The sequence below is a fragment of the Ectobacillus sp. OTK genome, from assembly GCF_059698935.1.
In genome coordinates this window covers 1,132,844-1,248,186 of sequence record NZ_AP048547.1, presented here as the reverse complement: position 1 = coordinate 1,248,186, position 115,343 = coordinate 1,132,844, and the positions used below count along the sequence as shown (strand labels likewise).

At 41.7% G+C, this 115,343-nt stretch carries 100 protein-coding genes, 4 pseudogenes and 1 other annotated feature (2 of these 105 running past the window's edge); of the genes and pseudogenes, 32 read left to right on the top strand and 72 right to left on the bottom strand.

Going from position 1 to position 115,343, the window contains the following annotated elements; translation table 11 throughout:
• From AC6HZ4_RS06140 to AC6HZ4_RS06130, 3 genes are all read right to left on the bottom strand, one after another.
• Positions 1 to 788 carry the 5' portion of a carbohydrate ABC transporter permease gene (locus tag AC6HZ4_RS06140; RefSeq protein ID WP_497494101.1) on the bottom strand. Its footprint begins 28 nt before the window's first position, so only the first 788 of its 816 coding nucleotides appear in the window; the start codon lies at positions 786 to 788; its stop codon lies beyond the left edge, outside the window.
• Positions 788 to 1,660 carry a carbohydrate ABC transporter permease gene (locus tag AC6HZ4_RS06135; RefSeq protein ID WP_497495614.1) on the bottom strand — a complete coding sequence of 291 codons (873 nt, stop codon included), beginning with the start codon at positions 1,658 to 1,660 and terminating at the stop codon, positions 788 to 790. Before AC6HZ4_RS06135 ends, AC6HZ4_RS06140 begins: the two co-directional genes overlap by 1 nt.
• Before the next feature lie 301 nt (positions 1,661 to 1,961).
• On the bottom strand, positions 1,962 to 3,236 hold the full coding sequence (locus tag AC6HZ4_RS06130) for an ABC transporter substrate-binding protein (RefSeq protein ID WP_497494100.1): 1,275 nt from the start codon (positions 3,234 to 3,236) through the stop codon (positions 1,962 to 1,964).
• Positions 3,237 to 3,825: 589 nt separating this feature from the next.
• Here AC6HZ4_RS06130 and AC6HZ4_RS06125 point away from each other — a divergent pair.
• The 3 genes from AC6HZ4_RS06125 (at position 3,826) to AC6HZ4_RS06115 (ending at position 7,507) form a co-directional block, all read left to right on the top strand.
• Positions 3,826 to 5,568 (top strand): cache domain-containing sensor histidine kinase, encoded by a 1,743-nt coding sequence (locus AC6HZ4_RS06125; protein WP_497494098.1) that lies wholly within the window; start codon positions 3,826 to 3,828, stop codon positions 5,566 to 5,568.
• Complete coding sequence (locus AC6HZ4_RS06120) at positions 5,565 to 7,055, top strand: response regulator transcription factor (protein WP_497494097.1); 1,491 nt, start codon at positions 5,565 to 5,567, stop codon at positions 7,053 to 7,055. Before AC6HZ4_RS06125 ends, AC6HZ4_RS06120 begins: the two co-directional genes overlap by 4 nt.
• A gap of 251 nt (positions 7,056 to 7,306) precedes the next feature.
• Positions 7,307 to 7,507 (top strand): hypothetical protein, encoded by a 201-nt coding sequence (locus tag AC6HZ4_RS06115; protein WP_497494096.1) that lies wholly within the window; start codon positions 7,307 to 7,309, stop codon positions 7,505 to 7,507.
• A gap of 83 nt (positions 7,508 to 7,590) precedes the next feature.
• Here the strand turns inward: AC6HZ4_RS06115 and spxA are convergent, their stop codons facing one another.
• Positions 7,591 to 7,986 carry a transcriptional regulator SpxA gene (gene spxA / locus AC6HZ4_RS06110; protein WP_129729102.1) on the bottom strand — a complete coding sequence of 132 codons (396 nt, stop codon included), beginning with the start codon at positions 7,984 to 7,986 and terminating at the stop codon, positions 7,591 to 7,593.
• A gap of 520 nt (positions 7,987 to 8,506) precedes the next feature.
• Between spxA and AC6HZ4_RS06105 the strand changes: the two genes are divergently transcribed.
• Positions 8,507 to 8,710, top strand: coding sequence for a hypothetical protein (locus tag AC6HZ4_RS06105; protein WP_497494095.1), 204 nt, complete (start codon positions 8,507 to 8,509; stop codon positions 8,708 to 8,710).
• A gap of 236 nt (positions 8,711 to 8,946) precedes the next feature.
• Here the strand turns inward: AC6HZ4_RS06105 and AC6HZ4_RS06100 are convergent, their stop codons facing one another.
• The 4 genes from AC6HZ4_RS06100 to opp3b all read right to left on the bottom strand — a co-directional run bounded on the left by AC6HZ4_RS06100 (position 8,947) and on the right by opp3b (position 13,070).
• Positions 8,947 to 9,882, bottom strand: coding sequence for an ABC transporter ATP-binding protein (locus tag AC6HZ4_RS06100; protein WP_497494094.1), 936 nt, complete (start codon positions 9,880 to 9,882; stop codon positions 8,947 to 8,949).
• Positions 9,875 to 10,918, bottom strand: coding sequence for an ABC transporter ATP-binding protein (locus AC6HZ4_RS06095; RefSeq protein WP_497494093.1), 1,044 nt, complete (start codon positions 10,916 to 10,918; stop codon positions 9,875 to 9,877). Before AC6HZ4_RS06095 ends, AC6HZ4_RS06100 begins: the two co-directional genes overlap by 8 nt.
• Positions 10,919 to 11,136: 218 nt before the next feature.
• Positions 11,137 to 12,141, bottom strand: a complete 1,005-nt coding sequence (gene opp3C / locus AC6HZ4_RS06090) for an oligopeptide ABC transporter permease (RefSeq protein ID WP_497494092.1) — start codon at positions 12,139 to 12,141, stop codon at positions 11,137 to 11,139.
• A complete protein-coding gene (gene opp3b, locus AC6HZ4_RS06085) occupies positions 12,141 to 13,070 on the bottom strand; it encodes an oligopeptide ABC transporter permease (protein WP_497494091.1) in 930 nt (309 codons plus the stop codon). Before opp3b ends, opp3C begins: the two co-directional genes overlap by 1 nt.
• 489 nt (positions 13,071 to 13,559) lie before the next feature.
• On the opposite strand from opp3b, the gene AC6HZ4_RS06080 reads away from it, so the two are divergent.
• Complete coding sequence (locus AC6HZ4_RS06080) at positions 13,560 to 13,934, top strand: DUF3899 domain-containing protein (RefSeq protein WP_497495613.1); 375 nt, start codon at positions 13,560 to 13,562, stop codon at positions 13,932 to 13,934.
• Between the two features lie 45 nt (positions 13,935 to 13,979).
• Positions 13,980 to 14,190 (top strand) — a binding site (T-box leader).
• Positions 14,191 to 14,326: 136 nt separating this feature from the next.
• Complete coding sequence (gene trpS, locus AC6HZ4_RS06075; RefSeq protein ID WP_497494090.1) at positions 14,327 to 15,316, top strand: tryptophan--tRNA ligase; 990 nt, start codon at positions 14,327 to 14,329, stop codon at positions 15,314 to 15,316.
• A gap of 178 nt (positions 15,317 to 15,494) precedes the next feature.
• Here the strand turns inward: trpS and AC6HZ4_RS06070 are convergent, their stop codons facing one another.
• The 3 genes from AC6HZ4_RS06070 to AC6HZ4_RS06060 form a co-directional block, all read right to left on the bottom strand.
• On the bottom strand, positions 15,495 to 15,665 hold the full coding sequence (locus AC6HZ4_RS06070; protein ID WP_497494089.1) for a hypothetical protein: 171 nt from the start codon (positions 15,663 to 15,665) through the stop codon (positions 15,495 to 15,497).
• Positions 15,666 to 15,786: 121 nt separating this feature from the next.
• On the bottom strand, positions 15,787 to 16,533 hold the full coding sequence (locus AC6HZ4_RS06065; RefSeq protein ID WP_497494088.1) for a YjbA family protein: 747 nt from the start codon (positions 16,531 to 16,533) through the stop codon (positions 15,787 to 15,789).
• Between the two features lie 258 nt (positions 16,534 to 16,791).
• Positions 16,792 to 17,580: a DUF2268 domain-containing putative Zn-dependent protease gene (locus AC6HZ4_RS06060; protein WP_497494086.1), complete on the bottom strand. Its 789-nt coding sequence runs from the start codon at positions 17,578 to 17,580 to the stop codon at positions 16,792 to 16,794.
• Positions 17,581 to 17,958: 378 nt separating this feature from the next.
• On the opposite strand from AC6HZ4_RS06060, the gene AC6HZ4_RS06055 reads away from it, so the two are divergent.
• Positions 17,959 to 18,189, top strand: a complete 231-nt coding sequence (locus tag AC6HZ4_RS06055) for a hypothetical protein (protein WP_497494085.1) — start codon at positions 17,959 to 17,961, stop codon at positions 18,187 to 18,189.
• Between the two features lie 70 nt (positions 18,190 to 18,259).
• On the opposite strand, the gene fabF is transcribed toward AC6HZ4_RS06055, so the two are convergent.
• From fabF to AC6HZ4_RS06030, 5 genes are all read right to left on the bottom strand, one after another.
• Positions 18,260 to 19,501, bottom strand: a complete 1,242-nt coding sequence (fabF, locus tag AC6HZ4_RS06050; RefSeq protein ID WP_497494084.1) for a beta-ketoacyl-ACP synthase II — start codon at positions 19,499 to 19,501, stop codon at positions 18,260 to 18,262.
• A gap of 24 nt (positions 19,502 to 19,525) precedes the next feature.
• Positions 19,526 to 20,458, bottom strand: a complete 933-nt coding sequence (locus tag AC6HZ4_RS06045) for a beta-ketoacyl-ACP synthase III (RefSeq protein WP_497494083.1) — start codon at positions 20,456 to 20,458, stop codon at positions 19,526 to 19,528.
• Positions 20,459 to 20,567: 109 nt separating this feature from the next.
• Complete coding sequence (locus tag AC6HZ4_RS06040) at positions 20,568 to 20,801, bottom strand: ComZ family protein (protein ID WP_497494082.1); 234 nt, start codon at positions 20,799 to 20,801, stop codon at positions 20,568 to 20,570.
• A 36-nt stretch (positions 20,802 to 20,837) separates the two neighbouring features.
• Positions 20,838 to 21,695: an NAD-dependent epimerase/dehydratase family protein gene (locus tag AC6HZ4_RS06035; RefSeq protein WP_497494081.1), complete on the bottom strand. Its 858-nt coding sequence runs from the start codon at positions 21,693 to 21,695 to the stop codon at positions 20,838 to 20,840.
• A 380-nt stretch (positions 21,696 to 22,075) separates the two neighbouring features.
• Positions 22,076 to 22,810 carry a lipase family protein gene (locus AC6HZ4_RS06030; RefSeq protein ID WP_497494080.1) on the bottom strand — a complete coding sequence of 245 codons (735 nt, stop codon included), beginning with the start codon at positions 22,808 to 22,810 and terminating at the stop codon, positions 22,076 to 22,078.
• A 165-nt stretch (positions 22,811 to 22,975) separates the two neighbouring features.
• Between AC6HZ4_RS06030 and AC6HZ4_RS06025 the strand changes: the two genes are divergently transcribed.
• A complete protein-coding gene (locus AC6HZ4_RS06025; RefSeq protein WP_497494079.1) occupies positions 22,976 to 23,161 on the top strand; it encodes a YjzD family protein in 186 nt (61 codons plus the stop codon).
• A gap of 173 nt (positions 23,162 to 23,334) precedes the next feature.
• Here the strand turns inward: AC6HZ4_RS06025 and clpB are convergent, their stop codons facing one another.
• Both clpB and AC6HZ4_RS06015 read right to left on the bottom strand, forming a co-directional pair.
• Positions 23,335 to 25,935, bottom strand: coding sequence for an ATP-dependent chaperone ClpB (gene clpB, locus AC6HZ4_RS06020; protein WP_497494078.1), 2,601 nt, complete (start codon positions 25,933 to 25,935; stop codon positions 23,335 to 23,337).
• 249 nt (positions 25,936 to 26,184) lie between these two features.
• Positions 26,185 to 26,367 carry a YjzC family protein gene (locus AC6HZ4_RS06015; protein ID WP_497494077.1) on the bottom strand — a complete coding sequence of 61 codons (183 nt, stop codon included), beginning with the start codon at positions 26,365 to 26,367 and terminating at the stop codon, positions 26,185 to 26,187.
• A gap of 433 nt (positions 26,368 to 26,800) precedes the next feature.
• Here AC6HZ4_RS06015 and AC6HZ4_RS06010 point away from each other — a divergent pair, with 433 nt between their 5' ends.
• The 3 genes from AC6HZ4_RS06010 to AC6HZ4_RS06000 all read left to right on the top strand — a co-directional run bounded on the left by AC6HZ4_RS06010 (position 26,801) and on the right by AC6HZ4_RS06000 (position 28,047).
• Entirely contained in the window at positions 26,801 to 27,610 is an 810-nt protein-coding gene (locus tag AC6HZ4_RS06010) for a Cof-type HAD-IIB family hydrolase (protein ID WP_497494076.1), read from the top strand.
• Between the two features lie 96 nt (positions 27,611 to 27,706).
• Positions 27,707 to 27,853 (top strand): competence protein, encoded by a 147-nt coding sequence (locus AC6HZ4_RS06005; protein WP_497494075.1) that lies wholly within the window; start codon positions 27,707 to 27,709, stop codon positions 27,851 to 27,853.
• Positions 27,854 to 27,855: 2 nt separating this feature from the next.
• Positions 27,856 to 28,047, top strand: coding sequence for a DUF3813 domain-containing protein (locus tag AC6HZ4_RS06000; RefSeq protein WP_497494073.1), 192 nt, complete (start codon positions 27,856 to 27,858; stop codon positions 28,045 to 28,047).
• An 82-nt stretch (positions 28,048 to 28,129) separates the two neighbouring features.
• Here the strand turns inward: AC6HZ4_RS06000 and AC6HZ4_RS05995 are convergent, their stop codons facing one another.
• Positions 28,130 to 28,975, bottom strand: coding sequence for a YitT family protein (locus AC6HZ4_RS05995; protein ID WP_497495612.1), 846 nt, complete (start codon positions 28,973 to 28,975; stop codon positions 28,130 to 28,132).
• Between the two features lie 100 nt (positions 28,976 to 29,075).
• Between AC6HZ4_RS05995 and AC6HZ4_RS05990 the strand changes: the two genes are divergently transcribed.
• On the top strand, positions 29,076 to 29,207 hold the full coding sequence (locus AC6HZ4_RS05990) for a DUF3941 domain-containing protein (RefSeq protein WP_497494072.1): 132 nt from the start codon (positions 29,076 to 29,078) through the stop codon (positions 29,205 to 29,207).
• Positions 29,208 to 29,293: 86 nt separating this feature from the next.
• Here the strand turns inward: AC6HZ4_RS05990 and AC6HZ4_RS05985 are convergent, their stop codons facing one another.
• Entirely contained in the window at positions 29,294 to 30,151 is an 858-nt protein-coding gene (locus tag AC6HZ4_RS05985) for a CvfB family protein (protein ID WP_497494070.1), read from the bottom strand.
• 146 nt (positions 30,152 to 30,297) lie between these two features.
• Here AC6HZ4_RS05985 and AC6HZ4_RS05980 point away from each other — a divergent pair, with 146 nt between their 5' ends.
• On the top strand, positions 30,298 to 30,789 hold the full coding sequence (locus tag AC6HZ4_RS05980; RefSeq protein ID WP_497494069.1) for a YajQ family cyclic di-GMP-binding protein: 492 nt from the start codon (positions 30,298 to 30,300) through the stop codon (positions 30,787 to 30,789).
• Between the two features lie 163 nt (positions 30,790 to 30,952).
• Here the strand turns inward: AC6HZ4_RS05980 and AC6HZ4_RS05975 are convergent, their stop codons facing one another.
• The gene (locus AC6HZ4_RS05975) at positions 30,953 to 33,091 is read right to left on the bottom strand and encodes a S8 family serine peptidase (protein WP_497494068.1); all 2,139 of its coding nucleotides are present in this window, start codon (positions 33,089 to 33,091) and stop codon (positions 30,953 to 30,955) included.
• A 444-nt stretch (positions 33,092 to 33,535) separates the two neighbouring features.
• Here AC6HZ4_RS05975 and AC6HZ4_RS05970 point away from each other — a divergent pair, with 444 nt between their 5' ends.
• Positions 33,536 to 33,892 carry a hypothetical protein gene (locus AC6HZ4_RS05970; protein ID WP_497494067.1) on the top strand — a complete coding sequence of 119 codons (357 nt, stop codon included), beginning with the start codon at positions 33,536 to 33,538 and terminating at the stop codon, positions 33,890 to 33,892.
• Positions 33,893 to 33,942: 50 nt separating this feature from the next.
• Here the strand turns inward: AC6HZ4_RS05970 and AC6HZ4_RS05965 are convergent.
• The 14 genes and pseudogenes from AC6HZ4_RS05965 to AC6HZ4_RS05900 all read right to left on the bottom strand — a co-directional run.
• A pseudogene (locus AC6HZ4_RS05965) lies at positions 33,943 to 34,101 on the bottom strand (5-deoxy-glucuronate isomerase); the annotation flags it as partial.
• Between the two features lie 79 nt (positions 34,102 to 34,180).
• Entirely contained in the window at positions 34,181 to 35,074 is an 894-nt protein-coding gene (iolE, locus tag AC6HZ4_RS05960) for a myo-inosose-2 dehydratase (protein WP_497494066.1), read from the bottom strand.
• 21 nt (positions 35,075 to 35,095) lie between these two features.
• A complete protein-coding gene (gene iolD, locus AC6HZ4_RS05955) occupies positions 35,096 to 37,030 on the bottom strand; it encodes a 3D-(3,5/4)-trihydroxycyclohexane-1,2-dione acylhydrolase (decyclizing) (RefSeq protein WP_497494065.1) in 1,935 nt (644 codons plus the stop codon).
• 259 nt (positions 37,031 to 37,289) lie between these two features.
• Positions 37,290 to 38,747, bottom strand: coding sequence for a CoA-acylating methylmalonate-semialdehyde dehydrogenase (locus tag AC6HZ4_RS05950; protein ID WP_497494064.1), 1,458 nt, complete (start codon positions 38,745 to 38,747; stop codon positions 37,290 to 37,292).
• A gap of 45 nt (positions 38,748 to 38,792) precedes the next feature.
• Positions 38,793 to 39,803 carry a 5-dehydro-2-deoxygluconokinase gene (gene iolC, locus AC6HZ4_RS05945; protein WP_497494063.1) on the bottom strand — a complete coding sequence of 337 codons (1,011 nt, stop codon included), beginning with the start codon at positions 39,801 to 39,803 and terminating at the stop codon, positions 38,793 to 38,795.
• A 56-nt stretch (positions 39,804 to 39,859) separates the two neighbouring features.
• Complete coding sequence (gene iolG, locus AC6HZ4_RS05940) at positions 39,860 to 40,882, bottom strand: inositol 2-dehydrogenase (protein WP_497494062.1); 1,023 nt, start codon at positions 40,880 to 40,882, stop codon at positions 39,860 to 39,862.
• A gap of 547 nt (positions 40,883 to 41,429) precedes the next feature.
• Positions 41,430 to 42,428 carry an ABC transporter permease gene (locus AC6HZ4_RS05935; protein WP_497494061.1) on the bottom strand — a complete coding sequence of 333 codons (999 nt, stop codon included), beginning with the start codon at positions 42,426 to 42,428 and terminating at the stop codon, positions 41,430 to 41,432.
• A gap of 152 nt (positions 42,429 to 42,580) precedes the next feature.
• Positions 42,581 to 44,071: a sugar ABC transporter ATP-binding protein gene (locus AC6HZ4_RS05930; RefSeq protein WP_497494060.1), complete on the bottom strand. Its 1,491-nt coding sequence runs from the start codon at positions 44,069 to 44,071 to the stop codon at positions 42,581 to 42,583.
• 78 nt (positions 44,072 to 44,149) lie between these two features.
• Positions 44,150 to 45,133 carry a sugar ABC transporter substrate-binding protein gene (locus AC6HZ4_RS05925; RefSeq protein WP_497494059.1) on the bottom strand — a complete coding sequence of 328 codons (984 nt, stop codon included), beginning with the start codon at positions 45,131 to 45,133 and terminating at the stop codon, positions 44,150 to 44,152.
• Positions 45,134 to 45,543: 410 nt separating this feature from the next.
• On the bottom strand, positions 45,544 to 46,542 hold the full coding sequence (locus AC6HZ4_RS05920) for a LacI family DNA-binding transcriptional regulator (RefSeq protein ID WP_497494058.1): 999 nt from the start codon (positions 46,540 to 46,542) through the stop codon (positions 45,544 to 45,546).
• Between the two features lie 691 nt (positions 46,543 to 47,233).
• On the bottom strand, positions 47,234 to 47,947 hold the full coding sequence (locus AC6HZ4_RS05915; RefSeq protein ID WP_497494057.1) for a GntR family transcriptional regulator: 714 nt from the start codon (positions 47,945 to 47,947) through the stop codon (positions 47,234 to 47,236).
• Between the two features lie 368 nt (positions 47,948 to 48,315).
• Complete coding sequence (locus AC6HZ4_RS05910; protein WP_497494056.1) at positions 48,316 to 49,368, bottom strand: LacI family DNA-binding transcriptional regulator; 1,053 nt, start codon at positions 49,366 to 49,368, stop codon at positions 48,316 to 48,318.
• Positions 49,369 to 49,607: 239 nt separating this feature from the next.
• On the bottom strand, positions 49,608 to 51,152 hold the full coding sequence (locus AC6HZ4_RS05905) for an alpha-amylase family glycosyl hydrolase (protein ID WP_497494055.1): 1,545 nt from the start codon (positions 51,150 to 51,152) through the stop codon (positions 49,608 to 49,610).
• A 153-nt stretch (positions 51,153 to 51,305) separates the two neighbouring features.
• Positions 51,306 to 52,166 (bottom strand): helix-turn-helix transcriptional regulator, encoded by an 861-nt coding sequence (locus AC6HZ4_RS05900; protein ID WP_497494054.1) that lies wholly within the window; start codon positions 52,164 to 52,166, stop codon positions 51,306 to 51,308.
• 384 nt (positions 52,167 to 52,550) lie between these two features.
• Between AC6HZ4_RS05900 and AC6HZ4_RS05895 the strand changes: the two genes are divergently transcribed.
• Together AC6HZ4_RS05895 and AC6HZ4_RS05890 are read left to right on the top strand one after the other, a co-directional pair.
• Positions 52,551 to 53,774 (top strand): ammonium transporter, encoded by a 1,224-nt coding sequence (locus tag AC6HZ4_RS05895; RefSeq protein WP_497495611.1) that lies wholly within the window; start codon positions 52,551 to 52,553, stop codon positions 53,772 to 53,774.
• 15 nt (positions 53,775 to 53,789) lie between these two features.
• Positions 53,790 to 54,152 (top strand): P-II family nitrogen regulator, encoded by a 363-nt coding sequence (locus AC6HZ4_RS05890; RefSeq protein WP_497494053.1) that lies wholly within the window; start codon positions 53,790 to 53,792, stop codon positions 54,150 to 54,152.
• 88 nt (positions 54,153 to 54,240) lie between these two features.
• Here the strand turns inward: AC6HZ4_RS05890 and AC6HZ4_RS05885 are convergent, their stop codons facing one another.
• The 4 genes from AC6HZ4_RS05885 to asnB all read right to left on the bottom strand — a co-directional run bounded on the left by AC6HZ4_RS05885 (position 54,241) and on the right by asnB (position 60,388).
• Complete coding sequence (locus AC6HZ4_RS05885) at positions 54,241 to 55,344, bottom strand: GerAB/ArcD/ProY family transporter (protein WP_497494052.1); 1,104 nt, start codon at positions 55,342 to 55,344, stop codon at positions 54,241 to 54,243.
• 72 nt (positions 55,345 to 55,416) lie between these two features.
• Positions 55,417 to 56,628 carry a Ger(x)C family spore germination protein gene (locus AC6HZ4_RS05880; protein WP_497494051.1) on the bottom strand — a complete coding sequence of 404 codons (1,212 nt, stop codon included), beginning with the start codon at positions 56,626 to 56,628 and terminating at the stop codon, positions 55,417 to 55,419.
• A gap of 18 nt (positions 56,629 to 56,646) precedes the next feature.
• Positions 56,647 to 58,221: a spore germination protein gene (locus AC6HZ4_RS05875; protein WP_497494050.1), complete on the bottom strand. Its 1,575-nt coding sequence runs from the start codon at positions 58,219 to 58,221 to the stop codon at positions 56,647 to 56,649.
• A gap of 319 nt (positions 58,222 to 58,540) precedes the next feature.
• Positions 58,541 to 60,388, bottom strand: a complete 1,848-nt coding sequence (asnB, locus tag AC6HZ4_RS05870) for an asparagine synthase (glutamine-hydrolyzing) (RefSeq protein WP_497494049.1) — start codon at positions 60,386 to 60,388, stop codon at positions 58,541 to 58,543.
• Between the two features lie 141 nt (positions 60,389 to 60,529).
• Between asnB and AC6HZ4_RS05865 the strand changes: the two genes are divergently transcribed.
• Positions 60,530 to 61,081 carry a DUF2777 family protein gene (locus tag AC6HZ4_RS05865; RefSeq protein ID WP_497494048.1) on the top strand — a complete coding sequence of 184 codons (552 nt, stop codon included), beginning with the start codon at positions 60,530 to 60,532 and terminating at the stop codon, positions 61,079 to 61,081.
• Between the two features lie 42 nt (positions 61,082 to 61,123).
• Here the strand turns inward: AC6HZ4_RS05865 and AC6HZ4_RS05860 are convergent, their stop codons facing one another.
• Positions 61,124 to 61,495 (bottom strand): YisL family protein, encoded by a 372-nt coding sequence (locus AC6HZ4_RS05860; protein ID WP_497494047.1) that lies wholly within the window; start codon positions 61,493 to 61,495, stop codon positions 61,124 to 61,126.
• Between the two features lie 151 nt (positions 61,496 to 61,646).
• Between AC6HZ4_RS05860 and AC6HZ4_RS05855 the strand changes: the two genes are divergently transcribed.
• Positions 61,647 to 62,837, top strand: coding sequence for an ornithine--oxo-acid transaminase (locus AC6HZ4_RS05855; RefSeq protein WP_497494046.1), 1,191 nt, complete (start codon positions 61,647 to 61,649; stop codon positions 62,835 to 62,837).
• Positions 62,838 to 63,091: 254 nt separating this feature from the next.
• On the opposite strand, the pseudogene pgoN reads toward AC6HZ4_RS05855, so the two are convergent.
• The 6 genes and pseudogenes from pgoN to xylA (AC6HZ4_RS05825) all read right to left on the bottom strand — a co-directional run.
• Positions 63,092 to 63,296, bottom strand: a pseudogene (gene pgoN, locus AC6HZ4_RS05850) (glyoxal/methylglyoxal reductase); the annotation flags it as partial.
• Positions 63,297 to 63,373: 77 nt separating this feature from the next.
• Complete coding sequence (tkt, locus tag AC6HZ4_RS05845; protein ID WP_497494045.1) at positions 63,374 to 65,389, bottom strand: transketolase; 2,016 nt, start codon at positions 65,387 to 65,389, stop codon at positions 63,374 to 63,376.
• Positions 65,390 to 65,525: 136 nt separating this feature from the next.
• A complete protein-coding gene (locus tag AC6HZ4_RS05840; RefSeq protein ID WP_497494044.1) occupies positions 65,526 to 66,572 on the bottom strand; it encodes an aldose epimerase family protein in 1,047 nt (348 codons plus the stop codon).
• Between the two features lie 17 nt (positions 66,573 to 66,589).
• Positions 66,590 to 67,573 (bottom strand): aldo/keto reductase, encoded by a 984-nt coding sequence (locus AC6HZ4_RS05835; RefSeq protein WP_497494043.1) that lies wholly within the window; start codon positions 67,571 to 67,573, stop codon positions 66,590 to 66,592.
• A 35-nt stretch (positions 67,574 to 67,608) separates the two neighbouring features.
• Entirely contained in the window at positions 67,609 to 69,108 is a 1,500-nt protein-coding gene (gene xylB, locus AC6HZ4_RS05830) for a xylulokinase (RefSeq protein ID WP_497494041.1), read from the bottom strand.
• 230 nt (positions 69,109 to 69,338) lie between these two features.
• The gene (xylA, locus tag AC6HZ4_RS05825) at positions 69,339 to 70,670 is read right to left on the bottom strand and encodes a xylose isomerase (RefSeq protein WP_497494040.1); all 1,332 of its coding nucleotides are present in this window, start codon (positions 70,668 to 70,670) and stop codon (positions 69,339 to 69,341) included.
• A gap of 263 nt (positions 70,671 to 70,933) precedes the next feature.
• Between xylA (AC6HZ4_RS05825) and AC6HZ4_RS05820 the strand changes: the two genes are divergently transcribed.
• Positions 70,934 to 72,106 carry an ROK family protein gene (locus AC6HZ4_RS05820; protein WP_497494038.1) on the top strand — a complete coding sequence of 391 codons (1,173 nt, stop codon included), beginning with the start codon at positions 70,934 to 70,936 and terminating at the stop codon, positions 72,104 to 72,106.
• A 98-nt stretch (positions 72,107 to 72,204) separates the two neighbouring features.
• On the opposite strand, the pseudogene AC6HZ4_RS05815 reads toward AC6HZ4_RS05820, so the two are convergent.
• The 6 genes and pseudogenes from AC6HZ4_RS05815 to xylA (AC6HZ4_RS05790) all read right to left on the bottom strand — a co-directional run.
• Positions 72,205 to 72,306, bottom strand: a pseudogene (locus AC6HZ4_RS05815) (MFS transporter); the annotation flags it as partial.
• A pseudogene (locus AC6HZ4_RS05810) lies at positions 72,306 to 72,668 on the bottom strand (HPr(Ser) kinase/phosphatase); the annotation flags it as partial. The pseudogenes AC6HZ4_RS05815 and AC6HZ4_RS05810, both read right to left, overlap by 1 nt.
• Positions 72,669 to 73,622 (bottom strand): sugar ABC transporter substrate-binding protein, encoded by a 954-nt coding sequence (locus AC6HZ4_RS05805; RefSeq protein WP_497494037.1) that lies wholly within the window; start codon positions 73,620 to 73,622, stop codon positions 72,669 to 72,671.
• Positions 73,623 to 73,810: 188 nt separating this feature from the next.
• Positions 73,811 to 74,257, bottom strand: coding sequence for a ribose 5-phosphate isomerase B (gene rpiB, locus AC6HZ4_RS05800; RefSeq protein ID WP_497494036.1), 447 nt, complete (start codon positions 74,255 to 74,257; stop codon positions 73,811 to 73,813).
• Positions 74,258 to 74,418: 161 nt separating this feature from the next.
• Positions 74,419 to 75,816, bottom strand: coding sequence for a D-xylose transporter XylE (gene xylE / locus AC6HZ4_RS05795; protein ID WP_497494035.1), 1,398 nt, complete (start codon positions 75,814 to 75,816; stop codon positions 74,419 to 74,421).
• Positions 75,817 to 76,667: 851 nt separating this feature from the next.
• Positions 76,668 to 77,999, bottom strand: coding sequence for a xylose isomerase (gene xylA, locus AC6HZ4_RS05790; protein WP_497494034.1), 1,332 nt, complete (start codon positions 77,997 to 77,999; stop codon positions 76,668 to 76,670).
• Positions 78,000 to 78,263: 264 nt separating this feature from the next.
• Between xylA (AC6HZ4_RS05790) and AC6HZ4_RS05785 the strand changes: the two genes are divergently transcribed.
• The 6 genes from AC6HZ4_RS05785 (at position 78,264) to AC6HZ4_RS05760 (ending at position 85,995) form a co-directional block, all read left to right on the top strand.
• Positions 78,264 to 79,439 carry an ROK family transcriptional regulator gene (locus AC6HZ4_RS05785; protein WP_497494033.1) on the top strand — a complete coding sequence of 392 codons (1,176 nt, stop codon included), beginning with the start codon at positions 78,264 to 78,266 and terminating at the stop codon, positions 79,437 to 79,439.
• 559 nt (positions 79,440 to 79,998) lie between these two features.
• The gene (locus AC6HZ4_RS05780; RefSeq protein WP_497494032.1) at positions 79,999 to 81,141 is read left to right on the top strand and encodes an endo-1,4-beta-xylanase; all 1,143 of its coding nucleotides are present in this window, start codon (positions 79,999 to 80,001) and stop codon (positions 81,139 to 81,141) included.
• 325 nt (positions 81,142 to 81,466) lie between these two features.
• Positions 81,467 to 82,627, top strand: a complete 1,161-nt coding sequence (locus AC6HZ4_RS05775; protein ID WP_497494031.1) for a Gfo/Idh/MocA family protein — start codon at positions 81,467 to 81,469, stop codon at positions 82,625 to 82,627.
• Positions 82,628 to 82,647: 20 nt separating this feature from the next.
• Positions 82,648 to 83,385 (top strand): ThuA domain-containing protein, encoded by a 738-nt coding sequence (locus AC6HZ4_RS05770; protein WP_497494030.1) that lies wholly within the window; start codon positions 82,648 to 82,650, stop codon positions 83,383 to 83,385.
• 22 nt (positions 83,386 to 83,407) lie between these two features.
• Positions 83,408 to 84,505: a Gfo/Idh/MocA family protein gene (locus tag AC6HZ4_RS05765; protein ID WP_497494029.1), complete on the top strand. Its 1,098-nt coding sequence runs from the start codon at positions 83,408 to 83,410 to the stop codon at positions 84,503 to 84,505.
• A gap of 503 nt (positions 84,506 to 85,008) precedes the next feature.
• The gene (locus AC6HZ4_RS05760; protein WP_497494028.1) at positions 85,009 to 85,995 is read left to right on the top strand and encodes a glycoside hydrolase family 43 protein; all 987 of its coding nucleotides are present in this window, start codon (positions 85,009 to 85,011) and stop codon (positions 85,993 to 85,995) included.
• Positions 85,996 to 86,294: 299 nt separating this feature from the next.
• On the opposite strand, the gene AC6HZ4_RS05755 is transcribed toward AC6HZ4_RS05760, so the two are convergent.
• The 8 genes from AC6HZ4_RS05755 to AC6HZ4_RS05720 all read right to left on the bottom strand — a co-directional run bounded on the left by AC6HZ4_RS05755 (position 86,295) and on the right by AC6HZ4_RS05720 (position 96,930).
• Positions 86,295 to 86,948: a YesL family protein gene (locus AC6HZ4_RS05755; protein WP_497494027.1), complete on the bottom strand. Its 654-nt coding sequence runs from the start codon at positions 86,946 to 86,948 to the stop codon at positions 86,295 to 86,297.
• A 36-nt stretch (positions 86,949 to 86,984) separates the two neighbouring features.
• Complete coding sequence (locus tag AC6HZ4_RS05750) at positions 86,985 to 89,120, bottom strand: glycoside hydrolase family 52 protein (protein ID WP_497494026.1); 2,136 nt, start codon at positions 89,118 to 89,120, stop codon at positions 86,985 to 86,987.
• Between the two features lie 40 nt (positions 89,121 to 89,160).
• Complete coding sequence (locus tag AC6HZ4_RS05745; protein WP_497494024.1) at positions 89,161 to 90,063, bottom strand: carbohydrate ABC transporter permease; 903 nt, start codon at positions 90,061 to 90,063, stop codon at positions 89,161 to 89,163.
• Between the two features lie 18 nt (positions 90,064 to 90,081).
• On the bottom strand, positions 90,082 to 90,957 hold the full coding sequence (locus tag AC6HZ4_RS05740) for a carbohydrate ABC transporter permease (protein ID WP_497494023.1): 876 nt from the start codon (positions 90,955 to 90,957) through the stop codon (positions 90,082 to 90,084).
• Between the two features lie 86 nt (positions 90,958 to 91,043).
• Complete coding sequence (locus tag AC6HZ4_RS05735; protein ID WP_497494022.1) at positions 91,044 to 92,357, bottom strand: extracellular solute-binding protein; 1,314 nt, start codon at positions 92,355 to 92,357, stop codon at positions 91,044 to 91,046.
• Positions 92,358 to 92,706: 349 nt separating this feature from the next.
• Positions 92,707 to 93,495: a response regulator transcription factor gene (locus AC6HZ4_RS05730; RefSeq protein WP_497494021.1), complete on the bottom strand. Its 789-nt coding sequence runs from the start codon at positions 93,493 to 93,495 to the stop codon at positions 92,707 to 92,709.
• Positions 93,496 to 93,500: 5 nt separating this feature from the next.
• The gene (locus tag AC6HZ4_RS05725) at positions 93,501 to 95,240 is read right to left on the bottom strand and encodes a sensor histidine kinase (RefSeq protein ID WP_497494020.1); all 1,740 of its coding nucleotides are present in this window, start codon (positions 95,238 to 95,240) and stop codon (positions 93,501 to 93,503) included.
• A 787-nt stretch (positions 95,241 to 96,027) separates the two neighbouring features.
• The gene (locus tag AC6HZ4_RS05720) at positions 96,028 to 96,930 is read right to left on the bottom strand and encodes a fumarylacetoacetate hydrolase family protein (protein ID WP_497494019.1); all 903 of its coding nucleotides are present in this window, start codon (positions 96,928 to 96,930) and stop codon (positions 96,028 to 96,030) included.
• A gap of 253 nt (positions 96,931 to 97,183) precedes the next feature.
• Between AC6HZ4_RS05720 and AC6HZ4_RS05715 the strand changes: the two genes are divergently transcribed.
• From AC6HZ4_RS05715 to AC6HZ4_RS05685, 7 genes are all read left to right on the top strand, one after another.
• Complete coding sequence (locus AC6HZ4_RS05715) at positions 97,184 to 97,342, top strand: aspartyl-phosphate phosphatase Spo0E family protein (protein ID WP_497494018.1); 159 nt, start codon at positions 97,184 to 97,186, stop codon at positions 97,340 to 97,342.
• A 120-nt stretch (positions 97,343 to 97,462) separates the two neighbouring features.
• Positions 97,463 to 97,684 (top strand): spore germination protein, encoded by a 222-nt coding sequence (locus AC6HZ4_RS05710; protein ID WP_497494017.1) that lies wholly within the window; start codon positions 97,463 to 97,465, stop codon positions 97,682 to 97,684.
• Between the two features lie 198 nt (positions 97,685 to 97,882).
• Entirely contained in the window at positions 97,883 to 98,083 is a 201-nt protein-coding gene (locus AC6HZ4_RS05705) for a spore germination protein GerPB (RefSeq protein ID WP_497494016.1), read from the top strand.
• A gap of 45 nt (positions 98,084 to 98,128) precedes the next feature.
• The gene (gene gerPC / locus AC6HZ4_RS05700; protein ID WP_497494015.1) at positions 98,129 to 98,743 is read left to right on the top strand and encodes a spore germination protein GerPC; all 615 of its coding nucleotides are present in this window, start codon (positions 98,129 to 98,131) and stop codon (positions 98,741 to 98,743) included.
• 6 nt (positions 98,744 to 98,749) lie between these two features.
• On the top strand, positions 98,750 to 98,944 hold the full coding sequence (locus AC6HZ4_RS05695; RefSeq protein ID WP_497494014.1) for a spore germination protein GerPD: 195 nt from the start codon (positions 98,750 to 98,752) through the stop codon (positions 98,942 to 98,944).
• Positions 98,945 to 98,959: 15 nt separating this feature from the next.
• The gene (locus AC6HZ4_RS05690) at positions 98,960 to 99,373 is read left to right on the top strand and encodes a spore germination protein GerPE (protein ID WP_497494012.1); all 414 of its coding nucleotides are present in this window, start codon (positions 98,960 to 98,962) and stop codon (positions 99,371 to 99,373) included.
• A 49-nt stretch (positions 99,374 to 99,422) separates the two neighbouring features.
• Positions 99,423 to 99,638 carry a spore germination protein gene (locus tag AC6HZ4_RS05685; RefSeq protein ID WP_497494011.1) on the top strand — a complete coding sequence of 72 codons (216 nt, stop codon included), beginning with the start codon at positions 99,423 to 99,425 and terminating at the stop codon, positions 99,636 to 99,638.
• A 71-nt stretch (positions 99,639 to 99,709) separates the two neighbouring features.
• Here AC6HZ4_RS05685 and hlpB read toward each other — a convergent pair whose 3' ends face one another.
• From hlpB to AC6HZ4_RS05625, 12 genes are all read right to left on the bottom strand, one after another.
• Positions 99,710 to 100,015: an HNH nuclease-like protein HlpB gene (gene hlpB, locus AC6HZ4_RS05680; RefSeq protein WP_497494010.1), complete on the bottom strand. Its 306-nt coding sequence runs from the start codon at positions 100,013 to 100,015 to the stop codon at positions 99,710 to 99,712.
• Between the two features lie 20 nt (positions 100,016 to 100,035).
• Complete coding sequence (gene addA / locus AC6HZ4_RS05675) at positions 100,036 to 103,770, bottom strand: helicase-exonuclease AddAB subunit AddA (RefSeq protein WP_497494009.1); 3,735 nt, start codon at positions 103,768 to 103,770, stop codon at positions 100,036 to 100,038.
• Positions 103,767 to 107,276: a helicase-exonuclease AddAB subunit AddB gene (addB, locus tag AC6HZ4_RS05670; RefSeq protein WP_497494008.1), complete on the bottom strand. Its 3,510-nt coding sequence runs from the start codon at positions 107,274 to 107,276 to the stop codon at positions 103,767 to 103,769. Before addB ends, addA begins: the two co-directional genes overlap by 4 nt.
• Positions 107,277 to 107,329: 53 nt before the next feature.
• Positions 107,330 to 107,884 carry a signal peptidase I gene (gene lepB / locus AC6HZ4_RS05665; RefSeq protein WP_497494007.1) on the bottom strand — a complete coding sequence of 185 codons (555 nt, stop codon included), beginning with the start codon at positions 107,882 to 107,884 and terminating at the stop codon, positions 107,330 to 107,332.
• Between the two features lie 51 nt (positions 107,885 to 107,935).
• On the bottom strand, positions 107,936 to 108,535 hold the full coding sequence (locus tag AC6HZ4_RS05660; protein ID WP_497494006.1) for a TVP38/TMEM64 family protein: 600 nt from the start codon (positions 108,533 to 108,535) through the stop codon (positions 107,936 to 107,938).
• Between the two features lie 398 nt (positions 108,536 to 108,933).
• On the bottom strand, positions 108,934 to 109,080 hold the full coding sequence (locus tag AC6HZ4_RS05655) for a hypothetical protein (protein ID WP_497494005.1): 147 nt from the start codon (positions 109,078 to 109,080) through the stop codon (positions 108,934 to 108,936).
• A 585-nt stretch (positions 109,081 to 109,665) separates the two neighbouring features.
• Entirely contained in the window at positions 109,666 to 110,841 is a 1,176-nt protein-coding gene (locus AC6HZ4_RS05650; protein ID WP_497494004.1) for an acetyl-CoA C-acetyltransferase, read from the bottom strand.
• 74 nt (positions 110,842 to 110,915) lie between these two features.
• Complete coding sequence (locus tag AC6HZ4_RS05645; RefSeq protein ID WP_497495610.1) at positions 110,916 to 111,341, bottom strand: acyl-CoA thioesterase; 426 nt, start codon at positions 111,339 to 111,341, stop codon at positions 110,916 to 110,918.
• 225 nt (positions 111,342 to 111,566) lie between these two features.
• Entirely contained in the window at positions 111,567 to 113,132 is a 1,566-nt protein-coding gene (locus AC6HZ4_RS05640) for a class I adenylate-forming enzyme family protein (protein ID WP_497494003.1), read from the bottom strand.
• A gap of 102 nt (positions 113,133 to 113,234) precedes the next feature.
• Entirely contained in the window at positions 113,235 to 114,014 is a 780-nt protein-coding gene (locus tag AC6HZ4_RS05635) for an enoyl-CoA hydratase/isomerase family protein (RefSeq protein WP_497494002.1), read from the bottom strand.
• Positions 114,015 to 114,031: 17 nt separating this feature from the next.
• The gene (locus AC6HZ4_RS05630; RefSeq protein ID WP_497494001.1) at positions 114,032 to 114,886 is read right to left on the bottom strand and encodes a 3-hydroxyacyl-CoA dehydrogenase family protein; all 855 of its coding nucleotides are present in this window, start codon (positions 114,884 to 114,886) and stop codon (positions 114,032 to 114,034) included.
• Between the two features lie 125 nt (positions 114,887 to 115,011).
• Positions 115,012 to 115,343: the 3' end of a helix-turn-helix domain-containing protein gene (locus tag AC6HZ4_RS05625; RefSeq protein ID WP_497494000.1), read on the bottom strand. 1,867 nt of this gene lie beyond the right edge of the window; 332 of the gene's 2,199 nt are visible here — the last part of the coding sequence; the start codon falls outside the window, past its right edge; the stop codon is at positions 115,012 to 115,014.

Below are 115,343 nucleotides of genomic sequence, written 5' to 3'. Positions count from 1 at the left end.
CCGCTAATGAAATACTTTTGCAGGAACAAGTATAAAACGATAATTGGCAGTGCTGCCAGAAGTGAACCTGCAGCCACCCAGCCAACATTGTTCGTATATTGAGAGAAGAACGCTGCTAAGGAAACTGTAACCGTCTTCGCTTCTGTGCTTTGCAGGAAAAAGACGGAGAATTGATAGTCATTCCAAACATTGACTCCTGTTAAAATCGTCACTGTTGCTGTAACGGGCTTTAAAAGCGGCATGATAATTCGGAAGAATAGCCCGAATCGGCTCATCCCATCCATCATCGCTGCTTCATCCAGCTCCTGTGGGATCGTGCTAATAAATCCAGTGAATAAGAAGATTGTCATTGGTAAATTGAAAGTTACATGGAGAAGAATAATCGACCAGTACGAGTTCATTCCCCCAATGTCAACGATAAACTTGTAAAGCGGTACTAATATAGTAAGAGGCGGTACAATAAGCGCTGAGATAAAGATTACATACATGGTTTTATTCAAACGGGTTTTGTATCTTGCTAATGGATAAGCCGCGAATGAACCTAGAATAATTACAAGGACTACAGAAACCACTGTAATAATTACATTATTGAAAAAAGCTGATTGCAGATTCGCTTGTTCCCAAACTTCTTTAAAATTGTCTAGATATAAGGAAGAAGGCAGAAGCCATTTTGAGCTTGTATCCCCCATTCCCTTAAGTGAAGTTGTAAGCAATAGATAAAAAGGAATGATATGAGCAATGCTGATCACAACCATGAGGGGCAGCATCCATCTTTTATTTTTCTTCATCACGCAATCTCCTTTTTTCTCAAATAGATTAACGCTGACATGCTAATGATGGAAATGAGTACAAACATGAGGTTTCCTAATGATGCAGCATAACCGGCATCCTGACTGGCAAAATAGATTTTATACATCATTGTCGATAATGATTGTGATGCATATCCAGGGCCTCCATTTGTTAACGCAACAATCACATCAAATAGCTTCAAACCGCCAATTAAGTTCAAAACTACGTTAATCGTAATAGAAGGCATTAATAACGGAAGTGTAACATTCCAGAACTGCCCAAACTTAGAAGCGCCATCTAATTCAGCTGCTTCATAATAATCGCTTGGAATCGATTGTAAACCAGCTAGATAAATAACCATCGCAATACCCATGTACTGGAATGTGTTTACAAATGTTAAAATCCAAACATTCAGCTTAGGATCTGCTAGTAAATTGAGAGGTTCGTCTTGGAACAATAGAACAATATCATTCAATGCTCCGCCTTTGAATTGGAAGAAAAAGTACCAAATGAATCCCATAATAAGAGGGCTGATAATAACCGGTAAATACACAATCGTCCGCACAAGTCCTCTGACTTTAATGCTTTGGTTTAATAAAAGCGCATACAATAAACCGAACACATTTTGGAACAATGTACTTCCGACTCCATAAATGAGTGTATTCTTAATAACTGTTAAAATATTAGGATCAGAAAACATTCTTTGATAGTTCTCCCATCCTACCCAACTGAAAGTTTGCGAATAACCGTCCCAGTTTGTAAAGGAAATTTTAAGTCCATTTATGAAAGGATAAAAGATGAAGACACAAAACAATAGCAAAGCTGGCAAATACATCAAATTTAACCAAAAAGGGGAGTTTCCCTTAAACATTTTGGAAAGCGAGCTTTTCCTCTTTGCCTTTGGCTGTATATAACGTTCTCTAACAGCAATTTTCTCCTCCACTTCTCTCACACTCCTATTTTTGATATGAGGGTTACCCCTCTAAGGCAACCCTCACAATTTTTTGCACTTTAAGAAAGTATAAATTTCCAGCTAGAAGCGGACTCGACGTAGTAGGAAATTTTAGGAACAAAGTGTAAGTGCAACTACGCCTCTGTCTTCGCCTAACGGCTCGCCAATCGGCGAGTTTTCTTTATATTGTACATCCCATCAGCAGAATGAAAACTTTCCTTTATTTTTGCTGCTGGCTGCGTAAACGCTCCACTTCTTTTTCCATTTTTTCAGAGAATTGCTTAGGAGTAATCGATCCTGCAAGCAGTTCTTGTCCTTGTGTGCAAAGAACATCCCACATGCCGTTTGGCAGATATACACGGTCAAAGTAAGGGAATACACGTGCGGAAGCGTACTCTTGATAATATTTCGTCAAGTCGCCTAAATCCTCATTAACACCCTTGATGCCCGCAGGTAAGCCTGTAGTTTCTGCCATTGTCTTTAAGTTTTCAGTCTTAGCAAAGTATGCTAATAGCTTTTTAGCTTCTTGGGCATGCTTGGAATCCTTCCATACAGCCATCGTATATCTTTCTCCGCCTGAGAACGCTGGTTCATCGCCTGCAACCATTGCTGGTACCGGCATATATCCAACTTTCACATTCGGATTCATTTCCTTAGCTTGTGCAACAGATTGAGGTCCATCAAATAGAAAAGCGACTTCTCCGTTAGCAAACATTTGAGGTATATCGCTTCGTTTTGCTGTAAGGACATCTTTGTTAATTAAACCTTTTTCATTCATTTCTTTAAGCTTCTCAGGAAGAACTGTCCACCCAGACCAATCAAACTTGCCATTTAATAGAGCATCCGCATAGTTCTTTTCCGGACTGATCAATAAAGGTGTCGCAAAGTAATCAAAGAATTGTCCAATTGTTGATGAATCGATTCCGGAGAAGAAAAACGGCGTAACTTTTCCGTTGCTTTCTTTTTTAATTTTCTCACCGGCCGTAATGAGTTCATCAAGCGTTTTAGGTACTGCTATTCCGTATTTCTCTAATACTTCTGCGTTATAAGTAATACCATCTTTCGCTTCATTTAACGGCAAGGCATAGACTTTTCCCTGCTCGTCAGTCAGAACCGGTTTCATCGAATCCGTTAATTGAGATGCCCATTCCTGATCCTTTAGATCAGCTAAATATTTACCATAACGAATTTGAGACCAGCCATGCGTGTCGAACACATCCGGTAAATCATTTGCTGCCATTTTAACCTTCATCATATTTTCATAATCCTGCCCTGGAAATTGAATCTCTACATCAATGCTTGGGTTTTCCTTTTCAAAGCTCTCTGTTATTTTTGTCATCGCATTTTTTGTTTCCTGCTCACTTGCTGAACTGAAAACTGTCAGCTTCACCTGATCGCCTTTCGCGTCGGTGGATGATTTTTCTCCACTTGAACAGCCAAAGAGTGTAACTGCAGATAACATTGTTACGAGAGTTGTAGCAACCTTCTTCTTCATATGAATCCCCCTTAATATGTTTAAGCTATAACGTCTGATTAGGAACGTTACACTGACTGTAACTTCTTTTTCCTTACATCCCCCTATGCTACCGTAAATGCTGCGTTCATTTCATCCGTTATCTCTTGCTTATCTGTATTCTATCACCTTTGAACACGTTTTCATGTGACATAAAACTACAATGAAAGCGCTCTTTTCTCCACTCCGCTTTTTCCTGCCTTTCTTCCGCTGCTCTTGCTATTCTTCCCAATATATGTTTATATGATGGAGAAATTGGATTTCATCTCAATAAAGAAAACTCGCTGATTGGCGAGCCGTTAGGCAAAGACAGAAGCGTAGTTGCACGTATACTTTATTCCTAAAATTTCTCACTACGTCGAATGATCTCCTAGCTAGAAATTTCTTTCTTAAGGTATAAAACTTTTACAAAGAATTGTTTGAACTAATGTTATTCTGCTAAACTTATAAAATAAATGAGTTTAATATGCTTTTTGCTCCCCCTGCAAAACACAATCTCGCTTAATGAAAACGTTTTGACAGTCTCACGCATTTAGATAACAACTGATACTAGGAAGGTGCAGCAACAACTATGAAACTCGCTTACTCGTTACGATTTAAGTTATCTACACTCTACTTAATCATTATTGTAATTCCTGTTCTTATCATTTCCATCATTATGCCTTATTACTACCAATATTTGATTTCAAAGGAAACACAACAGCTGACTGAAAGCACTTTGGCATCTTTAAGCAATAATATTAATACTTACCTGGATGACCTATCACGTATTACGATTATTCCTTACCTGAACGAAGATATTATGTTTGCATTGCGGCAGGTAGCCTCTAATCAGTATGAAACAGCGGAACCCTATACACAGCTCATGGTAAACCGTGCTCTCTATGAATATCTACCGAAATATTTTCAATTCACAAGAGAAGACATCCTTTCTATGATCATCACAACACGGGACGGTTCTTCCTTTGTCCATTCGCGAAATAGCGGAACTGAGGTTGCTGACTATCCCTTTACAGAGCAAGAGTGGTATAACCGAGCAAAAGCCAACAACGGCAAGGTGACATTCATTCCAACGCATGTCCAGGATTACATCACAAGCCCCTCGCAGCAGGCTCAGGTGTTTTCTGTAGCGCGGCTTATTAAGGATCCGGAAACACAGCGACCTTTAGCTGTAATGATGGCTGATGCTGATATGAGGGCCTTTGAAAAAATAATTAAAGGAATAGATTTAAACAATAAAAAATCGATTATAACGATTATGGATGACCGCGGGGATTTATTTTTTTCTAGTAAAAATCTATCAGAATCATTGCGCGAGCAAGTTCAAAACGAGCCAGAGGTTGTGAAAGATGGCCGTGACTCCTATGTTGTCGTTTCTAAGGTCATACAGCCTTCCCAATGGAAATTGGTTGTTTTGCTATCAAAGTCAGAAATTGCGGCTAAAGTTCATTGGATGTTCACCATCGGCATTTTATTTGCCGTAAGCGGAGTTTTCATTACGTTCCTTCTTTTCTTTGTGCTGTCGCGTTGGATTCTCCGTCCTTTTCAAGAAATGGTTCGAGTCATGAAACAAGTAGAACGCGGTCATTTTGATGTACGCCTGCAAACCCACGGACAAGATGAAATTGCCCTGCTTGGGAATGCATTCAATGCAATGATTTCAAAGGTGAACAACTTGATTGACAGAGAATATCGCGCAGTTCTCAATCAGCGAAATGCTGAATATCGTGCCTTGCAATCACAGGTTCAACCCCACTTTCTCTATAACACTTTAAATGGATTTATTGGGTTGAACCGGCTGGGAGATCGTAAAACATTAGAAAAAGCAATTTTATCATTAAGCTCCATGCTGCGATATACTTTAGACCAAGCTGATTGGTCAACTATCGCTGAAGAGTTCCAATTTCTAGAGAAGTATTGTCACCTTCAAGGAATGCGCTTCCAAGAGCGGATGGAAACTCATATCCATTTGGATAACACCGTTTCTAACTATAAAATACCGAAATTGCTTCTGCAGCCTCTTGTGGAGAATGCTATTATACATGGCTTGGAAGCATCAGAACACCCATGCTCCATCCATATCTCGGCTCGTCAGGAAGAACGAGAGGGTCAAACATTTTTATTCATTTCTATTGAAGACGATGGAACTGGGTTTGATATGACAAGCAGGAAAGAAAAAAGAAGCGTAGGTCTTGCTAACGTTCAAGTACGATTAAAGATGGCCTATCCCGGCTCCACCTTTACAATCCAGAGCCAAGTTGGACAAGGAACATCTGTTGTGATTCAAATTCCAGAAAAGGAAGTGACCATATGAGAATTGTAATTGCGGATGATGAAAGTCTAGTAAGAGCCAGCCTTCGAAGTATGCTAGAAGAACTAGAACTTCCCATATCCATCGTCGGGGAAGCAGCTAATGGTGAAGAAACCCTTGCATTAGTAAAAGAGTATGAACCCGATCTCGTGTTTATTGATATTCGAATGCCAAAGCTAAATGGTCTAGGAGCGATTGAGAGCGGAAAGAAGCTCTCTCCCCAAACGAGTTGGATTATTCTAACCGGTTTTTCCGAATTCAACTATGCGCGTGAAGCCATTCGCCTTGGAGCTGACAACTATTTACTGAAGCCTGTAAGTCCGGAAGAATTGGAGGAAGCCTTGCATGGATGGCTGAAAAAAAATGAAAAACACAAATTATTTCGTAATTCACAGTTTGAGAATCAAATGATAGCTCTTGCCCACGGGCTAAGCTCCATTGAAGATGTAACTAATCAAGATATACTTATAGACACTGCTTTTCTTTGTTCTACTTTCTTTATAGACAGTCATCTAGAGGAAAAACAAAAAGCAGACATACTCTTACAATTCTCCCTAGCTCTAAGACAGTGTGCTTACCGATATATCGGGGGAGACGCAAAAATAGCGATTTATACAAGGCCTACCGGAGAGCTATTTACCGTTGGTTGTTGGAAATATGGGAAACAAACAGCGGGAAAAACAAAAATTCAAGAGTATTTTGATGAAATCAATGGAATGGTCCGCAATTTCTCTAATGAAAATGCGGCCATCACAGCAATCCAAAGCGCTGACTGCTCCTCATTTGAAGATTTGCAGCAGCAAATAAACAGGATACTGGATTTATCTGCGCTTCGGACTGTTGGAGGAATCCATAAAAAGTGGGGTATTGAGCAGTTATCCACTTATCAGACGGACTCACACATGACTGAGCTGAGCCGCATTTTCATTCAACTGTCTGACTACTATAAAGCTGAAATCTACCTGAACTATATGAAGACAGTGACTGATTTCGAAAAAGAACTCCTAAATGCAAATCTGAGCAAACAGAGCAAACAGCAAATTTGCCTTTTTCTTTATTATGCCCTTGGCTGCTCACTCCAAGCAGAGGAAGATGTGAATACTTGGATTCAAAAGCTCCAAAATCACGGCAGTCAACTGCTTGCCCAAAACCAAAAGAATGAAAACCGTCAAACAGACCTTGTAGATCAAGCTATTGCATTTATTGATCAAAATTATATGAACAATATTGGTGTTGGTCAGATTGCAGAACAGCTGAATGTAACACCTAATTATTTAAGTACTCTTTTCCATAAAAAAACAGGTATTACATTTACAAAATACATTACAAAAACACGTATTCTAAAAGCGAAGGAATTATTGTTAAACGATACTATGCAGGTTCAGCAAGTTGCACAAGCAGTTGGATACTATAGTACCCGCCACTTTACGAAACTCTTTACAGAATTAGTCGGCTGCTACCCTTCTGAGTTTCGCAATCAATGTGAATGACCCCTCCTTAGCCTTGGGCTTTTCTCTTCACAGGCTTGAAGAAATTCTTTCGGAAATCTGTTAAATAAGAGGCTGTTTCGGGTTAAGGACAGATCTTTTATCCTACTGTACAGAAAAGAAGCTAATCTATATGGTTAGCTTCTTTTCACTTTGAAATGGACTTTTTCAGTGCCCTGCCATATAATAAGCCTTTTTTCGGGTAACCTAAAGCATGAATATAAAATGATGAGATGATGAGAGGAGCTATTCAATTGACAGATTTTACGACAAATGATTCAAGGGCAATAAAATCAAAGATACAATCTAAGGCGGCATGGAACGGAGAACATAGCACCGGAACGGGGCATATGCAGGAGAAACAGGATCACGATTTACATAAAGGTAATCCTGTTGTCGAAGCACAAAAGCAAATGTCTTCACAACAAACAGTAGGTCTTCCGCCACAAGAGTAAAGCTGCATACGCATGCTTTGTCAGTCTCTTTTTAATCAACATAAAAAGCCGCTTGCCAATCGACAAGCGGCTTTTTATGTTGATTAATTCACAAGCTTTTGAGCTTCACGCAATTGAAATGTTCTTACTGTACGAGGCAAGAAACGGCGAATTTCATCTTCGTTATAGCCGACCTGCAATCTCTTTTCATCAATAATAATCGGACGGCGCAAAATGCCTGGGTAATCACGAATAATTTTATATAAATCTTGAAGCGGTAATGATTCTACCTGAATGTTTAATTCCTGAAAAATCTTAGAGCGTGTAGAAATGATCTCATCTGTTCCACTCTCTGTCATACGAAGAATTTCTTTAATTTCTTCAATTGTAAGAGGCTCAGAAAAAATATTTCGCTCACGATACGGAATATGATTTTCCTCTAACCATAGCTTTGCCTTTCTGCAAGAAGTGCAGCTCGGCGAACTATACAATGTTACCATCATTTACTCACTCTCCCTAAAATGAGTACAGATTTTAAATATTTCACCTAAAATCAGTATACTGAACTGAGATTCGTTTTCAAATAACAATTACTTTAAATAAGTAATTCTAATACACATTATACAATATATATCCTTAGAAATATACATGAATTTCTCTAAAAAAACGAAAAAAAACTTATACAAAAACTATACAAATAAACAGAATTATAAGTTTTTTGTAATCAATTGTCACAATTAATCATGCAAGCTTTCTAGTCCATACTTCTGATGTGCTCTCCTTTTTTCTAAAGTGAAGACACAAACAAATAAAAAGAAAATCACAGCCATAACGGTCAAAATACATCCCTGTATTCCGTGAATGCCCCCTCCTTACCCTTGGGCTTCGCCCTTCACAGGATTGAAGAAGGGGAATTCTTTCAGAAATCTGTTAAAGTTCCCCTCAACACTTCTTTCCTTCTCTCCTCATTTCGACTACAATGAAAGAAAGGGATTACATTCAAGCAAAGGGGGAATGAGAATGATGGCATACTTCTTTGACTTAGCTATTGTAGCTGTCTTGATTATCGGCATTACAGCCACGATCGGTGTCATTGCAAACGGAATTGGCGAAAAGGTGTTCGGCGGCAAAAAACGCAGCGAGTTCGTCGACCAATCCGCAAAAACGCAGGCAGGCTGGAATGCTGTCGGCGGAAAAGGAATTTACCGAAAACGTACCTACTAAAATGTTGATAACCGCTGTAAAACCTTTCTGAATTATTGTAAAGCGGCTATGCGCTGTACAAAGCTTTCACACGATCTGCTGTTATCTCCCAAAAGGAAAAATTTAACTATTATTAAAATTCTATCCTTAACCAGCCAATACCTTTTTCTGTCTGTTTAAATCCCATGCAAAAGTACGGTAGTTTTTATTACATGGAAGGGAGACCTCCTTTTAGTATAGGTCCTCCCTTTTTTTCATCAGCTGCGTATCTCTTTATATTTCTTATACTCCTCTTCTGAGCAAAGCACCCAGTGGCCAGGGCGAACTTCTCTCATAATCGGCCGTTCATTTCCGTAATTATGCTGCGCAGGGTCATAGGTAACACGCTTACGATTGCGCTCATAGTCTGGGTCTGGAAGGGGAATAGCGGATAAAAGAGATTTTGTATAGGGGTGGATCGGACTTTCATACATCTCCTCACTCTCCGCAAGCTCTACAATTTTACCATGATACATGACCCCAATGCGATCGCTAATGTACTTCACCATAGACAAATCGTGAGCAATAAATAAATATGTTAACTCTTTTTCCTTTTGCAGCTTCTTCAATAGATTGACAACTTGAGCTTGAATGGAAACGTCAAGCGCTGAAATCGGTTCATCAGCAATAATAAATTCTGGTTCCACCGCCAAAGCACGCGCAATACCAATACGCTGTCTTTGTCCTCCTGAGAATTCGTGCGGATAGCGGTTTGCATGCTCACGGTTTAAGCCTACTGTTTCTAGAAGCTCATATACACGCTTTATGCGCTCTTCCTTCGATTTTGCAAGACCGTGAATATCAATACCCTCTGCGATAATATCGGCAACTGTCATACGCGGATTCAAGGATGCGTACGGATCTTGGAAAATCATCTGCATTTTGCGATTGAATTTCTTCAAATCTGCTCTTGATTTCTTGCCGTGCACATTCTCACCTTTAAATAAAACCTCACCTTCCGTTGCATCGTATAAACGGATGATTGTTCTTCCTGTAGTAGATTTACCAGAACCAGATTCTCCTACAAGACCAAATGTTTCGCCTTTATAAATATCAAACGTGACATCATCAATCGCTTTGATAACAGCGCCGCCCGTTTTAAAATATTGCTTCACGTTTTTTACTTCAATTAGCTTTTCACGCTTATCAGCCATTTCGTTCACCTGCTTTCATCTGGCGGATGCGGTTTTGCACAATCTCAGGAGCTTCTATTTTTGGAGCACTCGGATGCAGCAGCCATGTTGCTGCATAATGCGTATCGCTCACCTGAAACATCGGGGGCTCCATTTCGAAGTCAATTTTCAGTGCGTGCGGATTACGTGCCGCAAATGCATCGCCCTTTGGCGGCTTAATTAAGTCCGGGGGCGTTCCTGGAATGGCGTACAGCTCCTCATCAGTACCATCTAGACTTGGCATCGATGCAAGCAGCCCCCAAGTGTAAGGATGCTTTGGATTGTAGAAAATTTCATCAACTGTGCCAACCTCTACAATCTTTCCTGCGTACATAACAGCTACGCGATCTGCTACATTTGCTACAACACCAAGATCATGGGTAATAAAAATAATCCCGGCATCTGTTTTCTTTTGAATATCCTTCATGAGTTCTAAAATTTGAGCTTGAATCGTTACATCAAGCGCTGTGGTCGGTTCGTCCGCAATTAACAGCTTAGGATTGCACGCAAGCGCCATCGCAATAACAACACGCTGCCTCATCCCGCCAGAAAACTGATGCGGATACTGGTTCATACGTGCATCCGGATTTGGAATTCCTACAAGATCAAGCAGCTCCTTCGCCCTTGCACGAGCGCCCCGCTTGTTCATCTTTTGGTGCTTGATTAGGCCCTCCATAATTTGATTGCCAACTGTCATTGTCGGGTTTAAAGATGTCATCGGATCCTGGAAAATCATTGCAATCTCTTTTCCGCGAATTCCTTGCATTTCCTGCTCAGATAGCTTTGTTAGATCACGCCCTTCAAATAAAACCCCCCCTTTTTTAATGCGTCCCGGAGGATTCGGGATAAGGCCCATTAAAGCCTTGGAGGTAACAGATTTCCCGGAACCGGACTCTCCTACAATTGCTAAGGTTTCCCCCTTTCTCAATTCAAAATTAACTCCGCGAACCGCATGAACTTCACCTCCATGCGTATCAAAGGAGACATACAAATCTTTTACTTCAAGTAATTTTTGCATTATGTCTTCTCCTTTCTTTCCAGAAAAGCATGTATCAGTTTCGATTACATTTGACTCATGCAGCCTGCTCCCTTCCGTAAAATAACTCTCACCATAACAAAGAAAAAAACGCCTTTAGTGGTGAGGAACACACGGAAAGCTCCCTTCATTCGAACCGCGCGTTTTGTGCGCGGGTTGTTTGCCTGTCAGGGCAGAGCGGAGCACTTACGCTTTTCTTATTACTTACGCATTTTTGGATCTAGTGCTTCACGCAAGCCGTCTGCCAATAGGTTAAAGCTTAAGATGAGCAAGCTAATCACAGCTGCCGGAATAAACATCGTGTGTGGATATGTTTGGATTGACTTGTATCCATCACTTACAAGAGATCCCAAAGACGCAAGAGGCGGACGAATTCCAAGACCGATAAAGCTCAAAAATGCCTCTGTAAAGATTGCGCTCGGAATTGTAAACATAGCCATAACGATAATAGATCCCATTACATTGGGAATTAAGTGTCTAGCAATCAGCTTGCCGTTCGTTGCCCCTAATGTACGGGATGCAAGTACATATTCTTGATTCTTCAATTTGAGTACTTGTCCACGTACAATGCGAGACATGTTAATCCATCCCGTTACAACCATGGCAAGTGTCAGCGGAACAATCCCAGAGCCTAAAACAATCACGAACAAAATAACAATGATTAAATACGGAATCCCGTTTAATATTTCAACAAAGCGCTGCATGATATTATCAACTTTGCCGCCGTAGAAGCCGGAAATCCCGCCATATGTTACACCAATCACCATATCGATGACTGCTGCCAATAAACCAATGTAAATGGAAACACGCGTACCTTCCCATGTTCTCGTCCAAAGGTCGCGGCCAAGATCGTCTGTACCGAACCAGAAATCCTCTTTAATACCGCGCTTTTCATATTGATCTACACCATTAAAATCCTTACCGTCAAACCAAGGGATAAACTTTAATGCTTCGATTCTTGGAGGAAGCTTCGCGCGTCCTAAATCTTGATCCTTATAGGAATATTTGCTCATCGCAGGTCCGAATGCTGCAAAAAACACCACGATAGCAATCACCATCAATCCAAAAATGGCACCTCTATTTTTTACTAAGCGATGTCTCACATCCTGCCAAAACGTTAAGCTGGGACGGGCAATAATTTCATTATCGACCGCGCTTCTGTCCGCAGGCTGAAACAAATCTGGAGATAGGTTTTTTATATCCATCAGTTCTTCCCTCCCGCTAAACGGATACGCGGATCAATTATCCCATATAGTAGGTCCACGATAAAAATAACGAAAACAAACAATGCGCTATAGAAAATCGTTGTACCCATAATAACTGTATAATCATTTAACACAATCGAATTGACAAACTGCTCCCCTAGGCCGGGAACGGCAAAAATTTTCTCAATTACGAGCGTACCTGTCATTAAATTCACCGTCATTGGCCCTAAAATCGTAATAACCGGTATTAAGGCGTTACGAAGTGCATGCTTTACTACAATCGTAAATTGACTGACTCCCTTAGCCTTTGCGGTTAAAATATAATCTGAATTCATAACCTCCAGCAGCTCCGTGCGCGCAAAGCGAGCTATGTTCGCCGTTACAAACACGGAAAGGGCAATCGTCGGCAAAATTGTAAACTCAAAGCCCTTCCAAAACGCAACTGGAAGCCAGCCGAGTTTTACCCCAATATAATATTGCAGAAGTGCGGCGAATACGAACGAAGGAACAGAAATTCCCAATACTGAAATAACGGTTGCACTGTAATCCACCCACGTATTGCTGCGCAGCGCAGCCAAAATACCAAGCAGCAAACCCGCAAAAGTGCCAAGCACTAAAGCTTGCAAGCCTAGTTGTGCAGACGGAACAATGCGGGCACCGATTAAATCTGTTACCGGACGATTATCATATTTAAAAGATATCCCTAAATCACCTTGCACTAGGTTCGTCATGTAACGAATATATTGCACTGGCACAGGGTCATTCAGCCCATATTTTTCTAAGATAATTTCCTGCTGCTGCTTAGATAGCTTTTCCTGATTTTGAAGCGGAGAACCCGGCAGAAGCTTCATTAAGAAAAACGTAAATGTTGTAATTAAAAACAAAGTAATGAACATGTAAACGAAACGTTGAAACATATAACGTCCCATACTAGCACCTCCGTATCTTTGCAAAACCCTCTGCCATTTTGGCTTTGAAAATATAGAACCTTATTTCGTAGTAAAAGAAGAGTACGTGCCTCATCCTAGCAAAGCGGATACATTCCATTGTTGCCTTCGATTAGGAAGGAATATTAAAAAATGCTATTACTTTCCCTATAAGGCAGGAACAAATTCTGCCTCTTGCTATTCTCTAGTATTTCTATTTAAAAGAAAGAAATTGCGCTAAATACCTTTTATTTCAAAATAAAAGCGGAATCGCTTTGGCTTGCTAGCAAAGGGGGAGAGTACCTTGAACGCTGCAGCGCTTTTTGCCTTATTGGCTGGAGATCCTCCCCCTCAGCGAGCAGAACGTGTCCGCTAGAATACAGAAAAAATGGATAGAAATAGTCACCAACCCTTGTATATAAATTTCCATAATTTGTATAATATAATAGCATTAATATTTTTAAAACTCTCGGAGGGAACATTTTGAACCGAATGATAGCTTCCACAGGTATTATGATTGGGGCATCCATTGGTATTTCTGTTATAGCCGTCTTGCTTCAACATCCAGACTCCTTTCTATTGCCTTTTGTAAACACCCTGTTTTATATCGCGCTTCCCTGCACCGTCATCGGAGGATTTTTTTTCCTGCTTGAACGCGGCTTTTTTAATATTACAAGGTACGCGTTCCGCAAAATGTTTCGGATTACGAATGCAAAGCAAGTATCTCTTTTAGGGGAAGAACCGCCAATAGAGGATAGAGACCTTTTATACCGAACCTACTCGTTTCGTCTTACATATCCATTCCTTATTACAGGTGTGATTCTCGCGGTTTTATCTATAGGAATTAGCTTTGCTGTATTAGCATAGCTTGCATCGTATTGGAAATTTGCTATAATAGGTAGAGAATCTTATAGTCTTGCGATGAGAAAGAAGAGTACATATTGAGGTCATTTCAGAGAGCTTGTGGCTGGTGCGAGCAAGCAATGATACAGTATGGAATGGGCTTTTGAGCACCGAACCGAACTTAAAGTAGGCTTCGGCGTTTCGTCCGGCGTTACCGGATTTGAGTGGTTTTGCTTTTGCAAAATAATTAGGGTGGCACCACGGTCCATTCGTCCCTATGTTTGTTAGGGATGAATGGGCCTTTTTTGTTTCGTATTAAGAAACGCGGAATCGGCCAATGGAGCTAGACAGTGCTCTAAAAGTTATACTTTCTTATAGTTTAAACGAATTTAATTTACGTAGGGAGGAACTGCAAAATGTCAGTTATTTTTTCAGGTATTCAGCCAAGCGGCACGATTACAATCGGCAATTACTTAGGCGCTATGAAGCAATTTGTGGAGCTGCAAAACGAGCATGATTGTTATTTTTGTATTGTCAATCAACATGCGATTACAGTCCCGCAGGATCCGGTAGCACTGCGCAAAAATATTCGCAGCCTTGCCGCTTTATATTTAGCATGCGGAATCGATCCAGAGAAGTCCACATTATTTGTACAATCAGAAGTACCTGCTCACGGGCAGCTCGGATGGATTATGCAATGCATCGCTTACATTGGCGAATTAGAACGCATGACACAATTTAAGGATAAGTCCAAAGGCAAAGATGCGGTTGCGGCCGGCCTGCTTACCTATCCGCCATTAATGGCAGCTGATATTCTGTTATACAATACAGACATCGTACCTGTCGGCGATGATCAAAAGCAGCATATCGAGCTGACACGTGATTTAGCAGAGCGCTTTAACAACCGCTACCGTGAAGTATTTACCATCCCGGAAATTCGCATTCCAAAGGTCGGCGCACGGGTTATGTCTTTAACAGAACCAACAAAGAAAATGAGTAAATCTGATCCAAACCAAAAATCAATGGTAAGCCTTCTTGATGACCCAAAAGCTATCGAGAAAAAGATCAAAAGCGCTGTCACTGATTCTGATGGCATCGTGAAATACGATAAAGAACAAAAACCAGGCATCTCCAACCTGCTTACCATTTACTCCTCATTCTCTGGCAAAACAATTGAAGAGCTGGAAGCGCAATATGCAGGAAAAGGCTACGGCGATTTCAAAGGTGACTTAGCGCAGGTTGTTGTGGATGCACTTAAGCCAATTCAAGAGCGCTATAATGAGCTGATTAGTTCTCCTGAACTTGATGAGATTTTAGATAAAGGCGCTGAAAAGGCAAACAAGGTTGCAATGAAGCAGCTTCGAAAAGTGGAAAACGCGATGGGCTTAAGCCGTAAAAGACGATAATAGAAAAGGGTGTATCTATTAAAGAAAACTCGCCGACTGGCGAGCCGTTAGGCGAAAACAGAGGCCGTAACTGCACTTTATTCTTAATAATTTCCTACTACGTCGAATTCACTTCTAGCTGGAAATTTATATTTTCTTAAACGTAGAAGCAAAAATCCGCCGTGATGGCGGATTTTTCTTATTTTTTCTTCTTTTTCAGCTTTTGCATCGATTTAATCAAAGCATCGCGCTCACCTGCGTCGGATAGCTCCTCGGCAAATTCTTGGTCCTCACGCCGCTTTGCCGCAAACTTTATTTGGCCAGCGGACGCATTATTATTTGGCGCGGCTTGCTCATTCCAATCTCCCATGTTATCTCACCTCTTTCCCTTTTCTTAGTATGGGAAAGCAGAGTAAAACCATTCCTTTTCGAACATAAAAATCCCCCGAAACAAAGATGCTATGTTTCGGAGGATTTGTCGTTTCTGCTTTCTAATTGACTTTTGGTTCTTTTTCCATTTCCCATAACTTTTCGAAAAATGGTTGTCCTTTTACAAGGCGTTCGCAAAGCTGTTCATGCTTTTCATTCCAGCCATGCTGCGCTTCTTCAAACAGGCGCTCCCATACTTCTTCAAAGGACATATGTTGTACATCTTGATACGCTGTTGGCTCCCATTCTGTATACCAGTAACGAATTTCTGCTGGATTTCTCGTTGCATATAGCTGATCTAATGCCATAAATAACAATTGCTTTAATTGTCTCTCTTTTCGAGTCAGTCCGCTCATCATATAAGGCGATGGAGACAAAATATGGTGCTCCTTCTTTACAGCTGCTGGATTGAAGGAGTATGATTCCGTTTGTGCATTCCCAATCATGTCATATACCATTTGTTCTTGTCGAGGAATAAGCCTGCTTTTGCGGATTGGTATATTATAACCGATTGTATCTACCGCGAGAATGCAGTTGCCGTCAGAAACAACGAAACAATAGTCTAGCTGCGTGCGCTCGTGATTTTTTCGAATATAAGCTTTCTGATGTACGTCTTCTAACAGTTTGGACGGAAGCTCGAGCAGTTCATTTTCGATGTACTGATACAAGGCGGAATCTACCTTCAATAAAGGAACCTGATCCAACAATTCGATCGTGTCGTCTTTACGCCACTCATAGAAAGGACAAACGTTATAGCCGTTTTCTTCACCCTCAAACCAATTTACCCATACATCATGCAGATATAACATTTCTTACCCCTCACTTCACAACTGTTTGTAGCTACCATTATGGTCATGAGAACAAGAATTTATTCCAATTCAGGAAACATATTCAATACCTAATTTATAAATTCTGCATTTCTTTTCTGTTTCATTCTAAGCTTGCTTCTTTTCGTCACCTATCTTATGACAAAAAATTTCCAAATATTACAAAGAAGGCAAGCGCGGCCTGCTTTCCTCACGCAGTAAAACCCCTGCACATAAAACGCCTCTGTGCTCCAGAGACGTTTATGCCGAAAAAGAACGGGCTGCTTGCACAATTTCCTTCGCATCCATCGCCAGCAGCTGCTGTGTTGTTAATTTGGTATATGATATACAATCTTGTACAAGATGGAAGCCGACCGCATAGCCAAGCATATCTGGATATACCCATAACCCATTCAACAGTTCTTCATGCTCAGCAGTTCCTCTATAGACATCCATTCTGTCTTTTATATATTTATGCCAAAGCTGCACCGCTTCCCGCTTTGTATAATATTGTGTCCACGGCGCATGATAGTCTTTCGAATAGCGCTCCCCAACAGCAGCTTCTGCTAAGCCTTCTAGTATCATCGTATCTAAAAGCGTGTAATTCTCTTCTTTTTTTTGGACGGTATGCAATCGGCATATATGATGATACTCGTGTGTCAATACTGCCTTCAGTTCATTTATCGTATTGCGCGGTGACACAAATAGAAATAAACATTTCCGAAAAGCAAGACCGCTTTTGCCGTCGTACTCTCGCTGGATACGCCTGTTATACACATCAGATGGAAAAATAAAGATAGGAATATCTGGGCCGCCTAGCCAATGGCGCAGTTGCTGAAGCTCTTTATCGATCTCCCCCCACACATTGTGCTGCTGAAGTTTTTCAACATCCTCTTTACCGCCGCGTATAGGACGATACATCCCGCGAGAAACAAGATAGCGATACATATAGCGCGGCGGCAACGATATATACTCCTTTAGCTTTTTACAAATTTCTTCCGGATCGTCATAATGCGCAAGCAGCCACGTGTCTGTCGCAATAACTCCCATAACCACGCCTCCTTTTTCATCTATACTATGAAAAGGCATAAGAGGTGTTTCTTTATCCTTTAAGAGTTTATAAAATTCCAGCTAGAAGGCCCATTCGACGCAGCAGGAAGTTTTAGGAATAAAGTATAAATACAACTGCGCCTCTGTCTTCGCCTAACGGCGAGTTTTCTTTACACTTTAAGAAAGTATAAATTTCCAGCTAGAAGCGAATCCGACGTAGTAGGAAATTTTAGGAACAAAATGTAAGTGCAACTACGCCTCTGTCTTCGCCTAACGGCTCGCCAATCGGCGAGTTTTCTTTATAGAAACGTTGATTTTCGCCATATTCAATGCTACGGTTACATAGTGGATACATAGAAGGAGCAAGGGGTGATACAAATGGGAGCATGTAATCTCGATCATTCATTAGAGGATGTACGTAATAAGCTTGAAAGCCAACGAAGCTTTTTATCTGCATCTTTATTCGCGGATGTACAAAGCTTTTTACAAAATGAACAGCCGCAGGATGTGTTAAATGAGCTGTTCCATCTTTTGAAAAAGTACGACTTGGTGTCAAAGGAAGAACAAGAAAAGAGAAACAAAGAATTGCAGCATTTGATTAGGATATAAAAAACACGCAGAGGGCTGCCCTCTGCGTGTTTTTGTTAGCCTCATCAATCAAGTCGATTCTGCTTTTCTTTTATGCTTCGTATTTTTTGAAAACGAGTGCTGCGTTATGACCGCCAAAGCCTAAAGAATTGCTTAGCACCGTGCGTACTTCTTGCTTGCGTGCTGTATTTGGCACATAATCAAGGTCGCAATCTGGATCTGGCGTTTCGTAGTTAATAGTCGGCGGAATAATGCCGTCCGTAATCGTACGTACTGAGAAGATTGCTTCGACAGCTCCAGCTGCGCCAAGCAAGTGACCCGTCATCGACTTTGTAGAGCTGATTGCTACTTTGTATGCATGGTCACCGAATACTTCTTTAATTGCCATCGTTTCGTACTTTTCGTTCGCTTCTGTGCTCGTTCCGTGCGCATTGATGTAATCTACATCATCTGGCTGAATACCCGCATCTGATAACGCTTGGCGCATTGCTCGAACGCTGCCTTCCCCGCCAGGTGCTGGGAGCGTAATATGGAACGCATCGCCAGCTGCACCGTAGCCGACAATTTCTGCATAGATTCTCGCACCGCGCTGCAATGCGTGCTCTAAGCTTTCTAAAATTAGAATTCCAGCACCTTCGCCCATGACAAAACCGCTGCGGTTTTTATCAAACGGGCGGCAAGCTGTAGCCGGGTTCTCATCGAATGACAATGCTTTTGCCGAACTAAAGCCTGCAAATGAAATGCTTGTAAGAGGCGCTTCTGTTCCTCCTGTAATCATTGCATCTGCATCTCCACGCTGAATCACCTTAAATGCATCGCCAATCGAGTTTGCACCGGATGCACAAGCTGTTACGGAGCAGGAGTTAATTCCTTTTGCACCAGTTGCAATCGATACTTGCCCAGCTGCCATGTCTGGAATCATCATTGGAACAAAAAATGGACTTACGCGACGAGGTCCTTTTTCCAACAATGTTCTATACTGATCCTCGTATGTTTCCATTCCGCCAATACCTGACCCAACCCAGACACCGATGCGCGGCGCATTCTCGTCAGTGATTGTTAAGTTCGCATCCTCTACTGCCATTTTCGCGGCTGCCACTGCGTATTGTGTAAAACGATCCATTCTGCGCGCTTCTTTTTTATCAATGTATTTCTCTACTTCGAAATCCTTAAGCTCCGCTGCCACCTTTGCCGGAAACAAATCGGGGTCTAAGCGTGTAAGACGGCCGATTCCCGATACACCGTTTATCACGTTTGTCCATGCAGTTTCAACATCGTTTCCTACCGGCGTTACAGCTCCTAATCCTGTAATTACAACACGCTTTTTTTCCATTGCTATGACACTCCTTTTTCGTGATTATCTGCCCCAACGAAGCGCTACCGCACCCCATGTTAAACCGCCGCCAAATCCAACTAGCACAATCAGGTCACCGTCTTTAATACGCCCATTCGTACGCTCCTCTACAAGCGCAAGCGGAATAGACGACGATGATGTATTGCCGAATTTGCGAATCGTTGTGCTCATTTTCTCCTCTGGCAGATTCAAACGCTGACGAGCTGATTCCATAATGCGAATATTGGCCTGATGCGGAACAAGAAAATGAACATCTTCCTTTGTTAATCCCGCTTTTTCAAGTACGCGCATGCTTGAATCTCCCATTTGACGCACAGCAAATTTAAATACCTCTCTACCATTCATTATAATATGTTCATCCTGGTACAGGTGCATTCCGCCGCTTCCGTCTGCTCCTAATTCAAATGATAGAACGCCTCTTCCTTCCGAAACAGGACCCATAACTGCTGCGCCTGCTCCGTCTCCAAATAAAACAGCTGTATTCCGATCGTTCCAATCGACAATCTTAGAAAGCTTTTCACTTCCGATCACAAGTACATACTTATAAGCACCGCTTTGGATAAACTGCTGAGCTGTAATCATTCCGTACATAAAGCCTGCGCAAGCCGCACTTATATCCATTGCCGCTGCATGTTTTGCCCCGATTTGATCCTGTACCATGCAGGCCACAGAAGGAAATGCATAATCTGGAGTAACAGTCGCTACTAAAATCAAATCGATTTGCTCTGCAGCAATTCCCGCATCCTCTAATGCTTGCTTCGCTGCTTCCGCCGCCATATGTGATGTGTTTACATCATCAGAGGCAATACGCCGCTCCTCAATGCCGGTTCGTGTACGAATCCATTCATCGGACGTATCCATCATTTGCTCCAAATCATGATTTGTTACAATCCGCTCTGGAACATAGCTGCCGATTCCTAAAATTCCTGCGTTCATTTTAATCCCCCACTTTATATCAATTATTAAGACTTGGTACTAATTTTAATGTATGATGATTTGTTTGTCTACTATGAGAGGATAGAAAAAAGCCGGCATCTCACCGACTTCATTCTCCCTTTTCTGCTAGGGCATCCTGTCTGCCAAGCTCATAGGCATCATTCATGACCTTCATGAGCAGCTCCAGCACAGGCTGCGCCTTTGCCAAATCGAGTTCTACTCCATTCGACTCAAGCATGCCCTTAGCTTCCGGCAAATATTGCATCGCCATTTGCAAAAATTGCATATTACGTCCTGGATTCATTTTCCTTCTTCCTTTCAGCCGCAAGTTTACCTTTTTCATTATAGCGGTAAAAAGGAAAAAAACTCAATAGCTATGCTATTTCACATCCTCATACAACTGTTTATACTTGTTTATGTGCAAAATTTGCTGCTCCAATCCCTCCTGCAAAGAACAGCTCGGACGGTAAAGATAGCGTGTTCCTGTTTTCAGTTGCGGCTTACTTTCTGCTGTCTGTATATTCCCGTTGCCGCAGAGCAGCTCGATCCCCTTTTTCCACTGTCCAGCTTCTTCACTTTCGATGTAGTACGTTCCAAAAATACGTTCCTCTCCAAAACGATATAAGCACTCGGCTACATCCCCTACGTAAACAGCATCATCACTATTTTCTTGCGCCTCAATATTTGCTTCCTTCGATATAATCAATTGATGGTATGTCATAAAGGACGGCTGCCACGGACCATACACAGTCGGGACACGCAAAATAGCGACGGATGACGCAAGCTCCTCTAGCTTCTTTTCTAATGTATAAAACCATGCCCCGTTTGCTGTACTAGCCATCTTTTCCCTGTCTGATTGAGCGGCAGAAGCATCTAGGGATGATAGCATAACCAGCTTTTTCCCATATCGCCTGCAGAAGAAAATCGCTTCGTCCAATGCGCGCTGTACAAAAGCTTGCCCAGGAAGCTCTGTAATTTGATTTGGCTCACACAAGCAGAAGTACACAATATCCGGTGCCTGCTCACGCGCCTCCTTCCAAGCCTCTCCACTTTCAATAGAATGGTATGAAAAATTTGCATGTCTACCAATTAGCAGCAGCTTTTCTTCATTGAGCGGTGATAGCTCAAACAAGCTTTCAACGTCAAGAGCGATAACCTCCGCTCCCTCCACAAGCAGCTTTTGCACGAGATGATATCCGACAAATGACAGCGCCCCCACTACAACTGCTCTCTTCATCTTCTTCCCCTCCTTCTATATGTAAGCCTCATATGCACGAGGCTCCTTCAGACTTTTAGAAAATATAAATTTCCATCTGAGAAATCATTTGACGCAGCAAGAACCCTTTAGGAAACTAAGAAAATATTCCTTTTGGAACATTATCTAGATTCATCGGCCTGCTCCCGCATCCGGAATAACCCTCGGCATCAAAAACGAACAACGCCTTGTGTGTCGAAAGGCCTTCTTCTGCAGGAGCGAGGACAGGCTGCGGGAGCTTTCCTTATACTCTAGGAAAGTTTAAACTTCCATTCAAAAAGTTCAGGAAATTCCACATGAAAAGTATAAGTGCACCCAAGCCTCTTTTTTCACCAAAAAGCTCACCAATTGGCAAATGTTCTTTATAAATCCATTTCATACATATGAAATGCCTGGAGGATCGAACGAACGACTTTGTACTTAGCATCTTGCACATGAAACGAAAGCGAAACGGGGTATCCTGACTGGAGCTGAAGCTGCTCATATTCCCTCACAATCATCTTTCGCTCCTTCCGCTCATTTGTTGGAACAAACATTTTCACCGGTACATATGAGGAGAAGCTTCGAAACGTTTTAGCACGAATCATTTCCGGCAAATCCTCCTCACTTGCCTCATATGCTGTTTTCAGCTCGCGCAGCAATCGTTTATAAAAAAACTTATGCTCACGCTCTAGCTCCAAATGCCTCGGTAAGTCCAGACAAGGATGCAGCATTACAGTCGAACGGATATATTCCGGCATTGAAGCCATCATTTCAAGCGCAACAAGAGCGCCCATTCCCTCTGCTATAATATGAATTCTCTCATTCAAAATTTCCTTTTTCATTACAACATGATATAAGCGCTTTGCCAATCGAACCGCTTTGTCATTCCCCCAATGCCGGCCGTACAGGTTGGAAGTAAACACAGTATATCCCTCAGCGCGCAGTTCCTCTAACAGATGCGCCTTCCCGACGTGCTGCATCCATAAACTTGTACCACTCTCAACAAAATGATTATAATCCCCCAGTATAAGCACTCCAAATCCATTCGGCTTTTCCGGCAGATGAATGACACACGGCTCTTGTTCTAGAAAAAAGAAACGTTCCCTGATCTCCATTGTTTTCCCGCCTTAAAATGCCATTATAAATGTCTCTTTTTTATAATGTATGTACGGAGGGAGAATTTGCCTTGCAAAAGGTGAAAAAATATTTTCTATTTTCCATATCAATTTGTGTTAGAATAAGAAGTGATTGAATGAAGAGCGAATAGGGGTGTGAAAAGAATGCGTTTACTTTGGACGTTTATTTGGTCGTTCCTGCTTGTTCAAATGATGAGCTACGTAATCAGCTCTATGACAGGCGGTACATATGACTTCGGACAAGCATCCATCATGTCTGTTGTCGTGGCTGTTTTTATTTTTGCGATTTCTGCAGTCCTCCCAAACGAGCCTGCCGGACAGCATCATTAATGCAGATAAAGAGGACTCGGCCTGTCGAGTCACCTTTGCCTTTAGACAGCAAGAAAAGCCTGTTTAGATGTATATTCGATACATCTGGACAGGCTTTTTTAACAGGTAAAAAAGTATAACTTTTTACGGAGAACTGTCTCCTGCAGGAGCAAGGCGGATCGTGCCCGCTTTTCTTATATAGTCTTTAATACAAGCTCTCCCAAGTGTTCATCGACGATAACCTTACTATGATCGTGAATATGACCCGCAATGAGCTCTCTCGCTAGCTTTGTTTCAATTTGACGCTGCATATACCGCTTTAGCGGTCGCGCTCCATACAACGGATCAAAGCCTGCTGCTGCGATAAACTCTTTCGCACCTTCTGTTAGCTGCAGTTCAATATCACGATCCGAAAGTCTTCTTTGCAATTCCGCGCTCATTTTATCAACAATTTTTGTCATTTCCTTCGTAGTGAGCGGCTTAAATAAAATGACTTCATCAATGCGGTTGACAAACTCTGGCCGGAAGTGATTGCGAAGCTGACTGAGCACCCGCTCTCTCGTCCCCTCGCCAATTGTGCCCTCTTCTCTTACATCCTCAAGCAGGATATGTGAACCAATATTCGATGTCATAATGATAACCGTATTTTTAAAATCGACTGTTCGTCCTTGTGAATCCGTAATGCGGCCATCATCAAGTACCTGCAGCAGCACATTAAATACTTCAGGATGCGCCTTTTCAATTTCATCAAGTAAAATGACGGAATACGGCTTGCGACGCACCGCCTCCGTTAGTTGTCCGCCTTCCTCATAACCGACGTACCCAGGAGGCGCTCCGATTAAACGGGAAACAGCATGCTTTTCCATATACTCAGACATGTCGATGCGAATCATCTGCTCTTCGCTGTCAAATAAGGCTTGCGCAAGCGTCTTTGCAAGCTCTGTTTTTCCGACGCCCGTCGGTCCCAGAAACAAAAATGAACCGATTGGCCGATTTGGATCTTGAATGCCGGCGCGGGCACGCAGCACCGCATCAGAAACGAGCTGCACAGCCTCCTCCTGTCCAATAACACGCTCCGCCAAAATATTTGTAAGACGCAGCAGCTTTTCTCGTTCCCCTTCTACAAGCTTCGTAACCGGAATGCCTGTCCAGCGTGAGACAATAGCTGCGATTTCCTCTTCTGTCACTTCCTCGCGCAGCAAGCGGTTTTCCTGTTTGTTTTCCGTCTCCTCTGCTTCCTTTAAAGCGCGCTCTAGAGCTGGAATACGACCGTGCCGAAGCTCAGCAGCCTTATTTAAATCGTAGCTTCCTTCCGCCTCCTCAAGCTCGTGGCGCAGCCGTTCTAATTGTTCGCGCAGGCTGCGAACACGCTGAATTTCATCCTTTTCCTGCTGCCACTGCGCACGCATGACGGTTGCCCGTTCTTTTAAATCAGCCAGCTCTCTCCGTAATACCTCCAAACGCTCCTTGCTTCGTTCATCCGTTTCCTTTAACAGTGCCGCCTCTTCAATTTCAAGCTGCATCATCCGCCGCGTTACTTCATCTAGCTCAGTTGGAAGCGAATCGATTTCCGTTCGAATAGTCGCACACGCTTCGTCTACTAAATCAATTGCTTTATCCGGTAAAAAACGATCGGAAATATAGCGATCAGACAATACAGCGGCGGCAACAAGCGCACGGTCATGAATATTCACACCATGATGGATTTCAAACCTCTCCTTTAACCCGCGCAAAATCGAAATGGTATCCGTCACAGTCGGCTCTTCTACAAGCACCTGTTGAAAACGACGCTCTAGTGCTGGATCCTTCTCAATATATTTTCGATATTCATCAAGCGTTGTCGCACCGATGCAGTGCAGCTCGCCTCGAGCCAACATTGGCTTTAGCATATTGCCCGCATCCATTGCTCCATCCGCCTTGCCTGCCCCAACAATTGTATGCAGTTCATCAATAAATAACAAAATGCGTCCTTCGCTTTTCTTAACCTCATTTAGTACCGCCTGCAGACGTTCCTCGAATTCGCCGCGAAACTTTGCGCCTGCCACAAGAGCACTCATATCAAGTGCGAAAACAATTTTGTCCTTCAGTCCTTCCGGTACATCTTTACGCACAATACGCTGTGCCAACCCTTCCGCAATTGCCGTTTTTCCGACTCCCGGCTCTCCAATCAAGACAGGGTTATTTTTCGTTTTGCGTGATAAAATGCGAATCACGCGGCGAATTTCACTATCTCGTCCAATCACCGGGTCCATTTTACCAAGACGTGCCTCTGCCACGAGATCACGTCCATACTTTTCCAAAGCCTCATATGTCGCTTCCGGATTTTGGCTTGTCACGCGTTGATTCCCCCTTATATCCATAAGTGCGCGCAGCAATGTCTCGCGCTTCAATTGAAATCTTGCGAAAAGCTGTCCAATCGCAGTCGATGCCTTTTCATCGCTCATCACAAGCAAGGTATGCTCTACAGACATATAATCATCTCGCAGCCGCTTTACTTCCTCCTCCGCACGCACAAACAGCTGCTGAAGCCCTTGTGTAATATATACCTTTCCAGCTTCTGCCCCGCTTCCTGTCACGCGAGGCTTTCGTTCTAAGAGCTGCTGCACTTCTCCTCGGAATTGTTCTGCAGAAATACCCAACTTCTGCAGAACCCTTCCGGCTAACCCCTCCTCCTGCTCCAGCAGCGCTGCGAGCAGATGAACTACATCTATTTCCTGATGGGAACGTTCAACTGCAATGGATTGTGCCCGCATAACAGCTTCCTGCATTTTTTGCGTCATTTTATTCAAGTCCATTCCTATCCCCTCACTTCTTTGACTTATTTTGACCTTTGTTTTTATTATATGAAAAATCCTCGATTTTATCAAAAAATAGACGGCCCCCCTTCCTTCAACCAAAGGAAGTCCCTTTAAGGAAAAACGAAGCTGCGTGACGGGAGAGCTCAAAAAGCAAAAGCAAATGGCTTAAACAGAGATTTATAATGTTTTTATGTATATTTCAAAAAAACCATCTCCCGGATGGAAGATGGTTTTTTTTGTAAAGTGTTAGCGTGTTTTAGGCATATATGTCCATTGACGGCCATCATTGGTATTTTCCGGAAAACGATCCCCGGCTTTCAGCCTGATCTTCCTCGGATCCTGAACGCCGCTCCCTGTTTCCCCGACTTCAATGTATATTCCGTTATTTGGCGCTTTTTGCCCCGCGCGAAAACGGTGACTTTGACCCATGATGCATTGCTCCTTTCAAAAAAGAAGTCATTACACCACTATTGTACCCGAAGACAGGAGTTTCTCTCTGTTATGTTTAGGAAATGAACTGCTCGCTAACTCTCCTTTCCCGCAAGGTTCCGTAACGCACTTGAAATGGAGGTCTTCTGTTAAAAATGATAAAGGCCTTCATACAAAAATGATTTACTGCATACATATAAAAAAAAGAACTGACCTCATCAGGTCAGCGCACAAAGGAGAGTTAAACAACTTATACGAGAAGATTACACTATCATTATACAAGCTTTTCTCTCATATTGTAATCCCTTTCACAATCTATACACAATTTTTTTAAAATTTCTATATAATTCTTGACGTCTGGAAAACGGTGGACAGGAAAAGAAGAAAAGGATTAAGATGGAAGTACACAACTACTTAATAAAAAGGTGAACGTATGCGAAACCAACATTTAATTGCAATCGATTTAGACGGTACATTATTGACAGATGATAAAAAAATTTCCGGGCGCAATAAAGCCGCCCTCCAAAAAGCTCGGGAACAAGGCCACCTTGTCGTTATTTCCACAGGCCGACCATATCGAGCAAGTAACCTGTATTATCAGGAACTGAAGCTAGACACCCCAATCGTCAATTTTAACGGTGCCTACATCCATCATCCTCTAAATCCTTCATGGGGTACATACCATTCACCTCTTGAGCTTTCAACAGCTCGGGAAATTGTACAAGCATGTGCATCATTTGGCGTTAAAAACATGTATGCTGAGGTCATAGATGATGTATATACACACTATATCGATGAAGGCATGCAGCATATTTTCCAGTTTGGCTCCCCAAAGATATACACAGGAGATTTGCTTCATATTTTAGACGAGAGTCCAACATGCTTGCTGATCGATGCGAATGAACAAGAGGTGGAAAACATTCGAAAACATTTAACAGATGTTCACGCTGAGGTTATTGACCACCGCAGATGGGCAGCGCCTTGGCATATTATCGAAATCGTTCGAAGCGGACTGAATAAGGCGATTGGTTTAAAAAAGATAGCAGATTATTACAGCATCCGAGCAGAACATATTATCGCCTTTGGTGATGAAGACAATGACTTTGAAATGATTGAATTTGCCGGACATGGCGTTGCAATGGGCAATGCGATTCCACAGCTGAAGTCGCTGTCAAATCACGTGACGCTAACAAATGAAGAGGACGGTATTGCTGTCTTCTTGGAAGAATATTTGGGCTTGTAAGTCCTTTCCATTCATAGCCCTAAACGCAATGCACATACTATAAGGGACACAGCACGTGTCGCAGCTTTTCTGCTAATTCAAAAGGGGGAATAGACGATGGGTAAACGCAACAAGTCCAAACGTTTTATTCAGCAAGGTTCAGATACGGTTGCTAAACATGATGAACGATTCCCTTATCGGTCTACATTAGCCGAAGCAGAAGCTCAAAAAGAGCGGGCTAACTCAACTCTCGGAGGTGTGTAACAATGGGCAACCTATTGTTCCAGCAAGCGAGAGAAGCAGTATCCCTCGCCTTAAACACAACCGGCAGCGGACAGCATGAAATGGTGGAAAAAGCAAAAAATGCTTTAACCTCCGCTTACACGCACTCCTCCATTGCTGAAAAGGTACAGCTGCGCGAAATGCAGGAGCAGCTGCAAAGTATTTCCCAAACGTAACAAGAGGACCCGACTTTCGGGTCCTCTTTCCTTTTTGTCTTATTTCCTGCAGCAAGCAAAACAAGGCAAGGCCTCTTTTCTTTCAATCCTTCCGAAATAACCCTAGCACACTTTCCGTATGAACTACATTTGCAAACGCCTTTGGATCAACCTCATTAATAATACGCTCAATAGCATACAGCTCATAACGCGTAATAACGATCATCAGCATTTCCTTTTGTTCATTCGTAAATGCCCCTGTCGCCGGCAATGTTGTAATGCCTCGTACAAGACAGGACTGAATCGCCTTGCGCAAAGCATCACCGTTTTTCGTAACAATAAACACAGTCACCTTCACATGGCGCGTATGGATCATGTCAATCACGCGGGACGATGCATACAGCCCTACAAGGGTATACAGCGCCTTTTCCCATCCGTACACTGCGCCTGCCGTCACAATAATAAGCGAGTTCAGCGTGAAAAAGTATGTTCCAAGCGGCCGTTCCTTCACACGTGACAGAACCATTACAATAATATCCATCCCGCCGGTCGAAGCTCCCCATTTCAGCGTTAGTCCAGAGCCAATCGCAATAATGACACCGCCGAATACAGCATTTAACATAATATCATGGGAGAGCGTGAGAACGGGGACTATCTCTAAAAACAATGTCATAAAGGCAATACTAACAAAGCTAAATAGCGTAAACGATTTCCCAATTCTCCTCCAGCCTAATATTACAATTGGAATATTGAACACAATATACAGTATACCTGTCGAAAGGACAATAGGCGTGAATTTGCCTACTATACTCGCTAGAAGCTGCGCTAAGCCAACAAAGCCGCTCGCATATACATTCGCCGGAATTAAAAATAAATTCATCCCAATTGCATTTAACAGCGCACCAAATATAATTACAAATGTTTTCTTGCCGATCTCAATGGAACTCATCCTGAAATTCACATATATGCTCCTTCCTGCTTGCTCCTTGTACATAGTCTTGACGGAAACGGAGATGATAAACGTAGAAACAACTAAGGAGGGATGCAGGATGCCAAAAACAAGCGATAATGACAAAAAAGCGCGTGACAACAACGCAAAGAGTATGCAAAAAAATATGCAGGTACAGGAGAATTACCAAGCAGGGAAGCACGATTACTCAAAGAAAACCGACCATCGCTAAGGCCGCGGGAGCTAGACAATGCTCCAAAAGTTATATTTTCTTAATCTTAATAAAAAAACAGCGCCTCCGCCGGCGCTGTTTTTTCATTAATCTCTCTTAAAATACGTCCATCCTTCCTCCTGATAGACCTTGCCTTCCTTCATCAGTTTCCCGAGAGCTCGCTTAAACGCTCCCTTGCTCATCTGGAAGCGCTCCTTAATATCCTCTGGCGCACTTTGGTCGCTAAATGGCATCGCACCGCCGCGGCCTTCCATATATTCATACAAAGCCTGCGCGTCCTCATCCATTCCTTCCTGCTTGCGCGGCAGCAGGGATACATTAACAGTCCCATCTTCTTTCACTGCAATGATGCGGCCTGTCACGCGCTCGCCGATGCGGGGTTCTCGTTTGCGCTCTGATTCATGAATAAAGCCTAAGAAATGCTCGTCCGTTAGAATAAATGTACCCGTGCGAATGGCACGGTACACGCGGGCATTCACATTTTTATTAAACATTGACCGCGTAGCAGCGACCGCCAATTCCTTCATATCCTCATCCTGCGCAGGCAGAGCAATTAAACGGTCTCGTCCCGTTAATTTTAGACGACAATACAGTTCGTCTCCCTCCTGCGGCCAAACACCGAAAAAGCCAGGAAACTCATCACCTGGTATTAAAATATCCTTCGAGACGCCAATATCAACAAATACACCTAAGTCCCGGGATACCTTTACAACCTCTACCCAGCCAAAATCTTCGGTTGTAATGAGCGGTGTCTTCATTGTTGCCGTTAAACGTCCTTTATGATCATGATATAAAAACACATCAATCTCATCGCCCTCGGCAATCTCACCAGCAACTTCATTTCTATGCAGGAATACCTCCTCCTGCTCATTTCCTACCATATAGCCAATTTCCGTCTCGCGCAAAACCTCGACTTGTTCGATTGCTCCTGCTTGCAGCATCATACTTACAAATCCTTTCTATAATAAAAATATGCTATGTATTAGTTTGCCAAACAAAGCCTCATTATAACACGTTTTTCCTATCATTTGTCCAATTCGCCCATTTTCCTTATAATATAGGATATACATACAGTTTGGAGGGATCATCTATGTCAAAGGAAAGTTCTTTTGATATTGTCTCAAAGGTCGAATTACCAGAGGTTACAAATGCCATCAACCTCGCATTAAAGGAAATTCAAACACGCTATGACTTCAAAGGAAGCAAAAGTGACATTAAGCTCGAAAAAGAATCTCTCGTTCTTACATCCGACGATGAGTACAAGCTAAGTCAATTAACGGATGTTCTCTTAAGCAAGCTTGTAAAACGGGGTGTTCCTATTAAAAACCTGGACTACGGCAAAATTGAAAATGCATCCGGAGGCACAGTCCGTCAATACGTCAATCTCAAGCAAGGCATTGACAAAGACACAGCAAAGGTCATCAATACGATTATTAAAAACTTAAAGCTAAAGGTGAAAAGCCAAATCCAAGATGACCAGCTTCGCGTTACAGGCAAAAGCCGCGATGATTTACAGGCGGTTATCGCAGCTGTTCGTGAGGCGGATGTGCCGGTTGAATTGCAGTTTATTAATTATCGATAAGAATGGATTTTTTAGAAAGAATATCGCGCTCCGTTTCTGGAATGTGATATTCTTTTTTCGTTATCCAGGACATATACAAGACAAAAAAGAAGCCGGCTTTTCAGCCAGCTTCCCCTATTATGAACTCTTTACTGTCTATTCTTTACTACTCAAACCCATCAAATTATTTTACAATAATCGTATCAAGATTAATCGCATTTGCAGATCGTTTTGCACCTTTTGCAACCTTTCCTGTCCACTCAATTGTGACCACATGGCGGCCTGCCTTTAGACCTTTTTTCGTAAAGAACTGCTGCTTGTACAAAGTAGAAGCAGAATATAAGCTTACCTCCGAGCTAACGCCATCGACTGTCACCTTCGCAATTCCTTGCGCAGCATCTTTCAATCCAGTTAAAGTAACAGCTGTACCGTTGAAAACAAACTGCATTTTTGCGCCGTCCTGCTTAGCTAATGCATAGGATCCGCCAGAGGCATTTTTGTCAGCTACCGTTGTCCATGTGCCGGTATAGCCAAGCTCCTTTTGTGTATTTTCATACGTTCCAGCGCCCATGCCCGCATTCACTGTTAATGTATATTTACCGGATCCTTTATAAGCGGATGCAGCTAAATAATAGGTTCCATCCTCTGGAGCAACATAGGTTAAGGATTCTGTTGACGTATTTAATTTCTCAGAATATGCAACAATATTGCTCGAGTCTGTTACAGATTGGGCTTTACTATTATATAAGTAAAGGTCAAAGTCTGTTCCTGATTTCCCTGATAGCGATACTGTGAAGCTTTCACCCTTAAGCAAATTAACCGCATATACATCATCGACGTCATTTGCCGCATTCAATGTACCAGAAGCTGTTGTACCTGTAAGAGGCAATCCTGGGATATCACTATCAGGTTCATACGTAACAGCTTTTCCTGCATTTAGCAAGCCGCCGGATGCAACAAGTCCTTTTAGGGAGGAAAGAGGCTTTGCCGTCTTCGTAATAGCCGTTTTAATCGCGGTCGGAGATAGAGTTTTGTTTTTGCTCAAGAACAGTGCAGCTGTGCCTGAAACATGCGGAGCTGCCATAGAGGTTCCGCTATAATACGCATATGAATTGGTATCTGTAGGTGTTACTTGCGGAACGCTGCTCAGTATATCAACGCCAGGGGCCGCAATATCTACGCTTGTCTTGCCGAAATTCGACCACCATGCAAGATTTCCTGTGTGATCGATAGCTGCTACAGATAAAATGTTCGGCAAATCAAAGCTTGCCGGATAAGCCTTCCATTCATCAGTATCATTGTCCATTCCTTCATTTCCAGCTGCCGCAACAAAAAGGGAGTCGGAATCCTTGATCGCATCATACAATGCTTGGCTATACTCTCCATAGAGGCCCCATGAATTATTGGAAATTTTGACCCCTTTCTCCTTTGCATACGCAATCGCTTCAATGGCTCCCGCCAGGTCCCCGCCCCACGCTCCTATGAACTTTAGCGGCATAATCTTTACATTTGGCGCTACTCCGATAACACCTGCCTTATTTTCCGCGCCAGCGATTGTACCTGCAACATGCGTGCCATGATCATCCCCATCCGCTGCATCAAATACAGTATTGTCACCGTTAAAAAAGTCCCAGCCGTTTACATCATCGACATAACCGTTCTTATCGTTATCAATTTTATCATCAGGAATTTCACCAAGGTTTGTCCAGATCTGATTCTTTAAATCTGGATGTGTAATATCAATGCCGGTGTCGATGACGGCAACGACCACATCGGAGCTGCCCTTCGTTACAGACCAAGCTGCCTCTGCACCAATGTCAATTCCTGCTTTCCCCTTCACTCCTCTAAATACCTGTCCTGTATTTTTCAGACCCCATAGCTGCCCAAACATTGGTTCCTTGACAGCTGTTGGCTTTATAATATAGTTTGGCTCTGCATATTCGACCTGCGGTAAATCATTTAATGACTTCAGCACATCTTCCATAGAGGAACTAGAAGAGAATTTTAATAGCTTAATATTTTGCTTCCCAATATTCTTTTTTGTAGTGAGACCGAGCGTTTTCTGTATCTCTCCTAAGCTTTCTGTGCTGTAGCTGCTTTTGAACTTTACGATAACCTCTCCTGGTTTGTACTCCTTGCTCTTGCTGCTATTAAATGTGGCGAGTGCCTGCTTCGCCTTGGATATTGGCGCCGCCGCCTGTGTGATAGAATCGACCTTCTGTGTTCCCCGTTTAACATTTACAGGATCTGTTGATTGGGCAAATGCCGTGACACTAGAGCATAATAGCCCGGCACTAACAACACTAGCTACTAACTTTTTCATAGACTTTCTCCCTTAACAATAATATGTAATGAAAAAACTAACTCTATATGTATGTAGTTCTTGTAGTTTCTCTTCAAACTCAGCAGCATACGTTTGACCGGTACAAAATAGGCCTATTTCACGAAAAAGGGCGTACTCCCTTCCCTGATAGAACAATTCACCTTTGTACGAAACGTTCCTCTGAGCTTTCTGAAGCTGTACCTTATGTAAGAGATACATATTTTCATGGATAAATATGAAGCAAGCACTCACTCCTTCCCTACGTGTAATAAATTTCATGAAATTCATATAAATACCAACCCCAACAACATCAATATATCACGACCAATAGATTTTTTCTAGAACATTTTTGAAATTTTGTTTACGTTCACTTTCGCTGAGTTACAAACTCTCTTGGCAAAGCTTCCTTTAAGTTATCATCTTATAATACTGAGAAACATATAGTTGGAAATACAAGCAATTCGATTATCACCCTTTGTGATTACGGATGACTATACTTATTTACAGGTTGGGGTAATGAAGCGGCTGAAGGTTCCTTTGAAGGATATAAAAAGCATTCATTCCTATAACGGACCTGAGACGCTGTCTAGAGAAGAAGAAAAGGAAGTCTTTGATGCAGTGCTTGCTGATTTTGTGAAGGAGCCGCCGGTGCTTGAAATTGAATTCCACACATCGCAAACAGTTCAGCTGTTGTATGGATTTACAAAAACCGTAACAAAAGCGCATCTTCGGCCAGATGAACCGCAGCAATTTTATATGATTCTCACCGAAAAATTAAATGAGATTAAAAACCAGTATTAAAAAATCCCGATGAGCCTCCTTCCAAGCTCATCGGGATTTTTATTATACAACTATTCCTTCTCCGGCCAAATCTTCACATTCGGCTCTAATAGCCATTTATGCTCCTCTTCCATAATATGGTCAGTCCAAGGATTACCAGCAAGGTGACGAATCATCCAGCAAAAGTACATGACATAGCCAGGAGCCGTTGCCTGCGGATGATCGAGTTCGGCACCCCTTGAACAGATTTATTAACAGTGCCCACTATCACCTTCTTCACCGTTATCGATACAGCTGTTTCCAATCGGATTACAGACCTGCTTTTTCTTTAATGTAACGGCGAGCCTTCATCGCATATTCGAGAGGATTCGCTAACGCTGGGTCCTGCTCAGCCTCCACCACAAACCAGCCTGTATAATCAGAAGCTGCAAGCGTTGTAAATACTTCATCAAACTCAATGGATCCATCGCCTGGAACCGTGAAAGCTCCAGCCTTCACCGCCTCTAAAAAGCTTAAATCCTGTTCCTTCACACGAGCGACAACTTCCGCACGAATGTCTTTCAAATGAACGTGCTGAATGCGGGCTAAGTGCTTTTTCAACACATGAATCGGGTTTTCCCCTGAGAATACAAGATGCCCTGTATCAAACAGCAAGGAAACAAGATTTGGATCTGTTAGCTCCATGAGCTTATCGATTTCCTCTGTTGTTTGAATCCCTGTTCCCATATGATGATGAAATACAATTTTCATATCCTTCTCCGCAGCCAGCTCACCAAGACGATGCAAGCCGTCTACCAGGAGCTTCCACTCTTCTTCTGTAAATACAGGCTTTGCTTTGTATACAGGCACAGCTAAGCCTTGAACGCTTTTGCCCTGCTCTGATACAACGATAACCTTCGCGCCCATCGCATGTAAGAAATCGCGGTGCTCGATAAAAGCCTCCACTGTTTCCTCTAAAGGCTTTGTTGTTACAAACGCGCTAAACCAAGCGCTTGCAATTTCTAAACCTCGAAGTGATAACGCCTTTTTCAATACTTCTGTATCGCGCGGATATTTATTTCCTACCTCGCTGCCAGTAAATCCTGCTAATGCCATCTCACTTACGCACTGCTCGAATGTATTCTCGCCGCCGAGCTCTGGAAGATCATCATTTGTCCAAGCTATCGGGGCAATTCCAAGTTTGATTGTGTTTTCTTTAAACATATTGTTGTCTCTCCTATCTGCTTAATAGCGTCTCGCTTTTTGTTTATTGCTTTCTTTGTACTCATAAGCCGCTTGGATGCTCTCGCTCTTCGACACTTCCGCAATTCCTACATGCCACCATGCTCCGTAATTGTGAGTCATTGTTTTTGGCAATACCTTAATATCAATTAATGTAGAAACGGTTTGTGTTTTCGCATCTGCGATCGCTGCTTCTAATTCCTCAAGTGTTGTCACGCGGTATGTTTTCACACCATAGCCGGCTGCGCTCATTGCATAATCGATTTTCATAATGCCGCCGTTCAACAAACCTGTTTCGCTGTTGCGGTAGCGGAACTCAGTTCCAAAGCTGCCCGCTCCGTGCTCCATTTGCAGGTTATTAATACAGCCAAAACCAGAGTTGTCAAGCAACAGAACGTTGATTTTCTTTCCTTCCTGAAGGCTCGTCACAAGCTCTGTATGAAGCATGAGGTAACTGCCATCACCAACCATTGCATATACCTCTTTCTCCGGATCCGCCAATTTCGCTCCAAGCGCGCCCGCTACCTCGTAGCCCATGCAGGAATAGCCGTATTCCATATGGTATGTGTTTGGCCCCCGCGATACCCAGATTCTTTGCAAGTCGCCTGGAAGACTGCCGGCTGCTCCGACAATGATTGCATCCTCATCAATGTGCCTGTTAATTTGACCAATTACCGCTGTTTGCGTTAGCTTTGTGCCAAGCACTTCGCTGTATTCCGGAAGCTCCTCGTCAAGATCTCCCGCAATCTCTGGTACGAAACCTTGCTCTGTGTATTCAATGCTGTGCAAACGCTCCAACTCTGCTGTCCACTCATCCCGTGCGGCGGCGATTTCCGTCGTATACCCAGATTGATATCCAATTGCCTGCAGTTCGTTCGTAAGTGTAGTCAACGCTTCTTTTGCATCTGCTACAACTTTGACCGCATCTAGCTTGCTTGCATGGAACTCAGATGCGTTAATTGTTAAAAATTCCACATCTTCGTTTTGGAACAATTGCTTCGATGAAGTCGTAAAGTCTGTAAATCTTGTACCGATACCAATGACAAGATCCGCTTGCTTCGCAATCGTATTTGCTGCTAGGTTTCCTGTTACCCCAATACCGCCAAGGTTTAAGCGGTGATTGCTTTCAATCGCGCTTTTTCCTGCTTGCGTCTCGCCAAATGGAATATGGAACGCTTCTGCAAACTGCTGCATTGCTTCTGCCGCCTCAGAATACCGTACGCCTCCGCCGCAAATGATGATTGGCCTTTTCTTTCTTTGCACGAGCGCTACCGCATCCGCGATGCTCTCTTTTGTTGGCACACGGCGTTCAATACGATGGACGCGCTTTATAAAGAAGGATTCTGGGAAATCCCACGCTTCGCCTTGTACATCTTGCGGCAGTGCAATCGTTACCGCACCTGTATCCGCTGGGTTTGTTAACACGCGCATCGCATTAATCATCGCGCTCATTAATTGCTCCGGACGGCTTACGCGATCCCAATATTTGCTTACAGCGCGGAACGCATCATTTGTGGAAATGGACAGATCATGTGTATGCTCCATTTGCTGCAGAACCGGATCAGGCTGTCTTGTCGCAAATACATCTCCAGGAAGCAATAATAATGGAATTTGGTTCGCAGACGCAGTCGCCGCACTTGTCACCATATTCGCCGCGCCCGGACCTACGGAAGAGGTACACGCAATAATTTGCTTACGGTGCTTTTGCTTCGCAAACGCCATCGCCGCATTGGCCATCCCCTGCTCATTGCGTCCTTGGTATACTTCAAGCTCGCCTGCGTCTTCTTCCAACGCTTGACCAAGCCCTGTCACGTTGCCGTGTCCAAAAATGGTGAAAATCCCTTTAATAAAACGCTCTTGCTTACCGTCAAACTCTACATATTGTTGATTTAAAAACTTCACTAACGCTTGTGCAGTTGTCATTCTTAATGTTTTCATGAGACCTATCCACCTTTCTTCTAACTCACATGTTGTTGACACTCTGTGAATATATGCACGAACTAGTCCTATAAAGAAAACTTGGCTAGCGCCCAGCCTTGTAAAGGCTGGTAGTTGCCCAGTTGCACTTATACTTTATATGTAACACTTCCTGCTGCGCCGAATTGCTTTCTAGCTAGGAATATACCTTTTCTAAAGTACAATATAAGGATGCAGCAGAAGCATGAATCGCCCCGTTGCATCCTCTATTACCTATTTCTTACCAACGAGCAGTTACCATTTTCTTTCTTGTGTAGAACTCTACGCCGTCTGTGCCGTTCGCATGAAGATCGCCGTAGAAGGAATCCTTCCAGCCGGAGAATGGGAAGAACGCCATCGGTGCCGGTACACCTACGTTTACGCCTAACATACCCGCTTCGATTGTTTCACGGAACTGACGAACGCTTGCGCCAGAGTCTGTATAAATACAAGCTCCGTTTGCAAAGCGGGAGTTGTTTGCAATTTCAATTGCTTCCTCTAGTGATTTCACACGAATTACAGATAAAACTGGCGCAAAGATTTCATCCTGCCAAATTTTCATTTCTTGTGTAACTTCATCGAAAATCGTTGGTCCTACGAAGTAGCCGTTGCCTTGTGCCGCTTCATCGTTTCTTCCATCACGGATTAAGCGTGCACCTTCTTGAATGCCGGACTCGATATAGCCAAGTGTACGTTCTTTATGACCTTCACGGATCACCGGTCCTAGGAATACATTCTTATCCATACCGTTTCCGATTTGCATCTTGTTTGCTTCTTCGACTAAACGTGCGATTAACGCATCTGCAATTTCTTCCTGTACTGTTACAACAGCTGCCGCCATACAACGCTCACCCGCAGAACCAAATGCCGCGCCGATAATTTGAGTTGTTGCTACGTCAAGATCTGCATCGTTTAATACGATAGAGTGGTTTTTCGCGCCAGCCAATGCTTGTACGCGTTTGCCGTTTTCAGAGCCTTTTTTGTACACATATTCCGCAACCGGCTGGGAGCCTACGAAGGAAATCGCTTTGACAAGCTTGTGCTCTAACAAGCCGTTTACTACGTCATGCGCACCGTTTACGATGTTTAATACGCCTTTTGGAAGACCTGCTTGCTCAAACAATTCCGCAAGACGGGCTGCTAAAAGCGGTGTACGCTCAGATGGCTTTAATACAAATGTATTGCCGCATGCAATCGCAAGCGGGAACATCCAGCAAGGCACCATCATTGGAAAGTTAAACGGTGTAATCCCGCCGATTACGCCGATTGGGTAGCGGTACATACCAGACTCAATGCCTGTTGCGATGTCAGGAAGCTGACGGCCCATCATTAAGCTTGGTGCACCTGCCGCAAATTCTACACACTCAATCCCGCGTTGCACTTCCCCGTATGCTTCTTTATAGCTTTTTCCGTTTTCAATCGTTACAAGCTTCGCAAGCTCTTCCCAGTTTTCTACTAATAGCTGCTGATATTTAAATAGAATACGAGCGCGTCTTGGAACCGCTACTTTAGACCATGTTTTGAATGCTTCGTTCGCTGCTTGCACTGCTTTGTCTACATCTTCTTTTGTAGAAAGAGGAACTGTCGCAATTACTTCACCTGTTGCTGGGTTGTAAACCGGCTCTGTTGCGGATGTGGATGCATCTACCCATTCGCCGCCGATATAGTTTTTTACTGCCTGTACTGCTGTTTGTGTCATGTTCATTCTCTCCTTTTTCTATCATTACTTTTCAATTGATTATTATTATCGAACGCCTTCTAATACTTCCTCTGCCGCTGCCATGAAGCTTGTAATCTCTTCTATTGTCGGCATAGCATCCGAGCAGCTATGTTTCGAGATTACGATGGAAGCAGAAGCTCCTCCTAATCTCATTGCTTCGCGGATTTCCATGCCTTGCATCAGTCCGTAGATAAATGCAGAGGCATAAGAATCACCGGCACCAAATGTTTTCAATACCTTTGTTTTAAAAATGCCGCCGCGGTGGGGATTCCCATCTCTTGTATAGGCAATGGAACCGTCTCCGCCATGTTTAATGACTACGATTTTCGCATGGTGGGAGAACCAGCGCTCCGCTGTTACTTGGTCATTCGATTCCTTATAGTTTAATAGCTTTTCCATCATGTCAAACTCTTCACGCGTACCGATGATCACATCGGACTTCTCAGCTGCTAGATTGTAATACACAGCTGTTTCTGCTTCAGACTCCCATGTGTAAGGGCGATAATCGACGTCAAAGAATACGATAACATCATGTTTTCTTGCGTACTCCAGCGCCAGGAAAACAGCTTCTCTGGACGGGCTTTTCGCAAGGGCAGTTCCAGAGATTAAGAGAGCTTTTGATTGCTTAATATACTCTTCGGAAACCTCTGTTGGCTCCAGCTTTAAATCCGCTGCATTGTCACGGTACATAAGGATGCTGCAGTCCGTCGGGCTTTTAATTTCTGTAAACGCCAAGCCTGTGACAGCCCCTGTTTGATCAATGAAGACTTGATCTGTATTAATGTTGTTTTCTTGCAGGTACCTTGTAATAAAGCGGCCCATTTGGTCATTGGACACTTTACCGATAAAACCTGTTTTTAAGCCAAGACGGGACGTTCCGATTGCAATATTTGCAGGAGAGCCTCCGACATATTTGGTGAATGTTCTTGTTTCTTCCATGGGACGCTGTGTTTCGTTTGCATTCAAGTCGATGCATAAACGGCCGATTGCGACGAAATCCAATGAGCGTCCTTCTTTGAATACAAGTGGATTCATTTCATTATGCCTCCTAATATTAAGTTGTTTTCTCAAAAGCAAATCTACTACTGTATTTACTGAGCCGTTACTGTTTCATGTTCAATCTTGACAGGACGTCCTGTTAGGAAGGATTCCTTTGCAGCCTTGGCAATCCGCTCTGCCTGCAATCCGTCATTACCAGTGCAAAGCACCTTTTCACCTGCTAAGATAGTCTTTGCAAATTGTGTTACTTCCTCGATATAAGCTTGTGTATAGCGCTCAAGGAAGAAATATAACGGCTTATCCTTGGAAACTCCATTTACTGTCGATACTTCCACCGTTGTTGGACGGCAGTTATCAGCAGCAGCTGCTCCCTTTTCACCAAACACCTCTACACGCTGGTCATAGCCGTAAACAGCTTGGCGGCTATTATCAATCACACCTAGTGAACCGTTTGCAAATTTTAAGGAAACAATCGCTGTATCCACATCCCCGGCTTCCTTAATTGCAGGATCGATTAAGTTTGCTCCATAAGCAGATACCTCTACAACCTCGCTGTTCATTACATAACGTGCCATATCAAAGTCGTGAATCATCATGTCCATGAACAGTCCGCCTGAAGTAAGAATGTAATCAACACCTGGCGGCTGCGGGTCTCTAGAGGTAATTTTCAAAATATGCGGCTGTCCGATTTCCCCTTGCTGCACAAGGTCGCGTACCTTTTTAAAGTTCGGATCAAAGCGGCGATTAAAGCCAACCTGTAACTGCACACCCTCTTCTTCTACTACACGTAATGCTTCCATTGTTTGCTCTGCAGAGAAGCTAACCGGCTTTTCGCAGAAGATGTGCTTCTTCGCACGTGCTGCCTCTTGAATAATTTGTGCATGTGTACTTGTTGGAGAGCAAATAAATACTGCATCAATTTCAGGATCTGCTAATAAATCCTGATAATTTGTTGTGAGAACAGAAATGCCTTTGCTGGCAGCCCATTCCTGTAAATGATCTACTACTACATCTGATACCGCTTTAATTTTCACTTGCGGAACTGATAAAAGGTTATCTACATGTAATCTTCCAATACGTCCTGCACCAATAATTCCTAATGTAACTGTGTTCATACTCTTACCCCTTTTCATTTTTTGAATATCTTCTTAAATCTGCCATTCTACTACAGAAGTCCTTTAAGGTATTCGCTCTTCGTTCCTATGCATAAGTGTTAAATGGTTAGAACTATGTAGTGAAGAGTGCTACCTTACCCCTTTAAGACTGAAACGCTCTGAAGAGTTTCTCATCCCAGAAATAACAACATATGTAGAAAATAAACTTACATCGTTATCTTAAAGGTGTATCTGCTCCTTGTATTCTCTCCTTTTGAACAAACTCCGGTTAGCTCACCTCAAATCTCACATAGAAATTTGAGATAAACTGACGGTCGGATTTATGTAAATCATGAACGACATTAGCAAGCTGTGAATATTGCAACCAATAATCTTGAATGTATATCTAGCTTGATTCAATAGGGGAGAAGGCGTTCCAGGCGACCTTCTGCCATTTCCATCATTAATGCATCGTGTACAAGGTACTCTTAGGCAGTGAAGGCGTTGCAGGGATTTTTCTGCGTCTATGGCACGCGATATCCCTGCTGCCTATCCTATTCTCTTTCTTTTACGCTTTTTTGTTTTTACGGGAATCAAGGAGAACTGCTGCTACGATAATTGCTCCCTTTAAAATCTGCTGCCAGTAGGAGGATACGTTCATTAAGTCAAGTCCATTGTTTAGGACCCCGATAATCAAAGCACCAATCATTGTACCTGGAATTGTACCAATTCCGCCATTTAAGCTTGTTCCGCCGATAACCGCAGCAGCGATTGCATCTAATTCATACATTAATCCAAGGCTTGGCTGTCCTGCGGAAATACGTGCTGTTAACATCAAACCTGCAATACCTGATAAAAGGCCTGCGTATGTGAAAATCATAATTTTGTAGCGATCGACTGGAATTCCGCAAATACGTGCAGCTTGTTCATTTCCGCCGATGGCGTATGTGTACTTACCAAATCTCATTTGACTTAACATGATGTGCGAAATAATACCCATGACGATAAAAATAATGATTGGGAAAGGAATCCCAGCGATCGTGCCTTTTCCGATAAACATGAAGGACTCTGATAAGTTACCGATTGGTCTTCCATCTGAATAGAGAAGCGCCAAACCTCTCGCTGCTGTCATCATTCCTAATGTCGCGATGAATGGAGGAATTTTTCCTTTTGCAGAGATGGCACCGTTAATGAATCCAGCAGCTGCCCCAATGGCCATCCCGATTGCAAGCGGAACGAATAACGGATATTCACCCGGATGTGCATAGCTTGCAGCGACTACGGATACAAGGGCAATAACGGAACCGGGAGATAAGTCGATCCCTGTTGTAATGATGACCATTGTCATACCCATTGCAACAATACCGATAAAAGAAATTTGCCGCACTACGTTAATAATGTTATTCACATTGAGAAAAGCAGGCGATAGAATCGACATTAAAATACACATTGCGATAAAGATAAATACAATTCCGTACTTATTCAATATTGCTGAGATTTGCTTTTTTCTGTTGGCCGAATTTGCAAGAACCGTCGGGTTGCTTACAGCACTCTCTTGAGTTTTCATACCTAATCCTCCTTCAAGGGGTTTTATACTTTCAAGAATTTATACATTTCCAGCCGTGAAGCGATTCGACGCAGCAGGAATTTCAAGAACAAAGTATAAGTGCAACTACGTCTCTGCCTTCGCCTAACGGCTCACCCATCAACGAGTTTTCTTTATTGATATGCCACTTCTAGAATTCTTTCCTGGTTCGCTTCTTCTCTGCTTAGTTCACCCTTTTGAATCCCTTCGTGCATGACAATAACTCTGTCACTCATTCCTAACACCTCAGGCAATTCGGAGGAAATCATAATAATTGCTTTCCCCTCCTGCGCAAGCTTGGACATAACCTTATGGATCTCCGCCTTTGCACCAACATCTACACCGCGTGTTGGTTCATCTAAAATCAGTACATCAGGATCATTGAGCAGCCAGCGGGCAATCAGTACCTTTTGTTGGTTCCCTCCGCTCAGGTTCATAATGAGCTGGTTTAAATGAGGTGTTTTTACCTTTAATTTCTCTACCTGCTCGTTGCATACTTTTTTCACTAATCTGTTATTTAAATAGCCAAGTTTTGATAGATTGTCGATGTTGGACATAATCATGTTTTCCCGTATCGACAGCGGCAGGAATGCACCCGTTAACTTTCTATCTTCTGTTAATAATCCGATTTTATGACGAATCGCATCCTTCGGTGAATTGATTTTCACCTGCTTGCCATGCATATAAATTTCACCGGATGTCGGAGGGTCAATTCCGAAAATGCTCTCCATAATCTCTGTTCTTCCTGAACCCATCAGTCCCGCGACTCCAAGAATTTCCCCTTTGCGCACCTCAAAGTTGACGTTTTGGAATTTCCCTTCTCTGGACAGGTTCTTAACAGCTAACACAACCTCTTTAATTTCGGACGGCTCCTTATGGAACACCGCTTTAATTTCCCGGCCCACCATCATTTGAATCAATGTATCTTGATTCAATTCGCTTGCTGGCTTTGCTCCCACATACTGCCCGTCACGGAATACCGTAATATCGTCGCAAATCTTAAAGATCTCATCCATTTTGTGGGAAATGTAGATAATGGAAACACCTTTTTGTACTAAAGAATCAATAATGCTGAAAAGATGATCGACTTCTTTATCCGTAATCGCCGAGGTTGGCTCATCCATAATAATTAAATCGGCATTATAGGAAATCGCTGTTGCAATCTCTACCATCTGCATATTCGCAACGCTTAGCTCCCGCATTTTTGTTCGTGGATCCAGATCAATTTGCAAAGATTCAAACAGCTTTTCTGTATCGGCAATCATCTTTTTCTTATTCACCCAACCTGTTTTGCCGTACATTGGCTCGCGGCCGAGATAAATATTTTCCGCAATCGTCATGTCCGGAACAGGGCTTAGCTCCTGATGAATCATGGAAATCCCTTTGCTTAAGGCATCCTTAGGGCCATTAATTTGCACTTCCTGCCCTTTAAACTTAATCGTTCCCTTGTCTGGTGTATACACACCGAAAATAATTTTCATGAGCGTCGATTTCCCAGCACCATTTTCACCCATTAAAGCGTGAACCGTTCCTTTTCGTACCTTCAGCTGGATATTATCCAAAGCCTTTACACCTGGAAATTCTTTTGTGATGTTATTTAGCTCTAAAATGTACTCCGTACTCATTTCATGCTCACCCCCAATAGATTGGTGAGAAGGGGACCCTTTCGGACCAGACCCTCAGCGGTCCCCCCTCATGTTATATTAGTTGCTTCCTGCGTTTTTCCACTTCTCGATGAATGTGTCAACATTCTCTTGTGTGATTAATTCAAATGGTACCCATACATGCTTGTCTGCTAATTTTTCACCTTTTACAGCTTGAATAGCTGTTTCAACCGCTTTGCTGCCTTGGCCCATTGGATCTTGGAAAGCAGAAACTTTTAATTTACCAGATTTTACATACTCTAATGCATCTGGTGTACCGTCAATACCAGCTACGATTACATCATTTAATTTACCAGCAGCTTCTAATGCCATAATTGCTCCAATTGCCATTTCATCATTATTTGCTACAACTGCATTGATTTTATCGCCAGATTGAATCCAGTTTTCCATTAATTTCATACCTTCAGAACGCTGCCAGTTCCCTGTAGCTTCACGTACAACTTTCATTTCCGGGTTTTTCTTAACTACGTTTTTATTACCTTCTGTTCTCTTAATCTGTGCTTCTGCACCAAGCTCACCAGTCATGATTGCAACGTTTCCTTTACCGCCTAACATTTCAGCAACCTTTTCCATTTGCATTGTTCCACTTTGGATCGACTCAGAGCCTACAAACGCGTAAATCTTCTTCATATCCTTTTCGCTTGGCATACGGTTTACAACAACTACAGGGATGTTTGCATCCTTTGCTGCATCTAACATTGGACCTACTGCACTTGTGTCAACAGGGTTAATAATGATTGCATCTACGCCTTGTGTGATAAATGTTTCAACTTGGGAAAGCTGTTTACCAGAGTCATTTTTCGCATCAACCATCTTTAACTCAACATCGTTATCTTTAGCGGATGCCTTCATTGCATCATATAGGTAAGACAACCATTTATCATCAAATACTGGCATAGCTGCACCGATTACAAGTTTCCCTTTCTTCTCGCCGGAAGTAGATGAGGAAGAGCAAGCAGCCATAAATGAAGCTAGTATAACGATTAAAGATACAAGCAACATAAGTCTTTTACGAATTGCCATTAGAAATCCCCCTAATTATTTAGTTTCTAAAATAAAGCGCTTTCGTTTTCAAGTTTAATAAAACGTAATCTGTAAAAAAATGAAAAAAATGTAAGTTTAATAGCTAAACCTATCTGAAGTTTAAAATCTGTAAAGATATTTTTATATGTTTCTTAGACTCTTGTTTATTTGTGTATCATATTTTTGTAGAGGTTAAATACATATACGAACTGTAGGGAGGGCTTATCTGTTGTGTGTATGTTCTTAGGTGTAAAGGTTGTCCCTAAATGTGGTGCAATCTTAAATCACAGTAAAGTAAGCATTTCCTTGTAATCGATTGCATTTCATTGTAATCGATTACATTTTGTTGCAATCGATTGCATCTTATGAGTAAGGTAAATACTTCGAAATGAAAATACGGGATTTCTGTCTTAATCCGGACAGAAATCAGTCGATTTTCGGATAATCAGCTGCGGCAGTACAAGAATACGCTGTTTCGCCTTGCTTTTCCCTTCAATTTCCTCTATTAACAAATCCACAGCCTGAGAGCACATGTCTTCAAGACCTTGCTCAACTGTTGTTAGAGGAGGGTCACAGCTTTTAGATAATAATGTGTTATCAAAGCCGGTAATCGAAAGATCCTTTGGAAGGTCTAAGCCTTTTTCGCGCGCAGCGAGAATTGCACTAATTGCCAGCACATCATTGCAAGCAATAATAGCAGTAGGCCGGTTAGGACGATCCAATAATTCTTTTGTCAAGGATTGGCCATGCTCCACACTTGAATCACTGACCACAATCAGATCTTCATGCACTTCCAAGCCGTTCTCTTGAAAAGCCTGCTTATATCCATTAATACGCGCCTGACTGCTTGTAGCATCCTCGGCAAGCACTGCAACTCTTGTATGCCCCAAGGAAACTAGGTGAGAAGCTACTTGATATCCCCCGACGACATTATCAATATTAATGCTGTTTACCGCCAGTTGAGGATGCGATTCAGAAAGGAGCAGAACAGGGACATTATCGTTCACTAAATCCGCAATAACCCGCCTGTTATTAAAAGCACTAGCTAATATAAATCCATCAACGCTTTTCTGTCTTAATAATGACACGGAGCGTTCTTCCTTTTCTGGATTTAAATCCGTGCTGCAAATTACAAGGCTAAATCCAAATTCATGTGCTCGATCTTCCACTCTGCGCGCCATTTCTGCAACAAAAGGGTTTGCTAGGTCTGGTAATAACAATCCAATAGTAGAGGTTCGTTTTCCTGTTAAGGCTGAAGCAAGAACGCTCGGTCTATAATTAAGCTCCTGCATAACCTTTAAAACCTTTTGTTTTGATTTTTTCCCGACTTGCTGGTCATTCATGACCTTTGAAACAGTAGATATGGAGACACCTGCTTTTTCTGCCACATCATAGATAGTTGTTTTCATTTTATACACTTCTTTCTATCATGCAGTCTACCCGTTACATTACCTTACAAAAGCGCTTTCGTCAATTCAATTACTTTCCTAATTGTGCTTTCTCTTTCGAAAACGCTTTACTTCCCGCTATTAAAATGACTCTAGCTCTTATCATTAAATCGAGGAGATTGGTTACTCATCCTGTAAGATAAGATTTTGTTGCAGCAATGGTAAGGGGCTTAGAACTATCATTTGGAGTTCGCAGTTCTCGTGACATCCTCGCTTTTGGACGTTTGCCCCGCGCACCTGGCCGACTCCTTGAGATAGGATTTCAGCATGACAATAGCGAGCCTTTTAAAATGAAAAACCACAAATTGTGCTCCTTTGTATCCTAACTAAACACACCCTTTCCCTTCATAATTCAGACAATGTAAAACGCTTTATTTCTTACCATCAACATTCCTAAAGCGCTTTACATTTTTGATTATATATCATGTGTAAAACGCTTTCAATACCTTTATCGATAAATTTTAACAAAAAATATTCATTTTTTTGTCAATTATGCACAAATTTCAGCCAGATTTCTTTTTACAACTCTTCGTACATTATATAAACCGCTTTCTAAAACGATATAAAAAGGCATGGATTCACTCATGTGATATCCATGCCTTTTTATAAAAGCAAAAAACTATTCTCTTTGGTGCAATCCAGCTCCCGCGCGTTACCGTTTCACAGAGTAGGAGGTAAACTCAAACTTATCAAAACGGTGCCGGCTAAAGGAATACTCAAAGGCTGTTCCATTATGTAAGTAAGCAACCTGCTCAACCTCCAAGACAGGATCATTCCCCCGACATCGTAAATACTGCTGATCGAGTTCATTCGGCCGGTCAGCACGAATCACCTTTTGAGAACTAGCAATCTTCAGTCCGAGCTCCTTTTGAATATACTCATAAACAGACCCTTTCAATACATCTTCATTAATCCCTGTAATAATAAGAGCCGGCATGTACATTTTTTCAATTACATATGGTTCTCCATTAATCTTCCGAACGCGAATAATGTTGTATACAAGGTTGTTTGGGGCTAAATTCAAATGCTGCTGCACATCTTGGCCCGCAATTTCAATTGAAAATGAAACAATCTCACTTTCCACTTGATCATTCACAACACTAGCTGATAATCCTTCAAGACTCCTGCTATCCAAATTCAACCTTCCATTTCGCAGCACTGATTTCATAATGAAGGTGCCGTGCCCTCGCTTTCGATATACAAGACCATCTAGCACAAGCTGCTCCAAAGCCTTTTTCATCGTCATACGGCTGCAGCCGAATTCCTTGCATAATGTCATTTCCTCTGGAAGCGGCTCTTTATCACTATAGCCCCCGTTTTTAATTCGGCTTCGTATTTCATCCGCAATTGCTTGGTATTTCTTCAAAATACATTTCACCACGATTTCCTTTTGATCCTTCTTATTATATCACTTTTTCAATTGCGAATAACCCTCTGTCCCAGTACCTGTTAATGTTCCGATCCTGTCAGGCGATTGTCTCTTCAATTATATCAGCAGCCAGCACTATCTTCTCTTTCATAAAGCATTGGATAGCTAAAATTTAAATCCACCATAACAGAAAGCACGTTTGTTGCATTTATGAGATAAAAGGCGTTTTTTGTAAGTAAGAAAAAAACGGACACCAAGGTCCGCTTTTTCTTTCTTATTTACCTTTTTCGTGAGTACAAGCGATCGTATTTCTACATATCACGATCAAGATCCATCTCTTACCCGCCCAGAGAAGAGGAGATCTTTTATAATTTCGTTAAAGCACACATAGCATTTGTTGAATATTCCTTACAGGATTGCCGTTTGATAATTTTATACGGAACAATGATGCTCTTTGGCGACAGCTCCGGCGATTCAATCTTTTCCACTAAGCTTTTTGCAGCTTCATAGCCGAGCTGAAAGATACGCACATCCACAGATGTTAACGGCGGACAAGAAATTTCGGAAAAAATAACATTGTTAAAGCTTGCAACCGAGATATGGTCCGGAACATTATACCCTTTTTCTGCCAAGGAGCTTAAAACACCAAGCGCCATTAAATCGTCGGTAACAATAATTGCACTTGGAGGCCGCTCCAAGGAGAGAAGCTGCTCTACCGCCTGCTCTCCTCCTTCACGCAAAAACTCCATGTAGACGATATATTCATCCGACACAGGAAGATCAGCCAGTTTTAATGCTTCTTTAAAACCGGCAAGACGCTCCTTCGTGACCATTAAATCTGGACTTCCCCCAATAAACGCCAAGCGTTTATGACCGAGAGAAATCAAATACTCTGTAAGTTCACGTCCGGCCAAGTAGTTATCGTTATCTATATATGTTACTTCCTCAGTAGAATGATGCGGCTTACCAATTAGCACAAAAGGAAATTGCTGCTCAATTAAGTATTGAATAACAGGATCATCAATACGTGAATATAATAAAACAATGCCATCCACTCGTCTTCCCTGCACCATCTTTACAACACCTTCATAAATCTCCTGCTCTGTTTCTCCTGTTGACATATAAAGAGAGTAGCCCTTTATGTGGGAAAAAGAGCTGATTCCCCGTATAACCTCCGGAAAAAACGGATTTTGAAATGCTTTCCCAGCTGAACTCGGCATAACGAGACCAATTGCCTGCGTCGTTTGATTTGCAAGGCTGCGTGCATTCATATTCGGATGGTAGCCAAGCTCATCCATAATTTTACGAACACGTCTTTTCGTTTTTTCACTTATACGGGAACTGTCGGCAATGACGCGAGATACTGTAGATGGTGCGACATTAGCTTTTTTCGCCACATCCTTAATCGTAACAGCCATTCACACCATCCTTTCTTGTTTTTTGTTTCACACTTTAAAAAAGTATAAATTTCTAGCTAGAAGCTAATTCGACGTAGTAGGAAATTTTAGGAACAAAGTGTAAGTGCAACTACACCTCTGCCTTCGCCTAACGGCTCGTCAATCGGCGAGTTTTCTTTATTATATCATTAATACTGCAACTTCTTATCCCTTCCCATGAGAAAATCCGTATTTTTTAATGTTTTTATGCTATTTTCATGTTAGGAATGCTTCCGTCTTCTGCTTACAAGGATTAGAAAAATCGTAAACAATACATATACACCGGCCATCGTAGCGATAAATGAAATATTAAGCCCTGTTTTCTTCGCAAGCGCATACACATTTGTCGTTTCACGATCTAATACAAGGTAGTATCCATCCTTTGCAGGACGAACGATGTCCTCCTCCATTAATCCGCGCAGCTCCTTATTTACATCTAGCTGCTCTGGTGTAAGATGAACCTTTTGTGTCTTTGTCGTATTATTGATAGCAACGATGACCGTTTCTTCTTGATACTTCCGCTTGAATACGCTCATCCCATCCTTGTCATACAACATTTCAAATGTACCGCGGCGCAGCGATGGGAGCTGCTGACGCAATTCACCAAGCTTACTAATATATTTCAAAAAATTATCATCAGTTTTAAAATCCATTAAACGGCGATTATCAGGAGGGTCCCCGCCATCAAGCGCGATTTCTGTTCCATAGTACATGATAGGAATGCCTGGCGATGTGAACAGATAGGCTAACGCTAAACGCAGGCGCGCTGGCGGATATTGCTTTTCCTCCAAAGCCGCCCGCGTAAACCGTTTTGTATTTTGACTATCAAGAAAGTTGCCAAGCAGATATGGCTGCTGATACAACCTTTGATCATTCATCCAATTCTTGTATAATTCATTCGGAGATTGCCCCGGCTTGCTAAACACATTTGTCATTTCCGTGTAGGACGGAGTGTTTACAAAGCTGTCTATCCCCGCTTTCTGATATACCGCAATATCACTTACAGCCTCATCAGCCATATTACCAATAAAGAAAAAGTCCTTCTTTACTGCTTTTATCTCGCGGACGAAATCACTCCAAAAGTCCTTCGGTACATACTGCATCCCATCTAGGCGGAAACCGTCAATATCCGTTTGCTGAATCCACCATTTCGCATTATTGATGAGGAATTGCCGCACCTCTTCGTTTTCTAGATTTAAAGATGGCAGCCCATGCAGCGAGCCATCTTCTATTTGCATTTGGTCGTTCCGGTTAGAAATCTTCTGTTCTTGATGATACCACCCTTGCTTTGCTGCATCAAGAAGCCACGGATGCTTGTTTCCAATATGACTCACAACAAACTCAAGAATGACCTTCATATCGCGCTGATGCGCCTCTTTCACCAGTTCTTTCATATCCTCCATGGAACCAAAATGCTCTTCTACCTTGTAGAAGTCCTTAGTCCAATAACCATGATAACCGCCTTCCTCATTATCAACAACAGGGGTGAGCCAAATCGCAGTAAAGCCCATATCTTGAATATAATCAAGCCGCTTTGTAATTCCTTGCAAATCCCCGCCATTGTAAGCTTTTAAATTAGTTGTGTTTATATCCTTATCATTCTTGGCATCCCCATTGTTAAACCGGTCGACCATAATGAAATAGATCGATTCATCCTGCCAGCTTCTCTCTTCTTTTTCACCGGCTGCTTGTACACAAGAAGAAAACAGCCCATAAAAAAGAAGAAACGGGATTAGCACTAGTGTTGTAATCACCTGTTTGCACATCTCCGTTCCCCCTCTCGCTACTCTTATCCTTTTCCTTCTGCGGCTTATAAGACCGAAAATGAAATCTTTTACAATGATAAGAATAGTATAACAATTGCAGAAACAATCCGCACAAAATTCTCCGCGAATTTTGTCAATTTCTTATCTATGTCTCTATCTTACAATGTCCCTTTGCATCATTCTCCGATATTCCTGAGGGCTAATCCCTTCTTGTTTACGAAACAATCTCGAAAAGTACATCTCATCCTGAATGCCGACCTGTCGGGAAATTGTTTTTACCTTTTCTGTTGTCGCCGCCAGCAGCTGCTTTGCTTTTTGCAACCTTACTTCATTTAAATATTGGAGCGGACTTACCCCCATCGTTTTTTGCATACAACGCGTTAAATAATCTACATGATAATGAAGCTCGCGAGCGATGTCAGTCATCTTAAGCGGCTGATCATAATAACGCTGAATATACGCTACTGTTTGCTCGCATACCTTTTCAGCTGCGCTCGGAATTGCGAGCGCTTCCTTTTGAAGGAAAATAAGCACCTGATAAAAGTACAGCGGCTGCTTGAGCTTCTCCTCCATAGAAACAGCACCATCCATTTCGGCAAGTGCTTCTAACATACGCTCTGCTAATTCTCTATTTTGGACATGTCCATATTGCGGAATTTGCAGTAAAAAAGAAGCGGGCTCCGTGAAGGTTTCCTCCTTTTGCAGCACGTCTGTCCACTGCAGCTGCACCGCAGCACGAAAGGAAAATTCCGCCGCAAAATGAAACCAGTATACATCTGTATCCTCCCTGCACGGCTGATAACCGAAATGTTCACGATGCGGCGCAAGAATGAGATATTCCCCCTCGGATACCTCGTATTGCTGATCCTCCTCCTGGATATATAGCTTTCCCTTTCGTACGTACAAACAATCAATGACCGCAAATGTACGGCGAAAATGCTTTTTCCCTTTCCGAAACGTCCCCTTTCCCGCCTTAATGAAGATAGGAAATGGAGGAATTTGAAATGCTATCATATTCATCTCATCACCTGATAAACCCTTTTATCAATTTATATTTCTTTCTATTATAAGGCTCCGCCCTTGAACTTAGTATCATTTACACACCATTTTTATCACTAATGAACCAACGAGAAAATCCCTATCTCTATAAATATCCATGCACCCATAATGAAATCGCTGCCATGTTAGATTTTATTACAAAATAATTCAGATTTTCATCTAAACTTAAAAGTTATTTGAATTTTTTATTGAATTCCCTCTTGTCATTTCTCTAAAAATTGAATATAGTATAAAACATAACATGCAATGTAATAAAAACTGACACAAGGAGCAGCTACTCTACAGTCAAAGCTCCTCTTGTTACAAATTCATGAAATGGGGGAATTACAAATGGAAGGCATCAACATGGGAGATACGGTATTTCTGTTTCTAGCTACAGTAATGGTAATGCTAATGACACCAGGACTTGCACTGTTTTACGGGGGAATGGTACGGAGCAAAAACGTACTTAGCACAACAATGCATAGCTACTCAGCGATGGCAATCGTATCCGTTCAATGGATTCTAATCGGCTATTCACTATCTTTCGGTTCGAGCTGGAACGGCTTGATCGGCAGTCTGGATTGGATTGGTCTAAAAGGAGTTACATTTGAACCAAATGCTGATTACAGCGCAACAATTCCACATAACCTGTTTATGATGTTTCAGATGATGTTCGCAATTCTTACACCAGCGTTAATTTCTGGGGCATTCGCAGAGCGTATGAGATTTTCCGCATTCGTTGTCTTTATGCTTCTTTGGACGACACTCGTGTACGATCCAGTTGCACACTGGGTATGGGGCGTAGGCGGCTGGTTAAGAGAGCTCGGCGCACTTGACTTTGCGGGCGGAAACGTTGTTCATATTACGTCTGGTGTATCTGGTCTCGTTCTTGCTATTATGCTTGGAAAAAGAAAGGATGCAGCTTCAACAGCTCCTCACCATTTACCATTCACAGTCTTAGGGGCAGGGTTATTATGGTTTGGTTGGTTCGGCTTTAACGTCGGCAGTGCTTTAACTTTAAACGATGTTGCATTAACCGCATTTATTAATACAAATACTGCAGCGGCAATGGCTGCTATCGGTTGGGTTGTATGCGAATGGATTATTAGTAAGAAACCGACTGTTCTTGGTGCGGTAAGCGGTGCTGTCTCTGGTCTTGTTGCCATTACACCGGCTTGTGGATTTGTAACACCTCTAGCTTCTATTCTAATTGGATTAATCGGAGGAGCAATCTGCTATTTCGCAGTATTCTTCCTCAAACGTAAGCTCGGCTATGACGATGCGCTTGATGCATTTGGCTGCCATGGTATCGGCGGAACATGGGGCGGAATTGCTACAGGACTATTCGCAACAACATCTGTGAATGAAGCTGGTGCAAACGGATTATTCTATGGTGATGCTGCTTTATTAGGAAAACAACTTATCGCAATTTGCTCAACCTATGCCTTTGCTGCAATTGCTACCTTCTTAATCGTGAAAGTAATCGGACTATTTATGTCAGTACGTGCTAACGAAGAAGAAGAGTCACTCGGTCTTGACATTACGATGCACGGCGAAAAAGCTTATCACGAAAGCTTATAGGAGGAGAATGCGCATATGAGCCAAAAACTAACGAAAATCGAGATTATTACACGCCCAACGAAGTTCGATGAATTCAAAGAAGAATTATCTAAAATTGGGGTAAGCGGCCTGACTGTTAGCAACGTATTAGGCTGCGGCCTGCAAAAGGGGTTTACAGAAGTATATCGAGGCGTAAAGCGTACGTTTAATATGCATGAACGCATTAAGATTGAAATTGTAGTCGCAAAGGTACCTGTTCAGGATGTAATCGATACGGCACAGCGTGTATTAAGAACCGGAAAACCTGGCGATGGTAAAATTTTCGTGTATGAGCTATCGAATGCGATTAAAATTCGCACGGGTGAAGAAGGCTACGACGCACTGCAAAACGAGGGGTAAAGAAAAGCCGCGGAATTCCGCGGTTTTTTTATTTGAAGATAAATTTTCTTTAGTCAAAGGAAGGGTGTTCTCGCCTATTTTTGATAAACTAAGTCACGGTTTGTTTTCTCTTTCTTATCCAAGAAACGATAAGCAAAAAGAGCGGGAATACAATTTGCATCGGGGTAAGGAGATATAGAGGAAATATTCTCAGTCCAATATATAGATGTTGGACTGTATTGCTAGCCATTAGAATGGAATCTCCAAAAACAATAAGACTTATGACTATAATCACATAGCCTTTTTTCTTTACGTTAAATATATCTGCAACTCCTATTAGAGCAGCGTAGAAGAAGATAGCAATTTTAAAAAATACACAAATAATGAGAACTGAGATGGCGATCGCATCCAGTCGCTGCAAAAAGTTCAGTACATTAACTTTTTGCGCTAATTTCAGTAAGGGAAAAACACTAGTTGAAGCTATGTATGGACCTAATGCAGCAATTTCCAAACCTACAGTAAAACTAAGCACTATTCCAGCTAAAAGAATTGCAGTTCCGCCTGCCTTTCGAACTGCTTTAGATTGTTTTAAGTAAGGAAACAGCATAGTGAACACAACTGCTTCTCCAAATGGAACATTAACAGTAATAGGGAGTATCTCTGTTAAAGCATCCTTCCATTTTATTTGAAATAAAGGGAGAAAACGCTTTAACTGTATTGCATGTTCGGTTAAAAAGATAAAAGCGGTTCCAAGTATCCCTAATATAAAAACAATAAAAAAGAAAACCTCTCCTGCTCTTGCCAAAGGTTCAATTCCTCCAGAAACAGCGTAAGCAACTAAAATTATAATGACTACTCCGACTGTTATAGTAGAAGAGTGAGGCAGTATAGAAACAATGATTAGCTCCATAAGATCCCGTACATCTCTGGCAGCAGTATTTATAAACAATAAAGTATACAAAATAGCCAGCGGGTATCCTATGTATGGTCCCAAAACCCGCAAAATGTACGTTGTGAGGGGGAGACTATCGTTTACTCGGTAAAGTGCAGCATACACAAAAAACAAAATGAGCCCAATTGCAGTACTTAAGAGAATGATCCACCAGGCGTCCTGCTTTGCGGACATTCCCACTCCTACTACAACAGCAGTCCCTAATTCGAATAAGAATAGCAAAGTGAATAGCTGAAACGGACCTATTTTTTGTTTCCTCATGCATCAGTCACCCCAAATATAGAAGCTATGTATAGTACATAAAAACAAAAAGAATGCGGACATTCCATTCATTTATTTGATATCGTCTATGAAAGACCTTCCAATTTTTCCTGTTCGTTGAATAGTTACATCAACATCGATATCTACTGGCAAATGAGCGAATATTTGATCCCAATCCTCTTTCATGGTGTTCCAGGCCTTTGGGTACGTACCCTGAATGCTGTTTCCAAATCCAAAGATATCTGCTTGATACTTTCTTTGTACAGTTTGCACAGCCGCTTTTGCATGGTGTTTAATTGTTTGTTCTGTTTGTGTTTCAGCCAAGAAAATTGTTCTTGGATTTGTAAGATCACTGCCTTTACAATCAATTTCTGATATTCTTCCCTTTACTCGTATTTGAACTTGTATTTTAGGCTTTCCCTTTTCCATCATACCTTTTATTTTCGATTGTGATTTTGTTACGACAACTGCCATCCTGCCTTTTTTCTTTGGACACGCAATCGTTTCTCCTGTCTGAAATACATTATCAATCACATAATTATAGCCGCTGCTTTCCTCCTCATTGAGCCACCCAATCAGCTTATCTTTTTTAAACACAGCTAGTCCTACATACTTAAAAACGGAATCTCTACGGATTTGTTGGATATTTTTCATTTCATTGGCTTTTTCTAATTTCTCTTTCTCTGTTTTGTGTGTAATTGTAATCCCTGTTAACACAGTATCCTTTCCTTCACTTACTAAATCAGATATAAGTTTATCAATCGTAACTGTTGTTAAAGGCGCCCATATCTTTTCAGACGATATCAATGATTTGAACATGTTGCCTACGGGAATTTTATCAATAGGTGTTGTGATTTGTAATAATTGATGCGCTTCAATCCCTTTTGCTACTATAATTAAAAAATCAGAACGAAAATCGGGAGTTCTAAAAAATGCATCTATTATTTTGCCGATTCCTTGTGAAGCTACCTTTTCATTAATCACAAGCATTTGCATGTGTGAAACATACGCTCTGCGAGGAGACTTCACAGAAACTCTTCGCAGCGCCTCTAGAATAGTTTCTCCCTTTTCTTTATATAGTGTTACAGGAGCGGCACCGCTTTTTTGGGAGGATACTTCTCCTGGGTCAACAACCTGTAAAGATACGAGATACTTACTCCCCTGCTTATCTATAGCGATGCCTGAGACAATCGCTAATTCGTTTAGCTCTCTTCGACTTCCGCACCCAGTTGTCAAACTGAGGAGAAGCGAAATCATTACACACATTGCTATTAACTGTTTCACGATTCCCTCTCCCGTTCTTTATTCTTGTTGATTCGAATCAGAGGCTTGTTGACGTTTTTGATTTTTGCGCACAGTAGATTGCGGGCGTGAAAGCAAACGATTTTGAGGCATTCTTATTAGCGCATCCTTCTGGTCAGACAGCAGTAACGGAGCAAAGGGGCTCATATAGGGCACTCCGAATGACTGCAAACGGCATAAATGAAGCACAAGCGCAATAATGCCTACTGTAATGCCAAATAACCCCAAAGATGCAGAAAGCAATATAAAGGCAAAACGCAGCATCCGTATTGGAATAGCCATATGAAACGAAGGAAAGGCGAAGCTTGAGATGGCTGTCATGGATACGACAATTACCATGGCCGGTGAAGAAAGGCCTGCTTCTACTGCCGCTTGTCCAATTACCAATGCGCCCACGATAGAAACTGCTGAACCTACAGATTTCGGCAGGCGTATGCCTGCTTCCCTTAAAATTTCCAAGGTGATTTCCATCAACAAAGCTTCTATGAAAGCAGGAAATGGCACACCTTCACGTTGCGCTGCCAAACTATAGAGAAGGGCTACTGGAAGCATTTCTTGATGATATGTTGTTACAGCAATATAAAGGGAAGGGGCCAACAAAGCAATAAAGAGGCTGAGAATGCGAAGAAGGCGGGTAAAGGTTGCGAAATCTGCACGTTGATAATAGTCTTCAGCCGTTTGATAAAACTGATTAAATAGGGCTGGAACCACTAATACAAAGGGAGTTCCATCCACTATAACAGCAACTCTTCCTTCCAGCAAAGCCGCCGCAACGACATCAGGCCGTTCCGTATGATGCACTGTCGGAAACGGTGTATATGTTTTATCCTGAATAAATTCTTCAATATACCCGCTTTCCAAAATACTGTCGGTATCAATTTTATCTAATCTAAACTTCAATTCCTTTAGAATCTCCTCATTCACAATTCCTTGCATATACATAATTGCAATATCCGTTTTAGTCAACCGCCCGATTTTCTTACTTTCTACCCAAAGATGCGGATGTTTGATTTTACGGCGAATCATAGCCGTATTAGTGCGTAACGATTCTGTAAACCCTTCTTTCGGCCCTCGCACAGTTCCTTCTGTTTCTGGTTCAGACACACTCCTTGCTTCGAATCCTTGCAGCCCGACTGCAAATCCTTGAGCAAACCCATTTACCAAAACAATAGTATCCCCTGAGAGAATCTTATCAAACAGGCTTTCAAAATCATGTATATCCTCAATGTCCGTAACTGTAAGAATCGAGCTTTTTACTGTTTCTAGAATACGTGTAGAAGCCAATCGTAATTCTAAATTATCTACCATTAAAGATTCCATAATAAATTTGTGCACGGATTCTGTATCAACTAATCCTTCTACATAAAGGATCGCAATTTCTATACTTTCGTTTTCTCCAATTTTAATCTTCCGAACAAGAATATCATCGCTGTCTCCAAAGACTCCTTTAATTGTTTGTATATTTTGTCTCAAACTAGTATGTAAATTCTTAATTTCTTCAGGATGTTGAGATGAAAAATGTATAGAGGAGCTATTAGTTAAAAGGGTGCGGAACATTTTTTTAATCAGGTTCATAAAGGTAACCTCACTTATAGTCAATGCATGATTAGACTTTGTGAAAATTATTTGTAATATAGAGAGCATATATACACTGACATGAATGATAGCCAGCCTTCTAAATCACAACGATCGACTAGAAACCACATTGAATTTCCTCGAAAAAGCTAATGCTTTCTTCTAAAGAAAACTCGCCGATTGGCGAGCCGTTAGGCAAAGACAGAAGCGTAGTTGCACTTACACTTTATTCCTAAAGTTTCCTACTACGTCGAATTAACTCCTAGCTGGAAACTTATATGTTCTTAAAGTGAAAAAAAGACAGCCAAATTAGGCTGCCCTAGTTTTTAATATTGATATTATAATGCTCGAACCAAACATGAATTTGCGCAAGGTGCGCTAATAGCTGCGGTCCGGTCATGAGCTGTCCAAACCATGGCGTAGTAAATGCTTTTCCTTCTGTTGCAATCAGCTCATCAAGCTGCTCACGATTAAAGAATTCGTGCAGCATTGAACTTTTATTCTGTAAAATATTAGACAGCCACGCTGTTACAGCCTTTGTGTAATACGGATTGTGCGTTTTTGGGTATGGACTTTTCTTACGATACAGAACGTCCTCTGGAAGCACCCCTTCCAGCGCTTTTCGGAGCAATCCTTTTTCACGGTTACCATGCATTTTCATTTCCCATGGAATGTTCCAAACGTACTCCACAAGACGGTGATCTGCAAATGGCACGCGCACCTCTAAGCTCGCGCCCATACTCATCCGATCCTTCCGATCAAGCAGCGTTGTCATAAACCAAATCATATTTAAGTAGAACAATTGTCTGCGCTGCGCTTCCAGCTCGCTCTCCCCGTAAAGCTCCGGTGTCTCACGTACTGTTTCATCGTAACGCTGCTGCACATATTCCCTAAGGCGGAGTTTCTCGCGCCACGATTGCTTCAGCAGCTGCTCCCGCAGTTCTGTTGAACGCATCCATGGGAAGTTGCTTGATTGTAAATCGTCAGTTCGATAAAACCATGGATAACCCCCAAAAATTTCATCGGCACATTCCCCTGACAAGCTCACTACAAAGTTTTGTTTAATTTCGCGACAAAACCATAATAAGGAGGAATCAATATCAGCCATACCCGGTAAATCCCTCACAATGACAGCTTCTGTTAAATGCGCAGCAAGCTGTTCATTTGAAATGACGCAGCGGTGATGAGTCGTATTGAAGGTTTCAGACATTAAACGAATCCAATACTCATCGGAATTTGGCTGAAATGTGTTTGCCTGAAAATATTTATCATTATCTTCATAGTCAATTGAGTAGGTATGCAAGTTCCCCTTTCCTTCACGCTCATACGCCATTGCTGCAAAGGCTGTAATGGCACTTGAATCCACACCGCCCGATAAAAATGTACATAACGGCACATCGGATACAAGCTGGCGCGTAATCGCATCCTCGAGCAGGAATCGTACTTTTCCTACCGTTTCATCAAAGCTATCGGTATGCTCCGCGCTCTTAACATTCCAATAGCGCCATATCTTTAAACCGTTTTTTGTAAATGTTAGAGCGTGAGCTGGACGCAATTCGTTAATACCTGCAAATACACCATGACCCGGGGAACGTGACGGACCGAGTCCGAATACTTCTGCCAAACCTTCATGTGTAATTTCCACCTTTACATCCGGATGCGCCAAAATAGCTTTTAGCTCGGATCCAAACAATAGGCGGGCACCGTCCTGCTTGTAAAATAACGGCTTAACACCTAAACGGTCGCGGGCAATAAATAGCTTTTCTTCTGCCGCATCCCATACAGAAAATGCAAAAATGCCATTTAAGTACTCAACGCATCGCTCTTTCCATTCTATATAACACTTTAGCAGCACCTCTGTGTCAGAATGCCCCGCGAATGTATAGCCTTTTTGCAGCAGTTCCTTACGCAAATCCTCCGTATTATACAGCTCGCCGTTATAACAAATCGTATAAAGCTCTTCTTCCTTCACTCTTGTCATTGGCTGCTTGCCGCCCTCTGGGTCCACAACTACAAGACGCTTATGTCCAAAGGCTGCATGCGTCGCCGTCCATACATTCGTATCGTCCGGCCCACGCTTCGAGAGTGTTTGCGCCATCTTTCCAACCGTTTCCCTTTCCATAAGAAGAGAACGAGAAAAGTCAGTCCATCCCGTAATTCCACACATTGCGCTCATCCTTTCCTTCTGAGAATTCAACAGCAATTTGGTTCATTGTATGCCTATTTTGAGAGTTAGGTGCATCGCCTTGTTATAAATGCAGCGGGAACTGTCTATAACAATGACAGAAGCTCAATAAGGAGGATTTTCATGAAACACCGCTATCACATCATGCGAAACCAGCCGCGCTCCTATACAGTTGGAAATATTGAGTATATTAACAAAGAGTGGATATTTTTTGATGAAGAAAGCGACGAGGCCTCTCTTTTATGGGATATTGTAGAAGATGATTTTGAGGTGCTGTACAACAATCATTGGCTTCCAGCGCGATTTTATGAAAATGATATACTTAAAATTGAAAACGAACCGTATCCGCTTGAAAACGGAGAGACGGTCCGCATTCGCAAAAAACTGCAAGCAGGTTATGAGGAATGGTTAAAGGAGCTATCAGATTCTTCTTTCTCCACCCTCGCGGAAGCTTTAGAGCAATTCGATTATTCCCTGTATGATTGTATTTACTGCCATAACATTTTATTCTTCCAACCAATCTCCGCGCCGCGACAGGGCGTGAACTTTATTGTATATGACAATGGAGAATATGTTTGCTCGCTGCATCATCGCTACATTCGCGATGGAGAAACGAGAAAGGATACATTTGAATTGACAAGGGCAGACGGCCAAACGTATAAAACAGATTGCTGAAAAAGAAGAGGGCGCAACCTATGCGCCCTCTTCTTTTCTATGTTATGCAAATGGATGAAACCCAAGCGGTAATCTTAAGCCTAAATATAAAACAACTAAAAGCGCAATAACAAACTGGATCCAGCCAGCCTTCGGATCTTTTCGTTTATTTGTACGAATCAATACAATTTCCATAGCACCGATAACCCAAATGCCGATCAGCATTTTGATGCCATACCACATATGCATATCGCTTGTCGCTGTTTTCATAATGCTTTGATACAATAAAAAGCCTGTGATAACAATAATAATATACAAAAGACGAACGATCATATGTACCATTTTTGCCTTAGAATTGCCGCTGCGATACATCGCGGAGGCAACAAAGAACAAAATGATGCCAAGAGCCCATGCTGTAATGTGAGCGTGTGTCATAGCAAAAAACCTCTCCTTTTTCCTCAATTTTTCCTAACTTTTATCATACCATGTTTTAACGGGATTAGAGAAATAATTCGTTTTTTCGCCATCAAAGGTTATAATATGTAAACAATTTCCAATTTTACCCTAAACAAAGGGGGAGCAGATTATGAGAAAAACAGAGGAATTGATTGAGCTAACGAAAGCATACGGCGCACATAACTATCATCCGCTTCCGATCGTCATTTCAAAAGCGGAAGGCGTATGGGTAGAGGATCCTGAAGGAAATCGTTATATGGATATGCTAAGCGCCTACTCTGCTGTCAACCAAGGTCACCGTCATCCGTGCATTATTGAAGCACTCATCAATCAAGCGAATCGCGTTACGCTCACTTCTCGCGCCTTTCATAACGACCAACTCGGGCCGTGGTATAAAACGGTCGCGAAGATAACAAATAAGGAAATGATACTGCCGATGAATACGGGAGCTGAAGCAGTTGAAACAGCTGTAAAGGCAGCTCGTCGCTGGGCTTACGATATTAAACAAGTAGAAGAGAATAAGGCGGAGATCATCGTCTGTACGGACAACTTCCATGGCAGAACCATGACAGCTGTATCTATGTCATCTAATCCCGACTACAAACGCGGCTTCGGTCCCATGCTGCCGGGCATTATAGTTATTCCATACGGTGATGTAGACGCATTAAGAAAAGCGATCACAAAACATACAGCTGCTCTGATTATCGAACCTATTCAAGGAGAAGCTGGCATTATCATTCCGCCGGATGGTTTTCTGAAACAAGCATTTGTTATTTGTCAGGAACAAAATGTATTATTTATCGCAGACGAAATCCAAACGGGGCTTGGACGTACAGGAAAAATGTTTGCATGCGATTGGGAGGATGTCATTCCACATATGTATATTCTTGGAAAAGCATTAGGCGGAGGTGTATTTCCTATATCATGCGTAGCAGCAAACCGTGATATTTTAGGAGTGTTCAATCCTGGGTCGCACGGCTCAACGTTTGGCGGCAATCCTCTTGCCTGTGCCGTATCCATTGCCGCTCTTGATGTAATCATTAAGGAAAAGCTTGCGGAGCGCTCATTGCGTCTCGGTGAAAAGCTGCTGACTAGACTGCAAGCGATCCAAAATCCGATGATAAAAGAGGTTCGCGGCAGAGGATTATTTATCGGCATTGAGTTGCATGAGCCGGCACGTCCGTATTGCAAGCGTTTAAAAACTGAAGGGCTGCTTTGCAAAGAAACACATGAGTGCGTTCTTCGCATTGCCCCGCCGCTTATTATTTCAGAGGAAGAATTAGATTGGGCCTTTACGAGAATAGAATCGGTTCTTTCTTAAAATATAAAGACATAAACTATGTCAATATCCTTAATATAGTTTATCAGCTTGCCGAGAAACCACAAGGGTTTCTCGGCAAGCTCAGTAGTTGTCAAGAATTGCTCTTGACAACTACTCATACCTACACTTTAGTTATTAAAACCAACTTCAAAGTTATCTGAATCAGGACCTATACGCTCCTCTTTGTTTAATCCATTAATTTTCTCCATATCGTCTGCAGATAATTCAAAATCAAAAATATTTGCATTTTCAATGATTCGTTGCTCTTTAATCGCTTGTCCCACACCTTCTTCATTTTTATAAATGGCTGCTGTATCAATACTTCGGTATCCATGTTTAATCGCTGCCTTGACAGATTCGATGACTTCTGAGCCTTCTTGAACTTGAAACACCTAATCCAACCCACGGCATTTCTACACCATTATGTAGTATTGTCGTATCCTGTAAAGTTTTCAACATCTTTTTTCCTTCTAAAATAGCATTCTTATATTGATAAATATTCACTTAGTTAATACAGCTGTTCGAAGGATATAGCATTATAACCGTGATTTAATCTGCTTTACGATATTTTCCACTGTAAATCCGTATTCCTTTGCAATACGGTCCCCAGGAGCTGATGCCCCGAATGTAGAAATGCCGATAATTAATCCCTCTCGTCCAACAAAATGTGCCCATCCTTGCGGAGAACCTAACTCTATAGCTACATTCAGCCTAATATCCGGCTGGAGAATAGCCTGTTGGTACGAAGCTGGTTGTTGTTCAAACAATTCCCATGATGGCATACTCACGACACGCGTCCTGATTCCCTCTTTTGTCAGTGCATCTTTCACACCTATTGCCAGCGCTACTTCAGAACCTGTTGCAATCAGTTGCACCTCAGGAGACTCCTGCGCAGATTCCGCTACCACGTATGCTCCCTTTTCAACATTTGCGCATGCTATTTGATTTTCTACTACAACAGGTATATTTTGCCGGCTTAATACTAATACAACCGGCCCTTCTTGATTCTTTACAGCATACTTCCATGCAGCGGCCGTTTCGTTTGCATCAGCCGGGCGGAGGACTTTCACATTTGGAATAGACCGTAATGCTGCTAACTGCTCAATCGGTTCATGGGTTGGTCCATCTTCCCCTACGTAAATGCTGTCATGTGTAAACACATATGTTACTGGTAAATTCATTAGCGCCGCTAGTCGAATGGCCGGACGAAGATAATCAGAAAAAACAAAGAATGTAGAGCCAAACGGCTTGATAGCGCCATGTAAGGACATTCCATTTAGAATTGCTCCCATTGCAAATTCTCGAACCCCAAAGTAAACATTTCGCTCTCCATACTGACCAGGAGCAAATCTTCCTTCTCCATTTAAGTGAGTCATCGTAGAAGATTCTAAATCTGCAGATCCTCCCATTACGCTTGGTACTTGCTTGGCCAATGCGTTTAATACTTGTCCAGAAGCAACACGTGTGGAAATCGCTGTTCCTAGCTCATAGCTCGGTACATTCTCTTGCCATGCAGGAGGTAATTCCCCTTGTATATCCTTCTCTAGACGATAAGCAAGCTCTGGATACTCTTGTTTGTACTGTTCCAATAACTGTTCCCACTGCTGGTTGGACTGAATACCTTTTTCTTTTACTTCTTGATAGTACGCTTTTACTTCCTCTGGAATATAAAAGTCTTCTTGCGGCCATCGATAAAATTCTTTTGTTAGTTTAATTTCTTCTGCACCTAGAGGAGAGCCATGCGTACCTTGATGTCCTCCCTTACCGCCCTTATTCGGACTTCCATATCCTAAGGTTGTTTTCACCTCAATTAAAGTAGGCTTTGTTAGCTCATTCTTTGCTTCAACTAATGCATGCTCGATTGCATGTAAGTCATTTTGGCTATTCACTTGAAGTACCTGCCATCCATACGCCTCAAACCGTTTCCCTACATTCTCCGAAAATGACAGATGGGCTTCGCCATCAAGTGTAATATTATTCGAATCGTACATCATGATTAGCTTGCCTAGTTGTAAGTGTCCTGCAAGAGATGCAGCCTCTGCGGACACACCTTCCATTAAATCCCCATCTCCGCAAATCACATATGTATAGTGATCTACAATCGGGAAGTTTTCTTGATTATATACAGCTGCAAGATGTGCTTCTGCCATAGCCATTCCTACGCCCATTGCTACCCCTTGCCCAAGGGGACCTGTCGTCGCATCAACACCAGGAGTATGTCCATATTCAGGATGTCCCGGCGTTTTGCTTCCCCATTGTCTAAACTGTTTAATATCTTCTAAGGACACATCATATCCGCATAAATGCAGTAAGCTGTACAACAGCATGGAACCGTGACCGGCAGACAAAACAAAACGGTCTCGATTAAACCAAGATGGATTCGCAGGGTTATGATTCATAATTTTTGACCATAATACATGTCCCATTGGAGCTGTTCCCATTGGCATACCTGGATGACCAGATTTCGCTTTTTCTACTGCATCGATAGATAAAGTGCGTATTGTATTTACAGCTAATGTTTCTACTGCTGCAAGATCTGTTACATTATTCACTATAATTCTCCCTTCAGACACTACATGTTTTCAGTAAAACTGTGCTGTCTATAAATCTCTGTATTTTATAGCCTGCAAGTCGGCAGAAAATTCATTCCTTGCCCTTTCGTAAATCATTTTCACCAGCTCTGATTAATTAAATCAATTTAAAAGCATATTTTGTCTTAGTTGAATAAATTTCATTTGCCTCAAGTACTGCAGAAGGAAAGTCTGGGTTATTTATCATGTTAGGCGGTATTTGCGTTTCCAGACATAAACCTAAATGCTTCTCGGACGGTACTCCTCCTATTGTAAAACCATTTTCCAGGGAGTTTCCTGTATAAAGAACAACGCATGGTTCATCCGTCTCGATTTCAAGCTTCCTGCCGCTTTCATGATCGACCAGTACGATCTCCTGTTGATGATTTGCATTTAATAGGAACGGATGGTCATACCCTCCGCCAACAATTTTCGTTTGTGGGTGTTCAGAATTAACCCCTTGCAAAATTTGCTGGCCCTTTCTAAAATCAAATACTGTATCATCAACAGATAAGGCTTTTCCCGTTGGTATGAGAGATGAATCAAGCTCCAAAAAGCTATCGCTTTTTAATGTTAGCTCATGCTCTAAAATTGTCCGCTTTAAATTACCGCTTAGGTTGAAGTAAGAATGGTTTGTCAGATTAACAATTGTTTTTTTATCAGAAATACCTTGATAGGAAATAACGATTTCATTTTCATTATTCAATGAATAGGTTACATGAAGTTTAAGGTTACCTGGAAATCCCTCTTCCCCATCAGGACTTGTATAGGAGAATGCTATATTTACTTCATCCGTTTTTGTTTCTACGGATGAACTCCAAATGACATTATGAAAGCCATTATTCCCTCCATGGAGATGGTGCTCGTTTTCATTTTTTGCTAATGTAAAAGTTTTATCATCCAAGGTAAACCTTGCATCCTTAATCCTTCCGCTTATTCGGCCGATGATACAGCCAAAATACGGTGAATAGTTCAGATACTCTTCTAGTGTATCGTAGCCTAGTACCACATTTTCCTTTACCCCATTTTTATCGGGTACCATAATCCTTGTAATGGTGCACCCGTAATCAATACAAGTAAGCTCCATCCCTTTATCATTTCGGATTGTATACGATGTAATTACTTGCCCATTTAATTCTCCAAAGGTTTCCTTTAGGGCTTCCACTATATCCCTCCTGACTTTTAATATGGTCCTCTAATGAAATCTCTAACATTTTCCTCATAAAACTGAGCAATGCTTTGGAATTCCTCTGGTGAAAATGATTTTTCTTCAATGGCTTTCAGGTTCTCTATTATTTGACGTTCATTTTTAAATCCTGGAATCACACACGAAATTTCATCCTGGTCCAATATCCATCTTAAAGCCGCTGTTGTCATCGAATGCCTTCCTTCTGCAATCCACGAAAGCTGTTCTGATAATTCAACACCTTTAGCAAATCCAAGACCTGCAAATGTTTCACCAACGTTAAAAGCTGCCCCGTTTTCATTAAAATTACGGTGATCGTCTGCCTCAAAGGTATGTTCCTTTGTAAATTTCCCTGTCAGCAACCCGCTTGCAAGCGGCAGACGGACAAGAATGCCAACGCCATTTTTCTTTGCTTCCGGAAATAGCTTTTCAAGAGGCTTTTGGCGGAACATGTTAAAGATTACTTGTAAAGCTTTAACATTGGGGTTTTGCAGGCATAGAAGCCCTTCCTGGGCAGTCTCCACACTAACACCGTAGTGACGGATTTTTCCTTCCTGCTGTAATTTATCAAGTACCTCAAATACCTGTCCGTTTTGTAAAATTTCAATTGGCGGACAATGAATTTGGTATAAATCTATTGCTTCTCGGCCGAGCCGCTTTAAACTTGCTTCACAATAAGAACGGACTGCCTCATATGAGTAAGTTTCTTTTGAATGGATATCTCCCGCCCGGCAAAACTTAGTCGCGATATACACTTGATCTTCTTTACCCTTTGTAGCTTTAGCCAGTAACTCTTCACTGTGTCCATCCCCGTACACATCAGCAGTATCGAAAAAATTCACGCCCTGCCCGATTGCATAATCTAGCGCCTTCAAAGATTCCTGATCGTTTGTTTTCCCCCAGGAGCCTCCGATTGCCCATGTCCCAAAGCTGACTTCACTTACAGAAATCCCTGTGTTACCCAATTTTCGATAGTTCATCGTCTACTCTCCTTAATTCAAAAGATTATAACGTTTTATTTTCTGAACTCCTGCAGCTGTTCATTAAGAACCTTCGTTTGTTCATAGACCTGTTTATAAATGCTAAACAGCTTTTGATACTTTGCTACATTCTCCTTGATTGGTTGATAGGTTTTAACTGGCTCGATGAATTTGTCAGCACATTCCAGTAAGGATGAAAACCAGCCGCATCCAAATGCCGCAAGCATTGCAGCACCCATTCCTGGTCCCTGCTCACTTGAAAGCTTCACAATATTTGCATCAAAAATGTCAGCCTGCATTTGTAGCCAAGCTTCATTTTTTGCTCCTCCGCCAATCGATACAATAGTATCAATCGTTTTTCCATTTTCCCTAAAGATTTCGATAGATTCATTTAGCGAAAACGTAATGCCCTCCAGCACCGCACGGACAAAGTCATGACGCTTATGAGATGCATCCATTCCGATAAAGCTTCCGCGGATAACCGAATCGGCATGAGGTGTCCGTTCACCAACCAAATATGGCGTAAACAACAGGCCATTCGCACCAACTGGAACCTGATCTACACCTTGTAATAGCTGCTCAAATTCTTCCTTCTCTGCGAAGGTATCTTTAAACCAGCTCAAACTATAACCGGCAGCTAAGGTTACTCCCATTGTGTAAAAAGCGTTCTCTTCCCCGTGGTTGAAATAGTGGACCTTCCCTTGAAAGTCTTGATCATTACGCTCTTCATAGGAAAGAACAACCCCTGAGGTCCCAATGCTGCATAATGTTCTTCCTTCCGATAAGATTCCAGATCCTATCGCTCCGCACGCATTATCTGCGCCGCCGGCAAATACCTTAACGGATTCAGAAAGACCTGTTCTATTCGCGAAATCAGACGTGATTGTTCCGACTAATTGATGGGATTCTACGAGCGGCGGGCAAAGTTCAGATTTAATACCAACAAGCTCACAAATTTCTGTACTCCATGTTTTCTTACTTACGTTTAAAAGCAGCGTTCCTGCTGCATCAGAATATTCGCTATGAATTTCTCCTGTCATACGATAGCGCAAATAATCCTTTGGCAGCATGAATACACTTGCCTTTTCAAAAACTTCGGGTTCATATTGTTTCACCCATAGCAGCTTTGGCAAAGTGAAGCCTTCCAGAGCTGGATTTTTTGTAATTTCGAGTAATCGTTCTGTTCCGACAATTTCATTAATTAGCCGGCATTGCTCTGTTGTTCTCGTATCATTCCAAAGAATTGCGTTTCGTAATACTTGATGCTTCTCATCAAGCAACACAAGTCCGTGCATTTGCCCAGAAAAACTGATACCTTCAATATCTTCAGCATTCCCCTGGAATTTTTGAACGAGTTCTGCAAGGCCTTGCGCAGTTTTCTCTACCCATTCTTCCGGATTTTGTTCACTATATCCCGACTTTTCCTGAATAAGCGGATAAGATTTAGAAACCTCATGACAAACTTCTCCATTTTGGTTGATAAGTAAGATTTTAACTGCACTTGTTCCAAGGTCTACCCCAATTACATACTTCATCTATATCACCCTTTCATTTAATGATCATACTAGGCTATAAAAATGTGCTGGAATGATATACTGTTCCAGCACATTTCTTTTTTAAAAAATAGGTGGGCAAATAACAAATTTGAGGATGACTAGCTTCAGCGCCCAGCCCTGCAGTCAAATAACCATCGCTGTACTGTGTGGGTTGTTTGACTGCCAGGGCTAAACAGAGCGCCCGCACTTTTCACACATTTCCTGTTTTGTTATACAGTTACATTCGATAATGTTTCCAGTAAGTATTGGTTTACCACTGCTTTTAATCGTTCTTGACGGCCGGACTTGTTCTTGATTTCTCCAAGGCCTAGCGCGTATTGCTCAAGCTTGCGGAAATCCGCTCTACCTTCCACAATCTCCAGGCCGATGCCTTCTGTGAAGCTGCTGTATCTGTCAGCAATCACATCCTCTAATACTCTATCTTCAATAAGTTTATTCGCTACCTTCAAGCCGATTGCAAATGCATCCATTCCGGCAATATGAGCATGGAATAGATCTTCTGGTTCAAAGGAGCCTCTTCGTACTTTAGCATCAAAGTTAAGTCCGCCTTTGCCAAGTCCGCCGTTCAGTAGAATTTCATACATTGCTAACGTAGTAGAATATAAATCAGTTGGGAATTCATCCGTATCCCAGCCAATCAGCGTATCTCCTTGGTTCGCGTCTACGGATCCAAGCATACCGTTAATGCGGGCAACACGCAGTTCGTGTTCAAATGTATGACCGGCAAGAGTCGCATGGTTCGCCTCAATATTGAACTTAAAGTGGTCTTGAAGATCGTATTTTTGCAAGAATGCAAGACCAGTCGCAACGTCAAAATCATATTGGTGCTTTGTTGGCTCCTTTGGCTTCGGTTCAATTAAGAACTGGCCATCAAAACCAATTTCCTTTGCATAATCAACAGCCATATGGAAGAAGCGGGCCAAATTATCCTGTTCAAGCTTCATGTCTGTATTTAATAATGTTTCGTAGCCTTCACGGCCGCCCCAGAATACATAGTTTTCTGCCCCAAGCTCTTTTCCGATTTCAAGACCTTTTTTCACCTTTGCAGCAGCATAGGCAAACACATCGGCATTATTGGAGGTTGCTGCCCCATGAACATATCGTGGGTGCGTAAACGCATTCACTGTGTTCCAAAGTAATTTCGTTTTGCTTGTTTTCATATAATCCTTAATCATCGCAACGATTGGATCAAGAGCATCGTATGTTTCCTTTAGTGTGTTTCCTTCAGGCGCGATATCGGAATCGTGGAAACAGAAGAACGGTACATTTAGCTTCTCAAACAATTCAAACGCTGCTTCTACACGTGCTTTCGCTAGGTCTAAGCCTTTATAATGATCCCAAGGGCGCATCATTGTTCCTGCACCGAATGGATCCGTTCCATCAGCAGCGAATGTATGCCAATATGCAACGGAAAAGCGCAGAATTTCCTCCATTGTTTTTCCATTGATTTTTTCTTCTGGATTGTAGTATTTAAATGAAAGTGGATTTTTTGATGTTGGACCTTCAAACTGAATTTGGTTAATATTTTGGAAATAAGCCATTTAAAACGTCCTCCTCTTTGGTTTTCACATTATGAACTCACAAATTATTTTTTTGTTGTTATCGCTTACAACACACTAAAAATAAAACAACTATATGCCAAGTTTCCTTCGGCTGTACAACTTATGAATTGATTATATCACCACAAACTTTGTTTGTCTATCGGATGAACAAAGTTTATAATAATTAATAGAACCAATTTAGAAAAATAAAATCGTTATAGCAGATGTACAACTGCTATACAAAGAAGGGGACGGAAATTATTATGCAAGTGATCTGGAATCAACAGTTAGTAAAAAAGGAAAATAAGTCAATTGTCTTAAATCTAATTATGAATCATTCCCCTATTTCACGTGCTGATATCGCGCAAACATCCGGTTTAAACAAAGGAACAGTTTCATCATTAGTAGCAGAGCTGCTGGAGGAACAGTTAATTTATGAGTCTGGCCCAGGTGAATCCAGCGGGGGCAGACGCCCGGTAATGCTCCTGTTTAACCAAGGTGCCGGCTATTCCATTGGACTTGACCTTGGTGTCAACTATATTCTCGGAGTCCTAACCGATCTTCACGGAAACATTGTGACTACGAAAAATGAAAAGTATACAAATGTATCTTTTGAAGATACTCTTAATCGTGTGAAAAGTGTTATTTCCTTTTTAATTGATGCTGCCCCTCCCTCTCCCTATAGAATCGTCGGAATCGGAATTGGTGCACCCGGAGTTTTAAACAAAGAAGGAGATATTTTGCTTGCTCCCAACCTAGGATGGAAAAACGTTTCACTAACAGCAGAGCTTGAAAGAATGTTCAATGTACCTGTTATTGTCGAAAACGAGGCAAATGCCGGTGCTTATGGAGAGAAAAAGTTTGGACTAGGGCAGCCCTTTGATAATCTGATTTATGTAAGTGCGGGAATCGGGATCGGAACAGGCATTATTATTAATGGTGAGCTGTATAAAGGGGTTAATGGATATTCAGGTGAATTCGGGCATATGACAATTGACAAAAACGGAATGCAATGCCGATGCGGAAATAAAGGCTGCTGGGAACTGTATGCATCTGAACAATCCCTGATATCAAAAGCTAATGAAATGAACCTGGGAATAAAAAATGATATCAATTTGGGCGAAATCATATCACTTGCAGAAAATGGTGAGGAAACAGCCATTCAACTATTGGAAGAAATCGGCCAAAATCTTGGCTTGGGGATCATTAATATCATCCATGCATTTAATCCGCAGCAAATTATCATTGGAAATCGCCTTGCAGCAGCAAGACAATGGATTGAGTCCCAGGTTCGGGACGTGATAGACAGATTTACATTGTCTTTTCATCACACAGGTATTAAAGTCCATTTTTCAGATTTATCCCTTCCCTCTTCCGCCTTGGGAGTGTCCGCTTTTTCAACCGAAGTATTCCTTAGGTCAAAACTGCAACTATAGTAAAGTAAGCTTATTTTTAGATTAATAACAATAATAATACATAAAGACTGCCGTGAAATTCAGCGACAGTCTTTATATTTCCTATGTTCTATAATGTATTATGCTGATTTATTCCAAACTGTCTCCATTTCCTCTAGGGTCTTCCCTTTCGTTTCAGGGACAGACTTCCAAACAAATATAGCTGAAAGTACGCTCATTAATTTGCAGCAGCTTCAATTAACCCCGACACGTCTCGACCAGGTTGGAGCTGAATCTCAATATAAGGAATTTAAACGCCCATATATTCTGTAAATGTAGGTTCGTGCTCTAATTCATTATTAAGGGAATTTTTTTGCCATTTTGTTAATTCGATATCGAGCGCGATCCTCGGTTCATCCTGAAAAGCTTTTCTCCCATATAAGCGGACCACATTCAACAGTCCGACACTACGTAGAGCAAGAAATTCCTTCGTTCTCCTATCATGAGTACCGAGAATAGTTCGTGGACTGAGCTTTTTCAATACGACGACGCCATCAGCTACTAGCCTGTGACCTCTGCCAATCAATGTATGTGCCATTTCGCTTCACTTCAACAATTGTTTCAGAAAATCTAGCTTCTGTTTCGCATTATCCTTAGTGATAATATCTATACCAGTATCTATATTTTTTGCAACTTTTTCTCCCTTTATCACTTTCACTGCAGTTTCCACACTTATATAGCCCATATCATAAGGATTCTGTGCTATTGTACCAGTGAGAGTTCCATCTTCTATTAAATCCACCATTTCGATAACTCCATCCGCTCCTACAATCGGCATTTTATACCTATGTTCCTTAGTGACCTCGAAAACACTTAGTGCTATGATATCATTTACAGCAAATACCCCTTTAACATCAGGATGATCCTGTAAAATATTTGTCATTGCTTTTTTAACAGATGAAAGTTCGTCCCGTAATTTTACTGTGTCTACCAAGACTGTAACGCCTGCGTCTTCTAAACTATATTTAACTCCGTTTATTCGTTCACTAAAAACTTGATTGGTTAAAAATCCGTCAAAAAGGGGAAGGGCCACCTCATCTCCAGGTTGCAGTTGCGATGCTAATAATTCCCCTGCTTTTCTTCCTAGTTCAAAATTATCAGTACCAATATAGGAAGTTTTATTTTCCCAGAGGTCATTTGTGTCTACTAACAATACGGGAATATTGTTTTTGTCAAACTCCTTTAAGATAGGAATATTAGATGCAGAAATCGGAGCGACAATTACTACGTCTGGCTTTTCTTTAAGAACATTTTTTAATATATCGTTCTGTTCTTCTACGGATCCGTCATGAGTTGCGAGAACTTTACCATCTATATCAAAATCACGAAATCCCTTTTCTACCCCTCCTTTAACAATTTTCCAATACTGTGAATCTAATTCTTTTAAAACAGCAACCACTTTAGGCTTATCATTTTCTCTAAGGAACTTAACTGTATAACCTATTAAGGCGGTTAAAAAGAAAACGCAGAATAATAGGATCATCCATCTTTTCTTCATTATTCATCATCCTCTCGTGCCGCTATGGATAGATGAGTCTTAAAAACGGTTCTGATAAGATACCCAATAATTAAGGAAAGAAAATTGTAAAAACTGTACCGTGCAAGACCATACATTTAATGGTTTCAGGTGTTGGGTACTTAGCCAAGGCAATAAAGCCATCTTCCTGATATAATATGTTCCTGATTTTACTCAAAAGTCACTTCATATGCTGTTATTTTATTGACACGATTTTCATGCCTACCACCTTCGAAGGGGGTTGTTAACCATATTTTCGCAATATCTCGAGCTAAGCCCGGACCAATGACACGTTCTCCCATAGCCAATATATTTGTATTATTATGTTCTCTCGTTGCCTTGGCACTGAATGTATCGTGTACAAGCGCGCAACGGACTCCTTTTACTTTGTTAGCTGCAATACTCATTCCAATTCCTGTACCACAAATTAGAATACCTCGATCCACTTCACCACTTGCCACCTTTTCAGCCACTGGAATCGCGTAATCTGGATAGTCAACAGAGGTGTTACATTCACACCCTAAATCTACATACTCTATCTTCAGCTCTTCCATTAATGAGATTATTTCTTTACGAATATTCATTCCACCATGATCAGACGCAATTACTACTTTCACTTTTTTTCCTCCTAGCACCTTTTGACTACATTCCCATCAACAGGAACATTCATCATGTTCGTTGTTCCCTTTTCACAAACAGACACGCCACCAATAATAAAATATAAAGACTGCCGGGAAATTCAACGGCAGTCTTTATATTTCCTAGGTTTTATAATGTATTACGCTGATTTATCCCAATATGTTTCCATTTCCTCCAAGGTCTTCCCTTTTGTTTCAGGAACAAACTTCCAAACAAATACAGCTGAAAGTACACTCATTAGACCATAGAAACCATAGGTTAAACCGCCACTATATTCCATCATCATTGGATAAGTAGATGAAATCAGGTAGTTAGCAGCCCATTGTGCCGCTACAGCAACAGCCACGGCTTGTCCACGAATTTTGTTAGGGAAAATTTCAGAAATCAATACCCAACATATTGGTCCCCATGACATCATGAATGAAGCTGTGTATATAATAATGAATACTAACGTACTAATTCCAATAATATTTGAGAAGGCCATTCCTGCTACACCAAACATACCAATAGCCATACCGATGGAACCTGTTATTAATAAAGGTTTACGTCCCCATCTATCCACAGTCATGATGGCAACAACAGTAAAGATAACATTGACTAATCCCATAACAATTGCCTGTAACATGGAAGCATCTTTTGCAGCTCCCATACTTTCAAAAATATGTGGCGCATAATATAAAGCAACGTTGATACCAACAAACTGTTGGAATACAGAGAGAAGGACTCCAGTAACAATCACTAATTTCCCATAAGCGAATAGTTTTTCGGAAGAAACATTTACCTTCATCGTTTGTTTAATTTCAGTCAAGATGGATTTCGCCTCTGCAGAACTATTATTAATTTTAGTAAGAATGGCTAGAGCTTTATCATCTTGATTTTGTATTACTAAGTATCGAGGTGTTTCTGGCACGAAAAATAAAAGTATACCAAATAATAAAGCTGGAATAGCTCCTGAAGCAAACATATATCTCCAACCCATATCGTTTATCCATTCTAATGTCTCTCCGTTAGCAATGCCCCAGTTAACAAAGTAAACAACCAACATACCAAAAATAATCATAAATTGATTGAACGAAACCAACCGACCACGAATATCAGCAGGAGCAATTTCCCCTATATACATTGGGCAAATTGCAGATGCCAAACCAACGCCAATTCCACCTATTATTCGGTACACGTTAAAGGCAAGCAACAAAGAGATCGTTGGTTCTCCTTTTGTGAAAAATAAAAACTCAGGATAAGCAGCCCCTAAGGCTGATACAATGAATAGTACAGCTGCTATCATAAGTGAATTTTTACGACCAAAATTTGACGCGAAATAACCAGATAAAAATCCTCCGATGATACAGCCTATTAATGCACTTGAAATTGTTGCTCCGTGCGCTAATGATCCTAAGCCTAAGCTATCGATAAAATATGCCCGTATTGATGCTTCGGCACCAGATATTACAGCTGTATCATAACCAAAAAGCAAACCACCAATAGCAGCTACTAACGTAATTGAAAAGATATAAAGTGAGTTTCGTTTTTGTTTCATAGTTTGCTACAAACAGATTTTAATAACCAAAAAGAACATTTATTTATATAAGTTTAACAAATGACTTATAAATAACCATGCAGCATCATTCATTAGTTATCTTGCCATTATATAATAAATATTAATAACTCTTTCAATCCCATTCTGATTTTTATAGCGTTTTCAAAACACATTATTATTTATACAGTTAGAGAAGTTTCAAACAACCTGTTTCTTTTTGGTTTATTATTCTAAAATCTATCTGTATACTCCCTTCTATTTTGAATTTACAAATGACTTACGGAACAAACTATACCCCAAATACTTACTGTAATCAGTTCTTAATCTCCCTTTAAAAACAATAGATTGAATTAAACAGAATAATGACTAAGACATGACAGTTTTTCACAGCTAAACATTTGTAGTATTCATCTCTAATACGTTTCATTACTTTTAATAGTTAATTCGTGCTAATCAACTACGTTGTATTGTTAATAAACGTTGAAATCGTTCTCATATGGATTATATCAAACCCCAACTTGGCTTGTTCACCATGTGAACTATTTTTTTCTCTTTCACGTGAAAAGCACTTTATTTGACGTTCTGCCTAAGCAGTATAGGAATCGATTTCAGATTTCGTTTTACATTCAAAAGCGTAAAAAAGTCAATAGGAATGAAAGCTACTGATATCATTTTTTTCAAATAGCCTGCATATTTGAAATTAAACTGGTTGTTATACCGATAATTTTGTGTACTCCACACAATTTCACCTGTATCACCTTTTTATTTAATAATTATACTAGATGATAAAAACATGCTGGAACAAAACACCATTCCAGCATGTTCCTTATTTATTGGGATGTTCGTTTCTATTATACAGTTACTCTTGCTAACGTTTCCAATAGGTATTGATTTACCAATGCTTTTAATCGTTCCTGACGGCCGGATTTGTTCTTAATTTCTCCAAGGTTTAACGCATATTGCTCAAGCTTATGGAAATCCGCTCTGCCTTCCACGATCTCTAAGCCAATACCTTCTGTGAAGCTGCTGTATCTATCAGCGATCACATTCTCTAATACCTTGTCCTCGATCAGCTTATTCGCTACCTTCAAGCCGATTGCAAATGCATCCATTCCGGCAATGTGGGCATGGAACAGATCTTCTGGTTCAAAGGAGCCTCTTCTTACCTTCGCGTCAAAATTAAGTCCGCCTTTGCCAAGACCGCCGTTCAATAGAATTTCATACATTGCTAATGTTGTAGAATATAAATCTGTCGGGAACTCATCTGTATCCCAGCCAATTAGTGTATCCCCTTGGTTCGCATCGACAGATCCAAGCATACCGTTAATGCGGGCAACGCGCAGTTCGTGTTCAAATGTATGACCGGCAAGCGTCGCATGGTTCGCTTCGATATTGAACTTGAAGTAGTCCTCAAGATCATATTTTTGCAAGAATGCTAGACCAGTCGCAACATCAAAATCATATTGGTGCTTTGTTGGCTCTTTTGGCTTCGGCTCAATCAAGAATTGGCCGTCAAAACCAATTTCCTTCGCATAATCAACAGCCATATGGAAGAAGCGTGCCAAATTATCCTGTTCAAGCTTCATATCCGTATTTAATAATGTTTCGTAGCCTTCACGGCCGCCCCAGAATACATAGTTTTCTGCCCCAAGCTCTTTTCCGATTTCAAGACCCTTTTTCACTTTTGCGGCAGCATAGGCAAATACATCCGCATTATTGGAAGTAGCTGCGCCGTGGACATATCTCGGATGCGTAAACGCATTCACTGTATTCCAAAGCAATTTCGTTTTGCTTGTTTTCATATAATCCTTAATCATCGCAACAATCGGATCAAGAGCGTCATATGTTTCCTTTAGTGTGTTTCCTTCAGGTGCGATATCGGAATCGTGGAAGCAGAAGAAAGGTACATTTAGCTTTTCAAACAATTCAAATGCTGCTTCCACACGCGCTTTTGCCAAGTCTAACCCTTTATAATGATCCCAAGGGCGAATCATCGTTCCCGCACCGAATGGATCTGTTCCATCAGCAGCGAATGTGTGCCAATACGCAACGGAAAAGCGTAAGATTTCCTCCATTGTTTTTCCATTGATTTTTTCTTCTGGATTGTAGTATTTAAATGAAAGCGGATTTTTTGATGTTGGACCTTCATACTTAATTTGGTTAATATTTTGGAAATAAGTCATGTGAAATTTCCCCCTCTTTTGTTTCATGTTATACATTCACGAATGATTTTGTTGTTACCGTTTACAACAAGCTAAAGATAGAATCAGAAGAACAACTATGCACCGGTTCTCTCTCAGCTGTGTAACTTATGAAATGATTATATCACTACAAACTTTGTTTGTCTATCGGATGAACAAAGTTTTTTATAATTAAAATTTATTCAGAAGAATAAAATCGCTATAATAGATGTAAGGCTATTGTAAAAGAAAGGAACGGAACTCATTATGCAGACTACCTGGAATCAACAGTTAGTAAAAAAAGAAAATAAATCGGTTGTATTCAACCTGATTATGAACAATTCTCCTATTTCACGTGCGGATATCGCCCAAACATCCGGTTTAAACAAAGGGACAGTTTCATCATTAGTAGCAGAGCTGCTGGAGGAACAGTTAATCTATGAATCCGGTCGGGGCGAATCCAGCGGGGGCAGGCGCCCAGTAATGCTTTTGCTTAACCAAGGAGCCGGTTATTCCATTGGGCTTGACCTCGGTGTCAACTACATCCTCGGTGTCTTAACCGATCTTCACGGAAACATTGTGGCTACCAAAAATGAAAAATATACAAATGTATCCTTTGAGGATACTCTTGACCGTGTAAAAAGCGTCATTTCCTTTTTAATACAGGCTGCCCCTCCCTCTCCCTACGGAATCGTCGGAATTGGAATTGGTGCACCAGGCATTGTGAACAAGGAAGGAGATATTCTGCTCGCCCCCAATCTTGGCTGGAAAAACGTTTCACTAACAGCATCACTTGAAAACATGTTCAACGTACCCGTTATTGTCGAAAACGAAGCAAATGCTGGTGCTTACGGGGAGAAAAAGTTCGGACTCGGACAGCCTTTTGATGACCTGGTTTATGTAAGCGCAGGGATCGGGATCGGAACCGGCATTATTATTAATGGTGAGTTATATAAAGGAGTTAATGGATATTCAGGTGAGTTCGGGCATATGACAATTGATAAAAACGGGATGCAGTGCCGATGTGGAAATAGAGGCTGCTGGGAGTTATATGCGTCTGAACAATCCTTGCTATCAAAGGCAAGTGAAATAAACTTGGGCTTAAAAAATGATGTCAATTTAAGTGAAATCATCTCACTTGCCCAAAATGGTGAGCAAGCAATCATTCAACTATTGGAGGATGTTGGCAGAAATCTTGGCTTGGGGATTATTAATATCATCCATGCATTTAATCCTCAGCAAATTATCATTGGAAGCCGTCTTGCAGCAGCAAGACGATGGATTGAACCTCAAGTTCGGGACGTTATTAGCAAATTCACATTGCCGTTCCATCAAACAGATATTAAAGTTGATTTTTCAGATTTATCATTGCCTTCTTCTGCGTTGGGAGTTGCAGCTTTTTCAACTGAAAATTTCCTTAGGTCAAAACTCCAAATGCAGTAGGGTAAATGTATTTTTTATATGAATGACGCCAATGATCGTAAATAAAGCCTACCGTGACCGTGAGATTCAACGGCAGGCTTTATTTACGACGTTGCCTTTAACAACAGTGATTCAATGAGAAGCATTGAAAAAACAGATTTAACTCGCTTGGAGGGTCCTAAATCGTATAAACCTCTTATGTTAAACAGATTTTCCTATCATGTAATAGACATAGGGGTTAAACCTGTTTCTTGGATAGAGTGTGCAGTAGCCATTATTATACAAGAACTTGAGGAGGTACTCTTTTTTTTATTTAAAAACCCTTGGTACACAAGGGCTAAGGGCTTTCAAATTGGTTCAATCTAAAAAAAATTCAAAAAACTTAGTTAGTTCGATATACAAACTAACTAAGCCCTGTTATAATAAACTCGAGCCAGGATACTAGAGCTACAAAAGTTTTCAAAGTGAATTGAAAACCCTTTCTTCATATCCCCTGGCTAGAAAACTATAAAAAAAGGAGGTTTAATTAATCATTTTAGAAAGCCTTTTCAAAAAATATTTTTTTAAAGGAGATCAAAACGTGCTAAAAATTCTACGTAAACCTGTTATTTCCGGATTAGCCTTAGCCTTATTGCTACCTGCAGGAATGAATAGTGTATCTGCTGCAACTGAGCCAGTTAGTGCATTAGCAGTACAACCAATGGATGAAAGATATAAAGATTCCTTCACAATTGGTGCAGCCGTTGAACCTTATCAATTAGAAGGCAAGGACGCTGAAGTGTTAAAGCGCCATTATAATAGCATCGTTGCAGAGAATGTCATGAAGCCTATTAACATTCATCCAGAAGAAGGCAAATTTAACTTTACAGAGGCAGATAAAATTGTCAAGTTTGCTAAAGAAAATAATATGGACTTACGCGGCCATACCCTTGTCTGGCATAGCCAGGTACCAGATTGGTTCTTCCTTGATGAAGAAGGAAAGCCAATGATCAATGAAACAGATCCAAAACAACGCGAGAAAAACAAAAAGCTTCTATTAAAGCGCTTAGAAACCCATATTAAAACAATCGTAAAACGTTATAAAGATGATGTAAACTCTTGGGATGTTGTTAATGAAGTAGTCGACGATTCAGGAAACTTACGTCAATCTCCATGGTACCAAATCACTGGTACTGACTATATCAAAGTCGCTTTTGAGACGGCTAAAAAATATGCTGGAAAAGACGCTAAACTTTATATTAATGATTACAATACAGAAATAGAACCAAAAAGAGCTGCGCTATATAAGCTAGTTAAGGATTTATTGGCGCAAGGTGTTCCAATTGATGGGGTTGGCCATCAGTCTCACATCCAAATTGGTTGGCCTTCTATTCAAGAGATTGAAAAGACCATTAACATGTTTGCCGATCTTGGGTTAGATAATCAAATTACTGAGCTCGATGTTAGTCTTTATGGCTGGCCACCAAAACCGGCGTATCCGACTTATGATTCAATTCCAGAAAGTGAATTCGAACGCCAGGCAGTACGTTACGACCAGTTATTTGCTTTATATGAGAAATTAGGTGATAAAATTAGTAATGTAACATTCTGGGGCATTGCTGATAATCATACATGGTTAAACGACCGTGCGGAACAGTACAATAACGGAGTAGGAAAAGATGCACCTTTTGTTTTTGATACAAATTACAATGTAAAACCTGCCTACTGGGCAATTATGGACTAAAGAATAGGAAACTAGTAAATCAGCTCCGTAACCTCGGAGCTGATTCTTTGGATTTTACGCGTATCTCACGATAGAATTCAGATACTGATTATAGAAGAATCCCTATTTACTTAAGATGCGGTTCACCTTGATTAATTCTAAACATCTTCTTAGCTCCCCCACTCTGCTATGTATATTGCTAATAGATAAAAAACAACCTTAAACATCTGAGTTTTTTCTATAGCAACTTAGTTTATACGCTATACAAACTAAGTTTACGCTGTTACAATTTCACTATACAATGTATGCGATTTCAATGCATGAAAATGGGAGGAATTACAAACACATGGAGACTATTAAAATTGGAATGGTCGGCTACAAGTTTATGGGTAAAGCACACAGTCATGCCTATCGTGATCTTCCGCTCTTTTTCCCAAAAAGCATTCACCCTGAAATGAAGGTTATCTGTGGACGCAATCCCGAGGGGGTTGCTGAGGCAGCAAAACAATTCGGTTGGGCGGAATACGCAACTGACTGGAGAGGCCTTTTAGAAAGAGACGATATTGACTTAATTGATATTAATGCACCTAGTGATGTACATAAGGAAATAACCATTGCTGCAGTTCAAGCAGGCAAGCACGTTTTTTGTGAAAAACCGTTAGCACTTACGTTGAAGGACGCGAGAGAAATGCTTGAAGCTGTTGAAGCTGCTGGAGTTAAACATATGGTCGGTTTTAACTATCGGTTTGCTCCTGCTGTGATGTTAGCCAAAAAGCTAATTGAAGAAGGTAGCTTAGGTGATATCTACCATTTTCGTGCATGGTTTTTACAGGATTGGCTTATTGATCCAGACTTCCCTCTTGCATGGAGGCTTCAGAAGGATATTGCAGGTTCAGGATCCCATGGAGACTTAGGCGCCCATCTTATTGACATGGCTCACTATCTCATTGGTGACATTACCGAGGTTATTGGAATGAGTGACACGTTCATCAAAGAAAGACCTCTTCCTACCAATATGACAGGCTTATCAGCAACGGTTAGTGATCATGCAGAAAAAGGCGAAGTTACTGTAGACGATGCTACATTATTTTTAGCCCGATTTGCTAACGGTGCTTTAGGAAGCTTTGAAGCTACTCGTTTTGCTTCCGGTCATCGCTGCACAAATTCCTTTGAAATTAACGGCAGTAAAGGAAGTGTGATTTTTGACTTTGAACGAATGAATGAATTGCAGGTGTATTTCACTGATGACAGAGCTGATGTGCAAGGCTTCCGCCGTGTATTAGCGACTGATCCTGCCCACGCCTTTGCTAAAGCATGGTGGCCGCCAGGACATACAATCGGTTATGAGCATACCTTTATTCATGAAGTTGTTGAGTTAATGGCAGCATTCCGCGAGGACCGCCAGCCTGTTCCAAACTTCCGCGATGGCGTGAAATGCCAAGAAGTATTGGAAGCTGTCGATTTATCAATTGAAAAACGTCAATGGATTAAGATTTCAGACATGTAAATAAAAGGAGTGTTTCACAAATGAAAAAGCGTGCAATGATCGTTTGGGGCGGCTGGGATGGTCATGAACCAGAACAAGTGGCACAAATCTTTAAAGGAATCCTTGAGGAAGAAAACTTTCATGTAGAAGTTTCAAATTCACTTGATTCCTATGCAGACGTTGAAAAACTGAAGTCATTAGATTTAATCATTCCCCACTGGACAATGGGAGAAATTGAAAAAAAATATGTATTGAATATATCTGAAGCTGTTATAAATGGTGTTGGCTTAGCCGGATGCCACGGCGGAATGTGCGACTCATTCCGAAACAACGTTGACTGGCAATTTATGACCGGCGGAAATTGGGTAGCACACCCTGGTAATGATGGTGTGGAGTACATGGTTAATATCAAGCATTCTACAAGTCCGCTATTAGAAGGCTTGTCTGATTTTAAAGTTGTCAGTGAGCAGTATTATCTCCATGTCGATCCTGCGGTAGAAGTGCTCGCAACCACACGCTTCCCAGTTGTTGACGGTCCGCATGCTACGAATAAGGCAGTTGATATGCCTGTCGTATGGACAAAACGCTGGGGCCTGGGAAATGTGTTCTATAATTCATTAGGGCATCAAGCTAATATCGTGGCGATGCCAGAGGTTTCCCTTATCATGCGCCGCGGCTTTTTATGGGCTGCTGAAGGAAAGAAACGAGCCAAGACATTAGCAGGAACATCTGGTAACGGAAATCGCACTGTATATTCAGGTATGGGAGATAGTCAATAAATTATATAATGGGGGAGCCAATATGAAAAAACTTAAAACTGGTATTGTTGGCTGTGGAAATATCAGTTCAATCTATATGGAAAATTGTCAAAAATTCGATCATCTCGAACTTGTTGCATGTGCAGACTTAGATAAACAACGCGCACAAGCTCAAGCTGCAAAACACGGTATTCCTAAAGCCTATTCAGTACAGGAACTCCTTACAGACCCTGAGATTGAATTAGTTATTAATTTAACGATTCCAAAGGCCCACGCAGCCGTTTGTATCCAAGCACTTGAAGCGGGTAAACATGTTTATACGGAAAAACCTCTTGCAGTTACACGTGAGGAGGGACAACAAATTTTAGAAACGGCCAAGAAGCAAAACCTCTTAGTTGGCAGTGCGCCTGACACCTTCTTAGGTGCGGGTATCCAAACAGCAATTCATCTCATTGAACAAGGTGAAATCGGCGTTCCCATTGGGGCGTCTGCTTTCATGATTACCCGCGGCCATGAACATTGGCATCCAGACCCTGCATTCTATTATGATATTGGGGGCGGCCCAATGTTTGATATGGGGCCTTATTATTTAACAGCTTTGGTATCTCTATTGGGGCCAATTAAACGAATTTCTGGGTCAACTCGCATTAGCTATCCAGAAAGAACAGTCACTAGCGAACCAAAAGCTGGTACTAAAATACAAGTTGCAACCCCAACTCATATCTCGGGCACTATAGATTTTGCATCTGGTGCAATCGGAACAATTACAACAAGCTTTGACGCTTTTGGGGGAACATCGCTGCCTCCTATCGAAATATACGGCAGTGAAGGTACATTGCTAGTTCCCGATCCAAATACGTTTGGAGGACCTGTCCGCATCAGAAAACGTGACGAAAAAGAATTTGTAGATGTGCCCCTGTCTTATGGCTATTCACAAAACAGCAGAGGCCTTGGTGTAGCAGATATGGCTCAAGCTATCCTCAATGGAAGCACATATCGTGCAAATGGCAAATTAGCTTATCATGTTTTAGAAGCAATGCATGGCTTCCATGATTCCTCGGATAATGGAAAACACTATATAATGGAAAGTACTTGTGAGAGACCTCAATCTTTGTCTCTAAAACAACCAACGAGTATCTAAGGAATTTCTACTATTTAGATATGATTGAACTCCCCCACCTACTCGCTAATGCTCCTTTCCCACAAGGGAACTTCCGTTGGTCGAACGAAGGTGGGGGATTCTGTATCTTCTTCCTAGGAAGAGTTTGGGGGATAAGGAGAATATCCTTCACCTACCATTCCCATTTTTCTCAAAGCAGCCTCGTCTCGTCAGCCAGTTGAAAAAGAACAGAATGGATAATCCTCAAATAATTACATTAAAAATCTACCAACAGGAAAAAGGGCACTTTTTTAGGTCTCTTATTCAATTAAAGCACCGTTGAACTAAGATATTAAAACAAAGCTTGCACTGTATTCCTAAAATTTCCTACTACGCTGAATTCGCTTCCAGCTGGAAATTTATGCGTTCTTACAGTGGAACAAGATTCTTTAAGAAAGTTAGTTTATCGGGTATACAAAGTTATCTAACTTCTACTATACTAAATTTTTAAGTATCTATACTATTTAATGGAGAGACACAATACTATGGGAAAAAACTCAAAACCTAATGAACCTTTAGTTACACATATTTTTACAGCAGATCCTTCTGCACATGTCTTTGAAGGAAAGCTTTATATTTATCCTTCTCATGACCTTGATCATGATGGACCTTCAAATGATAATGGCGACCAATATGCAATGGAGGACTACCATGTTTTATCCATGGATGATGTAAACGCACCATGTGTAGACCACGGAGAAGTGCTTCACTTAAGAGATATTCCTTGGGCAAGTAAACAGCTTTGGGCACCCGACGCTGCTTACAAAAACAATACGTATTACTTATTTTTCCCGGCAAGAGATAAAGATGGTATTTTCAGGATTGGCGTTGCGACAAGCCCTAATCCTGCGGGACCTTTTACACCAGAGGAAAATTACATACCTGGTAGCTTCAGTATTGACCCAGCTGTGTTAGTGGATGATGATGATAGAGCATATGTTTACTTTGGCGGCCTTTGGGGAGGACAGTTGGAAAAATGGCAGACAGAAACATTTAACCCAGATGCTGAAGGTCCAGCTCCAACAGAGCCTGCTTTAGGGCCAAGAGTAGCTGAATTAAGCGACGATATGCTGACTTTTAAAAGTGAACCACAGGAAATCTCAATTGTTGATGAAAACGGCGATCCGATTCTTGCAAGTGACGAAGACCGAAGATATTTTGAAGGCCCATGGATTCATAAATACAATGGCCTCTACTATCTATCCTATTCTACGGGTACAACTCATAAGATTGTTTATGCTGTAAGTGAAAATCCACAGGGCCCATTTGTATTCAAAGGTACAATTCTTACTCCTGTAATCGGCTGGACCACACATCATTCGATTGTCCAATTTAAGGATAAGTGGTATTTGTTCTATCATGATTGCTCGTTATCAGATGGAGTGAACCATAAGCGTGCTGTGAAATACACTGAACTAAAGTATAATGAAGATGGAACTATTCAAACTATTGACCCTTATGGGGAAAAATAATTAGGTTGACGGCTGACTCTCATTAGTAGGGTCAGCTTTTTTCATAATCAATTACTTTATAATTCCTATATCGTGAATATCAAGGTATATTTAGTAAAATTGACCTCCACCTTCAAAGTGGATACTCAAAAGTTTACAAAAGCGATAGGAGGATACTATCACCCATCACGTGCTTGAAGTGGGGGCTTCTGTCGGACAATGATAAACTAAGGGAAAAATAAGTAATAAACAAAAAAGAGGGTGTCCCAAAAGGAAACGCATAGCGCTATCTTTTAGGACACCCTCCTTTTTATTTTGTTTCAATATTCAGCACTATCTTCATAACTAATTGTAGCTTTCGTTTGCAGCTTTTGAACCCGTTTAAAGCTATAGGCCCCGCCAGACATAAGGACGCATGAAATAGATACTGCACTAAAAAACGGGACTAATCCAGGCAGATACAATACCAAGAATACAGAAGCCGACAATCCTGCCAACATACAGAGTACCATGTGAGGGTTTAAAGTTCCCAATAAAAATGCGTATTTTAGATAATCAAACATCTTCAAATCGTAATGCACATATACCGGAAAGAAGAATAATAGAAGAATCAAGTAAAAGCACGCGATAATCAGCAGGAATATAGACATAGCAAGCTGGATTACCCCTTCTGTATTTAACAAAAACTGAAAATCTATATAAATCAGGGCACCTCCTACTGCCAATATGAATCCTAAAACATTCGATTTTCGGAATTCATTTTTATATGCAGCAAGGAACGTTCTCCAAATCGGTATGTCAATTTCCTTCATCAGCCACTTACGGACAATTGTAAATAAAGCCACAGTCGCCGGCATAAATCCAAATACAACCAATCCTGCTGCCGTAAAGAGAAACCATATTACATTGATATATGATAGTTTCATAATCCACTCACATACAGTGAATAGTTTTCCTACTGATTTTCCTAGCATGGATATCACCTCTTCTTACTTCCTTCCAGCTGCCTCTTAGATTGCAGACGTTCTTTCGTTTTCCTCAAGCCACAGGATGCTCGTTACACCACGCGGATAGTATTTACTTCCTGCAATTTGGCCTGATATAATTTGGTCACTCCAGCTCCAGACGGATAATTCAGGATGAGTCAGCCACTTTACATGAGCCGCGTCAGCTCTTGCCCCTTTTTCATCCCATTTCCAACCAAGGATCTTGCGAGCGATAAATTGACATAGGTAAATCTTGCTTAACCAAGAGTTGTTGCTTGTTGATGAAATTTTCCATCCACCATCCTCAAATAAGCAGATGCCTTCTGTAAGCACTGTTTCAAGATGATTCTTTAGCGCACCGATATAAGTGCCGAAGCGTCCAGTTTCATCTAGTGCTTCCTTGCAGTTTGTAAAGTACGGGAAGATAAGCCCCTCAATTGCGGGAATAATTTTTGAGTCATTGCCTTCTCCAATAACAGCTGGAATATACCCGCCTTCCGTCACATGCTCCACAATCGTTTTGGCACATTTTTCAGCTTGCTCTCCTGCTTCCTTAGAAAGGTTAGCTCTGTTATTTTCAGCAAACAGCTTTTCGAGCGCTACATAAGATGCCCAAATCTTCCCAGCGAGATAAATATTGTTTCTTGCCTGACCAAGTGATACATCGAGACTGTCATATGTCGTAATTTCTGCTCCGCCCATAACACGGGAGGAATCAAGACCCATAAGGCCATTACGCTTTTCAGACTGTGGATGATCTCGGTTCAGCATGCTTTCAAAGCAGCGCTCTACAATGTTCATGTTAGCTTTAAGCCACTCTGCATCTCCTGTCTGTTCCACGTAAACGGCTGCACACAAAATCCAGTTCACCAACTGCTCGTGCGTCATATGTGAAAAACATCCATCCAGCCCGTATAACTCATAAGATGAAAAATTAGGACGAGAAATCGTGTTTGCTACTCCCATATCATGGGTAAAACTAATACCTCCCGGATATTCAGTATCATCGCCAGGAAAACGAACCGTATCTTCATAGCTGAAACGTTTGACGAACATATCCAATTCATTTTTAACGGTCCATGGATTCATCTTTAACTCAAAGAAGAGCTGATCAACAGTCAGGTCGAAGGTGTTCATCATTCGATATTCGCCTTCATTTACTACCCAAAACGGCTCCCCTTCATAATCCAGCATCTGTGTTGAGCCGTAGTAGCTGCGGATTGAATGGATTAACATAAACTTTTGATCATCGGATAAATGGTCAGCCCCATTTACCAGCTCATTTACCTTCTTAGAGCGTTCTGTTATAGAATCGAAATTTTCAAGCGCATAAGCCGCTACTGACTCAATATTCTGGAAATAGCGTGTATAATAATAGGATGTATCCATACCAGCCGTTACCAGACCACCTCTGTAAAAACAAACAGCGAACTGGTAGGTTCTACACTCACCTGCAGGTACATCCATAATAAGTGTGCCTAATGGTCCCAAACCAAACGTCCAGTTTTCTTCCTGAGGAGTAGTGAGTACATTTTCAATGCTGAAATGCATGGCGGACTTTACATCAGGATCTTTAGATACAATTGCCGTAATTCTTCCCTGCCCTACACCGGCAAAGCCATCCATCGTATCATCTAGTCTCCGCATGGAGCTATATGGATCACTTCCATGGTAGCCAAAGAAAGCACGGCGGCTCTTTGTTCCATTGGTATTGTCAACTGTAAGCTCAGCTAGCACAGCCGGCATCAATACCCTCTTCAATTCAGCTTCATCAGCCTTGGCTGGGTCTGGTACAGATTCAACCTGGGAATAAATCGTAAATGTCAAATCCCCAGCTTTCCATGTATCTGTCCCCAGCTGAAAGTCGCGTATTACGTTTTCCTTTGAAAAGGGGAAGATGATCTTTGGCTTATCAGGATTCGGATCCATGTTCTCGATGTCGTATCTTTTGCTTTCATCATCATCCGGGGAAGTAAAGAACGGAAATGCTTCATACGTTCCTTCCTTTTCTAAAGATTCTGCCCCAATATAAACATTCTGCCGTGGTGAGCGCCCAAGTTCTAGATCAAGCCCCCCTCCTGCTCCAGGAAAGCCTAGTGTAAAGCTTGAAAACGCTCCGATTGGTGAATGATGTGCATTAAAAAACATATTTTTGCCCATTTTTTCTCCTACTTCCTTACCATCAATTTTTAACTATAAATCATCCTTTTACAGATCCAGATGCAATTCCTTCCACAATACGGTTGCTCAGAACAAAGAACGCGATTAAAATTGGCAGGATGCTGATAACTAGTGTGGCGCCGATTGCTCCCCAATCTGTTGTGTACTGTCCAATAAAGTTTTGGATGCCGACTGTTAATGTTTTAAACGAATCGGAACTGATGAATGTATTAACGAACACAAACTCATTCCAGTTGTAAATCATGTTAATAATAGCTGCCGTAGCAATTACCGGCGAGGTCATAGGCAGTGTGATTTTAAAGAAGATATGATGAATGGATGCCCCGTCCATAACAGCTGCTTCCTCTACTTCACGAGGCAAGGCTTCGTAAAAGCCCAATAGAATCATGATTGTAATTGGAAGATTAAAAGCAGTGTAAGACAAGATGACAGACAAAGGACTATCGATCAACTTGAATTGCGTGAATGTGCTGAACAAAGGAATCAGTGTTGAATGCACGGGAATCATTAACCCAACCATAAATAATCCAAGCGCCAATTTACTGCCCTTCCAGTTCATTCTCGTAATAGCGAAAGTAACCATGCTTGCTAGTACAACTGTCAAAATGACAGCAGTAACTGTATAAACAACACTATTCATGAAATACTGGCTGATGTTCCCTTCCGTCCATACCTTTGCATAGTTCTCCCATTTTGGATGTTCTGGCAGAGCGAACGGGGACATATTAAACACTTCCTGGTTATTCTTCAATGAGAAAAGGAATAGCCAGATAATCGGAAATATTTGAAAAACAGCCACGATAATGAGAAACAGATATAGAATTCCATAGGCTGTACGATTCCAGAGTGAATGAGTGTTGAGACTGCTTTGCTTCTCAGTCAAAATAACCGGAGATGCATTTTTTCTAACAGGATTATTCATCTAAAAGCCTCCTCTCTATTAATACACATTTTCATCCGCTGCAGTAAACTTGCGAATAATCCAAGTGACAACAAGACAGATTACGAGCAGGAAGAAGCCGATCGCGCTTCCGTATCCAAAATCAAACTCTTTAAATGCTCGATGATACATGTAGGATGCCATAACTTCACTTGATCCGTTTGGCCCTCCATCTGTCATAACATAAATCAGGTCGAAATATTTCAACGAACCAACAACTGCAAGTACAATCGTTACTTTTATTACATTCATGATTAAAGGAAGCTTGATTTTCATTGCAACCTGCCATGGTGTTGCACCGTCAATTCTGGCAGCTTCCAGCAAGGACTCAGGAATGTTTTTCAATGCTGCATAATAGATCAGGATATAAAACCCTGCGTATTGCCAAATAATTGGGACGATAATGGCATATAGTGCAAGCTTAGGCTCTGCCAGCCAAGATGGCGGATTTTCGACTCCTAGAGAAACAAGAACAGTATTTAAAATACCATTGCTCGGATGATAGATTTTAAGCCAAAGCTGTGCAATGGCAACTGAAGCCAGCAGCATCGGAATCAAATAAATTTTTCTAAGCAAATCGGCACCTTTGATCTTGCCTGCTAAAATAATGGAAATGAGTAGATAGCCAATCAAACTAATTATCGAAAATAAGGCTAACAAAAAGGAATGGTATGCAGTTTTCCAAAATGTCGCATCTTGGATAAGAGCCGTATAATTCTCAAGACCGATAAATTCCTTCGCCCCAACCCCATTCCACTTCGTCATTCCAAAATACCCCGTTTGTACAATTGGCACATAAATCAAGGCAAGAACCAGGAATAATGCCGGTGCGATATAGAGAGCAATCACTTTTTTATTAGACATAACTTTATCCACTACATGTCACTCCTTCCGAACAAGAAAAGTAGGAAAGGACATATCGATCATATCTGCTATGTCCTTTTCCGAAAGTTTGGGATGCTTTATTTCCCTTCTTCCTTCTTCAGCGCATCCTCATGCTTTTTAGCAAAGTCGCTTGGTTTCACTTCCCCGCCAAACAACGATTGAATAAGATTTAAGTGAGTTTCCGCTACAGAAGCACTCATTTGGACATCCGCAAACAATGTAAGATTGCTTGCCTTATTTAATTCGTTCAACACATCAACGTATAGCTGCGGTAACTGAACCTTTGTCGTATCTACCTTTGTCGCTGGAATTACACCCGCTTTTTCAACGGACTGTTCTCCCCACTTTTCAACAAAGAACTTAACAAATTCTTTTGCTTCATCTTTTACTTTTGAGTTTTCAGCAACGAATAATCCTACACCAGGTCCGCCAACCCAGCTGTTAATATCACCTTTTCCTCCCTCAACAGTAGGGAATTTAAAGAATCCAACATTATCACGGAAATCCTTCGGAATTTCTTCATTTGTTGTAAAGTTTGGCAGCTCCCATGTTCCCATTAAGTACATAGCAGCCTTTCCATTTAAGAATTCAGATTTTCCTTCGTCATTAGAAAGACCATTAAAGCCCTTGTTGAATGCATTTTCTTTTACTAGCTTTTGAACTTCATCAGCAGCAGAAACAAGTGCTGGATCTTCGAAAGAACCAGAGCGGTTAATCGCCTTGTTTAATACCTCTGATCCACCGATTCTGTCAGCCAAGTACATATACCATAATGAACCTGTCCATCTGTCCTTGTTTCCAAGCGCGATTGGTGCAACGCCATTCTTTTCAAGTGTTTGTACTACGTTTTGGAACTCGCTATATGTTTTCGGTACTTCTAAATTGTATTTTTCAAAAATTTGTTTGTTGTAATAAATTGGTGCAATGTTTAATTCAAGTGGTAATCCGTATGTTTTTCCATCAGTCGCGTAAGCTTCAGTTGTACCTTTTATGAAAGAATCCTTTAGACCGTCATTTAGAACATCATCAAGCGATGCAAATAGCTTACCTTCTACGAATGGCTTCATATAGCCTGCCGCCCAAGTAAATCCTACATCCGGCAGTTCATTTGAGGAAGAAAGAACCTTGATTTTGTTTTTGTATTGCTCATTCTCAAGAACTTCTACTTCAACTTTCACATCTTTGTGCTCCGCCTCAAACTGCTTAATGATATCGGTTACAATCATGTTTTGCTGTTTGGAGCTTCCCTGAGGCCAAAGGTGCATGAATTTTATCGTTTTCTTGGAACCGCTTTCTCCAGAGGTCTCTTTTGAATTGCCTGAACAGCCTGTGAGCACAACTGTAAGCAGTAACATACAGGCCAACAACATTGTATGCGCTTTCTTAAACATTTCCAATCCCCCTACTTATGTTTTGTTTTACAATTACATTCTAGCATCGAAAAAAAGAAGCGGTAAGATAACTACGATTGGGAAAAATGCCACTATTTTTAGTTGATTGTATACGCTTTCTTTTATATTTCCAACTCCCCCTTACTTATGTTTTGCTTTACAATTACATCCTAGCATCGAAAAAAAGAAGCAGTAAGATAACTACCATTGGGGAAAATGCTACTATTTTTAGTTGATTGTATACGCTTTCTTCCGCATGCTTCTCTACTTATTTTTGTTTTATAATTAACTGCTAGTATCACAAAAAAAAGCGGTTAGATAACCGCAATTGGAAAAAATGCCACTATTTTTAGATAGCTGAATCCTCCAGTTCCTCCATCTTTCTGTATTTGCTAGGTGTAATCCCTTCATATTCTTTAAATAGTTTGATAAAATATTTAGCTGTCTGATAGCCCGCCTCCTGTGCAATTTCTTCTATTGATAGATTGGTAGTCAGCAATAGCTTTTTAGCTGTCTGCAGCCTTTTTCTCGTTAAATATTCACTAAATGTTAAGCGGGTCTGCTCTTTAAATAATACACTAAAATAGCTTGGGTTTAAATGAACCTCACTTGCTACGTCCTTTAAGCTAATCTGTCGGCTTAGATTGTTATTCACATATTGAAGAGCTTCCCTGATAGAAGCTTTGGAAGTTTGGCCGCTTTCAATATTAAGAAGCTTTTGATCTGCCACCTTTTCTATATAACCTGCCTTTTCGATGCTTGCTTCCGTTGCCAATGCTTGTTCTACAGCTTCAATCAGCTTTTGTTTGCTTACGGGCTTGAGTAAATAATTAATCACCCCCAGGCGAATTGCTTCCTGGGCATATTCAAAATCGGGATATCCAGAAACAATAATAACCACAGGCTTATTACCTTTCTCCTTTACCGTTTTTAACATTGCCAATCCGGTCATCTCAGGCATATTTACGTCTGTAATCAGCAGATGAACCTTTGTTTTTTGGAATACCTCTAAAGCTTCGCCGCCATCTGCAGCACTAAGCACTTCATATCTGCCTTGCGACCATCTCTCTAGTGTCTTTTTCAAGCCTTGCCTAGTAACCTGTTCATCATCAACGATTAAAATTGTTTTAGTATTCATACAAATCAAGCTCCTTCGCTAGGTATCTCGAATGTTACTTGTGTACCTTTGCCTCGTTCACTCTTCACCGTTAGGGCAGCTACATTTTGGTCTTTATAAAACAAGCTGATCCTTTGATTCACATTAGCTAGTCCTATCCCTGTCCCTTTAGACGAGGCGACACTGCCTCTTTTGATGGATTCATTTATAGCACGGAGAGTTTCTTGATCAATCCCAACTCCATTATCGCTTACGGTTATAACTAAATTTGGAGAATTTTCTGCTTTTTTGACTTTTATAGACACTGAACCCCGCTTCCGCTGGTTCCCTATCCCGTGCAAAATCGCATTTTCTACCAGCGGCTGAATGATTAGTTTGGGGATTTTCGTATCCAGGCAATCATCCGGTGCCGACACATCCCAAAGCAGCCTGTCGCCCATCCGCATTTTCATAATCTGTAAATACCGTTCAATATGCTCAAGTGCGTCCCGAAGCGTTACCTGATCCTTGTCCGTTTTGCCAATAGTATAACGGAAAAACTCTGACATCGTGATTACCTGCTCTGCAAGTTCTTCCTCTCCTTTGTCTTCTAAGGACCAGTAAAGAGCATTCAAAGTGTTATACAGAAAATGCGGATCAATCTGGGCCTGTAACGCCTTCAGCTCTGCACGGCTGCGAAGCAATTCTTTTTCGTACACCTGCTGAATTAAATGATTTGTATTTTCTACCATCTGGTTGTACGTATCATTTAAGGCAATAATTTCATTAATTGACGAAATATGTGGATTCGGTTTTAACTCGTCCATCTTGGCATTTTTCATCGTATTGGTCAGTTTAATAATGGGCCGAGTAATTATCGTTGATAGAAGTATAGAAGATATCAGAAAAATAATAAAGCCAATAGCACCTGAAATCAGGATAGATGTGCGAACGACTGATACCCCTTCCATCAAAAGACTCATAGGTTCAAGAATGACGAGAGTCCAGCCCGTTACATCAGATTTCTCTTTTACAATTAAATATTTCGTCTGATTTATCACAACATTTTTTGTACCTTCTTTTAAAATTTGTTGTGTATTTCCCTCATAATTTGAGGTTATCGCACTGTAATCCCGGTCTAACAACATCATATATTCCTTTACTTTATTATCCATACTGTTATCGTTCACTTGAAAGTAACCATTATTAATCCGAACCAGTAAATAGCCACCGCCTGAAAAAGAGCGGTCCATTAAGGTTACTTTGCGGATAGCAAACGAATACTCCCGATCACCCGGGTCATTCCCAATCCATACAAGCCTGCCCTTTTCCTGATTTGCCTTCTGTATCCACATCCAGTCTACCTTTTCAAAAATATTCGTATTGTCAGATGGATATATCCTTTCCCCATTAATAGTGTATAAGTTGAATGAAGAAATTGCGTTGGAATAAGCATGAAAATTGTTAATCACCCTAAGTAGCGACTCCCTCTGCGGCACACTCACGCTCTTCCCATCCACGACATCAGTCAGTAATTGTTGAACCGTATTATTTGTAGCTACCTGATTTGTTAATGTGTCAATTTGTTTATAAAGCGTTTCCATTCTACCATTCGCTTCAACAGCTGTTTGCTGCATTTGCTTTTCTGCATTGTTTCTCATCAGAGACCCAAGTTGATTGAATATTAAAATACCCACAATCGACAGAACTATCACCATTACGAACAAATAAATTGCCAATATTTGGTTACGAAGTGTATTATACTTTCTAAATCTTGCCCCTAACATAACGATCACCCATCCCGGAAGTAAGTTATTTCAGATTGTCAGATTCTACAAGTTATGATGGTTCTCTGGAATGAGATTTTATAAGCATATTGGTTTATAAGGAACCAAGCCCTTACTTCCGTTAATTGAAAAACGTGCTGGAGCATGACCATCTCCAACACATTTTTTCCTTTACATTATTAATCGATATTTTATACTATCGTAATTGATAAAACACTCAGAAACTTTTTACATTTTCTAGGAACTTTAAATATTTTTATATCCAGTTTTGGTTTAAGTTGCAACATTGTAATGGTCTTATGTAAGAACATTTCTATAGAAAATGAAAAAGAATAATTTTTTGTACTGCTTCACTAACCTCAAGAAAAGACTTTGCTGTGTAGAACATACGGGATTCTGTGAACTAATAATAACATCGATACCTTTGTTTGTCCATCAGATTAACTAAGTAAACCGTAATAAAACACCTTCTCATATGAAGGGAATATTTTCTACAGCCTCTTTTTATCTGCATGCTTTCTCATCTACCAACATTGATAGAAAAGATGAAATTGAAAAATTATCGAGACGAGTATGTCATAATATGAGTAGAAGAGTTAGTTCCATAAGCTTACATTTTACGTGCAGGGGAAGCCTCCATATAGTTTTGATTTTATCGAAGAAAAGCTGCGTCCGTATTATTGTAGGACAATGTTACAAAAATCAAACAAAGCTGTGTTGTACAACCGACGTAAACATTTGGTTTCTCGTCATTCTGAAAAAACGGCGGCTCATGGCCGCCGTTTGTTTATTTAACCGTATTACGAAGGGTGCCGATGCCTTCGACTGTAACTTCAACGACATCTCCCTTTTTCAAAAAGCCCGGTTCCTTCATCCCCTTGGCAACTCCTGCTGGTGTCCCCGTTGCGATAATATCTCCTGGTTCTAACGTCATCCCTTGACTTAAGGTAGAAATAATAGTTGGAATATCAAAAATCATATTCGATGTATCAGACGATTGACGTACTTCACCATTTACCTTTGTCTCAATTTCTAAACAGCTTGGCCGGCCAATTGCTGATGCATGAACAAGAAACGGTCCCATTGGACAAAATGTATCGAAGCTTTTGCCAAGGAAAAACTGCTTATGGCGACTTTGGATATCGCGTGCTGTAATATCATTAATAATCGTGTATCCGAATACATAATCAAATGCATTCTCTGGAGAAATACCTTTTCCTTTTTTACCGATTACAACAGCAAGCTCTCCTTCATAATCTAATTCATTCGTCACGTTTGGATAGCTGTGTATGAGTTCATCCTGGCCAATGACAGTCGTAGGTGCTTTTGTAAAAAAGATTAAATGCTCAGGGATATCTTCCTCCCCGCCCATCTCCATTACATGCTCACTATAGTTTTTCCCAACACAAATCACATTTTTTCGCGGCCTTGGAATCGGTGCAAGCAGCTTCACATCAGATATTGGATATAAACCAGGCGCATGCTCCCGCTCTCTCGCCCATCTCACAACATCCGATACTTGCTGCAAGAACAGCTCTCCCTGCTCCATGCACTCGATCATTGTAATAGGAATTGTCACCCTTCCTATCATCGCTTTCTGTGCCTCACGCAGGTGTAAAATGGATGCAGATTGCTCATCCACAATACCAACAAATATCTTTTCTTCCCTCTTTGCAGTTACGAACTTCATCCCTTCACACCCCATCTAAAACTTTACCACACATTACATTCGGAACAGATCCGGAAAATCCCTTCCTCCTTCGGCGAAAAATTACAAACTTCAACTTTTTCCCTATGTTGATATTACAATACACTGGAGGAAAGTGTAGAATTACCTCTTCTTTTATCGAAACCATTTCTTTTTTATTATAGTTTTGTATAATATGAGTTACATACAGATTGTGGAAGTTGTTTAAAACTGATAGAGAGACGGAGCAGAGTGTATGTTCGAACAAGCAATTGAAAAGAAACGAGAAGAAATGAAGTATTTTGTACAAAGATACGGAATTACCGCAAAGAAAACGGTACATTGCAGCCAAGAGCTGGACAAGCTATTGAACATACTTCTGTTTTTGCAATGCAGCCGCAAATTGAAGAACTAACAGATACAGGACACGCCGCCATTAGGTGTGTCTTTTTGTTTGCTAAAAAAATTTTAGACACATTCTTGGATAAATGTCCATACAATAAGCATAAGAATCTGTAAGAAGGGTGTTTTTTTCATGCCTGCCATCGTAGGACACATCAACATTGTAAATATTGGGTCCAGCGGCGTCTTTCATATCGGCGATGTCTTTGCGATTCGGCCCATTAGCTATGCAAGAACGTTTGCAGGAGCAGGATCATTTAATGTCGGGGAAACAGTAGCCGTTTATAATTACCAAAACTCCACGAATGTGAACGATCAGGATATTGTAGATCAACCTATATCATTGACTTATTAAGCGAGATCCGAAAGCGGTTAATGTACAAAACACGCAGTCCGGTGAAGTATAATCTCAGAAGTATTCCTTATGTTCCTCACCAAAAAAGGAACTTTTCCCTGTCTAGTAAGAACTCTAACTATGAATAGAGCAGATCGAGAAAACTAGACAGACTCTAGAATCCTATACATCCTTATTTCTTAAAGGAAGGTGAGCTACTTGAACTTATATGTAAATCAGAGCATTATCATTCATAATCTTCGGGTAGGGAGCATTACCACCTCTTCGGTGTTTCAAATCGGAAGTACCGGAACGATTAAGGCGCTATCTAAGTTCTCTAATACAGGTGCATTTACAGAGCCTGCACGTCCGTTAAAAGCAAGGGGACAAATCATTTCATCTACTCCTAAAAACACCTAGTTTAAATTATAATCCTTCCCTCCCGCCGTAAAGGAGGCTATGAGCATGACACAAGATTGGTTTACTTACTTACAACAGCTGCATAACACCATTCAATCACAGCAGCAGCAAATCCAGCAGCTCCAGGAAGCAGTTCAAAGGCTGACAACGGAGCTAGAGAGCTTCAAACGCAACCCACCGCAGTCAATAGGAAAAGTTGAATATAAATTTGATCAATTAAAGGTTGAAAATTTAAATGGAACTTTAAACATTGGACTTAACCCATTTAATAGCAGCGGGCAAGCAATTGAAGATTTCGAAGTAGATACAGAAACATTAAAGGTGAATCCGGAAACGCAGGTAAATCCAGACTTCTATCAGGATATTCTGCAGCAAGTCACACGTTACTTAAATGAGGATGCCTACAATCGTATTATTGAAATGGAAACGGAACAACGCACTGCTCTTGACGATACATATCGTCAAATGATGATTGATGATATTCAAAAACAAATGGAGCATCGCTTACCTTACTATCTCTCTCAGGTAGAACCATATCCCGAAATTACCTCCAATCCAGAATATATGAAGGAGATTATTGTCCAAAATATGAAGCAAGACATTGATAAAGCATTTCTCGCCTTTATTCAGCATATGCCCCATCATATCCGAAAGGAGTAGTAAAGAATGAACTTTACCGTTGTGAATCATGAAATCAAAGTCGGGCGCATTAAAATGACCGGGGTATCGAGCGCTGGATTATTTCTTATTGGAGATGCCAATTTCTTAATTATGTCCTCCATCTTGGATACACCTCCGGAATCACTCGTGTCTGGACCATTCGTTCCTCTTGTTTTTGACGTTCCAACTACTCCAGCATAAGAAGGAGAAAATACTATGCTTCGTCACATTTCCGTTGTTGGCCAACTAAATATTATTACGATGGGGATCAGCGGCGTTATACAAATTGGTGATTCCAATATGCTGCGGGCGAGAAACCGAGCCATTTTAGTACAGCGCGAACAGCCTCTTTTTTTAGCAAGAGAAGGTCAGTTTGAGGGATATGAGGTGTTCAGAGATACAGAGATTACTATTCCAACACGACAAACATCCGTACGCATGCAGGTTACAAATGTCAATCCCTTTATATCCGTAGATTTTATTAAAATAGCAAGCATAGAGAATACCGGAACCTTTCATATTGGCTCCATTGACTATGTGTTTAATAATTCACGCATTTTGCAAATCCGACAATTTATTTCAGAGGATCCGTTTCAAGAAACACCTTCTGAGCGTTCTCCCATACCTTAAATAATAGGAACCTGGTTATTATAAGCAAAAAGAGGCTGGTGAATAAAAAATGCCTTCTTTCGTAGGCAATGTAGTAGTACAAAACAGCAATGGCTCCTTTAATTTAGGAGACTTTTATAATGTTTCCCCAAAAGAAAACGCAAAAGCATTTAACGGATCAGGTGCATCCAACGTTGGCTTTGTTGTAAACACATTTAACGGCATAAATGCCACTAATACATTCGATCCAGATATAAACGATCAAAATCAGGTAGGCAATGCATAGAAAAACAGACTTACACACAGTGCCAAAAAAACTGCCGCCCATTCTTTTACCAAAAGCAAAAAGGAAGGCAGCTACCTTCCTTTTTGCTTTCTTTCATTTGATTTTCGTATACGCACTTGCCTGGTAGCTGGCTGCTTTCGAATCCATTTTAAAAATGCCGAAATTTTCTCATCATCCTGTAAAGATGCAATGGTATTCAAGCGGATGGCAAGCTCCGCATTCGTATACAGCGCGTGAATTTGCTTATGACAAGCTGTACATATATTCGCCGCCCTGAGAAAGGTTCCGCCGAGCTCCTTCGGTATTAAATGATGCACCGTGAGATCCAGACCGTCCCTGCCGCACAGCTCACATATTCCGGTCAGCCTTTTTCCCATTGTGCTCACTCGCTTATTTCTTACTGTATTTCCAGTATGTGACTGCCATCAAAAAAGTATAAATATTTTTCCTTTACACGCTTTCCGTAGCTCTTCTCAAGCGCTTGACTGTACATTTCGAGCTGCAAGCGATAGCGATTTTCCAGAACAGGTCTTGCCTGCTCAAATCCGCCAGGGAAACGCTCTGAAATACTATCAGTTTTAAAGTCAATTAAAACAATACCGTCTTCCTCCTCAATGAGACAGTCAATGACCCCTTGTACAAGAACAAATTCTTCGTCCTGTCCATTCCAATCCTGATAGGCAGACGATGCTGGAATCATCATCGTAAACGGAACCTCGCGTTCTGCCCGCTCCGCCTGCATCGCCCGCTTTCCTAGCTGTGTTTGGAAAAATACTGCAATGTCTTCAGGTATAATACTTTCCGCCTGCTCGTACGTTAACAGTTCCTTATTCACCATGTCAGCAAGCTGCTCCTGAATGCTTAACTCAGTAACTGGCTTTGTCCAATCTACATGCTGCATCACTGCGTGAACAGCAGTTCCGCGCTCCGCTGCTGTGAGGCCCTTTCGCTCCATAAAACGCGGGCGCTTCTCAATCGGGGAACGGAAACCAGATACAAAAGCTGTACCGCTTTCCTCATCCGATTGATAATTGCGCTTAATCTCAGAAACAGACTGCTTGGCGCGATGCATTGTCGCAGCCTCAAAGCTATACTGCCATGTGAGGAGCTGCGTCACCTCATCCTTTTTCTCCGTTTCAACAGGCGCTGTCCGCTGCTCATATAAAGCTTGCACCAGCTCCTGCTTTTCCTCCTGCAGCTGCTGCTCTTCCCGAAGCTCTGCCGCTTCAACCTGCCTCATCACCCAACTCGCAGGGTATTCATAGATTTCTGCCGGTATGGACGTATCTAACGCCTCCTCAAGAGATGCGCTCCCTTTATGTCTCATTAACGCGGGACCAAGCCAATCCATGTAAGAGGCAGCCTGTGCCCTCATATAATCAGGCAATAACCATTCATTGTGATCCCGAGCCTCCGTCCATCTTGAAAGAGCAGCATTTGCATCCTTCACTGCTCCGATTAAAATAAGCTTTTCCTTTGCACGTGTTAAAGCAACATAGAGAACACGCATTTCTTCTGCAATAAGCTCCATTTTCATCTTCCGTTTTATCGCAAGCTGCGAAATCGTTGTGTACTTAATGCGCTTTTGCGGATCGATAAATGGAGAACCGAAGCCTAGATCCTTATGAAGCAAAAACTTTTTATTTAGGTCCTGCATATTAAAACGCCGTCCTAAGCCGGCAACAAAAACAACTGGAAACTCAAGACCCTTGCTTTTATGAATCGTCATAATGCGTACAACGTCCTCCTGCTCGCCGAGTGCTCGCGCCGTTCCCATGTCATCACCGCGTTCTAGGATACGCTCAATAAACCGAAGAAAGCGGAATAATCCACGAAACGACGTAGCTTCATATTGCCGTGCCCTGTCATACAGTACACGCAAATTAGCCTGACGCTGCTTTCCGCCCGGAAGGCCGCTAACAAAATCATAATAGCCTGTTTCACGATATACCTTCCAAATCAGATCCGAGAGCGGTTGCTGCGTCGCAAAGCTGCGCCAACGCTGTACGCTGTTAAAAAATGAGGTCAGCTTTTTGCGAAGCGCAGCATTCCCATTCGGCTCCGATTGCAAGAAAGTACGCATCGCTTGATAAAAGGAGCCCTTCTTCGCATGAATACGCAAAATAGCTAGTTCCTCGTCTGTTACCCCGACAATAGGAGAGCGAAGAACGGCTGCAAGCGGAATATCCTGCGCCGGATTGTCGATGATGCGAAGCACATTTAGCATAACGCTTACTTCCGTTGCCTCAAAGTATCCGCTGGAAAGCTCAGCATATACAGGAATACCTGAACGTTTGAATTCCTCTGTCATTTGCGGAGCAGTTGTCATAGAGCGAAGCAAAATAACAAAATCACGATATGAAACGGGACGCATCGCATTGTGCTTTCGATCATACACCTCATAACCAGAGCTCACCATCTCTTTTATTCTCGTTGCAATCAAACGAGCCTCCATTTGCGCCGCTTCTAAATCCATTAGCTCCTCGGCATCTGTCTCTTCTTCTGCAGCGGTTTCCTTCGTATTTTGATTTAAAATAATGAATTCAGCTGCGGTATCTGCTCCTTCTGGATAGGCTGCGCCCAGCTTCAATTCAGCGTCTTCGTCGTAGTCAAGATCGCCAACAGCTTCACCCATAATTTGCTTAAACACAAAATTTGTTCCGTCCAGCACCTCGGAACGGCTGCGGAAGTTTTTTGCTAAATCAATACGCATGCCGCCATCTATACCGTCCGGCGTAAAGCGTCTGTATTTCCCAAGAAACAAACCTGGTTCTGCAAGACGAAAACGGTACACAGATTGTTTTACATCTCCAACCATAAACAAGTTGCCAGCCTCTTCTGTTTCCTTCGTTACCAGCCGTAAAATCGACTCTTGTACGAAGTTGACATCCTGGTACTCATCGATAAGCACCTCTGCAAACTTATCGCGATATTGCAGCGCCACAGCGGACGGCTTCAGCTCTTCTGCAGCTGTATCCTCCGCTAAAATCGCAAGACAAAGATGCTCCAAATCCGTAAAATCAACCATGCTTTTCTCACGCTTCACTGCTTGAAAACGAACAGAAAATTCCTTTACAAGGCGAATGAGCGTCTGCAACACCTGGTGCATATGAGATAAATCCTTTACATAGTTCTCCGGCAAGCGGCTAAACAGCTCCTCCTTCAGTTTGCCAATGTCATCCTTTACTTTTTTACGCAGCTTGTCCACTTTCTCAATTAAATCTTCGTCGTAGTCAGCCTTTTTAATACGCTTAAATGTTTTCCATTCAATCTCCTGACAAGCACTGTACAGCGCTTGCCAGGAGGTATGGGCCGCCTCTAACAGTTTCTCGAGCAGACTGAGGTCGCTCTCAAGCGCTTCTACCTTCGGTGCAGGACCATCAGGCAGCTGAGAAAATCGAATGGCTTTTTGCGTATATTGCTTTGCACCCTCAAGCCGGAGCTTTACATCCTGAAGCAGATACTGCGTATATGGTAAATCATCAATGCTTTTGCCTTCCACATCATAAAGCGCAACAAGCTTATCCAACCACTTCTCTGGGTTTGGATGCGCCCCAGCTTCGGTATAAAGCTTTAAAATCATATCCTGCAAATCACTATCGCTTCTATCCCCTGTATAGCGATCCACTAAATCGAAAAACGCTTCATTTCCATCTAGACCGTATTCTTCCTCGAGGATATCATTAATAATCTCTTCCTTTAGCAGCTCAATTTCCGTTTCATTGGCAATCCGAAAGCTTGGATCAATATCAAGCATATAGTAATAGTTTCGAATCACCTGCAAGCAAAAGGAATGGATCGTAGAGATCGATGCGCGGCTGAGCAGGCTAAGCTGCTTGCGTAAATGCTGTGACGCGGGATCATTCATCAGTTCCTTGTCAAGCGCCTCACCAATTCGATTTTTCATCTCCTGCGCTGAGGCATTTGTGAACGTCACAACGAGCAAACGATCCACATCAATTGGATTGTCGGGAGAAATAATTTTTCGAATAATGCGCTCTACGAGAACAGCCGTTTTTCCCGATCCAGCAGCTGCTGCAACGAGAATATCACGACCGCTCGCAGCAATTGCCTTCCACTGTTCATCTGTCCACTGGCTATTAGGCGGCTTTGATAGGATAGAATCTATCATTCTGGTTCAACCTCCTCTCGCATTTTTTGTAATGCTTCGGTCTCTTTAATAGGTCTTAACACCCTATATTGATTATCTCCGAGCGCTTCATCAAATTGACAAACCGCCTTAAATTGACAAAACGTACAAGCTGTTTTGTTGTTCATTTTATAAGGTGCAATATCAATTGTTCCTTCGGCGATACGTGTTCCCGTGCTCTCAAACGTACGGCGTACATAGGAGCGCAGCACACGAAAGTCCTCTTCACTAGCTATAGACGAATGGGATGTAAACCCGCCGCCTTTTTTAAAGCCTGCGGATATAATATGGGACGAACCTGCTTCCTCTAAGTTTTTATCCATCAGCGTTACAATATCGGTATCCCCAAGCAAAAGCCCCTTCATTTTAAACTTCTTCATCATTTCCTGCTCAATCTCTGCCTCTGATAAGGAACGCTTTAAATCAATAAGCGGGTTATGAATATGGAAGTACAATACGCCAGCAGGCGAGGCCTGTTCTCCTTTTCCAACCCACTTGCTGGCATTTTCAACTACAACATCCAAATAGGTAAGCATTTGCAGCGCTAGACCATAATACACCTCTGTTACGTCAAGAGCTTTTGCACTTGACTTATAGTCAATAATCCGCAAAAATGTTCCCTTTTCATGCTTGGCTTTATCGACACGATCAATGCGGCCAACAACCTTCATTTTCGTTCCGCTAGGGAGCTCAAATTGAAGCGGCGGCAGTGCCTCCTCTCCAATGCCGAACGGCACCTCAAGCCCAACTGGCACAAACCCGCTCGCTTTTGCATGCTCACTTAAAATAAGAGAGGTGCGGAATAAAATATGCTGCAGCTTCCGCTTGAGGTAATGATGGCGATTAGAGCTTAATAAAATTTCCTTTTGCAGCAGCGGCGCAAGCTCTTCCATCGCATCCGCTGCTAAATACTCACATCCGCGTCTATCTAGATCCTGCCAAGTCTTATTCTCCTTTTCCAGCTTATCAGCAATATACTTTAAAGCCGCATGGAATAATTGCCCAATGTCAGGTGCATCGAGTTTAAAAATGTCGCGCTCCCTTAATAACAAGCCGTGCTGGATAAAATGCGCATAGGAGCAACGCTGAAATAGCTCAATACGCGATACGCTTCCTTGCAGCGTTTCACCGTATAGCTCCCGGCTTACATACTCCTTTAGCTTATTCGCTTTATTTTCATAGAACAGGCTGCTGAGTACACGCTTGCTTCTCTCACTCCAAGCTGGTGACATGATGTAAAAATTGTACACGTCCCACCAAAATGACAGATTGCTTTCGTAGCCGTACCGCTTCCAATGCTGCAGCTGCTGCGTTAAGTACGATAGTGTAACCGACGGCGTTGTAACAAACGAAAGCTGGTTCTCTAGCGGTAAATCGTTCACATCATTCGTTATAAACACTTCCTGCGCAAGCGGAAACATTCCTTTTAGCCTTTTGAACAACGACGACGGCAGCAATGTTTTCCCTTCTTCATCCGCTAGCGGGCAGCATACGTATAGCCTCTCAGATGCTCTCGTAAGTGTACGATACAATACAAACTGCTCCTCTAGCAGCTTTTGACGGCTCGTTGCTGCAAGCTCGACACCTGCTGTAAGCAGCATCTCCCGCTCTTCGTCTGATATAACGCCCTCATCGCTTGGTGCTGATGGAATCACACCTTCATTTGCTCCGATGACAAATACAGCGCGTACATCGGCTAAACGGGAACGATCGATATTTGCGACGAGCACCTGGTCAAGAGATGGCGGGATGTTTGCAAACTGCAGCGACTCTAATCCTGATGTAATAACCTTAATGAACAGATCACGGGACAGCTTTTCTTCCCCGATCATTTCCACACATTTATCAAGCAAATCGATAACCTCTTGCCATACTTGGTCATGGTCATTCGCAAACAGAAGATTCCCTTCCTCTTCCTCCTTCAGCCGAAGCTCCTCCAGCTTTTTCGGAATCTTTAGCTCATCTAAGAATAAATACAGCGCTTCGCACATTTGCATTGCTGTTTTTGCACGCTTTAACCGATTTTGCAGCTGAAGAAGCGGTCTTGCAATTAACGTGCGCAGCTCGTTCAGCTTCTCCTCCATCTCACGTTCACTGTCCGTTTGCTTCTCTGTATAATGTTCAAGAGAACGGTAGCGGCGATACGTCCAGCGCTCAGATGATGTCCACTTCTTCCCTTGTATACCGTATGAAAGGCAATAATTTTCAAACTCGTCCATTTCCTCACGCAGCTTGTCCTTTTCCTGTCCCACCGGGTACAACAGCTCCGTTTTCACGCAGCGAAATATCGCATCGTACCGCCAGTTTCCGCTTATTACCTCAAGCGCTGAACGAATGAGCTCAATAAGCGGATGATGCAGCATAGACCGTTTCTCATCAATAAAATAGGGAATACTGTAATCCGGGAAAATCGTTTTTAGTACATCGTAGTAGCTATGACCATTTCGTACCATAACAGCTATGTCTCGATAGCGATAACCGTGCTCGCGAACGAGACGGCGAATTTCTCTTGCAATAGCTTCTGCTTCCGCACGACGGTTGGCAGCTGAGTATAATGAAATGTCTGGCTCCTGTCCGAAATACCTATAAGGCCGCGTATCAAAATGCTTCTCTAGATGGGCTAAAGACTCACTTTTTCTAAAGCGCTTTTGCTCCTTTAGCAGCACGTGCTTCTGCACTGCAATTCCAGCTTCCTTTGCCATGCGCACAAGCTTCTCATAGGAGCCGCTTGATGGATAAAACAAATCTAATTCCTGCATTCCTCCGCTTGGCGCGTTCTCCATTGTTAATGCAACCGTCACCTCAGCTCCTGAAAGCAATAAATGCTTTACCACATTCACTTCCTGGGGTGTAAACGTGTGAAAGCCATCTATATACACAAGCGCATCCTTCACATAGCGGGAATACGGAATTTTCTCCGCAAGAAGCTGCAAGTAATCCTCACTGTCTAAATAGCGGCCAACAAGCGACCTTTCAAAGTCTTCGTATAGTAACTGCAGATCATGCAGCTTATTAGCTAGCAATATTTCCTGTGCTTTTTTGCTTTTGTTATCTGCCTCCTGCCAAATTGCGTACAGCTGAGAAGGATTTACGTTATGACGCTTCAATTCGCTAATCATCCTGCTTAGCTGCTCTAGAAAGCCAGTTTGTTCACTTGCTTTTTGAAACACTGTCAGCTCTTGTTTTCTTGCCTCAACAATTTTACGAAGCAGCATTTGCACGCCAGCTCCGTCAATATGCAGACGGCTTGCTCCTCCCGCCTCCTGCAGCACCTTCCATGCCAAACGAGAAAAACTGAACACCTGAGCGCGTACAGAGCCGCTTATACCTTGATGAAGCGCAACTTGCGCCTGAAAGCTCATCTGCTCCGGCACAATATATAAAATTGTACGGCCGCGTGCTGACGCGCGCAGCTCCTGACGAATCTCCTCCAGGCACAGCTCGCTTTTACCGCTGCCTGCCCGTCCGAGAATAAAACGAAGTGACATACTACCCCCACCCTTCACGAAAAAGAAGGTAACTCAAATTTGAATTACCCCCTTTAAAATGCTGTGCTTACCTCATTAATTGGCCAATACCGTAAATCAACCTTCCCAACGATTTGCTCTATTTTTACAAATCCAAAATAGCGGCTGTCCCAGCTCCTTAAACGATTATCTCCTAGCAAAAACACACTGTCCTTTGGAACTGTCCTTCTGCCCGTCACTTCCTCTAAAGTGAAATCATCGGTCAAGCGCCGGCCAATCATTTGCGCTTTAAAAGCATCTAAATACGGCTCTTTCGTAAGCTGGCCATTTATATATAGTCTATCACGTATATACTCAATTGTGTCACCTGGAAGCCCTATAATCCGCTTAACATAATCTTCCTTTTCGTTCGCATGAAATACAACGACGTCAAACCGATGCAATTCTCCTACCTGATACCCAACCTTATTAATGACAATCATGTTTCCGTCCTGAAGCGTCGGCATCATCGACTTCCCTTCCACCACATAGGTCGAAAAGAAAAAGATTCGGAAACATAAAGCCAAAATAATGCCGATTCCAATTGTTTGGATCCATTGGACACCTTCTTGCTTCCATGCTTGCTTCATGACACTCCCTCATTTCTTCCGTGTATATAGGGCTATCTATTAACATGAAGATTATTTCTTTCCGAGTTCCAGCCTCACTTCAACCTTTTTTCCGACATACCAAAGAAGAAAAATAATCGAGGCAGCAACTGCTGTTTTCAAAGGTTTTTGCACAAATGAAAGCAAATCATAGCCAACATAGCTAATAATAAAAATCATAACGACCTTTCCAAGCAAAAGCGCCAGAGCAAACTGCTTTTGGCTGATTCTTGATAAACCTGCCACCACATTGATTAAGGCAGACGGCGAGAACGGGAGACAAAACAAGACAAAAATGGGACCAAAACCTCTTCTCTCAATCCAGAGCATCGATCGCCGTACCTTCGGATGATCGTTTAAAAATGTAAAAAAACGATGTCGGCCAAATTTCCGAACGATTGCAAAGAGAAGAAGCGATCCAATACAAGAACCGAGCCAAGAATAAAAGAAGCCGGCCCAGAGTCCGTACGCCGCCGCGTTTGCCAGCACGAACGCAACAAGCGGCAATACTGGTATAAATGCCTCAACAGTCGGAAGAAGAATACCTGCAAGCGGACCAAAATCCCGATAGCTTTCGAGCAGCCGCTCCATATGTTCCAATGTGAAATACTCCTTGATTGTATGTATGTCCATGTAAATAACGTTGCTCCTTCATCTCATACTTTCTTGTATTGTATCACTATTCTTCCGTTTTTCTAAACTCCGCAGCTTGCTTCCTTTTTCTATTTCCATATAGTCTGCGCAATTCCTTTTCATTTGCGAAAGAAACAGACGAGTCGATAAAGAAAGCTCGCCGATTAGCGAGCCTTTAGGCAAAGGTAGAGGCGTATGTTACACTTACCACTTTATTCTTAAAATTTCCCACTGCGTTGAATCAGATTCTAGCTGGAAATTTATATTTTCCTAAAGTGTAAAGCAAACTCTTTTTACAGTTTTAAGGGCAAAATGAAAAACCATCTGTTCCCTTAAATTTAAGATAAACAGATGGTTTCACCCTTCGATGACCTCAACATCACTATTCATTTTCCACCTCAATTGAATGAATTAAAATCCCCTACCATCATTTTTACTTGCTCAACCGTTAAGCTGTGGATAAACTCGATAAAATCGATTCCATCAATTCCAAATCTCTGACATTGCTCTGCGTATTTTTTATAAGCTTCTGTATACATTTCCATTTTTACATTCTCCTCTCATCGTATACGTTCACGCTTTAAATTTTTTATTTTACGGTATTTAGCAGTTTGTTAATAACAATTGTACTATAACAGATTTTACAAGTCAATATTTGTTATATAATAAAATGATTAATTTTATAATTGCCCTTTTTTTCTCTAGCTATACTAACAAAATTTTAATCAAAGCTCTTTAAAAATATTAAGCGGCTAGGGTTGTTTCTTACATTTGATGCTTAGCCTTCTATGAAATTCAGACCAGGACCCGTCGCTCGCTCCCATCAGATTCCACATTATCATGGATACCCTAACCGCTATGCCTTCGGGATCGGAATTTTCGTGTTCGTGCTGAACGAGCCAAAAAACCGATGCTTGTGTAAGCATCGGCCTGAGCATTCGTTTTTTCTATTCATTCAAATATATTATATCAATACAAACTATCTCCATAGAAAAAAGCTTTATTATAGTAGATAATGAGGTTTCTTTTACAAATTTACTATAACAGGGGCATATCACTATTCAAATCTAAGGAGCTTCGATATTCATTTCATGACATAAATTCCCATTTATCACCTGTTTTTTTGCCCTCTATAGTGCCTCCCAAATCGCTGCAATTCCCTGCCCGCCGCCAATGCAGACAGCTGAAGCGCCATATTTTTTATTGCGTCTTCTTAATTCGTAAACAAGAGCCAGCGAAATTCTCGTTCCACTCGCTGCAAGCGGATGTCCTACAGCAATTGCTCCTCCGTTTACATTCCCGATTTCTGGATCGAATCCTAATTCTCTTTGACATGCCAGATACTGTGCTGAGAATGCTTCGTTAATTTCAATCAAATCTAAATCTCCTAGCTTTAAATCCGCTTTTTTCAAGGCTCCCTGAATCGCTGGAACTGGTCCGATCCCCATGTATTTTGGCTCTACTCCGACAACATCCCAGGAAACGAGACGTGCAAGCGGATTCAGACCTTTTTCAGCCGCATAGTCACTTGATGCAATTACTACTGCAGCGGCACCATCAACCATTCCACTCGCATTTCCTGGGGTTACAACACCGCCTTCAACAAAACGAGCTTTTAATTTTTTAAGCTGCTCCATACTCGTTTGACGAACATGTTCGTCTTTCTCGACGACTTTATCCCCTTTTCTTCCCTGAACCGTTACTGGAACAATTTCTTCCTTTAAATATCCCTTTTCCACTGCAGCAAGTGTTCGCTGATGGCTAGATAAGGCGTGCTGATCGATTTCTTCACGCGAGATACGATATTTTGCCGCTAAGTTTTCAGCAGTTTCCCCCATCGTGCAGTTGCCATATGTATCGTAAAGACCGTCCCATACCCAATCCTCCACGACAGGTGCACCGAGCGGGCTTCCCCATCTCATTCCGCGAATGACGTGTGGCACCTGGCTCATGCTTTCTGTCCCGCCGGCTAAGGTCACCCTTGCTTCGCCAGTAAGGATGTAGCGCGCTGCGGTTAAAATGGCTTCAATACCCGTTCCGCATAGACGATTAATGGTTAATGCAGGAACAGAAATAGGTGTCCCAGCTTTTAAACCAACGTGTCTTGCCAACAAATGTGCATCTCTACTGGACTGCTGGACATTTCCAAACACCACTTGATCAATTTCATCCGGCGTAATGTTCGCTTTTCGTATCGCTTCTTTCGATGCGATCGCTCCTAGGTCCGTTGCGGTAATATCCCGAAATGACCCTGAAATTTCTGCAAATGGCGTTCGTGCCCCTTCTAATAGTACAATATCCGTCATGTCATTCACCTCTTCTGCATAATGGTGTTCTCATGCATGAAACCGTATATAAGGAGGCTTCTTTTCAGCCGCTATTACCGTCTGGATTTCATCTCCTCTTTGTTGTCCGGCATCATTTTAGCTCGAATATAATCTGGAATGGGATGTGCCTTTGCTTTTTCTTTAAAGGACGTCCAAGCACGCAACCCGTATCCTCTCGCCACAACTTCTTCTCCTCTTACAAATGTGTGCTCAATTTTGAATACTTTATTTTTTATTTCTTCGACAGTGCTGTATACGACCACATGATCCTCAAAAAATAGCGGACTTTTAAACTGGCAGTTCGCTTCAAGAATCGGCACACCGATTTGCTGTTCTGCATACAGCTTCGAAGAAGGGAACCCGATTGCGGCTAAATATTCATGTGTCGCTTCATCCATCCATCTATAAAAATTGGGGTGAAATACGATACCTGCTGCATCTGTATCGCCCCATCTTACTTGAAATTTATATTCAGCGATCATTTTTCCCAGCTCCTTTTCAATTGTTTGTTTAATCTGCCAACAGTTATTGACTAAGAAAGGATTTTTTATTTTACAGCTCTGCAGCATACCATTGAGCATTTCCAATCGCAGTGGTTCCATAACGAACGGCTGCTAATCGAACACAAACTGTCTACACAAAGTACTTTAATTATCTTGTTAGGTAGCCTTCTTTATCTAGAATGCTTGAAGATAATCTTCCTTTTAGTACTGAGATACAGAATCACCGATATTTGCTGTAATTAAGTCCCGCAGTTTCAATTTCTGAATCTTGCCGCTTGGTGTGACTGGAAATTCAGTCGTAAAAAGCACTTTCCCTGGTACCTTGTAGGCAGCAATGTGCTCCCTTAAATAACACTGAGCCTCTTCTTCCTTCCATTCCTGTCCGCTTTTCAATTGAATCACAGCACAGACGATTTCCCCGAGTACTGGGTCAGGCAGCCCGACAACAGCGGCTTCTGCCACAGCAGGATGCCTCGTCAACACCGTTTCAATTTCCTGTGGATAGATATTGTAGCCACCGCGGATGATTAGCTCTTTTTGACGACCAACAAAATACAAATAGCCTTCCTCATCTATTTTGCCGAGGTCGCCGGTGTAAAACCAGCCCTCCTCATCCATTACTTTCGCTGTCTGCTCCGGCATTTTATAGTAGCCTTTCATGTTCCCGAAGCTCTTGACTGCAATTTCCCCACTTTGTCCTGCTGGAAGCTCTTTGCGGTGTTCATCAACAATTTTCAGTTCAACACCCGGGATCGGTTTGCCAAGTGTACGTGTTATTTTTTCTTCATTATCATCGTACGGTGTCATTGTAACGGATGCTGCCTCGCTAAAGCCATACGACTGGCACAGATTTATCCCCATCTTATCCCGCACTTCTTTCACTTTATTTGGCGAAATCGGGGCTGCCCCAACAATTCCTGCACGCAACGTGGAAAGATCATACTTCTCGAAGCCTTCAACTTCCAGCTCCTTTAAAAACATCGTTGGGACGCCTTGCTGGATTGTTACTTTTTCCTGCTCTATCATCTCAAGCATTTCACGAGGATGATATTTTTCTTTTAGCACCATCCGTGAGCCCGCAGATACACCGCAAAATAAATTACAGGCCATACCAAAAACATGAAACAGCGGCGGTGCAATCAGAAAGACATCTTTATCTGTGCAGTAAAGGGTACTGGCCATCGTGTTAGCGGACTGGACAATGCTGCGGTGTGTAACCATTACACCTTTAGGTACGCCGGTTGTACCTGACGTATATAAAATACAAAATAAATCGTCATCTACATCGATTATTGCTTCGCTTATACAAGAAACATCCGTTTTTATCCATTCATCAAATGATAAAAAGAAATCATTTTGAAAGCGAACAGAGATAATATTTGGAACAATTAAAAGCGCTTCTTTGATTGATATATTCTGGACGAACTTTTCTGTTACAAATAGCATTTTCGGTTCCGCGTTTCTCAAAATATAATTAATTTCATGCGACTTGTAGTTCGGGTTAAATGGTACGGTGATCGCTCCGATTTTGGCAGCAGCAAAAAACAAAATGACCGTTTCATTCCAATTGGGCAGTGCAACAGCTAGCCTATCTCCTTTTTGAATCCCATTAGAAGTCAACACAGCGGCTACCTGGTCAACCCCCCTCTTCAGTTGATCATAGGATATACGTGTATTCGAATCATATAATGCTTCATTTTCTCCCCACACTGATGCGGCACGTTTCAGTAACCCATACACTGTTAAGCGATTTTGATCTGGCGTCATTTCTCTCTCCCCCATCATTCGATTCCGTACTCCGTTTTTCCACCCCTATCGAAAAGAAGTATCCTGAGATCTTCGTCTGGATACCTCTCTTCTTTCTTTGCTTTATCGGCCCGTATAAACCGGCTTCCGTTTTTCCACAAATGCGTTTAATCCTTCTTGACGGTCTTCTGTAGAGAAGGCATTTCCGAAGCACGTGTTCTCAATTGTTAAACCGGATTCTAAATCTGTGTTGCTGCCAGCATTGACAGATGTTTTCACCATTTGGAGAGCAACCGGCGGCTTTTGGGCAAGTTTCTGCGCCCATTCCTTTGCTGCCTCTACCACTTCGCCCGCTGGAACAACCTTATTCACAATGTGCAAATCAAGCGCTCGCTTCGCGTCAAACATCTCACCGAAGTAGAGCAGCTCTTTCACTATCCCCTGACCAACGATTCGTTGAAGCCGCTGTGTACCGCCACCACCTGGAATGATACCAAGACCTACTTCAGGAAACGCAAATTTTGCTCTTTCAGAACTGATACGAAGATCACAGGCAAGGGCAAGCTCTAGCCCTCCCCCCAGTGCCAAACCGTTCAAGGCCGCAATCACCGGTTTTGTTACATTTTCAATTTGTGTAAACACATTTCTAGATACTTTATTCATCTTATTAACCCCGACCAGATCAAGCCCAGCCATTTCATTGATATCCGCACCGGCGACAAATGCTTTTTCACCGCTTCCTGTTAGAACAATTACCCGAACTTCATCATTCTCCTCCAGTTCAGCAAATAAATGGGACAGCTCTTTAAACACCTGCGTATTCAATGGATTCACCGGTGGACGGTTAATCGTTACTACTGCTACCTTCTCCTCAATATCACACAATAAAAATTTGTAATCCATCTCCTCATCCCCCATTCTCATTCGTAATCGTAAAAACCAGCGCCTGCTTTTTTCCCGTGTCTACCTGCTTTGACTAGTTGTTTCAATAACAGCGGTGCCGCGAAACGCGCATCATTAAACTGCTCCTTAAAATATTCCATTACGTAATAACCGATATCAACACCTGCATAATCCTGTAACTCAAACGGACCCATCGGATAATTTAAACCGAGCTTTACCGCCTTATCAATATCTCGGGCGGAAGCCACTCCTTCTTCTAAAAGACGAATTGCCTCAACGAACTGCGGCACCATAATCCGATTTACAATGAAGCCTGGCGTATCCTTTTTCACTTCTACTGGTTCCTTGCCCAGCCTCCTAGAGAATGCTTGCAGTTCTTCCACTGTTTCATCACTTGTATTGTATCCGCGTACAACTTCCACCAGCTTCATTAACTGGGCTGGATTAAAAAAGTGCATTCCTGCCACCCGATCCGGACGCTCTGTCGAGGCAGCAATTTCCGTAATTGACATAGAGGATGTATTAGTTGCTAGAATTGTATGCGCTGGAACGATTTTATCTAGCATTGAAAATATTTCTTTTTTCAAATCAAGATCCTCAATCACTGCTTCAATGACAATATCCGCCTCTCTCATATCTTCAAGATTAGTCGTTGTACGAATACGGTCGAGCGTTTCCTGTTTCTGTTCCTCCGTCATTTTTCCTCTCGCAACACTCTTATTCATGAATGTATCGATCCGCTTTAAAGCGCTTTCTAAAAAGCGATCTTCAATATCTCTTAAAATAACGGTAAATCCATTCATTGCAACAAGATTTGCAATACCAGATCCCATTGCACCGGCTCCTACCACTCCAACTGTTTGAATCGCCATATTACCATCTCCTTTTGTTACGAAAGAATAGTTTCTATATGTTTATTATAGAAAGCGATTTCATCAAGGTACACCTACACAATGTAGGAAAAACGATTTGATTTTTCATCAAAATGACGACAAAGTTATCGATTAATTGAGCTCCCATACATATCAAATAATTTCAAGGCCATCATTAAATTAAATCGCACCTCAGCATTATTTAAATCAGCCTCCAAAAGCTGTTCTGCTCTTTCAAGTCGGTATAATAGAGAGCTTCTATGAATGTATAGCTCTTCCGCTGTATTTTTCACATTCCCATTATTCTGGAGAAAGACGTGAAGTGTATTTAGTAGATCAATATTTTTTCCTTCTGAATATTTAAGCAGCGGACCAAGTTGATGGTTGATAAATAAATCAATTGATTGAGAATGACCAAGGTGGTGTAAAATTGTATAGGAACCAAGTTCTTCAAACA

Excerpts from the sequence above, each read along its gene's own strand:
- AC6HZ4_RS05760 (WP_497494028.1), top strand. The coding sequence starts at position 85,009 with ATGGGAAAAAACTCAAAACCTAATGAACCTTTAGTTACACATATTTTT.
- AC6HZ4_RS06135 (WP_497495614.1), bottom strand. The coding sequence starts at position 1,660 with ATGTTTAAGGGAAACTCCCCTTTTTGGTTAAATTTGATGTATTTGCCA.
- AC6HZ4_RS06055 (WP_497494085.1), top strand. The coding sequence starts at position 17,959 with ATGGGAGCATGTAATCTCGATCATTCATTAGAGGATGTACGTAATAAG.
- AC6HZ4_RS05980 (WP_497494069.1), top strand. The coding sequence starts at position 30,298 with ATGTCAAAGGAAAGTTCTTTTGATATTGTCTCAAAGGTCGAATTACCA.
- hlpB (WP_497494010.1), bottom strand. The coding sequence starts at position 100,015 with ATGGGAAAAAGGCTGACCGGAATATGTGAGCTGTGCGGCAGGGACGGT.
- AC6HZ4_RS06010 (WP_497494076.1), top strand. The coding sequence starts at position 26,801 with ATGCGAAACCAACATTTAATTGCAATCGATTTAGACGGTACATTATTG.
- AC6HZ4_RS05770 (WP_497494030.1), top strand. The coding sequence starts at position 82,648 with ATGAAAAAGCGTGCAATGATCGTTTGGGGCGGCTGGGATGGTCATGAA.
- gerPC (WP_497494015.1), top strand. The coding sequence starts at position 98,129 with ATGACACAAGATTGGTTTACTTACTTACAACAGCTGCATAACACCATT.
- AC6HZ4_RS05785 (WP_497494033.1), top strand. The coding sequence starts at position 78,264 with ATGCAGACTACCTGGAATCAACAGTTAGTAAAAAAAGAAAATAAATCG.
- AC6HZ4_RS05905 (WP_497494055.1), bottom strand. The coding sequence starts at position 51,152 with ATGTGCAAACAGGTGATTACAACACTAGTGCTAATCCCGTTTCTTCTT.
- AC6HZ4_RS05630 (WP_497494001.1), bottom strand. The coding sequence starts at position 114,886 with ATGGCGATTCAAACAGTTGGAGTGGTAGGAGCCGGTGCAATGGGATCT.
- AC6HZ4_RS05910 (WP_497494056.1), bottom strand. The coding sequence starts at position 49,368 with ATGGCTGTTACGATTAAGGATGTGGCGAAAAAAGCTAATGTCGCACCA.
- trpS (WP_497494090.1), top strand. The coding sequence starts at position 14,327 with ATGTCAGTTATTTTTTCAGGTATTCAGCCAAGCGGCACGATTACAATC.
- AC6HZ4_RS05695 (WP_497494014.1), top strand. The coding sequence starts at position 98,750 with ATGAACTTTACCGTTGTGAATCATGAAATCAAAGTCGGGCGCATTAAA.
- AC6HZ4_RS05660 (WP_497494006.1), bottom strand. The coding sequence starts at position 108,535 with ATGGACATACATACAATCAAGGAGTATTTCACATTGGAACATATGGAG.
- AC6HZ4_RS05975 (WP_497494068.1), bottom strand. The coding sequence starts at position 33,091 with ATGAAAAAGTTAGTAGCTAGTGTTGTTAGTGCCGGGCTATTATGCTCT.
- AC6HZ4_RS05855 (WP_497494046.1), top strand. The coding sequence starts at position 61,647 with ATGAGAAAAACAGAGGAATTGATTGAGCTAACGAAAGCATACGGCGCA.
- xylB (WP_497494041.1), bottom strand. The coding sequence starts at position 69,108 with ATGAAGTATGTAATTGGGGTAGACCTTGGAACAAGTGCAGTTAAAATC.
- fabF (WP_497494084.1), bottom strand. The coding sequence starts at position 19,501 with ATGGAAAAAAAGCGTGTTGTAATTACAGGATTAGGAGCTGTAACGCCG.
- AC6HZ4_RS06100 (WP_497494094.1), bottom strand. The coding sequence starts at position 9,882 with ATGGCTGATAAGCGTGAAAAGCTAATTGAAGTAAAAAACGTGAAGCAA.
- AC6HZ4_RS05735 (WP_497494022.1), bottom strand. The coding sequence starts at position 92,357 with ATGTTTAAGAAAGCGCATACAATGTTGTTGGCCTGTATGTTACTGCTT.
- clpB (WP_497494078.1), bottom strand. The coding sequence starts at position 25,935 with ATGGACTTGAATAAAATGACGCAAAAAATGCAGGAAGCTGTTATGCGG.
- AC6HZ4_RS05935 (WP_497494061.1), bottom strand. The coding sequence starts at position 42,428 with ATGAAAACTCAAGAGAGTGCTGTAAGCAACCCGACGGTTCTTGCAAAT.
- AC6HZ4_RS06000 (WP_497494073.1), top strand. The coding sequence starts at position 27,856 with ATGGGCAACCTATTGTTCCAGCAAGCGAGAGAAGCAGTATCCCTCGCC.
- asnB (WP_497494049.1), bottom strand. The coding sequence starts at position 60,388 with ATGTGTGGAATTACGGGATGGACTGACTTTTCTCGTTCTCTTCTTATG.
- AC6HZ4_RS05985 (WP_497494070.1), bottom strand. The coding sequence starts at position 30,151 with ATGATGCTGCAAGCAGGAGCAATCGAACAAGTCGAGGTTTTGCGCGAG.
- xylA (WP_497494040.1), bottom strand. The coding sequence starts at position 70,670 with ATGGCTTATTTCCAAAATATTAACCAAATTCAGTTTGAAGGTCCAACA.
- AC6HZ4_RS05835 (WP_497494043.1), bottom strand. The coding sequence starts at position 67,573 with ATGAACTATCGAAAATTGGGTAACACAGGGATTTCTGTAAGTGAAGTC.
- xylE (WP_497494035.1), bottom strand. The coding sequence starts at position 75,816 with ATGAAACAAAAACGAAACTCACTTTATATCTTTTCAATTACGTTAGTA.
- AC6HZ4_RS05865 (WP_497494048.1), top strand. The coding sequence starts at position 60,530 with ATGAAACACCGCTATCACATCATGCGAAACCAGCCGCGCTCCTATACA.
- AC6HZ4_RS05655 (WP_497494005.1), bottom strand. The coding sequence starts at position 109,080 with ATGGAAATGTATACAGAAGCTTATAAAAAATACGCAGAGCAATGTCAG.
- AC6HZ4_RS06130 (WP_497494100.1), bottom strand. The coding sequence starts at position 3,236 with ATGAAGAAGAAGGTTGCTACAACTCTCGTAACAATGTTATCTGCAGTT.
- iolE (WP_497494066.1), bottom strand. The coding sequence starts at position 35,074 with ATGTTTAAAGAAAACACAATCAAACTTGGAATTGCCCCGATAGCTTGG.
- AC6HZ4_RS06045 (WP_497494083.1), bottom strand. The coding sequence starts at position 20,458 with ATGAACGCAGGAATTTTAGGAATCGGCAGCTATGTTCCAGAGCGGATT.
- AC6HZ4_RS05715 (WP_497494018.1), top strand. The coding sequence starts at position 97,184 with ATGTTCGAACAAGCAATTGAAAAGAAACGAGAAGAAATGAAGTATTTT.
- AC6HZ4_RS05650 (WP_497494004.1), bottom strand. The coding sequence starts at position 110,841 with ATGACGGATATTGTACTATTAGAAGGGGCACGAACGCCATTTGCAGAA.
- AC6HZ4_RS05930 (WP_497494060.1), bottom strand. The coding sequence starts at position 44,071 with ATGAGTACGGAGTACATTTTAGAGCTAAATAACATCACAAAAGAATTT.
- AC6HZ4_RS05875 (WP_497494050.1), bottom strand. The coding sequence starts at position 58,221 with ATGAACCTGATTAAAAAAATGTTCCGCACCCTTTTAACTAATAGCTCC.
- AC6HZ4_RS05635 (WP_497494002.1), bottom strand. The coding sequence starts at position 114,014 with ATGGATTACAAATTTTTATTGTGTGATATTGAGGAGAAGGTAGCAGTA.
- spxA (WP_129729102.1), bottom strand. The coding sequence starts at position 7,986 with ATGGTAACATTGTATAGTTCGCCGAGCTGCACTTCTTGCAGAAAGGCA.
- AC6HZ4_RS06015 (WP_497494077.1), bottom strand. The coding sequence starts at position 26,367 with ATGGGTCAAAGTCACCGTTTTCGCGCGGGGCAAAAAGCGCCAAATAAC.
- AC6HZ4_RS05900 (WP_497494054.1), bottom strand. The coding sequence starts at position 52,166 with ATGATAGCATTTCAAATTCCTCCATTTCCTATCTTCATTAAGGCGGGA.
- addA (WP_497494009.1), bottom strand. The coding sequence starts at position 103,770 with ATGATAGATTCTATCCTATCAAAGCCGCCTAATAGCCAGTGGACAGAT.
- AC6HZ4_RS05765 (WP_497494029.1), top strand. The coding sequence starts at position 83,408 with ATGAAAAAACTTAAAACTGGTATTGTTGGCTGTGGAAATATCAGTTCA.
- AC6HZ4_RS05685 (WP_497494011.1), top strand. The coding sequence starts at position 99,423 with ATGCCTTCTTTCGTAGGCAATGTAGTAGTACAAAACAGCAATGGCTCC.
- opp3C (WP_497494092.1), bottom strand. The coding sequence starts at position 12,141 with ATGGATATAAAAAACCTATCTCCAGATTTGTTTCAGCCTGCGGACAGA.
- AC6HZ4_RS05820 (WP_497494038.1), top strand. The coding sequence starts at position 70,934 with ATGCAAGTGATCTGGAATCAACAGTTAGTAAAAAAGGAAAATAAGTCA.
- AC6HZ4_RS06035 (WP_497494081.1), bottom strand. The coding sequence starts at position 21,695 with ATGAAGAGAGCAGTTGTAGTGGGGGCGCTGTCATTTGTCGGATATCAT.
- AC6HZ4_RS05805 (WP_497494037.1), bottom strand. The coding sequence starts at position 73,622 with ATGAAGAAAAGATGGATGATCCTATTATTCTGCGTTTTCTTTTTAACC.
- AC6HZ4_RS06095 (WP_497494093.1), bottom strand. The coding sequence starts at position 10,918 with ATGCAAAAATTACTTGAAGTAAAAGATTTGTATGTCTCCTTTGATACG.
- AC6HZ4_RS05640 (WP_497494003.1), bottom strand. The coding sequence starts at position 113,132 with ATGACGCCAGATCAAAATCGCTTAACAGTGTATGGGTTACTGAAACGT.
- AC6HZ4_RS05720 (WP_497494019.1), bottom strand. The coding sequence starts at position 96,930 with ATGAAGTTCGTAACTGCAAAGAGGGAAGAAAAGATATTTGTTGGTATT.
- AC6HZ4_RS05730 (WP_497494021.1), bottom strand. The coding sequence starts at position 93,495 with ATGAATACTAAAACAATTTTAATCGTTGATGATGAACAGGTTACTAGG.
- AC6HZ4_RS05990 (WP_497494072.1), top strand. The coding sequence starts at position 29,076 with ATGCCAAAAACAAGCGATAATGACAAAAAAGCGCGTGACAACAACGCA.
- AC6HZ4_RS05750 (WP_497494026.1), bottom strand. The coding sequence starts at position 89,120 with ATGGGCAAAAATATGTTTTTTAATGCACATCATTCACCAATCGGAGCG.
- iolD (WP_497494065.1), bottom strand. The coding sequence starts at position 37,030 with ATGAAAACATTAAGAATGACAACTGCACAAGCGTTAGTGAAGTTTTTA.
- AC6HZ4_RS05745 (WP_497494024.1), bottom strand. The coding sequence starts at position 90,063 with ATGAATAATCCTGTTAGAAAAAATGCATCTCCGGTTATTTTGACTGAG.
- AC6HZ4_RS05775 (WP_497494031.1), top strand. The coding sequence starts at position 81,467 with ATGGAGACTATTAAAATTGGAATGGTCGGCTACAAGTTTATGGGTAAA.
- AC6HZ4_RS06080 (WP_497495613.1), top strand. The coding sequence starts at position 13,560 with ATGATAGCTTCCACAGGTATTATGATTGGGGCATCCATTGGTATTTCT.
- AC6HZ4_RS06040 (WP_497494082.1), bottom strand. The coding sequence starts at position 20,801 with ATGAAAAAGGTAAACTTGCGGCTGAAAGGAAGAAGGAAAATGAATCCA.
- AC6HZ4_RS06060 (WP_497494086.1), bottom strand. The coding sequence starts at position 17,580 with ATGGGAGTTATTGCGACAGACACGTGGCTGCTTGCGCATTATGACGAT.
- xylA (WP_497494034.1), bottom strand. The coding sequence starts at position 77,999 with ATGACTTATTTCCAAAATATTAACCAAATTAAGTATGAAGGTCCAACA.
- AC6HZ4_RS05725 (WP_497494020.1), bottom strand. The coding sequence starts at position 95,240 with ATGTTAGGGGCAAGATTTAGAAAGTATAATACACTTCGTAACCAAATA.
- AC6HZ4_RS05890 (WP_497494053.1), top strand. The coding sequence starts at position 53,790 with ATGAGCCAAAAACTAACGAAAATCGAGATTATTACACGCCCAACGAAG.
- AC6HZ4_RS05950 (WP_497494064.1), bottom strand. The coding sequence starts at position 38,747 with ATGACACAAACAGCAGTACAGGCAGTAAAAAACTATATCGGCGGCGAA.
- AC6HZ4_RS06065 (WP_497494088.1), bottom strand. The coding sequence starts at position 16,533 with ATGTTATATCTGCATGATGTATGGGTAAATTGGTTTGAGGGTGAAGAA.
- AC6HZ4_RS05920 (WP_497494058.1), bottom strand. The coding sequence starts at position 46,542 with ATGAAAACAACTATCTATGATGTGGCAGAAAAAGCAGGTGTCTCCATA.
- AC6HZ4_RS05690 (WP_497494012.1), top strand. The coding sequence starts at position 98,960 with ATGCTTCGTCACATTTCCGTTGTTGGCCAACTAAATATTATTACGATG.
- addB (WP_497494008.1), bottom strand. The coding sequence starts at position 107,276 with ATGTCACTTCGTTTTATTCTCGGACGGGCAGGCAGCGGTAAAAGCGAG.
- lepB (WP_497494007.1), bottom strand. The coding sequence starts at position 107,884 with ATGAAGCAAGCATGGAAGCAAGAAGGTGTCCAATGGATCCAAACAATT.
- AC6HZ4_RS06025 (WP_497494079.1), top strand. The coding sequence starts at position 22,976 with ATGCGTTTACTTTGGACGTTTATTTGGTCGTTCCTGCTTGTTCAAATG.
- AC6HZ4_RS05925 (WP_497494059.1), bottom strand. The coding sequence starts at position 45,133 with ATGGCAATTCGTAAAAGACTTATGTTGCTTGTATCTTTAATCGTTATA.
- AC6HZ4_RS06070 (WP_497494089.1), bottom strand. The coding sequence starts at position 15,665 with ATGGGAGATTGGAATGAGCAAGCCGCGCCAAATAATAATGCGTCCGCT.
- AC6HZ4_RS05995 (WP_497495612.1), bottom strand. The coding sequence starts at position 28,975 with ATGAGTTCCATTGAGATCGGCAAGAAAACATTTGTAATTATATTTGGT.
- opp3b (WP_497494091.1), bottom strand. The coding sequence starts at position 13,070 with ATGGGACGTTATATGTTTCAACGTTTCGTTTACATGTTCATTACTTTG.
- iolG (WP_497494062.1), bottom strand. The coding sequence starts at position 40,882 with ATGAACACAGTTACATTAGGAATTATTGGTGCAGGACGTATTGGAAGA.
- AC6HZ4_RS06030 (WP_497494080.1), bottom strand. The coding sequence starts at position 22,810 with ATGGAGATCAGGGAACGTTTCTTTTTTCTAGAACAAGAGCCGTGTGTC.
- AC6HZ4_RS05755 (WP_497494027.1), bottom strand. The coding sequence starts at position 86,948 with ATGCTAGGAAAATCAGTAGGAAAACTATTCACTGTATGTGAGTGGATT.
- AC6HZ4_RS05860 (WP_497494047.1), bottom strand. The coding sequence starts at position 61,495 with ATGACACACGCTCACATTACAGCATGGGCTCTTGGCATCATTTTGTTC.
- iolC (WP_497494063.1), bottom strand. The coding sequence starts at position 39,803 with ATGAATCCACTTGTATTCAAAGAAGGACGCTCATTGGATTTCGTCGCA.
- AC6HZ4_RS06005 (WP_497494075.1), top strand. The coding sequence starts at position 27,707 with ATGGGTAAACGCAACAAGTCCAAACGTTTTATTCAGCAAGGTTCAGAT.
- AC6HZ4_RS06125 (WP_497494098.1), top strand. The coding sequence starts at position 3,826 with ATGAAACTCGCTTACTCGTTACGATTTAAGTTATCTACACTCTACTTA.
- AC6HZ4_RS05885 (WP_497494052.1), bottom strand. The coding sequence starts at position 55,344 with ATGAGGAAACAAAAAATAGGTCCGTTTCAGCTATTCACTTTGCTATTC.
- AC6HZ4_RS06120 (WP_497494097.1), top strand. The coding sequence starts at position 5,565 with ATGAGAATTGTAATTGCGGATGATGAAAGTCTAGTAAGAGCCAGCCTT.
- AC6HZ4_RS06105 (WP_497494095.1), top strand. The coding sequence starts at position 8,507 with ATGATGGCATACTTCTTTGACTTAGCTATTGTAGCTGTCTTGATTATC.
- AC6HZ4_RS05710 (WP_497494017.1), top strand. The coding sequence starts at position 97,463 with ATGCCTGCCATCGTAGGACACATCAACATTGTAAATATTGGGTCCAGC.